This window comes from Enterococcus sp. AZ128 (assembly GCF_051714485.1).
Classification (GTDB): domain Bacteria; phylum Bacillota; class Bacilli; order Lactobacillales; family Enterococcaceae; genus Enterococcus_A.
In genome coordinates this window covers 115,344-230,686 of sequence record NZ_JBIORZ010000001.1, presented here as the reverse complement: position 1 = coordinate 230,686, position 115,343 = coordinate 115,344, and the positions used below count along the sequence as shown (strand labels likewise).

Here is a 115,343-nt window from a genome sequence, read left to right as displayed (position 1 = left end):
AATAGTAAATGATCCCCCGGGTGAAAAAGTGATAACGTGGCATGGATCGCTGCCAAGCCGGATCCAAAAGCAAACCCTTTGACACCGCCCTCCAATTCAGCGATTAATTCTTCTAACGCTAAACGTGTTGGGTTGCCAGAACGAGAGTACTCAAAATCTCCCGGCTGACCTAATTTCTGTTGTCGGTAAGTTGACGTTTGGTAGATCGGTACACTGACCGCTCCAGTCAATGGGTCTTCACTGATTCCTCCGTGGATCAATTTGGTTGATAAATGCATTATATTTCCTCCTAATTAGTAAGTTTTTTGGCGTTCATCTATTAAGCAACAACACACTGTACTTCCCCCTAACTTGAATTTTGTGTACAAAAAAAGAGGTGCAAGCTATTAAAGCTGCACCTCTTGGCTTCGTCAAAATTTTAGAAGTATCCTTCTTTTTAAACGAGTTCAGAACAGTTAATAGGCATGACAAATTCGTATGCTGCTTTTTTGCACCATACAACAACATGCTGATTCAACTGTTTGAAGATTACGCTTTGCAATGTTGTTTGCCATGAGTCCTGACCTCCTTAAATGTTGCACTCAATTTAGCATTTAAAAAAAGAGAAGTCAATCAATTAAATCCTAGATTTCTTTTAAATAACTACTTTGAGTCCTTTTACAACAAAAAATTTTCTGTTTTACCATCAGCATTGATCCCGCTGAAAAGCAGTTGCAAAAATAACTAAATTATTTTCTATAATTTTAAAACATCTGCAACCGAGTAATAGCCCGGTTCTTGTCCGGCTAAGAAAACTGCACAATCACATGCACCTTTGGCAAAACCGCGCCAATCCGTCGAATGATGACTAATTTCCAACCGTTCTCCAAAACCGCCAAAGTAAACAGTATGGCTGCTAGGTGTATTCCCCATTCGGACAGAATGATACCCTATTGAACCTGGTTTTCTTTCCCCAACTCCTTCACGACCAAAAACTGCCAACTCAGAAAATTCTGTCCCTAACTCATGAGCAATCAGTTTTCCCATTTCTTTCGACGTACCGCTTGGTGCATCTTTTTTCCAACGATCATGCATCTCCACAATCTCGATATCTGTTTCAGCGCCAACCGCAGCAGTTGCCAGTTGCAGCAGCCTATTCATAACATTTACCAGCTTAGATGTATTTGCAGCATATAACATCGGAATTTTCTTACCAGCTTGTCGAAATAAATCCATTTCTGCTGAATCAAAGCCAGTCGTTCCGCAGACCAATGGCTTTTTGTATTCTTTTGCCAATCGTAAAGTTTCTAGCCCCATTTCCTTTGTAGAGAAATCGATAATCACATCACAGGCCTCGATCACTTCTGTTAAATCATCTACGACCGGGACACCAAGATCACGTCCAAGTATCGTTACTTGCCCCAAATCTTGCCCAATATAATCGCGGCCCTTTGGACCCACTCCCGCAACTAATAGCAACTCTTCATCATCAGCTGCGATCTGCGTAATCAAGCGGCCCATTTTCCCTCGCGGGCCTACAATAATAGTTTTAATCAATTTCATTCCTCCTTGAATTACTGATAAAAACGATTTCAATAATAGTTTACCACGTACGATGAAAGAAAAAATCACTCGAGAAATTTATCTCAAGTGATTCTAAAAAAACATTCTTAAAAATGACCATAAATACCGCAATAGGCGAAATAGGATGAATAGGAGAAAGATATTTCCAAAGATGAAACTGACGGCATTGCCCGCACTAGCTTTTAAATTACTTAAAGTGAAGCGGCGTAAAAATCGCGGCATTGAGCTATAGCCGTTACGTTTCAATCGGAAACTTTCTTCATAGGTCAGATCTAGCATATCGTAATACACAATCTGCAACGGTTCTCTAGAAAAGAACGTTTTTGAAAAACCAACCATCATCGTGTACTGCTTATTATTAGAAGGTAAGTTTCGTACACCTTTTTTATTGATTCGAACCTTCTCATCAGCATCTACCACATTGTAGCTGTACTCTTCTTCTTCAATTTTGTGAATTTGTACGTCAGGTCGATTTTCTTCAAGAAAGGCTTGGTAGACTTGCGAAAATTTTTGCTGTTCTAAAAAAAGATAAACACCCAAACCCGCGATCAATATCATCAATAAAATATTTTGAAACAAATTATCTTGAAAAATACCGCTGTACGCCATGATGATAACTAAAGATACACCACAAATCACGATACGTTTCCAATAATAGTTTTGATACATAATTTTGATCGTCCGTTCATAATACTCAAAATCGGATACAGCAAAATTCATCGTCTGTTCCTCCCTTCATAAACTTCTTGTTTTTAGTATAGCGGAGCAAAAGAGTAGTGTCAGTCTATTTTATTCATAAAGAACTAAATGATTCATACCTTTAGACTAATTTAAATTTTTTTTGTGAGAATGATTTATTTTTCTACTATTCCCTTTTTTTCTATCCCATCGCGAGTATAATGAACATGTAAAACGATTACTATTATTCAGCTAATGGGTGCCGGCTCCACTCTGCACTACTGATAGATTCATTTTTTCTTTTGGTCCATTAGTGAAATGATCCACATACGACTTTTTTAGTTTTTATGTTTGGAAATTTGAGCTCTTATTATGAAAAAGGAGTACACTCATGAAAATCGCCATTATCCTTTCAACCATTCTACTTGCGTTAGTTAATTTCTATCTTTTTTATGTTTATTTCAAAGAAAAGAAAATTGAAGATAAACTAGAAAGATTGGCCGTGATGTTTGGCGCTAACATGAGTGTTCTTTTTGTCGACAGTTTGATTCTTTTCTTCGGCGCTTTAGCAGAAGAAGGCATGTTCCTGTTGGTAATCTTTAGTGATTTCTAAATAACAACCTGCGACTTCGATGAAGCCGCAGGTTGTTTTACTGTTGGACAAAGCCGTATTCAAGGATTTGTAGCTTACGTTTCAAGCGATCAATCACAGGCATCAAGTCTTCAATCGTTTTCCACTCAGGATGTTGAGCCAATTCTTGCTGAATCTTCGTAGTTTCGCTCGTTAAAACAGCATAGATTGTTTCCAATACATCCCTTTCTTGAACACCTTCTCGCAATGGAAGCTTGCTAATCACTTCATCGGTTAGTGTCATATTACGATTAACATCGGAATTGAGCCGTTCCGTCATTGCTCCCCGTAATGGTTCGGGAAGCAAAGGCATTTCAACATAGGCCTTCATCAAGAAATCAAACTCAATAGGGTATTTTAGTTGCAGCTCGATCTTATACTTTGTGGCATCTACCACCATTTCTAATAAATCAGAAGCTTTCGTCCAAACCGAATAATCAATCCGCTGATAAAAGAATTCTGATGCGTAAACATAAGTCGCTTGGTATAAACCACCCTTACTACCATAATAATGAAATAATAATCCTTTAGATACGCCTGCTTCATCAGCTATCTGGTCAGTCCTTGTCTCACGATAACCATACTGACCGAATAGTTTAGCACAAGTGGCCAAAATGCTTTTTTCCTTCTGGGGATCTTTTACTACTTCCTTCATCCTATCACTCCAAGTCCCGCTTATTGTAGCCTACAATGCCCAAAATCGTCAAAATCAGAAAAGCCGCGATTAGAAAAATCGTCACTTGATTATTGGCATTTTCTGTCGGAACTTTTCCAACCCATCCTAATGGCGAGATATTTGCCGTCTCATCAGAAAGATTCAGTAATGGACCAAACATTTTCACCAGGATACTAGTGGCTAGATAAATCCATAATGCATTTATCAATTTAGGGAAAGCGCCGGTAAAAAAAATACCGATCCCAATAAAAAACAAGACTGCTGGCAAAAATCCAAGCATTGTTTCCCAAAAATAGTTTATTGCGATTGGATGATCTAAGGTCGCATTCCCAATGAAAAACGTCCCAGCCAATATTCCTGCGAGCACAACCACACTTACAATCGTTCCTACACCAAAGTAACTAAGTGACAGCCGAGTCTTGGAAATGCTCTTCGAGTGCAGGATTTCAAGATATCCTTTTTTATCATCCGATTTCAAGCGAAAAATAATCAGAAGACCGCTGATAGCGGCTATTGCTACAAAGAATAACCCAAGCATATTCAAGTAATTGAGAATCAATTCTCTATTTGCCGCATTAATTTGAGTCACACCAAGAATTTTGCGATAGGTTGGATTACTGCCGATAATGTCGCCGATTGTACTGAAGATCGACCCATAAGCCGCTCCTAATATGAAACCACCAAAGATCCAGCCAAAGATACTATTACGTTCAACAGATAGAACCAAACCCAACGGTGAAGACAACAATTTCCCCGCTTTTGACTTTCCATTTCGTGCCGCAAAAATACCGCTGCCGATATCTCGCGTCTCTACGATTTTGATTGCGATTAGTAAACAAACCAAGCCTAATCCTAGTGTCAAAATAACCGGTAACCAATAATTGTGTGTATAGATTGCTGTTTTTTGAATCCACCCAACTGGTGATAGCCATGTCCACTCAGGATTCGTCACATCTGTCATCATTCGAACAATATAAAAAAATCCATACAAGCCATAACTCATGAAACTGGCACTGCGAGAATTATTAGCCAGTTGTGCCAGCAACAAACTAATGAATCCAAACATGATTCCAATACTGGCAACACTAACACCGAGTAAGATATCACCTTGCATAGTCGCACCATTCAAATCCGCTACGATCAAACTCACCACGTATAAAATCCCCATCACGCCATTGAGTAAAAGAATCTCAATAACAGTTGCATAAGTCGGTGCCAAACGTCCAACCGTTCGTGAGCGGACCATTTCCAATAATCCAGAATCTTCTTCCGCTCTCGTATTTGAGATCGCTAGTGAAATATTCATAAAGACCATAAACATTCCCATAAAGACCAGCATTTCGGAAGCAAATACATTGGCGGTCGTATATGGCTTCGTCGCTGAAAATTCACCAAAAAGCGAGACCATTGCTGGTGTTTTCAATGTTTCTACTATGGCATTGATATCTGTCTGAGTACCGAATAGAACATTGAACTTAGTAGCAGCCGATGCGAAAACACCAACTAAAATCGCAATCCAAATAAGATGCTTGATCTTGTTTTGTTTTAAGTTTGCTCGTAACAAGTAGACTGTCTTAGCTCCGCTATGCCTCATTAGAATCAGCCCCTTGTTTTTCATAATAACGCATAAATAAATCTTCCAATGTTGGTGGTGTCGAAATTAGATTAACGATTTGTCTCTCTGACAAAAATCCCATGATTTTCGTCATCTGTTCGCGATCTACTGAAAGTACCGCACGCTGATGCGTCTCATCCGAAAAATCAACTTTATGCACACCCGCTATCTGATTGATCCCATCTAAAACAGTCTTTGTTTCAACCGTGATCTCCATCCGAGTCAAATGACGCATCGATGCCAAATCACCTGTTTCAATAATCACACCTTCACGAATGATCGCGATTCGATCGCACATTTTTTCTACTTCCGATAAAATATGACTAGAAAGTAAAATACTTTTCCCCGCCTCTTTTAACTTCAATACTTCTTCTTGGAAAGTTTTTTCATTCAACGGATCTAAACCAGAGGTAGGCTCATCAAATATATACAATTCCGCTTCTTGCGACAATGCCGCCACCAACGCTATTTTCTGTCGATTTCCCTTTGAGTATGTCCGAGCTTTTTTCTTTGGGTCTAGCTGAAACTTTTCGATCAGCTCTTCCGTTTTTTTAGTCCGCTTTTGACCATTCAAACGTAAAAGCAAATCAATGATCTCACCGCCAGTTAAATTCGGCCAAAGATAGACATCTCCGGGTACATAAGAAATATCCTTATGTACCTCTGTATCGTCCTTCCAAACATCTTTTCCAAAAATCAGCGCTTCACCGCCAGATTTTTTCAGCATACCTAATAAAATCCGGATCGTTGTTGATTTACCAGAACCGTTTGGTCCAATAAAACCTACTACCTCACCTTTTTTTACATCAAACGTGACATTTTTCAATGCTTGAAATTTACCAAAATTTTTCTCTACTTTATTTAATGATACGATTTGATTTTCCAACGTTCTCACTCCTATTCCATACATGATCACTCGATACTTCAACTTTATATCGAGAGCATATACCCTTTTGACTAATGAGTCAATGACTAGTTAGTCAATTTGGATTCAGTTTTTTTCTGGACCCGAAAAAAATTGAAAAAGCTGTCAGATCCCATATTTCTCGTCTTTTAGAAAAATATGAAGTATCATGAAGAAAACTTTTGCAGGGAGTATTTGATGGTTATTCTGAAAAAAATTTCCCCACTATTTTTGATTCTCGCAATTATTGGGGATTTTTCATTACCTTATTATTTAGGTCAATTTTATCCTGGCTTCGATCAAATGACGATGATCATCAGTCAATTAGGCGAATCCACCAGCCCTGTACAATCCTATTTCAATAATGGTTCTATTGTTACTGGAACTCTATTCGTCTTATCAAGTTTAGGTGTCTACACTTTTTTTCAATCCAAATCCAAACGTTTGGCTCAGATAGTTGCAAGTGCAATCGCATTATATGGCTTCGGAGACTGTATTTTGACTGGCTTAGTAAAAATCAGCGATACGGCCAGTTTCTTTAGCCCTGCTTACTTTTTGCATGCCGCTTTCTCTGGAATCTCTATGGTAGCCATGATGTTTGTTCCTTTATTATTGGCCTATCAAGCTAGTCTGAATCAACAAAAATTCGTTGCACTTTTTTATTCTATCTGTTTGATTGCTTCGATCACAGCATTGATTCTATTTGCGGCCTATTATTTACCTCTTGTCGGTCGCCTCCTTTCTTCTACACGCGGTTTTTGGCAACGACTATCGTTGTTTTTCTTATATTTACCAGCACTTAGTATCGCTTTGAGGCAATTAAAAGCTAAATCACACGTTTAAAAATCTTTAGCGTCTGACTCATTTTTTCAACATTCACAAATCAAAACTAATGTCATTTTTGTAGTCATTCTTCATCACGCACTCTAGCCGACTAAACTTCACCTCACTCTTTAACGCTAGATAAGCAAAAACGGATGCGACTTTCATTGTCGCACCCGTTTTGCTTATCTTAATTTTTTGATTCCAATTTGTGCCGCTCCGATTGCTCCAGCATATTGGGATAGCTCGTCACGCTTAACCGGGGCTGCCACGTATTGCTCCAGAACTTTTACGAAGATCGCACTTTTGGAAAGGCCGCCAGTGAACAGTATTTCTTCACCTCTGACAGGCCTTAGTTTTGAATACTGGCTGCTGATCCGTTGTGCAATAGAATGGAGAACGCCTAATGCGATGTCTTCTCGGTCTTCCCCTTTTGAGATTAAACTGATCACTTCCGATTCCGCGAAAACCGTGCACATACTGTTGATCGTGACAGGCTTCGCATCCTGTACAAAATGATCCAAGGCTGAGATATCCTCACCCAATGTCCGCATCATCACTTCCACAAAACGTCCAGTTCCTGCAGCACAACGATCATTCATGCTGAATTCTATTACATTGCCCTTCCCGTTCAACTGAATCGTTTTACAGTCTTGTCCGCCAATATCAATAACTTGCTTCACTCCAGGAGACAAATAATCGGCCCCTTTACCATGACAAGTAATCTCTGTGACGACTAAATCTGCCGGAAGTAATTTCCTGCCATAGCCAGTCGTCACGAGCTTCAAGTCATTTAGCACGTAACTTCGTTTAAAATACTCAACCACATCTGACATCGCTCCTTTAGGATTTCCAGCAGTTGGAATCAGATATTTAGCAATCAATTCCTGATTGCTAAAAAGCACGCCTTTGGTTGTGGTGGAACCAGAATCTAAACCTATTGTGTACATACAGCCTCTTCCTCTAACATTTCGATAAACGCGGTTACGCGGGTGTTGATTTGTTCGATATCTGACGTTGAATAATCCGTTTCCAAATACATATACGGTGTATTTTTTTCTTCATTCAAGAAGCGTTTGATCTTTAAGGACTCCACGGAAAATGGAATACAGTTCTGTAAGACCATATCAATCACACCATCTACCTGATAGTCATCAATCATTTGACTCAGCAACTCTTTACGCGGCTGATTATTCGACATACACGCACAGCCGATATTGATATATTTATCCGTTAATGCTTGATACACATCTTCTTCTGCTTCATCAACTAACCGTTCCACAGCCTTTGCCACAGTACAATTTTCATAAGCAACGACTAATCCGCCATTTTCTTCAATCGCACGAATCACTTTTTCTGTCACGCCTCCCATTGGCGAGCCCGTTACTAATATCCGAGGTCTAGCATCCAAACGTTTCCCTGCTTCATATTCTTCTCTGACTTTAGCCGTCGTCTTTTCCAACATATCGATGACTTCTTCTTTATCAAATTTATATTGTGAACCATACATCACTTGGAAAATTTCTTGCCCAGTAATTGCCGGCGGATTCAATTGACCTAAACGATAGAAATTTTGTTTGGCTTGACGTTCGCGATTTTTCAACACGATTGCTTCCCGAATTTTTTCATCCGTGATTTCTACATCCAAAAAGTCCTCTAATTTTTCTTTAAAGCGCACCAGTTCGCTGTACCATAATTTTTTACTTTCCTCAGTATCTCGCATATGCGGCAATTGCATTAAATAGGTATCCTTGAATTCTTCCATGTATTCATACATTTTCTTCTTACCGTCACAGGTCGTTTCACCTACAACTAAATCAGAAAAATAGAAATACGGACATTTATCCGTCTTGCCGAAGCCGTAGCTAGATTTGATCAACGGACAAAGATTCCGCGGCAGATCTTCCTCTGCATCAGGGATCGTTTCATCTGAAGTCGAACATAAACTGATCTGGATCGCCCCGCCTGCTAACACCAATTCCTCTGGCATAAAGGTACAATATACACCCACAACTGGTTTGCCTTTTTCTTTGATCTCCTTAACTGTTAAAAATCCTTGTCTTCTCGCTTCGCCAAACTCATCAAAAATCTCTGGTAAACTTGTTCTTAATTCCATTTTATCCATTCCTTTCTCAATTGGAGGTATTAAAAAATTAGATTGATTTTCGCGCCCTCTTAGTTGGAATTTCTCTTAATAATTCCATCAAGTAGGCTAGCATACGCTTTGCACTGCAATTCATCGTTCTTTTCCTCCAACAGAAAAAGAGCATGCCAAAAAGCCTGCTCCTGGATAACTTCTATTTTAACGTATCCGAGGAGGAAAAATATTTAATTGACGCGCTTAGAACCTCTAAGTTTTGTGGCACTCAAAGTCATCGCTTAAACATTATTTCCACCTCCAGAAGTATTTCTAACATTTTCAATGGATGCTATCCTATTGCATCCTTAAAGTTTGTGTAAACACTTACAATTACTTCCTAAGTATAACGAAGAGAAATTTCTCCCGCAAGGCTTCCAAAAGAGAATCGTTCTCACTTCACGCATTCAAAAAGAGTGTTAAACGCTTATTTTAATACGCTCTTAAGAGCAAAAAGGCCAACATTACAGAATGTTGGCTCTTACTCTTTGCGACAAGCTATTTTCTTTTTATCGGAACCCAGATTTCCATATCTTCCCCTTGAGTATAAACTTCTAAGTCGGGTCCAGAAGAAGACATTTCCCCAGTCATATATCCTGTATTTAATAACTCATATTCTTCTGATTCTGGTCCCCATTTCGTCACAATTTCGATCTGCGTGGTCCCTGCTGTTTTGCCAGTACAAGGGAAAACTGCCCAGGTATTTGCTGGAACCTCTGCCTCTTCCATGTCTTCAGGAGTTGCGGCAGTTGTTGCGGCGGCGATATAGTAATCAAATTTCTTATTATCCTTTGGATCAACATTGTAAAAGCTTGCACCGATCACACCATACGGCTCACGATCGATCAAAGGGGCCACAACCTCATGCTTGTTACTGGAAATAAATTGATTCCAAAATGCTTCGCAATCTTTCATTCCTTGCTGATTGTCGTTGGTGGAGCTCACTTTCACGCCTGCTAATTTGAAACTGTCTAATTCTACAATTCGGTAGTCCATTTTCCATTCCTCCATTTATGTGTGTTTTTATATCTCTTTGCTACACTCATAATTTAGCATCTCAGGAGGTCTATTTTTGAAACTTGTCATGTTTGCATAGGTTTCCTGTTATGTTTGCTCAAATAAATTGAAGGTTAGTTTAAAAGAATAATCATCCGTCACATAATTCAGATTGCCATGATAAGCTTCTACGATTTGGCTGATTGATTTCATTCCTAGACCATGACTAATTTTATCTTTTTTACGCGTGTTAAAAGACCTGACTTTTCCATCCGTACTATTCTCACAGGAAGCAACCAACGAATGATTGAAATAGATCATTTTTAACTGTATATATTTCTGTGCATCACAATGTTCACAGGCTTCTCGAGCATTGTCTAAAATATTCCCCATCAAAGAAGATAGGTCGGCATCGGAAAAACCCATTGTTTCTGGACATTTAATTTCAAAATCGCAAGTGATTCCGTTTTGTCTGATTTTTTGATGATGCAAACGCAACAGAGCGTTCAATCCACCATGCTGAGTGAAAGAAGGGATTTCATTTGAATCTAATTGTTTGATCAGTTCATTGATTTGTTGATTCGCTTTCTGTTCTTTATTCCTATCCAAATAACCAACAATCGAATACATTTGATTTTTCATATCGTGCTTTATTTTTCGAACCTCTTGCTGGTGTTTTTCCACTTGCTGATAATATCCCTCCAACAACTCATGTCGTTGTTCTTGTAACCGATATTCTTGATTTTTCTTGGACATATTATCAAACATTTCAAAACCAATATAAAACAGAAGCAGCAACGCCCCTAACGCCCCCATCAATAAGAAATCTCTCAGCAAAAATTGGTTAGAAACCGTTACTCCTGTCATCAATAATCCCAAGGCAAAACTACAGATTAAGGCGATCAATAATTGGATAATAGAAAACTCCCGCTGTACAGAAATGCCTCTTTTCCTTCTCGCTGACCATACTGAAAAAATTAGAAGCAAGGTGAACAGCATCGCCAAACGATTTCCCATTTTTCCTTCGCTGACGAATCGCTGAAGTTCAGCAACCGATAGAAATACTCGCGCAAAAACAGTCATCATCCACTCGCTCATGATCGTGAAGACAACAAATAAGATGGCGACCAATCCTTTTTGATAAACCTTACCGCTATAAAAAAATTGTACACAAAATAAAAGAAGTAAAAGACTGATAAAATTATAAATTGGTCGAAATAAAACAGTACTATATTGGGTTACTAAATTATTGATAAAATAATACGGTACGACAATCAGATAAATTCCCAAAAAAAGGGTTTTTTTAGGAATAAAAGGTTTTACCGAAAAAAAGCTGGAAAATAATAACCCTAAACTTAAGGTAAGCATCACGGTAACCGGAATAAAATTTTCTAAAAAAGCCATATAGGATCGATCCTCCTTTATCGGGACAAAACAAATTGCTGGAAGTGTTCGTGAAAAGAAGTATGGAATTTTTTGCTGATTGGCAGCTTTTCGCCATCCTTCAGATACACAAAATTGCTCTCCACTGTACTCAACTGTTCAAAATTAATAATGATGGAAGTGTGTATCTGGGCAAAAAGGATTCCTTTCACTTGCTCGCGTGCATCTTTTAAGGTGCCATAATATTCATATATTTCACCATCCGTAGTATGAAGAAGAATCTTTCGGCCCGAGCTTTCAATATAACTAATCTGCGACAAAAAGAAGGTATAGATTTTTTTCTGTGACACAAATTGGAAGATCCCTTTGCGTTTTTGCAGATAACGAACCGCGGAAGTTACTATTTCCAATGCTCTATTCGTATCAAAAGGCTTAATAATGAATTGGAATGCCAAAACTTCAAAAGCCTCCGACATTAACTCTGCGTGGCTGGTCATAAAGATGATCACCGCATCCGGATCTGCCTTTCGAATTTGGGCGGCCGTCTCCAATCCATCGGTTCCGATCATTTCAATATCCAAAAGATACATATGAAAAAAATTCGGCTGCTCTGTCAGAAAATGCAATAACTCATCGCCTGAAAAAAAGACCTCCGCGTTGTATTTACTGGTTTCTCCATGAAAAACCTGATCAACAATTTTTTCAATTTGACCACTCATCAAGCGGTCATCATCACATATCGCTATATTCATTTCCATCTCCTTATTGCTAACGTTTTCTTAAGTATACCTGAGAAGTCTCCGTTGTTGTTTTCAAATTGTAACAATTCTGCTTATTTATTTGGGTTTCCTTTATAAAAAAAGGAAGACAAAAAAACTGCTGCAAATAAATTGCAACAGCGTTACTTTAATAGTAGTATTATGAATTTTTTTGATTAAACAGAAAATACATTCCCGTTAACAAAACACACGATGCAATTGAAATAATGTGCCCGTTGTTTAATCCTCTCACTAGATGATGAATGAAATGATCCTCTACCAACATTGTCCCTGCTGTGTATGCAATCAGCAAAGCGCCGATCCAAATCAACCAAGGGAAGCGGTCCATCAGCTTCAAAATGATTTGACTGCCAAAAATCACGATTGGAATACTAATGATCAATCCTAAAACAGCCAGCATAAAATGCCCATCTGCTACACCGGCGATTGCTAACACATTATCCAAACTCATGACCAAATCAGCAATAATAATCGTTCGTATTGCTGATAATAAGGAGGTCTCGCTCTTAATATCAGCTTCTTCGCCATTCGATTTCAGTAGATCATAAGCGATGTAAAACAACAAAATAGCGCCAACGATCTTCACATAAGGTACCGTTAATAATTCCACCGCAATCAGCATCAAAAGAATTCTTAATACGACCGCTCCCGCCGTTCCAATCACGATTGCTTTATTCTGTGAAGTTGAAGGCAGTTTACGTGTAGCCAGAGCAATCACCACCGCATTATCACCGCTTAACACCAAGTTCAACACAATAATCGAAAGAATTTTCGATATTATTTCAATATTCAAATAGACATCTCCTCAAAAAAAGTTCCTATCTAAAATACCACCTTTTGTTAAAAAAAGCATGAAAAGCGGCTGATGTCTTTATAAAAGCGTTTTTATCGTAATAGCGGCAAACTGCCAGTCAATTTATTCACTTGTTTCTTATTGCCAAAAAGTGTCAAACCAAAATAATCGATTGCTGATTCAGGGACGTCCTTCATTTTCTCAATATATTCGTCATAAGTTTTGCAGCCTTGTGCAACATCAAAAAAATCAACAACTGTTACTTTTTCAAATTTTGGTCCATAAAGGCGTTCACGCATATTCCGCAAGAATTCACGATTGCCTTTTAAGATCGGAACCGGAAATTCGATAATACCTTGGTGCTGATAGCCGCTTTGATCAAGAATAGCTTGACCAACGACTTCAGGAAACATTTTTCCAATCGTTATTCCCATAACCGCCGTACTATTCGCAATAATCCCTACTGGCATAGATTCATCCACTACCATCACACATTTTAACTCTTTATCCAACATTTTATTCCTCATTTCTTTTTTCAAAAATCATTCGATATTGATTTGGAGTTAGACCGATGAACCGACTGAAGTAATTCGTAAAGTGGCTCTGATCGTAGAAGCCTGTCCGATCAGCTGTTTCAGTCAAACTGCAGCCTTGCTCCAGCATTTCCTTCGCTTTGACGATTCGGAATGTTTCAAGGTAACGATATGGCGTGATTCCTTTTTCCCGAGTGAACTGGCGAACTAAAGAATGCTTGTTTATATGAACGATCCTACAAAGCTGATCCAAAGTAATTTTCTGTTCATAATGTGCTTCTAAATAACGGCAAACCTGAGCAATCATCTCTTGATCATTTGGTATCGCCATTGGTGTGGTCTGAGTATATTGCTGAAGCAGTTCATCAATAAACAGGATAAACAATGTCTCTTTTTCCTCTCTATCGCCCGGCTGCATGATCGAGTGATGCAACCGACGAAAATCTTCAGCCAAGTTTGTTTGATTCTGCATCGGAATAAGAAATTTCGGTAAGTCTGCTCCTTTAAAGGGTTGGAAAAGCTCTTTTTTCAGATTAAGGCATAGGTAGGTTAATCGATCATTAGTAACGCCGGTACAGCTATGATTGTCATAAGGATTGAATGTTATTAGATCTCCAGGTACCAGTCTGTAGTTCTTGCCATTAACCACCAAATCCCGTTTACCCTCTTCAATCAATCCCACAACATAATAATCATGAAAGTGGTTTGGAAAATTTTGTGACACTCCAGTGAAAGAATAGGCTTCAAGTTCTAGATCCTTGTCATAACAGATAATTTTCTGATTCAACATCCCGCCTCCTTCTTTTCCATATTTTATCAAGTCCAACGCTAAACCGCTTGGAAGATATTGACTATTTAAAAATCTATCTATATTTATGGTATCATCGAAACAAAGAATAAATTGGAGGCGGATACATTTGAAACATAAAGACCATTACAATGATCACTATATTATGATGCTGTCAGAAAAATTGTCTGAGGTACAACCTGAATTTAATCGAGAAAACTTTTCTGCTGAGCTAATAGGCAAACTAGAGGATAAAGAATTATTCGCGCGCTTCGATTTTATCGTAGATGCGCTAGAAAAAAATTTAAGCGGGGATTACGTGGAAACCATCCAAACCTTTTATCAGATTCTCGGTCCTGAGTTGGAGCAATCAACGGGAATGTTTAGTTTTGGCTGGTGGCTATGGCCAATTGGTCGTTACGTTGAACGCCATGGTAACACAGACTGGGAAGTTTCACTAGCGTTTTTAAAGGAATTGACGAAACGCTTCACTGGGGAATATGCAATTCGACCTTTGTTGAGGGGACATCCTCAGGAAGTCATGGATGAGTTGATTCTGTGGAGCAAAGATGAAAATGTTCACGTACGTCGACTTGCTTGTGAAGGTATACGAATTCGTTTGCCTTGGTCAGAAAAAATCTATGTTGCCATTGAGGAATTTGATCGCTACGAAGAAATTCTGACCAATCTAAAGGATGACCCCGAAAAATTCGTTCAAAAAAGTGTCGGCAATAATCTAAACGACCTCTATAAAGACGATCCTAAAAAAGCCGATTCCCTTATTGAAGAATGGCGTAAGACGCCTTCTAGCAAGGCTCAAGAATGGATCATCAAACACGGACGCAGAAATCAGAAATAGCGTAAAAAAGCTTCCCTCATTAATGAATGAAGGAAGCTTTTAACTTTTAATCTGCTTTTTTCATGCGTTTAAGCGCAAAAGCTAATAGGACCATGAATCCACCAATCATTGTAACTAATAGACTGCTTGATTCTTCACCTGTTTTCGGTAATTGTTTAGTGCTTTGAGCCGCGCGCGTCGGAACGGCTTTTTGGTTTGCCAAGTTCGTTGGGGTGCCGCCTGTATTTGCTACATTTTTTGTTTCGTCATTTGATGTAGTCGGCTCGTCGGCTGTACGATTTTTGACAGTTAGTGTGATCGTCTCAGTACTGGTTTCACCTTCTGCAGTAGATGCGTAAAATTCAATACTATGTTCGCCGATCTCTACCAATGTGTTGTCAGCAACTTTTACTTTGATGTCGCCATTCGTCACTTTAAATCCATCGATCGAGTCATCAGGATTTTCCGTTTTCGCCCAAGCCATGATCATCTCTTCGTTTAATTTGTCTCCGACATACATCACTTTATTATCCACTAGGATTTTCGGCGCACGTTTCTCAGCTTTTTCAGTTACTTTTACATCCATTGTTTTTGTGATCGTTGCACCTGTTGATGCTAGTGCAGTATACGTAACTTTGTAATCACCAGTTTTTGTAGTGTCCACATTAGAATCTGCCCAAACACCTACACCACCAGCTGCACTTGCTTTTGCAAGTGTTTCATCTTTTCCTGAAGCATTCATCACATAAGCTTGTGCAAAGCTGTATGGATCAAAGGTTTGTCCCACTTCAAGACTTACTGAAGATTGTACATCCAACTTAATCGTGTCTTTTGTATCAAGAATCTTGATGTTCACAATTTTTTTCGTAATCGTGTTATATTCTGAAATAACCGCGATTTCAACTGCTAGTGTACCAGGTGCAGCAGTCGAATGATTCCCCGCTACTATTATATTCGCTGTGGCGGTTGGTACCGTACTTCCATCTGGTTTTCTAATTACGATGCGTTCACGAATCGCTTGGATATAATCGCTGCCTTTTGGCAAGCTAAAATCAGCAATCTCGATTTCATACATGCCAACATTGTCTTCGACAACACGAATGATCACGCTTTGCTTCGCTTCATTTCCTTGCGAATTCTCTACCGTATAAGTTAGTAAATATTCCCCGACCATATTGGTATCAACTGTACCAGTATATTTAACCTTCCCAGTGATGTCCCCGTCGGTCTTGTCAGTAGCACTGACACCCTTCATTGGATCGAAGCTGCTGCCTTTACGAATACTTTGAGTCGGTAAAATATTGATAGCCGGATGTGTATCCGTTGGGTTGTTTGAAGGAAATTCCTCTACGTCCAACGGCTTCACTTCAACTTTATCTGTATCTGTCGCCTTTTTTTCCGCATCGTTGCTTACAGGCGCTTCTGTTACTGGTTTTTCAACAGGTTTTACCGTACTACTTTCAGACTGCTGTTGAGTCGCTTGGCCACCTGACGTTTGACTACTTCCAGTCGTAGCGCTAGGTACTTTAGGAGTTGTACTTGGAACAGTGGATTCATTTTTTACTGGTGCAGAGACACTTGAATCAGGCTTTTTCGTTTCCTCAGTCTGTTTGACCGTCTCGCTTGTTGCTGTTGCCATCGGCTGCTCTTCTGTTGCAAGAGCTGTTGGTGCAGCAAGTAGTGCAGGTACCAACAAACTTGCGAGTGCTGCACATGTTAATTGTTTTCTTTTCATCTTTTCTCCTTTTCCTTCCCTTAATAGCAATAGAGTACTTCTTTAGGGTGTTTTTCTTAACGTTTACTTTAAAGTCGCTCTCAAATCACAATAAATAGAAATAGTTATTTAATAGTCAGCAAAGCACCATTTTTACCACCCAGATAACATCCTTCTGCTCTGCAATTAAAATAACTTGATGTAAAAAACACAAAACGACTTCCCTTTCGAAGATACCACAAACAAACAGCGTTATCAACGCTCTTTTTATTATTAAATAACTGTTTTATTTTTTACATATTTATTTAAAAGAACAATTCCAATACATTTTTCTAATAGTTTATTGTTTATTTCTCTGATGAATAAAATAAATAATTTAAAATAGCGTTTAATAATCAGATGCCGACTAGTTGAAACTAAATTTTATAATAAGCTCTTTTTTCACAAAAAAATGAGTATTCCATGAGTATAAACAGCAAAAGTAAACGAGACACGAAATTTCGTGTCTCGTTTATTCAACTTACTATCAATACCCTTCCGGATAGATCTTTTGAAAACGCCATGCATCAGCAATGATCTCTTGGATATCACTATACTTTGCTGCCCAGCCTAAAACCGCTTCTATTTTAGCATTCGAAGCGATTAAACTCGCGGCATCTCCCATTGCACTAGTTCGTATTTCTAATGGGATTGGTTTACCAGTAACCGCTCTGCAAGCATGAACAACCTCAAGATTTGAATACCCGCGTGCAGAGCCCACATTCAAAATTTGACTAGAACCGCCTTTTTTTAAATACTCCAGTGCTAGAATATGAGCGTCTACAAGATCCAATACATGGATATAGTCCCGGACACAAGTTCCATCTACAGTCGGATAATCGTCGCCAAAAAGTACCATTTTATCTTTTTCGCCAGAAGCTACTTGTAAAATGACTGGGATCAAACGCTGGCGTACTTCACCTAAAGTGCCATCCATTTTTGCACCAGCAACATTGAAATAGCGTAAAGCAACAAAATTCATATCAGATGCCTCGCTTTGCCATTTCATGATTGTTTCCATCATTCGTTTAGATTCTCCATACGGATTGATTGGAGCCGGCTCCGCTGTTTCATCTACTGGAGACTGGTTTGTGTTGCCGTAAATCGTGGCTGAAGATGAAAAGACGATTGAATTGACTCTGAATTCCTTCATCACTTCCAAAACTATTTCTGTTCCATGAACATTATTACTAAAATATTTGAGGGGCTGTTCTACAGATTCGCGTCCCAAGGAGAGAGCCGCAAAATGCATGACTGATTCGATTCCTTCTATTTGAAATACTGATCGAAGAAGTTCTTTGTCGCGAATGTCCCCTTTATAGAAATGCGCATTTTCATTCACTGCCGCTTTATGCCCTGTAGAAAGATTATCAACTACTGCTACCTTATCTCCTCGCTCAATTAGTGCATCAACTGCATTTGATCCGATGTATCCTGCACCACCTAATACTAAAACCGTCATGGTACTCTCCTTTTGATTTTTCCTATATTTTATCAATGCTTGCTTATCCAGTCTAAAACTTTGACAAATCATTTTACGGTGTCCGTAAGAAAAAAAAGACAGCCTTAGTCGACTGTCTTCTCTCTTATCAAAATTAGCAACAAAATCATTAAACAGATTCCTGAGAAAAATAAGTATTGATTTTGATATTCGCCTGTTTTCGGATAGCTTACGACTACCTTCACGTTGGCAACTTGTTCGTTAGATACTGCCGGTCTGCCTGAAGAACTATATATTGGTTCTTCATAGGAACCCAGCGTTCCTTCAATATAAATCTCGCTTTTCACACAATCGCCTCCTTAATTTAAGGCGTTACGGAAGCTCCATCTTTTCCTAAAGCTTCAAATGCCAAAGTTAAGGTATGTTTCGTCTGCTCTGCATTTCCTTTATAGTACTCATCTTTCGTTGTGCCTGAATATTTGTACCGTGTATCATTTTTATAGCTGTCAGACGGATCTGTATCGACATTCAGCTTCCCTTGGTTATTGGCTAAAACTAAAAACTCTCCTGCTACAAATGATTTTAAATCCACTGATTTCTCAGCTGCAGAATAATCTTGCCCACTGATTTCCAGTGCGTCAACATTATCTAAGTTTCCAGAATCTACAGTAAACCCATCGACAGAAATCTTCACTCCACGTCCAGAATTATTGGTAATGGCATAATATGGTGAGGTGATTGTTTTGTGTTCCGAATCTTTCGTTGTGTAAAAAATATTTGCAGTATCCACAGTCACGTTAATCCAGTCGTCTGATCCCTCATCGATATTCGGTCCATTTTCGTCCGTATTGTCTTGTCCTAATGACCCGTTAACAGTGATCGAAGCTGAATTGGTTCCACTGACATTTTCCTCAACTGCATAGACACTTGCTGCTCCACCTAATAGAGCACTTCCTACTAATAGTCCACTTAAAATTTTCTTCATGTTATTCTCCCTTTTCATATGTATTCTTACTAACGCAACTAATTTTTGACATGAATCGTAATTTTCGCTGCAACCTCTCCTTTCTTCTCGTTTGTTTTATCATCATACAAGGAGAATTTCGCCGTCGCTGGATAATCTCCTTTTGATAATTTCTTTTCTAATTTGGCTTCTTTGACCTCATAGCCAGGTTGGATCGCTCCTGATGTGTAGATTAATTCGCCGTTGTCCTCTCGAGTGATTTCGACATTGACGGGATAGGCGTTGTTTGTTGGATTCTGAATAATCAGCTCTCCAGCTTGATCACTGCTTTCAAACGTCGCATCAGGTGCGATCACCATATTGAACTTGCTGCGATCAACTTTTTGTTGTGCCATTTTCTTTAGTTCAGCATCGCTGATCTTGTTTGCATCCTTGCCCTCCGGTAAAAATTCGCCACTTACCATTGAAACCGGTTTGGCATCTGGCCTCGTAAAGAAATAAGCGCTGATTCCGCCTAAAGCCAATAATAATAACAATAAAATCAGCAGCCACTTCTTTTTATTCTTTTGTTTTTCTTCCATTAATTTTTATTCCTTTCTTGCAGCAGTTAATATCAAACGATATTGAACCTGCTGAGCCTTTTTAGCATCGCCGTAATACCTGCCTGAAAATCCCATAGTAGTTGAAGTATTTCCTGCTAATTCAGCAAATGACAACGGCGTCTCTTTTAGATCCTTAGTTAGTACTCCTAAATTTTTAGTTCCTTCAGTTAGATTCAAAAATAAATCTCGCTGGTTGGTTTCATCCGCCTCAGGTAATAAATGAATCCCCGCTGGATTAGAAAGTTCTTGGAAATCTGTAGCTTGAATCGCAACTGGAAAGGAACTGTGATTATCGATTGAATAGGTGTCTGCGGCAGTAACTACCTGCTTTCCAGTCTCTTTTTTAGTGTAAAAAGCTGCTTCAATTGGAAAGCTGACGTTGATCATTTCTTGTTTTGTTTTAAAAGGGACCTCCAGCCACTCACTTGACTGACTCACTGGGTCACAGACGATTCGAACATAAAGCCAATAGTCCGTTTGCTCTTTAAGATTCGAAAATGTTCCCGTATCCTCTAAATTTGGAAGAGATTGCTGTTCGATTAATCCAGTTTCATCCTTTGATGGATCATCAGTTTTTTTGGAATATAATTTGAAATCCACGCCGCTAATTAGATCATCATTTTGGTTTAGTTGGTATTCTGCCAATTGAAAATTAGCTTCATTGACTTGCACATCTTGAGTCACACTTACTAACTCTACTGGCAGATTCAATCTGGTTAAACGGATACTGTCAGCATTTTTCAATGCCGTTTTTTCAACAGATGTGAAATCTGGCGTATTTGTTTGGCTAGCACGAGAAATATCCGCAGCAGTAATATGCCAAGTTCCCGCATCTAGCTGTGACGTCAACGGTACGCCATTAGCCATAACACTATAACCTGTCGTCTTTTCACTGAATGGATCAAAGATAAATTTATTGGTTCCTCCGACAAACCCGATCGGATTGTAGGTAGTTCCGGCTTTTCCTTGAAAAGTGACTTCGTGAGCATTATCAATTTCGAAGGTTGAGCTCGATCCAACAGATCGATCAAAAACAGATTCACTATCACTGATCTCAAATAGCCCAATCGAATCTGGCAAAAATTTAAAGGCACTGCCGTTAGCTATTTTCAAGCTGCTCGGATAACGAACCAAGAATTCAGCAGATTTACCAACTGTTAGAAACGCCGCCTTATCAAAATAATAGAAATTTCCCTTCGCCGAATTCGTACCTGTTACCGAAAATTTTGCCTTTTCTCCTAGGGTAATCACACCATTATTCGTGCCGTCGGAATAAATAAAGTTGTGGTTCGAGGTTATATCGACCTCTGCCCCATCACCCACCACGATACTAGCCGGATTTGCAGGCATCCACAAAAAACCCAGTGCATCATGGGTGTTTTGGACAATGGTTGTACTGCTTCCTGCTGTAAATTCCAAGTTATTGCATTCAGCAAATTCTTGACCATTCGCCATTGATCCATCGGTATTTTGTTGTATGAATTGATTTGTGCCGTGAAAATAAATCTTACTATTAAGGTTTCTAAGATAAAACGGCTGCGCACTTTGGTTCGAATAATAATTAACATTTTCAATATGCAATTGAGTTGCAGCCTCGCTTTGCATGATTCCATAGAGACCAAGAGCTGGAACCGTTAAATCCGCTGATCCAAACGTCATATTTTGCAATTTGATCGTTAAGCCGCCCGTTGTAGTATATAGTCCCTTATTTGCATTTAAATTTCCGCCGTTATAAGAAATTTGACGATTGTTTCCATCAATAGTGACATTTCCTGTAATCGGGATAGCCGCATTTCCAAAATCAAAAATATCGGATGAATCTGCTAATTTTATGTAAAGCTCCTTATTTGCTAATGCTGTTTGTAACTCACTAACTGTAGAAACGACTGCCCATGATTCCGCATAAACCTGCGCATTGCTAACAGATTCACTAGATTCCTCATTTTCTCTTATTGAAGAGCTTTGTTCAGTGCTCTCAGCTACTGAAGGCTCACTGTCTACTGTTTCAGCATGGACAGCAGAAACAGGTGAATATGAACCTAAATTTACGAAGAAAAAAAATAAAAAAATATGTATTTTGTACTTATTCATTACTATCAACCCCAAAGGTTTATAAACAGATTTATCCATAATAGTAATATAAATAAAAAATAAGGATATAACAATTTCAAAAAAAATAAAAAGATACAATAACCACCGTTATTGAATTTTATTCTTGAATTCATTAATTATTTAAAATTACTATCAATAAATAATAAACATAATTAAGTTCTTTGATTTATTTTCTCTATTCTCACGAAAAAAACTGAATTCCCTATTTTTTTCTAGGAATTTCAGAATTATCGATAGAAAATTTGTATTCTTTTTTATCATTCGATCAGAAAAATAAACATTTTGAAGAAAATAGATTAAATGATAGCGCATTAAATAATCTATTCGCAAAAAAACAGCTTAACTTTTCGTTAAGCTGCTCCTCTTACAAATGAATTTCGTTCATCACTCTCAAAGATAAACGCATTTTTTCCGTTGGATAATTTACCTCAACCGTTTCATTCCAAGGAATGAAGCCTAACTCTAATAGACGCTGACGATGACCGATGTCTAATTTATCAGCGTCTCTAAAGGTCGTCGTGTAGAGCGCTTGCGGCCGCTTTTCTTTAATCAATTTAGCTAGCAACCTCTCCTCAATCTTCAGACTCCAGCAAAAAGGTAAAACGATAAGATTCTCAATCCTTTCTCTTCGGGAATCGAATAGAAGCAATCCAATGACTCGGCCCTTTGCCCAAGCAAGATAGCAACTTTCTGCTTTAATGAAGGATTGAAGTGAAGGCAAATAATTCTCTCCATTCAAGTAAGGTAAAGCTCCCCGCATCAACTGGACAAAATACAGAATCTTCTCCTGTTCTTTCACTTCCGCCAATCGAATACTTACGTCTTGCTCGTTCGCCCAAATTAAATAGTCTGAAATAACATAAGGTTCTTCAATAAGGAATTGCTTATTCTGTAATCGATAGCGCCTAGGTGTCAGCTTGAAAAGTTCTTCGAAAGCCTTAGAAAAAGCTTGCTGACTGTGATAACCCATTTGGATCGCTACTTCAATGATTCGTTGCTCTGAATAGAGCAGACATTTTGCTGCCTCGTTTAAGCGGCGACGCTTGATATAGTTATACAGCGGCTGTTGGGCCGTTTCTTTAAACTCATGCAGTAAATAAAACTTCGAATAGTTGAGCTGTTGCGCTAACTCTTCAAGCGTCATCTTCTCTTGCAGATGTTCTTCGATGTAGTCAATGATACTTGCAACCAACCGAGAATTATTCATGTAGTTCACTTCCTTTGAAGAAAATAGAGCGCATGCATCGCTCTTGTCGCGGCGACAAATAATTGCTGGCGGCCTAATGTACCGGGATAATTTTCCTTACTTGCATCAACTATGATCACCGCATCAAATTCCAATCCTTTCGACTGAACGAGCGGACAAATGGAAAGCTTCTCCTTCAGATTTGCTGACTCACTGGTTAATACCTCACAAGTTATTCCTTGATTATTCAATAACTTCAACCATTCATTGGCTCTTGCCAACGTTTTTGTGATCAATGCGATCGTTGCCAACTCTTTTTTTCTTAACTGTTCTACTATTTCTATTATACTCGAAATTTCTTCTGCTTCAGAATAGACAATCCGTTTTTCTGGTTTCATACCATGTCGCAAAACGGGTTCGATCATTTGGTCGCCGATAATTTTTTTCGCACAGGTCATAATCTCATAGGTCGATCGATAGCTTTTCGTTAGAAAAATCGATTGTGCTTTAGGGTAATAATTCTGAATCTCCGCTAAACTCATTTCATTGATCGCCGTCAATGATTGAGTAAAGTCACCAATCAACAAGATTGGACAAGCGAATATTTTTTTGAATACTTCATATTGGATCGGGGTATAATCCTGCATCTCATCAATGATCAAGTAGCGAACCTTTGAAAACCCATCGATGCCTTCAATAAACAACCGAATATAAATGATGGGAAATAAATCAGAATGACTTAACATTTTTTTAGTTGAAAAGGACTGTTCTGCTAAAAAGTCATGATAAAGCTTCTTGCTGTTTGTGGAATTGAGCATTTTCTTCAAACGATTAAACAACTGTTTTTTTGTTGGTTTTCGTTTCGGTTGAAAAGGCCGACTGCGTAAATTTTCTAGAATAGCTTCCGAAATAAGCTGAAGACGTTCGAAAACCGGTTTCTTATGGTAAGCCTTGTAACGTTTCATAATGAAATCAGCTTCGTAATCATAATCGCCAATCGTTATTGTTTGCGGCACAAACCTTTCAACCCTTCTAAGAAAGTCATTCAAATCCTTTACACATCTCTTAGTTGAAAGATAGCTGATGCGTTCACTTAATTGAGCATGATCATCCAGATAGATCGTCTCGATTTCCTCAAATCGTGAAGGAACTTCAGTTGATCCTGAAAGTTTTTGTCCGAACGCATCGATCGTCCATTCAGTGACAGGTTCTTCTCCCAATTCCGGCAGCACTTGTCCGATAAATTGACTAAAGGTCCGATTCGGCGAAAGAATCATCACCTGATCCGAAGTAATGCGATCGCGAAAGTGATAAAGTAAAAAAGCGATACGATGTAAGGCAATCGACGTTTTTCCTGATCCGGCAACTCCTTGAATGATCATATCTTTTGAACCGCTATCTCGAATCACCCGATTCTGTTCCTTTTGGATCGTACTGATGATCGTGGTCATCTGCCCACCTTTTTGCTTACTCAGTTCCTTTTGCAGAATCTCATCGAAAACGGTCGTATCGGACTCCACCACATAACGGATCATTCCATCTTTGAATTTGATTTGCCGCTTTCGTTGAATTACTCCTGAAGCGGCTCCAGCAGGCGTTTGGAAGCTCGCTTCTCCTAAATCATAATCATAAAAAACACTTGCGATCGGCGCCCGCCAATCATAAATCAATAATCCTTGTTTCTTTGTTGAAAAAGAAAATGGGCCAACATAGATTTTTTCCGCCATCTGTTCTCCTTCGTAGATAAAATCAATACGAGTAAAATAAGGATTTCTTTTTTGCTTTTCCAAACGAATCAATTGTTTTCCGCTGACCGATTCCGCTAGTTGCTGCTGATCCAATAGCCGTGAATTGACAAACATTTCATGAGGATCAATCTCGCCCTTATAATCGATCAAATACTGATGAAATTGCTGTGTTTCCTCTGTAAAATGGAGCATTTCCTGCTCAAGGCTGCTTACCTTCTGCGCGATCTCACTACGAATCTTTTGCCATTCTGCTTGTTCCTCTGCTAAAACATCCATCATTGAACCCCCTCACAAACTTGGTCAAATAACTAGTATATATGGAAGGTAAAATATTTTTTTCATCAATGTTGTGGTCATTTTCAGCTAAAAAAAGAACGTTAGGACAGATAATTGCCCTAACGTTCAATTGGATTTTTAGTCTTTTAACTGATGATGAAGTGCTGTTGCTCCTGCAAGTCCAATAACCCCTAGTGTAAACATCGCTTTACTGGATAACAAAACACCACCGGCAATCAAGCCCACACCCACCACGGTATTACTCTTCGCACTTGCTTGAAGGCTTTTTTTAGAGGGCCTTGGAATCTTTATCGCTATGCCCATACCCTCCGCCATTTTTTCAAAATATTCCGCTGAACTATCAAACATTTTTTCTCCTCCTTCTTATTTCTCAATAAATAATCGATCGCTAATCGTTTCCAACATAAAGGTAAAAACTTCCTCTTGATCATAGACCGCATTCGTCATCGTCACTGTATAAAGCAAACTGCTGAGTACGCCAAAAGCCTTTTCCTCAGGTATGGCCAGTGTAAGATTTGTACACGTTAGGATATATTCAAAAAAGGACAAGGAGCTATTTGAAAACTCTTCCCGTTCGTCATCACTCAAACGATTCAGCAAAGCCAAAAAATCCGGGTTCGAAAAATCATATAGAAATGGCGAGGATTGATACTCTCGATATAAAGCAATCATTGCATTGATGAACCCTTTTTTATTAGGCGCTTTTTCCAAAATCATCATCCAATCATTTCTTAAGCGCTGTTGAACAAAAAGGAAGGTTTCAATAAACAACTCCTCCTTATTTTCGAAGAGCAGATAAAACGATCCTGTGGCAATCCCAGTCTCTTTTGTGAGCTCACCAATCGTCGTTTTTCGATAGCCAAACTTCGTCCAACTTTTCTCGCATGCTTCACACAGCTTGTTTCTTAAATTGCTCTTCTCTTCCACGGAAAACCCTTTGCTTTTCTTCACTAGTCTCACTCCTTTAAACATCATGAATATAAATAACTTTATATTCATGATAACTTAAAAAGAAAAGAAACGCAATCTGATACTCGTCATTTAATAAAAAACAGGAGCTGTAGAAAAATTTTGTCACAGCTCCTGTTTCCAAACAAACGGTGCTCCACCTAGTTTCTTATTCACTTTCTATTTCAACAAGTCTGTAAATCGTTTCGTAATCTCTTTTGGTCGAGTGATCGCACCGCCTACGACGATCCCGCTAACACCCATGGCTTGTATTTTTTTTGCTTGTTCAGGTGTATGTATCTGTCCTTCAGCGATGACTGGTAATCCCGCAGCTACTAACTTTTGGATCAATTCATAATCTGGACCTTGGTTTTTGTGCTTCGCCGTTTCCGCAGTATAGCCACTTAACGTTGTTCCAATAAAATCAACACCCGCCTGATACGCATTTATCCCTTCTTCAAAGACAGCAATATCCGCCATCAATAATTGCTCAGGATAATTCTTCTTGATTTGCTGAATGAACTGATTGATAGTTAGTTCGTCATGACGTTTACGGAGAGTGCAATCCAACGCAATTACTTCTACTCCCGTTGCCATCAACTCATCAACTTCCTGCATACTAGCAGTGATAAATGGTTCTTCTGGCGGATATTGCTTTTTGATCAAACCAATCATCGGCAAATCTACTACCGCTTTGATTTCTTGGATATCCCGCACAGAATTCGCTCGGATCGCTGCTGCACCGCCTTCCTTCGCTGCTAGTGCTAACAATGGCATGACTCCGCCATTCTCAGTATATAAAGGTTCACCAGGTAAAGCCTGACAAGAAACGATCAAGCCGTCCTTTATTCTTGTTAAAAATTCTTCCTTTGTCATTTGCTTCGCTCCAATCCACTCGCTTGACCTCCAACTTTCAGGTCACTAATAAAAGATTAACACGGCAAAAAAAATCTGTATAGACGACCTACTTATCTTGTAAAACAAAAAAATCTTGCCCTAAGATGAAGGCAAGAAGGTTTTGATTATTTTATTTACTTTTCTTTCATCGAGACCAAGCTTTGCTTCAGATCATCAGCCTTTTCTCCATAAGAACCTGGTTTAGTATTGAAAAGTGCGGAGGTTCCGACAACATAAATAGTGGCACCGATTTTACTGATAGCCGCAGCCGTTTCTGAATTGATATTGCCATCAACTTCAATAATGGGGCTCACCTTTTGCATTTCAAGTTGACGATTCAATAATTCGAGCTTCTCTAAAACCGGCCACTGAAATTTTTGCCCAGCAAATCCCGGATTGACTGTCATCACAAGAATCAATTCGATAACTGCTAGATAAGGAAAGATATTTTCGATCGGCGTTTCAGGATTGATTGCGATTCCTGCTTTCAGACCGTGATTATGGATCTTTTTCACTAACGCTTTCGGATCTTCAGTCGTTTCGAGATGGAAGGTTAAATAATCCGGAGCCAACGGCGCGAACATCTCAATATATTTTTCTGGATCAACACAAGCCAAATGAATATCTGTGATAAATTTCTCAGTCTGAATAATTGGTTCCAATACATACGGAGCCATCGCCAGATTATTAACATAGACACCATCCATCACATCGCAATGCAGCCAGTCAATCCCCGCCGCGTGCAATTCTTGTAATTCCTGCCCCAACGCTAATTGGTTCCCACACATAATCGATGCTGCAATCTTCTCCATCTTTTCTCCTCCATCAAATTGGCTTAGAGCTAAGGGTTCATAAAAATTTCCATCGCTGCTTTCACATTGCTTTTCATAGCTGCGGTCGCATTTAATGAAAGTTCATCAAAGAAAACAGCCTCGCCAGAAAAGTTTTCCAGCTCTTCTTGTAGAGCCTTGCCGGCCGCCTTATTCATGTAGGTGTAATAATTGATCTTGCAGATCCCGTTTTTTATAGCTGTTCGATAATTCTCTTCCGATACACCAGAACCGCCATGCATTACAAAAGGCACATCAATCTTTTCTTTAATTTGAAGAATTCGGTTTAAATCCAGCTTCGGTTCTTTCAAATAGACGCCATGGACCGTCCCAAACCCGATAGCTAAACAATCAACGCCGGTCTCTTCCACAAACACTTTGGCTAAATCAGGATCGGTATAAACATCCTCCAAGTCTTCATAGTCTTCACTGGAATCAGACCCTCTTCCTTCTCCGCCGCCTATCGCTGACGTGAAAATACGGCCTAACTCGGCTTCGACACTTACGCCGGCAGCATGAGCGATTTTTACGATCTCCTTAGATTCTGCTAAATTGACTTCATATTCTTTGCTGGACGCGTCATACATCACAGAGGTGAATCCTAATCTAATCGCTTTGACACACATATCGAAGGACGCTCCATGATCCAAATGTACCGCAACTGGAACGTTCGCCGCAGTCGCATATTGAAGCATGATCGGACCAATCTCTTCCAATGAAATCAGATTTTCATGTACCTCCGCATGCTGCAAAATCACTGGAGAACCCAGTTCCTCAGCCGCTTGAATGACTGCTCGAATCGCTTCTAGATTGGGTACGTTAAAAGCCCCAACCGCATACTTTTTTTCTTTCGCATCCTTCAAAAGTTCACTTAATGTTACTAACATGAATCTTCCTCCTCGTTTTATTTGCTAAAACGATATTCAAGATTTGTTGAGAAAACATCGGTATAGACATATGAAAGTTCAATAGGCAGATCATTCCAATAAGCCATGTTGTTGACCACCATGACTACCGCAGGATTAGAAATATTCAAGTATTCGATTTCTGAGTAATTGGCCATCCGCGCACTTACTCGCTGACTAATAATTTCTGGATAGATCTCAAATTGGCTTAACACTTTCCAAAGAGACTTATCCGTTAAATCAAAAGAACCAATCTCCGGACAACGATTAAGCGGAATAAAGCTTTCGGACAAAGAATATACCGTCCCATCAACACTACGTAAACGTAAAAGATAGAAAACATAATCATTTTCCGCTATTTTTAGTTCCTTACTCAGTTTCTGATCGGCTTGAATCACATTTTTTTTCAAGACTTTAGAACTGATTTTCTTTTTACGAGAAACGATGTCTTCATAAAAACCAGAAATATGCATACTTGAAACGATCTTTACATCCCGATTAGGAATAATGAACCCTTTTCCTTCTATATAAGTAACAATGCCTTGTCTTTCCAATGATTCTAGAGCACGCTTTATCGTCGTTCTGCTCACGTCAAACGTTTCTGATAATTTGCGTTCACTGGGAAGTGGTTTTCCTTGACCACTCAACACTTTGGCTAAATTTTGAATATCATCGCTGATTTTTTTATACTTTGGAATAAACTCTTCCACGTAACTAATCCTCCCTTCACTCGTCTTGTCTTGGATAGGGAGATCATAAAGATTTCTATCAAAACAGACAGGTAGCCGCATACTAAATAATGTTTAAATCAAATGGATTTTCATTATTGATTATAACTGATTCTTACGCAACTACCTACCATACTCTAGTTGTCGCTGCTGCTTTTTTTACATCACGACTTAAATCTTACTACCACCCGATATTTATCTCCTTTGATCGCTGACTCAAAACCTGCCACCACGTCATCGAATGGAACGATTTCACTGATGAATGGCCGCATATCAATCACACGATCACTGATCATTTTCGATGCACGAATAAAGTCACGACTATTTGAATTGGCTGTACCAGCGATTGAATATCCGCCTTTATGCAGTTTATCTGGACTAAAGCTGACTGGCTCATCTGGATAAAAAGATGAATAAAGGATCAACTTCCCAGTATTTGAAACCAATTCAACTGATTCTTCAGCAACGCTATGAATCGGTGTCGTATCAAAGACCACATTCGCGCCTAAATTATGACTGATCTCTTTGACCTTAGCTGGAAGCTCCTCTTTCGAAGAGTCAATAATATAATGCGCTCCAATTTTTTTAGCTAATGCCAGCCGTTCCGAATTTAGATCACACGCAATAACTCTAGCACCGCTTTTCACCGCCAAAGCGACATGCAGCAAGCCCATGATACCGCAACCGATAACTACCACCAGATCCCCATACTGGATATCCGCTGTTTCACAACTATGAACGACACAGGATAAGGGTTCTGTTAATGCGGCCTCTTCAGGTGTAACCCCGAAGTAATGGAACAGATGCTTCGGTTCCACCAGCATATATTCCGATAGACCACCCATTCCTTTATGAGGAAGTCCCTCTAAATGTTTGCTGTGATTAAAATCTAAGCAGTTCTGTTCCTCGCCGCTTTTACAGAAGTCACAATCTCCGCAAGCAAGATTCGTTCCGAATACGACTTTATTACCAACCTGCCATTTCGTCTTGTCAATACTGCTTCCCAAAGCAACAATCTCCGCCGCGATCTCATGTCCTCCGATAAAAGGATAGTCGACTTTTTTTATTCCTGTATAGACTCTTTGTTCCCATGTACAAATGGCACAAGCCTCGATTTTTATCAGAATTTTATTTTCTGAAACCTCTGGCAAGTCGCACTCTTCGATTCTCAAATCCTTGATTCCATAAAAGACTGCTGTCTTCATCTTCCGTCTCCCTTCTCTACAATTGGCTAGAATATATTGAACGCTCCAAAAAGTACTCCAATAGCAACTAAGATCAACATCACTCTTGTTGATTTCATTTTTCTATTTTTCAGCAAGTATAATGTCAGCAAAGTTATTCCTAGTGGAAGGATACCCTTGAATAATTTATCCAAGATATCTTCCTGCAAGCCCAATTTCACCGCACCGACCTTAATTACAAATGGTGAGGAAACCGAAACGAAATTTGCCGTCAACGCCCCTAAAACAATCGCTCCCATAGCTGAGGCTCCCGTGATCAAATATTGAAGAATATTACTGCTCAAGATTTTTTCAATGCCTGCTTTCCCCATCTTATAGCCTTGCATCCAAACAAAATAAGCTAATGAAAACATGATGCCAAACATTAAGAGCCCGTAAACCACTGGCCCCATTAAATTTCCTTCCGCTCCTAAGCTTACTCCGAAGGCTAATAATATGGGTGTCAAAGTTCCTTGCCAAAGAGTATCGCCGATCCCAGCGAAAGGTCCCATCAAACCAGTCTTTATCCCATTGATCGCGTCGTCTGTGATGGGCGCACCATTCGCCCGATCTTCTTCCATAGCAATGACCATTCCACAAATAATTCCACCAAAATGTGGTTCCGTATTGAAGAAAGACATGTGCCGTTTCAAAGCATTTCGATACTCTTCTGGATCATCCGCATAGAGCTTTTTAATGATTGGACTTAAAGAGTGGACTAGTCCGGTTGCTTCTAATCGTTCATAATTGTAATTCGCGTGACTGAAAAAGGTCCAACGCCAGAAAGATCTGGTTACATCTCGTTTAGATAATTCTTTTTTTGGTTTTTGAATATCATTTTCTAATGATTGCTCCATTTTTTCCCCTCCTATTTCGTATTAAAGTAGTCATTTTTCTAAAAAGAAAAAGAATTATGATTCTCACTACGCTTACCATTCCACTAATGCGCAAAAGCCTATAGTGGAACTGGCACCTTAACTTAACCCGCCAATTTCAGTTCTTGGTGTGATCGTATAAAGATAAGCGATGATTGCACCTAAAACAGCAATAACGATGACATCTAAGCCCATATAGATCGACATGACGAACCCTAAAACAAAGAACAGCATCGTGTTCGGCCGATTGATCGAACGTAAATTCATTGCGATCCCTAATGCCGGTAATAAACCGCCGATTACTTGAAGCACATGTAACGGCGTACCTTCTAAATACCCAAGAATACTCGTTACCGCTCCTGCTCCATAATAAGCAGCCAATGTTACTGGAATTACACTAATTAAAAATAGAATGATTTGCGGTGGAACCACATGTAAAAAATTGATCCGATCAAGATTTCCATCATCTGCTGCTTTATCCGCCATGTGCACGAAGAAAACGTCGATCGTCATATGAGCGACCCAGATCACGGTGCCCAATAACCCGATCGGCATCGCAAGTGTCACAGCAGTTTGCGGATCTGCGCCAGAAGCAATTGCTAAAGCCGTTCCTAAAGTACCTGCCAAGCCTGGATCAACCGGAGCTGTTCCGCCGGCTGAAATAAATGCGATATACGGAAGCTGGATCGCTGCTCCAATAATGACACCTTGAACCGGATCCCCTAAAATAATGCCAACGACCGTTCCAGCAACCAATGGCTTTTGCATAAAAGAAATACTCCCCAGCAACGAAAGCCATGGTGTTCCTGTAACACCAAGATAGTAAACAACCCCAATTAAAATTGCTTGAATAAATGAAATTTCCATTTATACCCCTCCCTATGTCAATAATTTAGCTACATCTATCGCCTTGTCTTCTGCAATGATTTGAATCGTAACAGCCGCTCCATTATCAGTCAGTTGTTTCAGACAATTTTTTTCTTCTGTAGAAGCAGAAATATTCTTGTAGAATTTTGTTCTGCCTTCTTTTGCACCCATACCGCCAATATTCACCTTCTCTAACAAAATCCCCTGCTTCATCAGCGCAACATAGACTGCAGGCGACTTAGCTAAAATGATTACTTTATCTGTTGCCGTCAATTGTTTGATTGTTTCAGCGCCTTCGTCGATTCCAAAAACCTCTGTTTTGATATTCGCAGGTGCCACAGAAGTCACGATCATTTTCAAAAAAGTGTCATTCGCTGTCTCATCGTCTACAATAATAATTCGATTCGCTCCCGTGTAATTCAGCCATGAAGTCATGACTTGACCATGGATCAGGCGGTCATCGATTCTTGCCAATACAATACTCATTATTCTTCCCCTGCCTTTGCGATTAAATTGTTATACACTTCATTCAAGTCCTGCAGACTGTCTTTGCCGCTTTGAAGAGCAGCTTCAGCCAGCATTTCTACATCTGTTGAAAATTCACGATTCACTACGATCTCCAACAGCATCGCCATATTCACTCCCGAAAGCACTTTCATTTTGTTCGTTGTTAATAACTTCATTACTTCATTCCCAGGGGTTCCGCCATAAAAATCGACTAAAACAAGAACGCCCGCTCCCGTGTCCAATGCGTTTACCTTTTCCTGAATCTCCTCTCTTAATTGAACTGGACTATCTCCGTGGTATAAACCAACCGATGCTGAACATTTTACTTCTCCAGCAATAATAGCTATGGATTCCAAAAGTGACGTTCCTAAACTTCCATGAGTAACCACCAGTAAACCGATCAAACAAATCCTCTCCTTCCGAAAAGCCTTTGGTTCTAAAAAAGAGCCAATGGTTCTATTCACAAGATAAATATATATCCGTCCTTCTTGTTTGTCAATAACTTTTTTGAAAACACTTTCAAAAAAAGTGTCCTATACGCCGATTTAAAAGCCAGATACCTTATAGTATTTTTTCACGATAATAGCTTTTGTTTTTATATTCAGTTTTACAAATAATCATATTTTCACATTCTCTTTGATAAAAAATAGGTAGACCATTAAAAATCCCCATAAAAAAACGGTCCTGCTTTAGTTAACTAAAGCAAAACCGATCGTATTTCATTTGGCTTATTAATAAACTTTTGTCGCCGCTAATGTAAAATCTCCAATCGCATTTCTGATTTCTTCAGAATTTGTGCAATGATTCGAAAGAACCACGATTGCAAATGGATTGTCTTTTGAGAATACCAAACCGATATCATTTTCCACATTTCCGAGCTCACCTGTTTTATTCGCCACAAGGATATCTTCGGATAATTTACTAGGAATTTTCGTACGAAGCGTTTGTCCCTTCATGACAGCTAACATCATTGCTTGAGGAGCGGCTTCTTGCTGTTGATAAAGCCTCTTCAAAAATGACATACAATCATTTAACGATGTATAATTTTCTTTGCCTTGGCTGCGTGCCTCATCATCCAGCATCCTTCGTTCCAAATGAGTGTCTCGATAGCCTTGTATCTGGAAAAATTCATTCAATTCATCCATGCCGAAATGATCAATCAGAACATTTGCCGCATCATTGTCACTTTGCTGGATCATAGGTATTATCCAGTCATTGAGCGTCTGACCTTCGATTGTTTCGTTTAGATCAGCCTGAGTAAAAGCGTACTCCATAATAAATACTTTGATCACACTGGCCGAAACAGTTGGAGCAGAATTGTTACTGGAAATATCTTTGTTTTGTTTAAAATAGTGAACACCGTAGTAAACATGTTCAGCTTTTGTCGTTAATGGCGCTGTATCCAATTGCAGCTCTAGTTCACTTGATTGTTGTGTGCTGCTACTATCCGCAATCTCCTCACTTGATTCAAATATGGAACTCGCTTTTGGGTGAAGCTTTTTCTCGGTCGTTGCTGATGTGCTTTCTTGCTGTTGAGCAAAAAAAGTGTTCATCACTAAATATGAGGAGCCCGCTAATATAAGAAAAAACATCCCCATCAAAATAATTTTTGGTGTTCCCAATTTTTCTGGACTGGAATGTCTTCCCAAAAGGTTTCATCTTCTTTCTTTTACAATTTTAGGAAATCCAAACCTCATTGACACCATCATTTTTCGAAACACCATCAGTCAATGCCAAACGTGAAGAATAAGAGACATAGCCGTAATAAATTTGTGTACCACCATCATCCCAAGTAACCGTGATCTGGACATTAGGATTGATCAGCTTAGTATCTGGCATCTCATGCGGATACTGCTCATTCGTCTCGTAGCTTAGAACATCTCCGCTGGCATTCGTAATAGTCGCTTTCCCAAAATACTGAGTACCGTTCACGTTTTTCTGAGTCACACTGCCATTTGCACCGATCGTCAAAGCCGTTTGTCTTTGGCTGGATTGAGCGTAGTAAAAATAATAAGTATTCGCCCATTTCGCGTAATCACCACTAAAACCACTGGTACTTCCAGAAGTTTTCACGGCGGGACGGTCTTTTTCCTGAGCTTTTTGTGTCGCTGCTTTATCTTCTTCTTGCTTTAAACCCTCATCATTTTTCTCAGTCAGATCATCGACTTCATCAGCAATCGCTGAGAATTCACTTTTTCCTAAATCGCTCGCCGGAATGCGGCTCAGCTTCAGATTTGATTTTTTATAGTCACCGTCGATCGTTAATTCCTTGGCCTCAGCAATAATATCATCGTATTTACTAGTATCAACAGAAGTAGAGGATACTGTCGTTTCAGGCAGAGCCGCCTCATTATTCGAACGACCGGCTATAGCAAAACCAACACCTGCGACAACAGCTAACAACGCCACCCCAGCGATGATAAATGCCCATTTCGGAACACTAGATTTTTGAGAAGACGGTGTGTCATTCGATGAATGTTTCGTTTCTTGCAAATTCACTCCCTGACTTCTCTTGGGCAACGATGTTGTTTTAGCAAATTCATAACCGCAGTGCTCACAAAATAGTGATCGCTCGCTATTTTCTTCCCCACATTTTGGACATAGCTTCATTTTAAAAACCGCTCCTTTTTATTTATTCATAGAGAATAAACACTTTTTCTTGAATATATTTTATCATATAAGTAGTTTAAAAAATCACAATTATTCTTATCTGATGCCTCTTCTAACTTATTATCATAACGAATTCATTTCCATTGCGCCTATCATAGAATATCCAAACGATACTGAATAAAAAAGAACTTACCAGATTTCCTCCGGTAAGTTCTGCTTTAGCTATTTCAATTTTGTCGCTGCTAAACTAAAATCAGCGATCGCTGTTCTCGTTTTTACGATATCCGAAACCTCTTTGGTCAATACGACGATCGCAAATGGGTTATCTTCAGTTAAAACGAGCCCGATATCATTTTCGACATTTTGCTGTTCACCAGTGATGTTCGCTACCGCTACATCCTTCTGTAATTTTTGCGGGATTTTCGTACGAATCACTTGTCCCTTCAGCATCTCCAGCATCGTTTTTTGCGGCTCTTTTTTCCGATTGTCATAGATTTTCTTCAATAATTTCATGCAATCATTCATCGACGTGTAATTATCATCATCAGTGATTCGCACATTGATATCGACCATCCGACGATTGATTTGCGTATCGGAATACCCTTGTACTTTAAAAAATTCATTCAACTTATCCATGCCATAATGATCGATTAATACATTAGTAGCAGTAATATCATTTTGTTGAATCATCGGAGTCAGCCACTCCGACAATTTTTTATCCTGAATCTCCTGATTAGCGCCATCATTTTGGGCTAGCGCATAGTCCATAATGAAGAGCTCAATGACATTGGCTGCAATCGTCTGTTCAGAATTTTTACTTGAGAATTGCTGCTTGCTCTTGAAATAATAAACATCATAATAAACGTTGCCTGCGCTTTGCGTTAATGCCGTCGCATCCAATTTAGCGGTCGTTTTCTTTTTCGTCTTTGTTGCAGTCTTTTTCTCAGAACTTTCCTGCTTCTTACTTGTGCTAGATTCCTTTGTTGCTTTCTTTTTAGAAGATTCAGTCGTCTTTTTTGTTTTCGCCTTCTTTTCCGAACTCTTTTCTGTTTTTTTCTTAGCCGCCTTCTTCGTGCTGCTTGCAGCCGGCTTTTCTTTTGAAGTGGATTGACTTTCTTTGGCAGTAACTGTTTCTTTCGGTTTATCTTCTGAATAGTTCATAATATGCTTTACACCAAAATAAAGCCCGCCTGCCGCTAGAAGCGCCGCTAAACCAACAATGACATATTTGCTTTTAGATTTTTCATTTGGATCAGTATGTCTTCCCAAAATTTCACCTTCTTTTTCGTAAAACTGTGTCTTTTATTCAATAATAAGTTTATCACATTTCATTATTAAAATAATTTCTTTCGAAAAAGAATATATAATTTATAATCATTTGTTAGATTCAAAACAAAAAAGTCTGCCTCATGTAATTTATGAGACAGACCCTTCATCTATTTATTTTTGATTTTCGGATCAAGATAATCCCGTAGCCCGTCACCAACAAAGTTGGCACCGATCGACATAGAGAAAATCGCGATACCTGGGAAGGTAGAAATCCACCAATAGTTCATATTATTGACACCATCAGATACCATCGAACCCCATTCAGGCGTTGGCGGTTGTGTTCCTAATCCTAGGAAGCTCAATCCTGAGAAAGTCACGATCGCATTCCCGATATCCAAGGTCGCCATGACCAATAATGACCCTAATGCATTGGGGACGATTTCCTTGACCAATATTCGTAAATGGCTCGCCCCTAGAACTTTGGAGGCAACAATATATTCGTTCTCCTTCAAAGTAATCACGAGGCTTCGCATCAATCGTGCATAATTAGGCCACCAAATGATAGTCATCGCCAGTACTGAGTTAAAGATACTTGGGCCTAACGCAGCCGCAATTACCATCGCCAAAATCAGCGGCGGAAAGGCCGCGATCAATTCCGCGAAACGCATCATTATATCATCGACGATCCCGCCGATGTACCCAGCGATCCCGCCATAGATGGTGCCAATGACGATAGTGATACAGACCGTTACTAATCCAGCCGTGATCGACACACGACTCCCCATCAAAACGCGAGAGAAGACATCTCGACCTAGTTCATCCGTTCCAAGTAAATGACCGGATGACCCTGGTGCCAAAAAGCGCCCCATCATATCTTGTGCCAGTGGATTTTTTGGAACGATCAATGGTGCAAAGACCGCCACAATCACCCAAAGCGCACAGATGACCAATCCCAATTTAAATAAGAAGTTTTTTTGCTTCAGTAGTCGTTTCATCAGCTGTACCTCACTCTCGGATCAATGACTCCATACAGGATGTCAATCAAGAGATTCAGCAGCACGTTGACCATCGCGATCAGCAATGAAACGCCGCAGATCGCCGGAAAGTCCAGTGTTGTCGCCGAAAGATACGCGTACTGCCCGATCCCCGGCCACGAAAAGATTTTTTCAACGAAGACCATACCGCCCAGCAAGTTACTGAAGCCCATTCCCATAACAGTAATTACAGGAATCAAGGCATTTCCTAACGCATGACGCAAAACGATCTGACGTTGAGAGAGCCCTTTTGCTTTAGCTGTCCGAATATAATCTAAGGAAGAAACCTCCAACAGATTCGAGCGAGTCTGCCGTGAGATCAATCCCATGGTAAAGAACCCTAGAACGATCGCCGGCAGAATCAGGTGGGAGAGCGCATCATTCAACAGCGCCCAATTCCCGCTCGTTAAAGCATCCCAGACATAGAGACCCGTTCCTCCTGTTGGTGCCGAGATCCGGGAACTGACTCGTCCACCGCCCGGAAACAGCTGCCATTTAGAATAGAACAGCAACAACATGACTAACGCAAACCAGAAGTTCGGGATCGAAACCCCGCTGATTGAGATAGTACGGACTAGATAATCAAACGGCTTGTTGCGATAAACCGCAGAAATGATCCCAAACGTGATCCCGAATAAAACGGCGATCAGCATAGCCATGATGGATAGTTCCAAAGTCGCAGGGAAAAACTGTTTTAAATCACTGATAACAGGATTACCGGTGCGAATCGAAGTCCCTAGATCTCCCCGCAACAAGTTGCTCAGATAGATAAAGTATTGTTCCATTAACGGTTTGTCCAATCCCCAACGTGCTTTATAAGCCGCTACCGCTGCAGGATCGCTCATCGCATTTGGACTCATATTCGATGCAATTGGATCACTGGGAACGAGATGCGAGATCATGAATACTAAAAACGTCACCCCAATGATCAAAAAGCAGACAAATACTAAGCGCCGTAATAAAAACCTAGCCATATTCCTCATACACTTTTGCCCCTTGCCCTTTGGTTAGTTGATACTGACATCTTGGAAATTGATTTTTTGTACTTCGTAGTAATTAACACCCTTCAAGTTATCGCGGTAGGCTAATACTTTTGGATGTTGAACTAAGAAAGCGTATGGCATATCGTTTGCCAATAATTTTTGCAATTCTTCTGATGCCGCTGAACGTTTCTCTTCATCTGACTCTGTTTGGATCGTTTTCTTCAATTCAGCCATCTTCGTATCTGAAGTATCCGTCCATTTCGCACGTTCTCCAACGGTGTCGCCTGGTAAGAAGACTAACTGGTTATTGATGTCCATATAATCTGGATGCCAGTGCATCATTAAGAACGCTTCTTTTCCTTCGCGATAAGAGTCGATTACGACACCAATCTCTGATGTTTCGATCTTCGCGTTGATACCGATTTTTTCTAAATCATCTTTGATTTTTTGCCCCAAAGTCGTCCACGACATTCCTTCTGTATCGAAATTAGCCACAGTAAACTTCACGTCAAAGCCGTCTTTGTAACCAGCTTCTTCCATTAATTTCTTCGCTTCATCTAAATCTTGATAATCTTTGCCTTTCTCTAAACCACCTACAAAACCTTTTGGTACGATGTCTAACGGCAATACGGCTTGGTCGCCAGAAATTTTCAGCAGCTCTTCATAATTGATCGCCTTGCGAACCGCTTCTTGAACTTTCGGATTCGCCATTGGTCCGCCGATTTTTTCATCTTGGTTCATTAATAAGAAGGTCGTCGTTGAGCCGACATAGTTTTTGATCTTCACGCCTTCTTGATCCTTCAATTGCGAGACATTATCTACGCCGATACCTAAAGCAATATCAATATCGCCTTGTTTCAACATTTGGATCTGCGTATTTACATCAGGAATCTCTTTACAAATAACTTTGTCGTTGGCTACTTTGTCCCAATAATCATCATTTTTTACTAAACTAAGTTCTTCGTTTTGTTTCCATTTGTCCAACACGTATGCTCCTGAACCGGCTGAATTTGTGTTCAACCATTTTTCAGCTGTATCTTTAGAGGAAGCATCTTCTGCATCCGTTCCGCCATGCTCTTTGACTGTTTCTGAATCCACGATCGCAAATGAATTATTCGCTAATTTCACTAAGAAGGCAGCATCTGGTTCCTTCAATGTGAACTTAACCGTATAGTCATCTGGCGTTTCAATGTTTTCTACATTTTCTGTATGATGACTCGTATTACTTTTCAGATTTTTAACTCGATTGACACTGAACTTCACATCTTTTGAGGTTAGTTCGTTTCCGCTGGAGAATTTTACCCCTTCTTTGATTTTGAACGTATGGACTTTTTGAGAATCATCCAATTCATGTGATTCCGCTAATGAAGGCTCTGGTGTTGATGAATCAAATGTCCGATACAAATAATCGTAAAGTGCATAATACACCATGTTGCCGTAAACCTCATAGCCATGGTGAGGATCCAAAGTCTTCAAATCAGATGCCATCCCGACTACCAATGTCTTGTCGCCATCACTGCTGCCACCATCGTTTGACCCGTCAGTACTGCCGCCCCCGCCACCACAACCGGCGAGTGTCAACATCACTAAACAAATGACGCTCCACAACATCTTTCTTTTTTTCATACCCTTGTACTCCTCCTTATTTTTTGCTAAATGTATTTAATTTTTCAAAAGAAAAATTAAGTCTGAGTTTATGCCTTGTATCAGCCAACGAAGCTCCTTGCTTCAAGCAAATTCATTATTCTCTGTTTAGGCTTTCGTACCTATAGCCATTTCACTCGTCACTCTAGTCCCAAAAATAGAACTGACAGCCTAATTACTCTGCTTTACTATGCAAATGACAAGCTACAAAATGTTTGTCTTTTACTTCTAGTAACTCAGGTACTATTGTTCTGCATTTATCCATCGCAAATGGACAGCGCGTATGGAACTTGCAGCCTTCGGGCGGATTCGCCGGACTTGGCACATCTCCGGTCAGTACAATCCGGTCTGTTTTTTCTTTATCGATCGTTGGTGCAGCCGAGATCAAAGCCTTCGTATATGGATGCAGCGTATCCTTGTATAAAGCGTCGCGATCCGCTAATTCCACAATATTTCCTAAATACATCACAGCGATACGATCGCACAGGTGATAAACCACACCCAAATCATGAGAAATAAAGAAATACGTCAGCCCCATCTGCTTCTGCAGTTCTACTAACAAGTTAATCACTTGTGCTTGGATCGAAACATCCAAAGCAGAAACAGGTTCATCACAAATGATGATATCCGGTTTCAAAGCCAATGCTCGCGCAATCCCGATCCGTTGCTTTTGACCACCTGACATTTCATGAGGATACCGATGTTTGTAATCCGGTGCTAACCCAACCATCGTCAGCAAACGATCAATCTCAGCTTCGATCTCCGCTTTAGTCATCTCTTTTTTATGATGGATTTGAAAGGGCTCCGCTAAAATATCTTTGATCTTATTGCGAGGATTCAGGCAAGCGGATGGGTCTTGAAATACTAGCTGAACTTTTGACCCAAAAGCCACTTTCTCTTTTCGATTTTTGAAGGCACTGACATCTTGCCCATCGATAACGATCGTCCCATCCGTTATCGCACCGAGATTCAGCATGGTTTTTCCAAGCGTACTCTTTCCACAACCACTCTCACCTACGATGCCGAATGTTTCGCCTTTTTTTACCGTCAAAGAAACATCATCGACGGCCTTCAGAGTCCCCTTCTTTCCTTTACTGTCACGAATCTCAAAATATTGTTTAACGTGCTCCATCGTAATAATCGGTTTTTGCGTCATCATTTACGTCGTCACCTCGGTCTCTTCTTCCGTTGAATATTTAAAACAACGGACCTTGCGGCCATTTTCTGCCGTCGTGAGCGCTGGCCGTTTCTCTTTACAGATAGCCATCGCGTAAGGACAGCGAGGGTGGAAACTGCAGCCTTTCGGCATATTATCCAGCTGTGGCACCATACCTTCGATGCTGCTGAGTTTTCCTTTTTCGTCCTGAATATTAGGAATTGCTGCAATCAACCCCTCCGTGTAAGGATGCTTCGGATTGTCCAGTATTTCACGAATCAATCCCTGCTCTACAACCTTTCCGGTATACATCACGATTACACGGTCGCAGACTTCTGACACGACACCTAAATCATGAGTAATAAGAATAATCCCCATCTTAAGACGGTCTCTTAATTCTTTTAGTACCTCTAGAATTTGAGCTTGGATCGTTACATCCAATGCGGTAGTCGGTTCGTCCGCGATCAACAGCTGCGGATCACAAGCTAAAGCCATCGCGATCATCACCCGTTGCCTCATCCCACCTGACATCTGATGAGGATACTCGTTGAAGCGCTGCTCAGGTGCAGGGATGCCTACGAGCTTCAATAACTCAATCGCCTTGTCTTTTGCGTCGGCTTTCGAGATATCCGTATGAATTCGCATGGACTCGATGATTTGTTTTCCACATCTATGAAGTGGATTCAAAGAGGTCATCGGCTCTTGGAAGATCATCGCCAACTGATTTCCACGATATTGCTGCTTCTCCTTTTCCTTCATAGCGATCAGATCGGTCCCTTTGAACAAGGCTTTTCCGCTGACCGTACTAGTCGCCTCTTCTAGCAACCCCATGATGCTTAATGACGTTACACTCTTTCCACTGCCGCTTTCTCCAACGATTCCCAGTGTTTCATTTTCATTCAATAGAAGCTCTAAATTATTTACGGCAGTTACTTCTCCATTGTAGGTTCGAAATTTGACTGTAAGCTCTTCGACCCGTAGTAGTTCTTTCTCCATAAAATAATTAACTCCCTACCTTTATATTTTTAGATTAAGGTTAAAAAATAACTATCGATTCTAATCTTAAAATTTCTCATTGCTTGTTTTTTTATTCAGAAAATTCGGAAAATATTTTATTTTTTGATTATACCAGTTGCCAAAAGATTGTCAACACAAAGATTTAAGCGCTTACCTATAAAAACAAGCAGTTACAACTCTAATCGATGATTATCCAAAAACGTTATATTTATTATGAGATTATTATGAGCAGTTCTAATTTAAAGGAGACTGATTATATTATCCTTTGTTTTCCAGCACAAACAGACACCACCAAATAACACAAGAAAAACCTTCGACAATTTTCTTTTTAAAACTGTCAAAGGTTTTTTGTAAAATTATTTAATTAGGAATCGTTACATTAATTTTTCAAAGCGATTTGCAATGACACCTAGGTGCAGCTGATCAAAATCTCTAAAAGCTTGGCAAGGGGCATCTTCCTTATAACAATCTTCTGCAATATAAATAGGTTTGAATCCTAGCGCTTCGGCTTCATGTAATTGCTCTAGAGAATTCGAGATGAAATTAACCTTTTGATGACTTATCTCAACTTTCAGAAAGTCGACTAACCCCTGTGAAACTACCTCAGCATCTTCGCCATTGATTGAAAAATCTAAGTAATCCGCTAGGTGATGCTCCAGCAGTACCCGGTTCATCATCGCTTGATCATAGAAGACCATACCGATTTGCTGCTTCCGGCTTTTTAAATAATCCAATAATTGGTGGACCTTCGCCTGATCTTCTTCCCGTAAAAAAATACTCTCACTTGAAAATACAAAAGTTTCGATCATTTCGTTTCCTCCTACTCTATTTATTTTGTACATTAATTCACTAATTGCACGAAAATTTTTTGTTGCCGCTTTTTCTCTGTTAATTGTAAAAAGATATGAAAGATTCCCTCTCCAAGTTGTCTCCTAACTTACATCATTTTTTAAGCGCTGTCAATTATTTATCGGATCGTCTCTTACCTTTTTGGATAGTAGCTCTTCTTAAAAGTAAAGAGCATGGCTCGCCGCCATGCTCTTTTATCGTAACTACAAAATCTCTTTCACCATATCTAGTAATACCTTTACATCTTCTGGTCGCGTGTCACCTGTTGCTGAATCGATGATGGAACTATAGACGTGGGGAATGACTTTCTCTACGCCGGCATCTACAGCGATTTTGACGATTTCTTGGAAGTTTTCCAGATCAATCCCGCCAGTCGGTTCCAAGTAAAAATCATTTTCAGCACAGGCTTTTGCCACGGCTTGGTATTCTTCCTTGCAAGCTAATCCCTTCATTGGAAAGTATTTGACTGAGCTGCCGCCCATATCTTTCAACAAAGCGATCGCAGTTTCGATCGGAACAATAGCTTCAGTTGTTTGAGAGCTCAATGGCCCTGTTGCGATATTCACGTAGCCAACTTTGCCGCAGGGCGACACCAATCCGTTGATCACTGTGTCTTTCTGCCCAAGCAATGCGCGCGAGGTGCCGACACCGGTAAAAACTTGATTGACATGTTGCGGCTGTAATTCGCCGGAAATACGAGAAACCATCTGACTTTGATTTGGATCACCAGCACCCAGTCCCACAGACAGCGCGTTCTCAGTCGCTTCTTGGTACTTCTTCATATCTTCGATAGCTACTTCGTCACTACCGTAGTTCTTTGACAGCACGCCTAAAACCACATGTCCTTCCGCTGCTGCATAGCAATCACGAGCATTTTCTACTGAGTTTGCTAGCACATTCAGACATACTCGATCGTTATAGTATTTTGGGATTAATGACATTTATTCAGACTCCTCATATAGTAGTATTTAGTTTTCTTGCATGACATAAGTACCAATCCAGCGTAGATCTGGATTAACAGCCTTACAAGATCTCTTTTAATCTATTCACAATTTTTTCCAGTTCATCCTGATCCACCGAACGAATATCAAATTCGATGATCCCGTTATTGGCTTGATATTCTCGAGTGTAGATCGCTGGATTTTCTGCTTTTAATGCTTGGATCACATCTGTAGCCGATTTCTCTTGCACTGTTACACTGGCACGATAAATATCTCTTCCCGCGCCATCCTGAACAATCTTTGCTTCCAACCCTTTGATTTGATTTAGTTCGTTGATAAAAGGGTGCAAACGAGTTTTCATCGATTCACCAGATTCACTGCCATATTCTAAGCGATCTTCCAAAGCTTGGGTAAGACCTAAAATATTATCCTTACCGATCTTCATTGCCCGGCCAATACCTTTGCCTTGCAGACGAACCCACTCGATATACGTTCCTTTACCGATCACCAACCCGCTGCTAGGACCTTCGATTGCTTTAGCTCCTGAGTAGATTACTAGATCCGCACCCGCTTTACTGTATTTATACAGATCTTCTTCCGCAGCCGCATCTACGATTAACGGCAACTGATGTTTCTTAGCGACAGCTGCCGCGTCCGCTACCGTCAGCATGCTTTTTTGTACGGTATGATGGCTTTTGATATAAAGCAGCGCTGCAGTATTCTCCGTGATCATCAGCTCCATTTGTTCTGGTGAGCAGCCATTAGCATAACCAGCTTCCACAACCTGACCGCCGCCAAGATTTACCATAACTTCAACTGGCGTTCCATAATCGACATTATGTCCTTTCGGTAAAATGATCTCTCTTTTTTTGATCCGATCCGTATACGGATGATAGGCATGATACACGCTGCCTGCTCCGATGATCGCGGCAACTGATTGAGCGATTCCAGCCGATGCTGAAGAAACGATCTGCGCATCTTCAACCTCCAGCAGCTTCGCTAAATATGCGCCTGTTTGAATAGAAAGTTCACTCATTTCAAAGAAATGTTCACCGCCGAAACGTTGTGCCGCCAGAACATTTTCTGACACCTTTGATACGCCTAAAATAGTCATTTTCCCTGAAGCGTTGATGACTTCCTTTAAGCCAAATTTGTCATAACTAGTTGTCATAAATGGTGCCTCCAATAATTGTTTTCACCGGTTGGATCAATTCTTTTGCCACCCGAGTGTAACCATTTGAATCAGTTAACGCCTTTTCTCCGTCTACCAGATCAAAAATCGTCAAATCTGCATCATAGCCTGCTGTTAAATGGCCTTTTTTCTCTAAATGGAAATACTTTGCAGGTACACCTGTTACCTTGTCCAAGATTTCTTCCCACGAATAACCTACAACCCGCAGCTTTTCCATCGTAGTCGCTAAGTCATACACAGGTCCATTCTCACGATTGCGATGATAGATATCTGTACTGATCGACGTCGCTTTGATTCCTTCCTTTAACGCTGTTTCCGCTACGTGGAAGTTGAAACTGTCCGTCCCATGACCGATGTCAAAGACTATCCCCTTCTCGTAAGCAGCTCTTGCAAAACCCTTAATTTGACCTGTTTCCTTATCCAAAATCCCATTAGGCTTGCCATTAAAGCAATGGGTCAATACATCCCCTGCATCTAGCAATTCCAAGACCTCATGCAGCTCTGGCGGTGCCGAACCGATATGGATCATTAATGGAAGGTTTTTATTTTCTCGTTGAATGTCTTTGGCCAACTCTAACGGTGTGATGCCATTCTCGCCGACAACTGTTTTACTCATTCGAGCCTTAATCCCTACAATAAATTGAGGCAGCTCAGTTAGACGATCGCGTACCAGATCAGCTTGAATCTTTGTCAGATCAGCCAATTCGTCTTGCTCGACGATTCCCCATTTCGAGATATTGACCAGCGCATAAACATTCGTTTTCACCTTTTTGATCAGATCATAAAAATCACCGATATTTTCCGCACCCGTCGTACCAGCATCAATCACTGTCGTAACGCCTTTAGTCACCCCAATTTCATCTGGGTAATCATAATAAAGCGTCATTTTTTCATAGCAATGAACGTGATCATCGATCCATCCCGCTGACAGAAAGTGCTTTCCTTCTAAATCAAGGACTTCCTTAGAAGAGGATTCGATCTCCGCGTCTACCGCTAAGATCACACCATCCTTAATTGCTACATCGATCTTTTCACCGTTCACTAATTTTCCATTTTTGATTAATAAATCAAACATTCGTTGGCCTTCTTTCTATTGTAACGCTACTGGGAAGATTGTACCAAGTACCATTGCTCCGAGGATCGCGCCGCCGGCAATCGGTTTCTTCCAAGCATAGAAGCCTAATGCGCCCAAAGTTGCGCCGATCCCAATAGGAATTGATGCACCACATGCACTTAAGATGATCAGCGGGCCTAAGAAACGTCCAGAAGAGTTTCCGGCACCCATCATTACATCTGCACCAAAGGTCGAATTCGCTTGGTTGATCGTAAATTTACGAATTAAAATGATTACACCGCCGACTAATAAACCTAAAACAGCCCCCGTAATTAATGACAAAGCAAAATTATCAATCGGTGCTCGAATGCCCATACTTAGGAAAATCGCCGGAATCCCGATCCCAATCCCTGTCAGGATCGATCCGCCTAAATCAAGAATCCCAACCAGCGACCCTTCCAAAATACGAGCAAATAAGAAACTTGCTCCAAATGCTGCCGCTGCGCCATACGAGCCGCCGTCTAACCCTGCCTTCAGCATCGCTACGATCGACACCTCGTTAAAAGCACCAACGCCATGAGTCACATACATATGCGTTCCAGCAAATACTGCCGCCGCCATAATTCCTACTGTAATAGGAAACGCCCAGTCAGCATACCAGAAACTCTTCGCTTTTTTCTCTTCAGAAAGCGCTAATCGTTCTTTTTCCAATTCCTCTGTGTTATCCATTTATTTCCCTCCTACAAATTATTCATTCAGTATCATTCCCTAAAATTATGATTGCTCTTTATAGTATTCTATTTTCATCCAACACTTCGTTCATCTAATTAATTGAAAGTAATTGCTTTATGAATATTGTCTAACCAATTTGGCGCTTGCATATTGAAGCTCTTCAGCATTTCTAAGTCGAAACCGCGGAAGAAGCCGCTGAGGATAAACAAGGCAACGATTGCGACCATCATGATCTTCGTTACTTTTGACCAGCCGATTTCATCGACACCTTTACCGATCAAAATCCCTAGTACCACCCCTGGTACGGCATTTCCCATGATCAATTGTGCGATTCCGCCGAATAATGTCCCCCAGAATCCAGTCCGTTTTCCTGCATCCAATGCTGCCAACCAGAAGATGACCGGCATTACGATGTTGATCAAAGTTGTTGCGGCTGGAACTAATACAGCTACTGCGGTTACTTGCAAAGCTGCCGGGATTGCGGCTGCAGTTGAATTTAAGAAAGCGACAACGATTGCACCAACGACTGCACCGACAAAGCCCATTTTTCTTGGATCATGCATCGTTTCTGAAACATTTTTATTTTTAGCTAATAAGACCGATGCTGCCCAGTTCGGAATGATCCGATGTGTAACATCCTGTGTAAATGCTCCCGCTCCAACTGTTGAAGCCCAAGCATTGAAGAAAAAGCCTAATCCAAATGAAAAATGCGATGCTGGATCGCCCATACACGCGTTCATTTCTCCTAGTGTACGAAAGGCACCCAATCCCTGCGTACTTGGCGCATGAAACATCCGTGCCGCCCCCATCGAGGCAGAAAAACCGAGCAAGCCGCCGATGATAATTGATTTTATTAAAATAACTGTAAACTCCACTATTCTATTTCCTCCTTATTCGTTAATTGGTATTCACTTTTTACAATACGGAAAATGCGTTCTTTTCTCATGACGCTTATCATTCCATTAGGTTTATATTTTTTTTGAGATGACAGGAATTTGAATACTGTCAGGATCATCCGTCACTTCTTGTGTAAATGTCACTTCATTCACTTGAAGCGTCGTCACATTGACCGTTACTTCCAGCTCCACATGATAGCTTGTTCTTTTCCTCGGAAAGAAGAAAAAGAGAAACCGTTCTTTGTATGTTTTTTCTATTGATTTGATTACTTCGACTTCTATCGGCTCAATGCGCAAGATCACTTCTGACTCCTGCATCATTTTCTTTTGGATATCTCCTAGTGCACTGGCAAATGCATGTTGCTTCGAATCACCCTTGCCTTCGACTGTTACGATGACTTGCTGGCAATCTTGGATACTCATTTGCTCATCTCCCTAATTGTGTTTCTTTTCAAAAGCTTCGACTAATCGTTTGCCTAATTCTTCTTGATCCATGAAACCAAAACCTAAAACGGTCATTCCATCATTGATTGCGGTTACGCCTTCTTCGATCGAACGCATCCCATGACGTTCTGGATATCCATATTTTGTTGCCGCCGTTAGCGCACCCGCGCCGCCGCTGCCGCAAAATGAGATTCCCATGTCCGCGTTTTCCTGCTGCATCACATCACCCAAACGCATATCCGCGCCCATTCCCGGTACAACAACTGCTCTGCTGCCTGCTGCTTCTACACCTTTTGCTACGTTTTGTCCTTTACCCATACGGTCTGCAATTACTACTGTGATCATTTATTTTTCCCCCTAGATTAGTTTTGTTTGGCTGTTTCAAAATGGATTGATAAGACATACATTTCGTCTTGTGATAAATTACTGATTTTTTGGACGACACCATCAGCTAACCGCAATGCTTCTTCTGATACTTCGCTGAACATTTCCGGATCAACTTCTGGAATCGCCTCTTGACCCTTCGAACGTCTTAGCATTTCATTTAGATGATTGATCAGGATGGTCCATTGCAAGTCAGTCGGTTCGATGTTTGCCTCTCCGAGTTCAACTTTCAACCAGTCGATCAATTCTTCTAATTCTCTTTGGTATTCACTGGTTGAAATAATTTGTAACGCTTCTCCAGACACGATCATTCATTTCCTCCTTCTTCATATAGATGTACTTATAAACTGCAAAAAGCAGAACTAGCATCCTTTTTCATATAGATATGTTTAACTATCCTTTGATATAAGCAAATAATGCATTAATCTCTGATTGATTGATCGCTAAATTATGTTCAGCGAACAATTGCTCGATCTCTTGGTTGTACAATGAAGCCGCTGTTTCCGTGCTATCCATCTTATTTCCTTCCATCATATATTGCTGATCAAAGGTGATTCGATGAACCATCAAGAATACATGCAGCAGAAAGGCCTCGCGATACTCTTGATTCAGCTGCTTTTCAAACAAGCACAACAGCTTTTCGTAGATCGTATACGCTTGTAAAATCAGCTCTTTGCTGAAATCCTCCAGCGATGTTCGGTTGCCAGTCGGTTCCAACCGCACTTTTTTGGTACCCTTTTGCGGTGACTGGCTCAAGATTTTTTTGACCGCCTGTTGGATCTTTTCCAGATCCTGTTTCGTCGGCAGCGGGTGAACCTTGATGAACTCACAATCCATCCCTTCAATTGGAAAGATACTAATGACTAACTCCGGTTCCTTTTGTTTAATAACCTCTTGAGCATTCAACACCGAGGCAAATGCCGCAATCTCGATATTCGAAAGCTCTTCTGATATCTTTTGCTTGATCAAACTTGTTACCCCTAAACCAGTAGAACAGACATACACTGCCCGAATACTCCGTGAATCCGCGGCTTTCTCATAAGAAACAAGAAAGTGCAATGCAATGTAGGCGATGAAAGAATCATTGATCAGTACGCTTTTCCCTTGAATCTCTCGCCTTACGACCGTCTCGATCGCATCAAACAGTTCAGGATATTTAGCTTTGATATCATCCTTGAATGGATTGTACTCATTTACGAATTTTTGTTTACGAGACAACCGCATCGATAAATGGGCATAAAGATTGGTCAGCAACTGCGGATCATTAGAGAAGGAGTAGCTGATCTTTTTACTCACCTTTTGGATCAAATTCTCCGTTAGTGCCATCACATCTTGCTGCGGGTCATTTTCAAAGGTATCGCTATAAATGTAGCGATATTCATCCTCAAACAAAGGCAACTGATATTGGGCAAAAACTTGCTGCATCAATAAGTAAGAGAGTTCCTGCTGTTCCTTGGAATCATTCAACAACTGGTAACGGCCGATCGTGTATTCATTCTGTAAACGAACCGTTGCGATCGCCACCCGAATCAACATGTTCAGCAATTCCGCATAATTCAATTCAGCGGTATCGATCTGCTTCAGTAACTGGCGCATATCCGCAAGGACATGATTGAAGACTTCTTGAAATGCCGTCCCCTTTGCTGAATAAAGCTCGTAGCCTTCTTGCTTTTCACTTTGCAAGAGCAGTTCCATGATTTTGTAGATGTCATAGTCCGTCAGTTCTTTTTGCAAGACCTCTTCGATCAGCAGTCGAACCTGATGTTCTGGGCCTGTGATCAAAAAGCCTTTCCGAGGCAAACGCTTAAGTGCCATCCCTTGCGTGTTCAGTTGTTTCTCTAGAACTTCTAAGTCATTAAGGATCGTGTCCTTGCTGACCATCAAGCGTTCTGCTAGCTCATAAGACGTGATCGCTTGATTAGTGAGCATTAAATGAATACTTAGTCGATCCAGCCGTAATGTCTGATCCGCGAATAATTCTAACCGATCAACATCCATCAGCTCACTTTTCAACTTGATTCGTTCGGAATCGCTCAATTCCAGCCAAACACCCTGACTTCTTTTACTAGTCAGATCATGTTTTCGCTCCTGAAGCCACAAACGAATATCGTCCAGATCATACTTGATCGTGCGCACGCTTACATTTTGCTGACTTGCCAACTCCTTGGTCGTCACTGGTTCTGAATTCTCAAGAAATTGCAGCAAGACTTGAATCTGTCTTTTCGTTATCTGTTGCATTATGCTCTCTCCTTACATCCTTAACTATAGTGATTTGTGTTTCTAGTAACAATATGAAATGATTGCACTTACTCTAGTGCAAGGAATCCATGTTTTATGGGATATACAGTATCTCCCCCTACTATTAGATAGCAAATAATGCAAAATTATCGATAGTATCCGACACTACTGTTGCACTAACCACTTTCTTAAGGTAGCATCTTCTGCACTCGTTGTGTTCCTTTTTCCAAAATATTTTTTTCTTATAAAATATTTCAATAAAAAAAGAACAAGATTTCCAATCTAAATGGAAATCTCGTCCTTTTTTATCCTCAGTGAGAATGTTCGTAATGGGTTTTAATCTTCTCAGGCATTTCATCTGGTGTGATGGCTTGGAGCCGCTCTTCACCGCCTAGCTTCAGCGCTTCATCATAATACCAGCACTTGTATTGGATCATATCGAGTACTCGGTTTAGCTTTGCTATCTCCTCTTCAACAACTGCTTTTTGTTTTTCAAAAAGGTTCTTACGCACTTCAAAGGTTTGACTTCCTTGCTTACTCCATTCCATGAACTGCTTGATATCTTTGATTTCTAACCCAGATTTTTTCAAACAATCGATGACTCGCAGGGCCTCCAACTCATTATCTGAGAATTTTCGAATACCAGATACTCGCTGAATCTCTGGAAATAGCCCCTCTTTATCATAATATCTCAGTGTAGATACTGGTAAATCAAACATTTGAGAAACTTGTCCAATTGTATACATCGTTTTCCTCCCGTTCATTTTAATGCATTCCCTTTTATATTATTTTCAACTTATCCCTTGACCTAAAGTCAAGTTTAGGTATTAGCATAGTAATATAGTCAGTTAGGACTTGTCAATCAGCACATCAAAGGAGCGAAACAAATGACAGAAGAATTAACAATGACACAAGAATGGGACAAGGTTTTCCCAAAAAGCGAAACAATCAACCATCGAAAGGTCACCTTCCATAATCGTTACGGCATTTCATTAGCAGCTGATTTATATGAACCTAAAAATGGCAATGAAAAATTAGCGGCTATCGCTGTCAGCGGACCTTTCGGGGCAGATAAGGAACAATCATCTGGTTTATATGCACAAACAATGGCTGAGAGAGGTTTTTTGACGATCGCTTTTGATCCATCCTTTACTGGTGAAAGCGGCGGCTTCCCTCGAAATGTTGCCTCACCAGATATCAATACGGAAGATTTTCAAGCTGCTGTCGATTTTCTGTCCGTTCAAGACAACGTTGATCCCGAAAAAATCGGTATCATCGGCATCTGCGGCTGGGGCGGTATGGCTTTAAATGCGGCAGCTATTGATACCCGCATCAAAGCAACCGTGACTTCGACAATGTACGACATTTCTCGAGTGAACGCTAAGGGCTATTTTGATGCTACGGACGAAAATGCTCGTTACGAGCTTAGAAAAACATTGAACACACAACGGACAGAAGACTATAAAAATGGCGACTACGCCTTAGCCGGCGGTGTGATTGATCCGCTTCCCGAAGACGCACCAGAATTTGTAAAAGATTATCACGCGTATTACAAAACTAATCGCGGCTACCATGCAAGATCGCTGAATTCTAATAATGGATGGAACGTTACCTCCGCATTATCCTTCATTAACATGCCGATCCTGCAATTCAGTAACGAAATTCAAAATGCCGTGTTGCTGATCCATGGTGAAAAAGCTCATTCCTTATACTTCAGCCAGGATGCCTTTAAGCAGCTGACAGGGAATAATAAGGAATTGATGATTATTCCAGGTGCGTCGCATACAGATTTGTACGATCAGACAGACATCATTCCCTTTGATAAAATGACAGAGTTCTTTCAGACAAATTTGCAGTGAAAATGGTAAAAGGCTTCGACAGCACCTTTATAAGTGTTGTCGAAGCCTTTTTATTCAAATAAAGCAAAAAACTATTATTCTTCGTCAATAAAAGAATCAAATTTTTGCATGAAATCTTCATTTACAGAAAATAGTCGCAATAAGGTCACTTCTTGCTTTTATTCGTCAATCAAATAAAACAATATATTTTTTTCTAATGGTAAATATCTATATCCACTAAAAACAAACATAAGATTTGCTGCGTCTTTCCTTTTTTTAGGAAAATCTATTAATGAATCAAAGGTATTAAAAATCTGTTTGATCCCCTCATTCGATATACTATCTGAAAATTTAGTAACGAGATATTCTTTCAAACTCTCGATATCTAACAATAAATCATTTGTCAATCGAATAGTGTAGCTCATACGCCAAACCTCTGCTTAGCTTCTCAACGATTTCCAAACTCGTTTTCAAACGATCATAATCTTCAATATTTACAACTACATATTTTCCATGACCATTTTTAGTCAGAAAAACAGGCTCATCCGTGGTTACTTGCTCTAGTAATTTATTATAATTACGCAAATCAGAAACTGGCTTAATGTTTAACATATTAATCACTTCAATTATAATGCAGCATATTTTACTACTAATTTACAGCAATTCAATCATAAGTCTATTGAAAATCTGGTATTACTTCATCAACTTCCGCAACACATAAGACAATCCAAACCATAGCAACAAACTGACGACGATCGTGATGATCCAGCCTGAAGCATTATGCTCCAGCGGCAACGGCATGTTCATTCCGAAGAAGCCCGAGACGATCGTTGGAATCGTCAATAGTACGGATAACACGGTTAAGATTCGCATCGTGTCATTCAAGTTGTTGTTCAAGACATTATTGTACGTACCAGATAACTGCTGCAAAATCTGTGAAGACAATTGCGTCATTTCCACTAATTGCTGCGCTTCGATCAAGACATCATCCAAGCGTTCTTTTTCCTGATCGCTCAACTGGCGATAGATACCATGACTTTTGATCTGTTGCACTAATAGCACATTTTGCCGTGAAGCCGTAACGAAATACACGATCCCTGTCTCTAAATCTGATAATAACAATAGATTTTGCTTCGTCGTCTTTTCCTTCAATAAATTACTGATCCGTTTCCGGTCACGATCCATCCCTTCAACAAAAGGAAAATACTGATCAGAAATCGTGAAGAGACTGCCAAACAGCAACTCAAATAACGTACTATTCGGATTCTTTTCTAAATAATTCTTAATCTCAAAATACAAATATTTGCTTTGCTGATTCGTCACAGTGATCAACGTACGATTCACCACAATAAAGGTCATCGGCACCGTCTCATAGTGATTGTCGATCTTCCGACGATTCGGTGCATTGAAGATCAGCAGTAAAACATCCGTCACCTTATCATAATCCAAATGCGCTCGTTCATTCCGGTCCAACGAATAATCCACAAATTCATTGTCGATCCCATAGTCGCGATACAGATTCTTCAATTCATCCGCATCCTCCGCATCAATATTGATCCAGCTATTCATTTTATTATTGAAAACTTCTTTTGTATACATACGCTTGTCTCCTGTCGTTAATTCCGTATGCATTCTATCATAGAATGTGGGGATGTACTAACTAGGTTTCTTGGCAGTTCAGATACACCGAAAAAATTCAGTAAATTCCTAAAACTGCTTTATCGACTGTCGCCTTTAGAAATGTTTGGTTCAAGCTTCAATCAGTAGATTGCTCGCAAAAATGTAGATTTTCTTACTTAGCAGCCCTAACTATTAACTAATTTTTTTAGCTTCAGCACACGCTTTAATAGACGATTTAATCTATTGGATAGACATGATAATTCTAACTCCTAACTTAATTCGTAGAAAATTCGAAAAATTTCTAGTATATTCCCGATCTTACTGTGTATATATATGTGATAGAAACAATTGAAAGGGAGTGATCTTTTGGAAGACTTGGAATTGTTGCAAAAAATAGCACAACGGAACGAAGAAGCGTTTGAGATGCTCATTGACAGATACTCGAAGCTGCTTTGGGTCGTTTCTTTATCAATACTTGGCAAAAATCATGATCCGCAGGATATTGAAGAAATTGTTAGTGAGACGTTTTTAAGGATATGGAAAGCTCCGTCAAAGTATCAGCCTAAGCGCGGATCGCTTAAGAATTATCTAATCTTAATCGCAAGAAGCCTCAGTATTAATAAGATTCAACGCAGTCAGAAAGATTACCTTCTCAATGATGATTTCACACTTGAAAATGTCCCAGCAGCGGAAGAAAATCGCACGTTTACCGATGAAATGGTTCATTTGATCAATAGTTTGAATAGTCCGATGCGTGAGATTTGTTTACAACGCTATATTTTTGAAAACACACCAGCGATGATTAGCGAAGAGCTTAAAATCCCACTAAAAACAGTGAATAATTATCTCTATCGTGGGAAGAAGATTTTGCAGCAAGCCTATGATGAAAAGGACATGACGTTTTTATTTTCACTAAGCAAAGGAGCGGATCGAAATGGCAAAAAAATATGATGAACACCCATTAGGGAAGCTTTCTGATGAAGCACTCGATCAAATTTTAGAGCATTACAGCAATAGCTATTCCGCTGAGAATAAAGAGAATATCCTACAGAAAACACGCTTGAAAAAGACAGAGCCTGTCGTTTTAGCCACCTTTTCTAAACGTAAATTAGTAATGATCGCTGTGCTCGTATTGCTATTTCTTCCAGTAGGAACCTATGTTGCCGCAAAGCTTTGGGAGATCACTGTTGAAAAGCAGAACTATCAGCTCACGACAAAAATCGATAAACCCGCTCCTCAACAACCGGATACTGGTAATTACCGATTAGTCGCTGACTATGTGCCCAAGTATTTTAAGGTTTATGATGACCCTATAGAATTTTCCTTTTATGAGGATATAGCTGTCTCTTCGGAGAACGAAGAAGCTCTCGAGGCTTTGGAAAATGTGCGAGGAATAACCTTTACACTTTATGAGCTAAACAAAAATGACACGGTTATCGATGACTACGTGAAAGATTATAAGGAAATCAAGCTGTCAAAAGGCTCCGCCTATATTTTTGAAAAAGTCGATAGTTTTGACCAGATAGATGCAGTCGTAGGGAGAAAATTTTTCGAGAAACAAAATAAGTTTGTTGAGCTGAAATGTTATGGCAATATTTCGGAAAAAGAGATCACAAAGATTCTTGATCAGCTGTCCTTAGTCAATGTGGCTACCAAAGAAGAAGCAACAATGAGCTTTGACTACCTGACTCCTGAAGACGAGGCAGAAAGGATCGGGACTGTTGACCCCATGACCCTAGATAGCAATAACAAAGATCAGGTAGTCCAACTTAATGAGGGCATTAGTACAATCGACATCAACGGTGCCCCTATGGAGGAAATCACTGTATCCAAGGTAACTCTTAACAATAGGATTGCTCCGAAATACTTATCCATCTTAAAGAAGCGAATGAAAGTTGGAACGTATGAGGAACAAGACTTCGGAGAGAAGTGGGATAAGAACGGCAAGCTTCAGCCGATTACAGCAACAGAATATACACGTGGAGATGGAAAAAACACTACAGATAGAGAAATCAGAGAGTTTAAAATACAACCAAAATATCTAGAAATTGAACTAAAGGTTAAAAATGTGCAGGATAAAACGAGGAATTATTCCCCTATTCTGCTACAGGTGGAACAGTTAGCCAAACAGGGAAATATTATTACAACCTTACCAACCGAGACGTTCCTAATACACAAGGACTTATCAGATCCATTCAATCCTTATCGTTACATTGAGAGTCCTGCCCATCCACTGCCCACGACCGTCGATAAAATCGTTGATGATCTTGTTGTAGAAGACCCAGAAGAGATGCGTTCAATTGCTCCAGGTGAAACTGGTACCTTCACTGTTGGTTATATTTTTGCAAGAGAAAACTACAATAACCTCTTTTTAAATATAAATGCCTATTCTCCTGGATACCGCTATATTCAATTAACCCCATAACTTAGAAACTGATGATCCAATCGGTGAGAACTTCATTCTCTCGCTGATTGGATCATTTTGAATTCATAATAGTTAGTAGATGAACGGCTTCTTGTGCTGTTAATTGGTAAATTGAGCAGGCCGGTAGACATGTATCCATAAGTTACACAAAAACTATGTACCAGCGAGCCAGATTCCTGATTGGGAAAATTGGCAATAAGCACGATTCAGACTGGATGGCTCCTCCATCCAGTCTTTTTTCTACTTTAATCAAGAATTAGGACGCAAACTCTCCACTCTACTCCTATTGAACCGATCAAGTCAACGCGCAATTTAAAATTGCCCCCTTCAATTTCGAATGTTTCTGACGGTCTTTCAACATTTCTAGGCACAAAACGTTCGAAATTGAGGGGGCTAAATCGAAATTGCGGTTCGCATTTATTTTAAAAATCCTTTATCTTGTAGTCATCGATTGAACTCGTCAATGAAAAAAAGTAATGAGGACAAGCAGGACGCTGCTACCTCTTCAGATAGAAAATATGCACTACATAACGATCACTTAGGAGGAGATCACCATGTTTGAACAGACCTTGAATCATCGGCAGCTGTTCCAATTAACACCAAAAACATTGGAAAAACGCATTACTGCCTACTATTACCAAACACAAAACAGTAGTCTCACTATTAAATATATCTTAGCGTTACGTGTAAGGCATCAGCTCGGCGCTGAAGACTTTGCCTTCATTCTGAAGGACCTTGTTCGTGAGATTTTCATGAATACGAAGGCTACTCGTACCATGAAACGCTTCTTTCATTATTTCGAAGATTACTTCATGGCACCTGAATGGCGCACGCTGCGTCTAAGAGTGTTTTCTATTCGCAACTTCGGACAAAAAGCACGCTCGTTTATTCGTTCATTGATTTCAAAAGTCCGTCCCGATGAAACCAACGAGCCTTGAGAATAACCGACTTCCCTATCCATAAAAACGAAGAAAGGAACAGAGCCAATGACCCATGATTTAGTCGCTACATTCATGAACAGCCTCGGCAGAAAACACAACTGGACTTACAAAGGTGTGGATAACGATCTGCCTGATGCAACGCTTAAAGAAGCTTGCGAGCTATTGACCAGCTTAGATATTTTTGAACAAAACGGCGTAAAATTGTTCGAATCTGTCGTCACGGCGAAAGTCGTAACCACTATCGAAAAAGAGATTTTTGATGTGGCACTGGATACGGAGCTTGCAGTGCAAAATACCCTTAAACAACCCGCTCAAAATGAACAACCAATCACCGCCTTAGAAGCGAATAAACCCGCACTAGTTAAAACAGAACAAAAAAGGGATTCACAAGTTCCACGAACTACTACTATAGAGGCCAAAACAGCTAAAAGGATGACTCTATCGCCAATCGTCCCGCTCCCATCAGTATTAATAAGCGCACCACGATTGCCCAAAACAACCATTCAGCAACCACCTGCTGTCAAAATTCCAGAATCCATTCAGCAGCAACCTGATACCATGGAACAACCAAATACTCAGAAAGGATTCCTCGCTTGGATTCGTCGAAAGAAACATCGAAATAAAGATGACCCGGACCTCCACTGCGGCGATCCAAAATCGGAGAGCTGAATTCTGCCCTTCTCTTCTTGAATAGGTGCACCATATCTTTGCGTTACTGTTCGTTAATTTTGCAGTTAATCTGCTTCGCTTGCGTATCTTTGATATAGAAGAAACTCGTTAGCAAGCTATTTTCCGTGATATACTATAGACACAAAAAGGTCTTTCAGTGTAGGGAATAGCGCTATCTGAAAGGCAGGAAAACAATGCAGAAATATTTACCGACGAATGACTTATTGTTTAAAAAGATGCTGACCTCCGAAGATTCATCCCACATTTTAAAGGCGTTTATCAAGGATCTATTAGGATTAGAGTTCCAGTCACTGAAGCCAAAAGAAACCTACCATATCGACAGCTATAAAAAGACCTATAAGGAAACAGCGATTTTTCGCACAGAAGTCGATGTATTAGCGACCGCCGAAGACGGCAGCCATACGACGATCGAATGCCAGATTCAATCTCATGCCTATTTCCATGAGCGTGCGGTTTTCTATTTGGCTGAAGCCTTTCGTTCTCCTTTTGGAAATTTAGAAGCCAGCGAAGTAGAGCAGAAAAATAATTTTTCCAGTCTGAGACCGGCATATGGCATCAATATCGTGGACTTTCATCTGTTTGATCGGAATGAACAAGCGTTACAGTTATTTCGTCTATTGAATGAAGAAACCTATCGTCCTTTTCAAAATAGAGACGGAAAAGAACTGTTGATTCTGTGTTTCTTAAGTTTGAAAAATCAAAACGTCGCTAAGAAAAGCCCTGCGTACCATTGGCAATACTTTTTAAAAACAGGAGAAATTTTAAGTGACAGCCCCGAGTATTTGAAAGAAGCGAAGCGAAAAATAGATTTCTTAACATTGGAAAGCGAGGAAAAAGAGATGATCATGAAAATCGATAAATCAAAAGCGATCCATGATGCCGTGTTTGCTACGGCGATTGAAGAAGCCGAAGAAAGAGGAATCCTTCAGGGACAAAAGCAAGGACTAGAACAAGGTCTAGAGCAAGGTCAAAAAGAAGGTCGTGAACTAAAATATACCCTATAAAGTAGACAGATTAAGAAGAAGGGATCCCTAAAAGTAGACACTTAGAAAAAGGGATATCCCTCTAAAGTGGACATAAAAATATCTTCGGGAAGATGTTAATATATAACAAAGCATCTAGTAGGAGAGACGAAATGAAAGAATATACTAAGAAACAAATGAAGGAACTAGAGTCTAACAAATACACTTTAAAAGTCACTCCTAAAAAAATGTACTTTACCGCAAAATTTAAAGAAGACTTTTGGATTAGTTATCAAGCTGGAAATACACCGAAAAAAATTATTGGCGATCTTGGATACGACGTAACAATGTTTCCTCAAAAACGAATCGATAGTCTTGTTCAAAGAATAAAAAATCAAGCAATGTCAGGAGAAGGTTTTAAAGAAGGAGAAAATCGCAGTAAAAGAGCAAGTATTAAAAAAATTCAATTACAAGAAGAGCTTTCGCCGCAATCATTAAAGCAAATACAACATGAACTTTTATATTTGCGTCAAGAAGTTGAATTTCTAAAAAAAATTACAAAAATAAACAATTCAAAACGAATCGACTAAACATGAGCGAATCCAGTTGTAAGTTTAAGATTATCCATGAGATGCTGACTCAAGAGGACAATGTATTGTCAGCCGTCATGCTTTGTGAGATTGCAGGAGTTTCACGCTCTGGTTATTATCGCTGGGTGAAAAATGCGCCTAAGCGCGAAGAAAAAGAGGATAGAGATAAAGTTGATTTTGAAAAAATTTTAAATGCATATAATTGTCGAGGCTACGCCAAAGGTGCACGTAGTATACATATGAAGTTGTTACATCAAACACCGCCAATAGTGATGAATGTTAAAAAAATAAGACACTTAATGAAAAAATATGGATTAATTTGCCCTATACGTAAGGCAAATCCATATCGAAGAATATCTAAGGCGTTAAAAACAAACAATGTAGCAGAGAATCTGTTAAACCGGGATTTCACAACGCATGGTGTAAGAGCTGTACTTCTAACAGATATCACATATATTCCATACAATGAGGGATTCTGTTATTTATCAACGATATTGGATGCTTATACCAAGCAAATATTGGCATATGTTCTCAGTAAATCGTTGGAAGTAGATTTTGTTTTAGACACAATGAATCAAATGATGAATGATCACGGTGAAACTTTAACAACGAAAACATTAATTCACAGTGATCAAGGGTTTCACTATACGAGCTACAGCTTCATTCAACTAGTAAAAGACAAAAAACTAAGACAATCAATGTCGCGTCGAGGAAATTGTTGGGATAATGCTCCTCAAGAGAGTTTCTATGGTCATATGAAAGATGAAATAAATATTAGTCAATGCATAGGGTTTGATGAAGTAAAAATAATCATAGATAATTGGATGACCTATTACAATAATGAACGCTATCAATGGCAGTTAGCTAAGCTATCCCCTAATGAGTACTATCAATATATAACAACGGGAGAGTATCCAATAAAAGGAGTCACACCACCTAAAAATAGTTGAACATCTGTAGCAACAACTACCTGAAAAGTTATCTTCCTTTTTCTTAAAGTGTCCTTGACACGGGGGACGTTTCAAACAAGAGAAACGAACCCTTGTTTTAAACTTGCTAAAACTTTCCCTTCCTTTGCCTCAAATTTCAGAGGCTAGTGGAGTGGATATAGAAACTCTGAAAAAATGGCAGAAAGAGTTAGAGCAGTGATTTAATAATCATTGTAAGTCGGAAAGAGAACTGATTCTCAAATCAGTTCTCTTTTTTTGATCGACTCCCTCTATCAAATCCCATAAAAATAAGAGCCGAAAGATTACTCCTCCGCCTCTTATTTATGACTATCCACATGCATGAAGCCCCAGTTGGTGGGCATGTAATAGCCGTCCACCGATAGATTTTTCAAATCACTGGAAACAAGCTGTCCTTTGATGTGGTAAATTCTTTTCGCCTTGCGTTCGGCATCACCGAGCTTTGCCAATAGACCGTTCAAATCATATTCCGGCATCAAGAAATAATGAAAATTGAAACCCTTCAAGCGTTCATGTGTGATCGCTCCTTCAAAGGTCAATAATTTTTGTAATTCATCATCGTTAAATGCCAAGTCCGTTGGTGTCAAGGTCAAGCCTTTGTAATCAAATGAGTCTGCCATTGCGTCACCCCTTCGCTTCATTTTACCACATCCGAAAATGGTGTCACTACTCTTTCAGCCATTCGCGAGCGTTTTGAACTTCATCCATTGAGACTTGGTGACCATGAGGTGTTTCAACAACCGTAACATTCGCCCCTCGATCGCGGAATGCCGCGACTAATTCCATAAAAGATGCTTCGCTGACGATCGGATCATTGACGCCGCCATAAGAAACCCAAATCTTTTTATCTGCTAAATTAAATGATTGTGTATGCACTTCTAACGACATTGGGTGGAAAAAGATCCCTTTGGTTAAAGTCGTTTCTCGTTCCAATACTAGATGTGCCGCAATATTCGCACCATTCGAGTAGCCGACTAAGACCCACTCCTCTAGACGGATTCCTTTTTCCTGACTGATTGCTGTGATCACTTCCAACAGATGATCGGTTTCTTTTTCTAAGCTTTCAAAATCAAATTGATTCAGGCCGTTACGCTTGAAGAAGCGATTCATGCCATCTTCTTTGATTTTTCCGCGAAAAGAAAGGATCGTACTATCCGCATCCAAAAATTTCGCCATGTCTAATAACGATGTTTCATCGCCGCCTGTTCCATGGAGCAGAATAAATTTCTTGCCAGTTGGTTTTCCCTCTTGATAAAGATAATCCATCTTCATGCACCTCACTTACTAATTGTAAGTTAACATTAATGAGCCTCAGAAACAAATTTTTTGTTCGAAAAAACGGCTAGGCAAAAACCTAACCGCTTATTTTAATCTTCTTTTCAGCAACCTGCATAACTGATACCCAATCACACAACCCGTAAAGTTGGTAATGATATCCCAAATATCAAACGTCCCAATATAAAACACATACTGAATCGTCTCGATCCCAATAATCGTAATCAACGCAACCACAGCCGCTTCCATCGGCTTTGCCCGAAAACCGTACAGACATCCCAAAGGAATAAAGTAGGCTGTATTCAAGATCAATTCGATGATCTGCTGCCCATTATTTAAATACAATTCAAAAGGATCTAAATTAAACGAATGATACGCCCGCGCCTTCGTAAAGAGCATGATAAACAACAATAAAAAGTAGCAGCTGTAAAATAAATACAAATAGATATTCCATAGCTTCCGCTGCTCCCATTGCCAATAGAACAACCATAAACTCAAGAAGATGAATACCCACAACGCCTCATCCGTATACTCAAACCGCTGCGCCATCGCATCCAACCGGGGATAATTCTGCAAAGTCGGCATGACCAAATAATAAACCATCCCAAAACTCGCAATAAAAGAAACTATACCTGCAATAATTTTCTTCATCCAATCCCCTCCTCGATACTCTTATAGCAAATAATTATATCGAAACATCCTAAAGTGTTCATTAAAAAGGGGCCGTTCGCAAGGAAAGTTTAAAGAAAAGCAGAGGCGGGAGGCCTCTGCTTTCAATATAGTTTTATTCTTTTTATTAATCTCGTCCAAATATATCTCTCGTATAAACCTTTTCCTCGACTTCTTGAAGTTCCGGTTCGAAACGATTGGAAACAATCACATCCGATATATCTTTAAACTCTTTAAAGTCCTTAATAACGGTTGAATGGAAAAATTCCTCGTCATCTAAAGTTGGCTCAAACACGACGACTTCAATTCCTTTGGCCTTCAAACGCTTCATGATTCCTTGAATCGATGAATAACGGAAATTATCAGAATTAGCTTTCATTGTTAAACGATAGATGCCTACAACTTTTGGTTTCTTCGCTAAGATTTGTTCAGCGATAAAATCTTTACGTGTAGTATTTGCCTCTACTATCGCTCCAATAATATTACTCGGAACCTCATCATAATTAGCACGCAGTTGCTTCGTGTCTTTCGGCAAACAATAACCACCGTAACCAAATGACGGATTATTATAGTGAGAGCCAATTCTAGGATCTAATCCAACACCTTCAATGATTTGCTTTGTATTCAGACCCCTTGATTCAGCATAGGTATCCAACTCGTTGAAGTATGCCACACGCAAAGCAAGATATGTATTCGAAAATAGTTTGATTGCTTCTGCCTCTGTAGAATGTGTTAACAATACTGGTACATCTTTATCATGAGCATTCTCTAGAAACATATTCGCAATCTCTTGACCACGTTCAGAACATTCTCCAACTATAATTCTCGAAGGATGTAAGTTGTCATAAAGAGCCTTACCTTCTCGTAAAAATTCTGGCGAGAAGATGATATTCTCAGTATTGTATTTTTTCTTTAGTTCCTCAGTATATCCCACTGGAACCGTGGATTTTATGATGAAGGTTGCATCTGGTCGAATAGCTAAAGCTTTTTCAATGACATCTTCAACTGTTGATGTGTTGAAGTAATTTTTCTTTTCGTCGTAGTCCGTTGGTGTTGCGATGATTAGATAGTCACCGAACTCTACTGCTTCTTCAAACTTTTGAGTGAACTCAACCTTCAAGTCATCTAGATCAAGAAAATCACGGATTTCTTGATCTTCTATAGGTGAGTGATTAGCTTTCAGCATTTCAATTTTCTCTGAAACAATATCATATGCTTTAGCTTGTTCTTTTTGTGCCAATAATAAAGTATTTGCTAGGCCAACATAGCCTAGTCCGACAACTGATATTTTCAAACTTTAACCTCCTCCCTTATTAAGTTTTTCATACTTTGACTGAAGCCATGATTCAATCAATCACATTAATTATTTTGATATATGGTCATGCAAATTAATCACTAGATTTAATACCTGCTGGTAATACTCAAACTGGCCCACTTTACAACTTTCTACTTACTCTTTCTCAACATATCCATTAATGGACTCGCATCTAAAAGACTAGTTAAACTAAGATAGATAAAACCTCCTAATAGGACCTGAATTGAAGTGGTAAGTAAAGACGATGTCATGTTCTTAGTAACTATGATTCCAATTGACAACATGACGGTTCCTGAAAATATCCATCTTAGTACATTAGTATACTCAATACGAAAATTAGTATCTCGAAGTAACATTTTTAAACGTAAAATTGAAACTACAAAGTAGCCAAGATTTATACCAATAACTGCACCATACACACCTATGAATGGTATAGTTAGTACTGTAGTCATAACTGTAATAGCTGCACCAATTAATACTGAAATATTATATTCTTTCATTTCATTTTTAGGAATTAAATACTGAGTTGCCACTGACATTTGGAAAGATTGTGTAACTATCACTGGTGCTAGCAATGGAAGTATATTTTTTATCTCAGAAAAATTAGAGCCAAAAAACCAATTTACTATCTTGTCATTAAGTAAAATAATCCCAAACATAATCGCTATAGTAAAATAAAGTTGAAAATGTATCGTTTTTTGAATCATTTCCATCATTTTTTTTCATTATTATTTTCGTACAAACTACTCATTCTAGGGATTAATACCGTATTCATTGCATTGATTACATTCCCACACATCAATATTAATGAAAATGAATTTGAATAATACCCTACAATTGTCATGGTTGTCATTAATCCTAATATCGTTTTTGTGGCATTTTGATATAGTGTTACTGCAATTTTAGCGATAAAATAAGACAATAACGGTTTGAAATGTGAAAGGCAATCTTTAAAAGTAACTTTGACCCAATAAATATATTTTGTAATAGAAACCCACAAACTTAGTTGTGAGACAAAAGTACTGAGTACATTAATGACAAAGTAGAGAAACAAATCATTCTTGTCTCTGATAAAAAAAACTATTAATATGAAACTACTTATCCTTATAATAAAATTCCGAATAGTAATTTTTTTGAAATCTTCAATTCCCGAAAAAAACCAAGTAATATCAAATAGATTACTTAGTATCAAAATCCCACTAATTAGAAAATATATGGTATTAGAAAAAATGAGACACCACAAAAGATATATGAATATAGTCACGCTAGAAAAAAAAATATTAAAACTTTCTAACTCCCAAAATTTTTTTGATAAACTATGCTTATCATCTTTTACAATAGCAATTTCCCGCACTCCATAATTGGCCATCCCCAAACCTGCGACAAGTACAAAATAAGCTACTATAGAATTTATATAATTATATTTTCCTATCCCACTTGGTCCTAATGCTTTTGATACAATTGGAATTGTTACAATAGGTAGAATAATAAGCAAAATTTGATAAGAGGCTTGATAAAAAAAATTGATAGCTATTTTTCTTTTCATAAACACCCTTCTTATTAAAACATTTCGATTATTTTGTTTGCAGGACTTCTATAACTCTTAGGAGAAGTAACATTGTCGTCAACAATTCCACAAGCAATAAACATGATTAATATCTCACTCTCTGGTATGTTCAATATTTTCCTAATTTCATCTGTTTTTTCTTGTGAAATATTAACTGACAATGGACATGCTCCTATTGACTTATATTCAAGAGCATATAATAAACTCATGCAGAATAATCCCCCATCAACGAATGCTTGATTTCTTTCATGCGCTCTTAAAAAAACTGAGAGATCACTGGTTATCAGCAATAGTTTATCTGGTTGTTCATATCCATCAAAACCACCTTGAAGACGTAATATACTTTCTAACTTTTGCATATCAGAAATAATCTTAACTCTAGAAGATTGTCGATTACAAACACTCGGTGTCTTCATACTTATTTTTATTGCTTCTTCAATATCTCTAATATCGATGCGTCCACCCTTTTTAAAATCGCGGATAGATACTCTATTCATCGCTAACTCTTTAAAACTAATTTCAGAATTATTCTCTTTGGATTCAGCGGTGATTTCTACTATTCCAGCAAAATCATCCTTACTTCCTTCTATTTCCTTAATGAAGTCATTAGAAACTATTTCAAAATTTGGAACTTTCCCATCAATTGATTTATGTCTATCTGCATATGCTTTTAAAGCAGATATTCCATTTCTATAAAAATCATCATCCCAATTTGAATTTTTTTTCATTTCTTGTAGTGCACATACGAGACTGCTAATTGCACTTAAACCAAATCCATATCTAAAGTTTTTCCTACTAAGTCCCTTTTCTATTTGATGAGAGAAATACATAACTTTGCTTCGTGTATTCTCAGCATTACATTTTAGTTTTTCACCAGCAGAATATCTTCTAAACCTTTTTTTATCATTTTCATATAAATCATTCAATTCCTTTTTTTGAAGAAACGTCCTTCTTTTCTTCAATATTGACGTTGGAATAATTGATTTAACCTTCTCTTTCATCAAAAAGCCACCTCAATCCTTAATAACTTCAAATGCTTTATCAAAAGGATCAGATAAAGTATAAAGTTTATTTAATCCATACTCGATTTCTTTCTTCTCATAAGAAATTCTATTAATTAACTGGTTCATGATTCTTATGAATAAGGTCGTATCAACTTCATTTCGAACATCAAAAACATAATCAGACTGCGCAAAAAGCTTTGCTAGCTCCTGATACTTGCTGGCCCAACCTAATATGATACACGGAGTTGCTACTTTATAAGAATGTACGATTGAATGAAATCTAGAACCTATTAAGAACTCGAACTTGCTAATCAAATTTTCAAACTCAGAAGGAGTCAAGTCATCTTCAATTATTCTGACTTCATCGTTATCCAAGAAGTATCCTTTAATGATTTCACATGCCTCAATATCTTCTCCAGAGTGGTGGATCAAATATACCTTCATTTTTTTTTTAAGTAGTTCTTTTATTATTAGTCTATATAAATTCAATATTTTCTTTTGATTTCCATGATCAAAGTTTCGCATATTAGGCACGACGGCAACACTCTTATTAGGAATCTCAAAACTTGTCGGAGAAAATGTTTTTTTATAAATATGATTCCAATCAACTTTTTCTTTACTAGTTAGTACGAGGTCTGGTGAGTAAAAGACATTATCTGTTACTCCAATATCTTCAAGAAATTTTATCCCCTCAATTTCTCTTGGCATCAGAACATCTACTTTTGACAGAGTTTCACCGATTTTCTTTTTGAATTCACTACAATCTTTTTTATAATCAAATGGCCCTATTGATTGTGGCAAAATTACGCTCTTAATTCCTTTCTTATGAGCCACTTGAAACTTATTGAGATATGCTTTAGACCATTTTTCTCCCCATTGACTTGAAAGAGCATAGCCACTTATATCAAACAAATAATCAGTACTATCTAAAATATTCCTGATCTTTTTAGGATCTTCTCTCAAATCCTTTCCTAATAACTTCCGAATCATATTCTCGCCAAAAAAATTATTTCTAACAAAGGGATCCATTACTATATCAAAATTATAAATGGATTTGTCTTCTTTGGATCGTTTAGAATCAAACTCAGAAGTAAAAAAAATATTATGATCTGGAAATTTAGTCTTAAGCCTACTTATTGTGATAAAGCTCATTGCTTGGGCACCTTTATTATTAAACTCCCCACCAGTAACAATTATATTTCTTTTTTTTATCTTTTTCATCCGAACTCCTTATAATATATTTATAATTACATGAATAAAGATTGCTTATTCAATATTTTTTCACTTTGATTTCAACTTATTTGAATCATTTTCAAGTCTACCGAAATAAACTCATCCTATAGTATTTTAAATTTTCAAAACGTTTATTGACCTTAGGGAGTACTCAGTAAAAATTGGTAATCAATTTTTATCAAACTGATCTTAGTTTAGTATCAAAAAGATGTGTATCTTCCTTATTTTAAGTCAATTATTTGATTTAAAAATTTTGTTTATATTCCTTAATAGATTTAAACCAACGTTATTGGATATACAATAAAAAATTAGTAATAATATTTGCCTTAATGACATTCTATAAGCCATCGCTTGTTGAATTATATCTCCTCCCCCTATCCTCTGTTTATAAAAATCGACCTTTGACATTCTTTCACTTAGTAAATTATTGTATCTTGAAATAACTGATATGCGAGCTTTTAATTTTTCTAAATCTGGTTTTGATGTTAATGATGCGTCATTTTTAGTAACGCAATACAAAGTATTTTGAGAAACTGAAATCTTTTCTGCTTGTAATCCACTCTCAACAGAAAACATAACATCATTTGAAGCGATAACTTCTTCAAACTTAATTTTTCTTCCTTTAATAAACTCACTCTTAAATAATTTAGACCACGGAACAACAAACTTTGTCCTTAGAGAAACCTCATTTTTCTCTGAATCATCCAAATAGTCATTAATCAGCTTCACAAAATCAAAATGCCGATCAGAAATTTGTTTTGTATTAAGATCAATACTTGTTGGAGTAAAGAAAATGATATCGAATGTCGAATCTACAAATTTTTCAAATTCTAAATACCAGTTTTTAACAAAATAGTCATCTGCATCTGCAAACAAAAGCCATTTTGAATTAGTATGTTCAATCCCAATATTTCTACAAGTTCCTGCACTTTTTACCCCATCATTTTTTAGTAACTTTATATCAACAGAGTATTCTTTGTTCATTTCATTGATTACTCTTTCAGCTAATGCATATTCCGTCGCATCACTCTTATCATCTACAACTACAATTTGAATCCTGTCATTTTCATTGATGATAGACTTTAAAAGCTTCTCTAAAGTCTTTGAACTATTAAAAAAAGGGATTACTATTGCTAAGTCTTTTGTCATTTTTAAGTTCACCTTCTTTAAAAATTAAATATAGTTTTATATGGAAAAAATTCATCAGATTTGACAACAAAAAAGTTATAGAGAATGAAAACACTATATATACCGATAATACTTATCATTAAAAACAATCTGATATTTCGTTTCTCTTGCATAGAAACAATCCATGGTCCAGAAAGTATTGGAACATATAGAAAAATAGAAAGTAATCGATATGCATTTGGTAAAAAAGTACTACTGATTGCGACACAAACACTGATTAATTGAATTAAAAAGTAGAATGATCCTTTTTCTTTGTCCTTCTCCTTCAAATTTCCGTAACTAATTCCAATAAAAAGGACAACCAAGTATGAATAAGTAACAAATAATAAACTATATCCATTTTGCTTAATATCCATTTTGCTATTAAAATACTGACTATAATCAGAATTCAAGGATATAGTAACTCTATATAATAATTCTCTTAATACATACGAAAACGGTGTAATTACAATAGGTAAAACTAACATAACTTTAGAAACATTCTTTACTTTTTTTAATAAGGGTGTCAAAAAATAAACTACGGAAACTTTGTGCATAGATACACCTAATAAGTTTATCAAATAAAATTTTAGCGGTCTTTTATCGAATAAATAATGAATACTATATAGAAAAAGTGCACATCCTACAGATTGTCGCATAATATTAAGCGATGAAAAAAAATACATAGAAAAGAAAAAAATCATATTACCCAGAGTATAATAATTGTTATTTTTATAGATCGCGCTATAGATAAAGAAAATAATTAACAGATTAATTAAGGAAAAAATGAACTGATAGGGGAATAAACTATTTTTTGATATTATTTCTCCTAATGAATATCCAACTGTTATTATTTTTTGAAATCCAGGTTCAACTAACGAATAATCTTTATCCCAACCGTTTAATACATATGGGATCTGCAACCTAGAGTAAACTGAATAATCTATCCCAATTTGATATCTAAAGGATCCAACTAAAAAAGGAGGAATGGCTGCAAACAAAATAAAGAGCTTTTTAAGAAATTCCCCTCCCCTCTTTACTTGAATATAGTCAGAAATTCCTGTCATAAAAAGGCTAATAGTTATCATTAAAATATAGATTTCCACTTTTTTCCTCCAACAGTTTTTTCAACATCTAGATCTTTAAAACTTCAAGATGAATTATATAAACAATTTTTATGATACTAGGATGTATTAAATTTATTACTCATAATTTTTAAAATCGCTACTTTAGTATCATCACAAGTTTGGGTTATCCTGCTACTCTAAAAATGTATCTTTTATTCTTCTGGCAGGAACTCCGCCAATAATTGAGTTGTCAGGAAATTTCTTTTGAACAACAGCATTTGCTGTAACAATAGAATTGTTTCCAACCTTTGCTCCGTCCAAAAATACGGCCCCCGCTCCAATCCAAACATTATTACCTATTTCAATTCCTCTACGGTTCACTCCCTGTAGTCTTATTGGAATATTTGGATTACTAAAATTATGATTTTCTGCATGGAATCGAACATTTTGTCCTGCAATTACATCTGACCCAATTCGGATACCTCCAGCTGCTCCAAAAAAAGTATTCTCACTAAAGCTAGTATTTTGACCTATCCAAAGTCCTTTTCCTAATTCAGACATAGTCCCTGTGATAATAATCTTTGAATTTGCTCCGATCTTTACGCCATTATCAAAATGTATGCCCTCAATTGAAAGTGCATCAATGGTTGTATTTTCTCCTATTCTTATCCCATCTCCCATACTCATTTTAGACTTTACTCTAAGTTTGACTCTGGAGCCTAATACTAATCTCGAACCAACATTTTCAAATCTAAAACTAAGAAACTTTCCACGAATTAGTCCGATAACATATCCAAGCCCGGTTCGAATAATGTATGATAGCGGTACGTCATTCGAAAGTTTGAAATATGGCTTATTGAATATTATTTGAACAAATTTTTCAATCAATTTTCAATCTCTCTTTCATATAATCTAATTATCTCTTCAGTATGCTCGCTTATTGTTTTAACAAAAATAGAGGATGGATATGCTTTATTAGGTATCTTTATCTTTTGTAAATCCTTGAAAATCATTGCACGGTTTATAAGCATCCCTGAGCCAACATTTTCACTTACCATTACAGCTGTTCCATAGCTCAATGATTCTAAAGTAAGAAATCCAAAAGTTTCTTTCCATAAACTTGGGATTAATACCAAATCTAGGGATAAAAGAATGTTTTCTATTTCTGAGTGTAAATACTTACCTTTATTTTCAATATAAGATGGTACATGATACGATTTATCTCCACCAAAGATAAGAAATTTATAGCCACTATTTCGATTCCTCCTTGCAAAATCAAGGAAATCATAAAAACCTTTATTTTCTTGATAAGGTCCTATGTACGCAATTTTTTTTACTAGATATGGTGCTTTTCTTTTTTTATGGTCATTACGAATTGATGAATTCGTAATTGAAATAACTTCATTGACCTTTTTATTTGTTATTGGGATATTTCTAATATAAACATCCTTAGCAATTTCACTATTGAAATGAAAAATATCGACCAAACCAAAAATAAAATTGTAATACTCTCTCAAATTTGAGAAATCAGTGATAGTAGAATTTTTAATAATACTTTTATCACTATTATGTTTTTTATTCTCTCTTGTGCCTTTTATTCTCCTTATAATTTTACGAGCTATGGGATATACAGATAATTGAAAAATTCGTAGTTTTCTCGTAGACATGGCATCTATTGCGCACACACACCAAAAATAATTATTGTTTTTCTCATCCCAACTTTGACCATCAAAATAAAAATCTGGTACAGGAGATACACCAAAATAATCATGACTCGTATAAATTACTTTAATTCTTTTTTCTTTGGCAATTTCAAGAAGTTCTTTATGCATTCCCATTAAAGTATGAACATGAATTATATCAGTATTAGTAGTAGTCAAGAAATCTTTATACAGTTTCACATCAGCTTTTACCATGAAGTCATCAGGAACTTTTATCCCACCGAATATGGGCAACGGTAAAGAATTAATTAATTCGTATATAATGACATTGGGCACTATCTTTCGTTTTTGTTTCTTAATGTACGAGGACTTTTTCAGTACGTTAATTCGACCAGGATAGAGAGCAAAAACTTCGTGGCCTTGCCTAACCTGTTCATTCATCAAGTCAATTGCATATTTGGGCAATCCTCCGCTTCGTTCCGGAGGAAAACCAATTGTATAATGTAGAATCTTCATTATATTCCTCTATTCAACAAATTCATTTTCATACTTACTGACGATATCGTCCCATGTAAAAATCTTTATAATATTGTCTCTAGCGTTTAAAGTAATAACTTGTTTGTCAAATTCCCTTTCTTCTAGAACATCAATAAGTGAGGTTAGTTTCTTTTTGTCTTTCCTCCAATAAATCGCCCCATCACCTGCTACTTCTCGATTAAAATCTACATTCAAAAGTAAATTCAATTTTGTTGAAGCTAGAGCCTCCAACAGTGATGGGTTCGTTCCGCCAACTTCATGCCCATGCAAATAAGCAAACGCATTCTCTCGAATATATTTCAATAACTCTTGATCATAAACAGTTCCTACAAACTTAATTCGTGGATCTTTGTCAAATTGAGTCTCGCGTTTCAATTTATCGTAGAACTTATTTTTTTCTACATTCGTAATCAGTACAAAATCTTTCTTAGTATCCGACTTCATAAACTCCCGAATCATCGTTTCATAATTATTCTCTGGTACAAACCTTCCAACAACTAAATAGTAATTATCCGGAATAACTTCCTTTTCTTGATACCATTGAACAACTTCTGGACTGTTTTCATGTAATTTTGATTTTTCTAAATCAGTGCCATAAGCAATATATGTAGTTTTCGGATTATACTTTCGATAATCCTCATGAATATACTTTTCAATCGTTTTACTATCACAAATCAATAAATCAGCATGTCTCACCATTAAACGTTCAGAATATTTCCAATAACGACGAACTGGATAACTCCACTTCGCTCTCATCCATTCATGACCATCAGGATTAACAAATAATTTTCCATTCAACTCTTTGATTTGCCTTTTTAGCCTTCCGATAAATGGACCAATCCGGCAAGCCAAAACATAGAAAATCGGTTGATGATCGTTATTATTTTTTGCTAATTGAATCGCATACTTCAACGCGGCAATATCATAGTAAATTGCTCTAGCTGGTCCAACATTAGGTACATCAATGTTAAAGCACTTTGCGCCATTATGCTCAAAGTGCTTGTCAGTGATCCCTGATTTGGCTGAATTTTCAGTCATGCACGCAACATGGTATTGAATATTTCTATCCTCTTGATATTCTGTCAATTTTTCAACAAAAGTTTCAAATCCCCCATACTTGGCAGGTATTCCCTTTGACCCAATGATATAAACATGTTTCCTTTTGTCTACCACGAACAAACTCCTTAATACGCCCCATCCGGCTTCATCATTACTTTTATCGTTTTAACAATCAACGAAATATCATACCGAATACCTCGTTTTTGAATATAATCAATATCAAACTCAACCATCTCTTCAAAATGAACATCATTTCTACCGCTAACTTGCCACAAACCGGAACAACCTGGTTTCACAAGCAATCGCTGCATATCATACTGTGTATACTCAGCCACTTCTCTTTGCAATGGCGGTCGAGGGCCGATCAAACTCATATCGCCCTTAATGACATTGAACAATTGTGGAAGTTCGTCTAGACTTGTTCGACGTATGAACTTGCCGAATTCGGTCACTCTTGGGTCTTCTTTGATTTTGAACATCGCGCCTTTGATTTCATTTTTATCTGCTAAACTATCTAATTGCTCTTCTGCATCTGTACACATCGAGCGGAATTTATACATGGTGAATAGCTTTCCGTTTCTGCCAACCCGTTTTTGGGTGAAGATCACTGGTCCGTTTGGATCTTCTTTACGGATTTTATAAGCGATCCAGAACATAATTGGAGAAATGAACACTAACCCAAGGCAGCCTAAAACAAAGTCAATGATTCGTTTCATCAAATCATAGCCTTTTTGATTTTCTATTTTTACCTTATCTAACCAAACAGGCTTCGAATGACCTTGATTAGGATAGGTTTTATTATTCAAACTATTCACGTCCCCAAAAGTCTTCTCGCTTTTCATAATTAATCCCCCAAACAAACTATTGATTACAAACGATGAAGCATACTTCATTTCATTGCTTGATACTTCGGTCTAACCACTGAATCCCCATTCACTAAGTCCTTGGCCATCTGCTGCATCGCTAGTACCATTTCTCTGCCGCCGATTTTCTGAATTTCTTCATAGGCTTCTTTCATTAAAAAAGTTCGATGGCGAAGATTATGAGCATCTGAAGCCACCATATACAACATGTTATGCTCCAGCATTTGCTTCGCTGTTTTTTGAATCTCACTGCCGAATATTCCCACAATACTCGGTGCAGTTAATTGTGTTAAGGTTCCCATTTCAAGAAAAGGAATCAATCGATTAGGTTCTTCACGAAAGATCGCATTTCTTTCCGGATGAACAATCACTGGCACCTGCCCTTGGTTAAGCAGATGATAGAAGACTTGCTCCGCATAGATAGGAATCTCATTGGTAGGAAATTCGATCAACAGATAGGTATTATCCAAATCGGTAAATAGAATTTCTTCACGCTTTATCGCTGTTAAGAGAAACTCCGTGAGCCGCACTTCTTGTCCTTCAAGCAAGGTCAAGTCTAGACCACGTTGATCAAGCTCATTTTGTAAAGCGGCAACATCTTGAATGATTTTATCTGCCGGATTGTTGTACTTTCCATTATTATGATGCGGCGTACACATTAGATGCGTGATTCCTTGACTGATGGCTTTATTCGCCATTTCAAGACTGTCCTCTAACGTTTGTGCGCCATCATCTACACCAGGCAAGATATGACTATGTAGATCGATCATTTAGCGCTCACTCACTTACTTCCTTCCGTCCCATAATAGTAATAAGAATCTTCCCCTTGCTTCTTACCGTTATAGACGACTCCAATAATTTTTGCTTGGACCATGTCCAATAATTTCTTTGCTTCTAAAATCGCTTGCTTATTTGTTTTTCGTTCACGCACGACTAAGATCGTTCCGTCAACATATGAAGACATGATCTGCGCATCGGTCACGGTTACTACCGGCGGCATATCAAAAATCACTAGGTCAAAAGACTCGCTCAAGATATCGACTAATTCCTGCATCCGTCTCGAACTTAATAACTCAGATGGGTTCGGCGGCGTTGGTCCGCTTGGCATCAAGTATAAATTCTCGATATTGGTCTCGATTAAACGGCTGCCGATTTGGTTATTTCCTTGTGTCGGGTACACGTTTTCGACGTCATTTTCCGATAGAAAACTAGCGGAAGCTGCGTTTCCTTCGGTTAAGTAGTTGCTCAAGCCATTGACATTCGGCACCTTGAAGCTCAATGCGATGTTCGGCTTTCTCAAATCCGCGTCGACTAATACCACGCGGCTGCCAGCATTTGCAAAGACGACTGCTAGATTAGCCGCAGTGGTTGTCTTGCCTTCTGACGGTCCAGAAGAAGTTACGACTAATGACTTAATTTTCTTGTCTGCTGATGAAAATTCGATATTGGTACGGATCTTGCGGTATTGTTCAGCTGCAGTTGAAAATGGATTGATCGCAGTGATCAAATCAACTGGTGTAATTGCTTGTCTCTTTTTTGCCATCTCACATTTTCCCCTTACACACGTTTTCGATTACGAGTAGGTGCCGTTCGGCTTCCTCGCTTCTCATTTTTATTGCCTTGTGGAGCAGCTGTCGCTCCGCGATTTTCATACAATTCTTTTTTGCTGATCTCAGAGACTTGACCGAGGATCGGCAGCTCCAATGCTTCAATGATGAAGCGCTCATCCTTCACAGTCTTATCGAGTAATTCTGTTAGGAACGCCAGGCCTACACCTAACATCAGTCCTACGACTGCACCGATCAACAGATTCAATTTATTATTCGGAAAAACGGCTTTCGATGGTACAACACCTTTTGATGTGATCGTTACCTTATTAACGGCCAATACATCTTCCGCTTTTTCTTGGAAGGTCGTCGCTGTCACGTTGGCGATCGTTGCCGCTTTTCTTGGTTCTGGTGAGGTCGCGACGATTTGGAACATTTGCGAGTTCTGCGCTTGCTCCACTTCGATCATATTTTTCAGTTCAGCGTTGCTGTAGGTATATTGGTATTCGTTTTGCAGCTCTTTTTGAACCGCATCGATAACGACATCGCCTTTGATCATGTCTTTGTATGTATTGATCAATAGGACATTCCCATTGATATCGTTTTGCAGATTGGTATTCGCCCCTTCTGCTTGGTTGTTCTGCACGATCAATTGTGCGGCTGAATCGTATTTAGGTGTAATCAAGAAAAAGGTGACCACTGCTGCGAGTCCAATCCCAGCAATCGTTGTCATTAAGATCAGTAGTGCTTTCTTTTTTAAAACTTGAAATAATTCTTCTAAGCTGATTGTTTCTTCCATCTTTTTTCCCCTCATTAACGAACGTTATGTATTTTTTTAGAGCGCATCCTCTCACTAATGAGCACCAAAAGAAATGCTAAAGCGGTCAATCCCAGCCCCACAAAAACAAAACTCAAATCAAACGCCGTAATATAACTTGTCACAAAGCGATACAGCCCTTCTGACATAATGCCTAAACGATTGATCACTCCGCTAAAGTAGATCATCGCTGGTAAAACGACTAACATCAGTCCTGCACCTAAAAAAGTCACACTGCTCCAGCGGACCTTCTGATGCTTCATCTTAACCATCAATAGCAGACCGATAAACACCAAAATGAAGGCCACACCAACGATCACCAAAATCATCGTCAACGCGGATTGAAAAGCCATCACTTTCTTGCCATAACTTAAAAGATACGGAATCTCGATAAAGTCCGAGTAATTCTTCGTCGCACTATTGGCTAAGTTATCCAAGTTGCTTTGGGTCGTCTCATCGATCGGGATATTTTCTTGTTGCGCATATTGATTGACGTTCTTCAATATCGTTTCTTTGATTTGATTCTCTCCTTGAATCTTGAAGGGAACCTCTTGGTAAATGCTTCGGATATAATTATCAACATTCGCCGAAACCGTTTTCTCTGAGACCACATCGGCCAAAACCTCTGGCGGGATATTACTTCCCCGACCTAAGTCTTGAATGCTTTCTGTCATATCTTTTCGAATTGTTTCTATATAATCGGTCTTATGCACTTGTTTGATCATAAAATTTTGATTAAACAGCGTCATCCGAATACAGATCAGCGCTAATGTAGCAAAGAGGAGTAAAGACCCGATGAATGCTAAGATCCATCGTGGAACATTTCGTGTCGCTTGCTTCATATTTTTGTCTTTCCCCCTACTCATTTCCATTAATAATCGGACCTGAAACATACTCTCCGATGGCAAACAATCGGTCATCGGTCAATCCTAAGCTATCTAATGGATAGCAGGTATACAGAATGATTCGTCGGTCATTTCGCTGATAGATCATATCATCGATTTCTTTATCTTTTTTATTTCGAATATCAAGTCGCGTGATGCGGTAGGTGTAATTGCCATACGTGGTCTGAACCTCGATCGTATCACCCACCTGAGCAGCACCTAGTTTGCCGAAGTCATCGACATTATGTCCGCCAATCAGCGATGTCCCCTGTTCACCAGGATACACTGAGCCCATGAACTGGCCCGCGCCTTGACGTAAAATTTGTTCGGTATCTCCAAAATATAGAGGAACATCCAATTGCACTTTGTCTATCTTCACCTTGCCGAAAAGCTCTCCTCCCACCGGGTAAGTGATCTTACTTGATGGAAGCTCGTCCTTTTCGTTCGTTTCGATCTTTGTATTGTCCACAGCCTCAAAAGTCTGTTCCGTCGCCTCAAAGTCGGGAGTATCTGTTAATAAGAATAATTGAATAGAAGAAGTCACAAATTGGATTACAGGTCTTCCTATGACATACATCAGAGAATAGCCGATAATCAGAAAGATGATCGGAGCGACCAACATCGCCCCAACCCTCTTCAGCCTAGAAGTTCTACGCAAGTTTCTTACGTCCTACTACAAATGCACCTGCTGCAACAAGTAGTAAGCTTGCGAATGAAATTGCACTAGACAAATGTGTAATGCCCGTTTGTTTTACTGCACCACCTGACGTGTAGACAGTACTGCTGGCTGGTTTTCCAGAAGCAGAAGTTGTCCCAGTAGAACTAGATCCTGATCCGACATTCGTACCAGTGATTGTGTATCCGCCTGGATAAAAATTAACTGTCAAACCTAAAGCACTAGCGGCCTTAGAAATGATATCTTTCAATTGATTTTTCGTATTCAAAGGCAAAGCCTTGATCAATTGTTCAACAGAATTGATATTTGAAACATCAACACCTGAAGACGCGATTAGAGAGCGTGCACTTTGGATCTGTGCAACAACTGTATTCACTTGATCAGCAGAGAGATCATTTTGTTTCAAATAATTTTCTGCATGAGCGCGTTCATTCGATCTAACAGTGAAAGATTTTCCGCCAACAGTTACCCCTTGGTCTAGTTCAGTCAGAATTCGCTGTTCATCAGCAGTGATGGCCCCGTCTGCATGCGCGCTAGGCCCAACAAACAAAACCACTGCGATGAGTGCAATTAACCCACTTACAATTTTCTTCATCTACATACCTCCCTTACTAAGTATTTTATGTTTCTTATGTCACAATACAGCAGAAAAAAATCCAATTTTTCCGCTGAATTTAGTATACTTTTTATTACAAAAAAAACAATGAAATTCACAATTTAATTTCTTTTCAAAAATTCAGAAACCACAATAGATGAAAATAACAATAATAATTTCGCATTATTTTGGTATTATTAAAAATAAAACCAAATTCTTTATAATTTTAAAATATTATGGAAATAACACACTGTGACGCTTGTTTTATTAATGCGTAAACAAGTTCTTTTTATTTTTATTGCCCGAGAAGATCATCTTGTTATATTTATTTGCGACTGAGGAATTCTTGAATGGCGTATTTATATATTTTGAGCATTTATTCCTCATTTTTATATAAAATAACAATTATATAAGTGAATCGTTTCTAGAAGCCTGTTGTTTTTCTGAAAAAAAGCGTCGATCTTTCAAAATATTGTTTCCTGAATTTTTTTCTAATTTTTTGATGTTATTAATTACGCGATGTCTATGCGTTTTCTGCGTGTTTTACGTCTATTCAGGGTTTTAGAATAACGTATCTACCTATAAAAATACAGTCTTACTGCGAAAAATAAAAACCTTTTTCTTTAATTATTCTTTCCTAAAAGAATCTATCGAATAAACCCTTTTTTTAGAAATTTTTTTAAAATTAAGATTATTTCGCTTCTTTCGTTTAATTTATTTTTACTTTTTCCGACCATTTAATAGTAATAGACAAAAAAATAGATATGCAGCGCGTATATACGCTGTATATCTATTTTTATCGTCTGTGATTGATTCTTTCAACTTAACACTGACTTATTTTTTCTTTCTCACATAGGCGATACCCATAACGATAAGAATGATGATCGCTCCCACAACGAGAAGTACAATCCCCTTGTCCTCCCCTGTTTTCGGATAAAAACCTTGTTTTGGAGTGTTTGGTTGCTGCGGGTTCAACTTGTTCTTAGCCATGACTTTGACTTGTTCAGGCTTACCGCTATGCGTTGAATCTATCGTAAAACGGATCAGCTGCTCGGATAATTGATACCCCGTTGGTGCCTTCGTTTCTTTAAAATAGTAGTTCCCGGGGGCCAAGTTCGCTACATGCAGCTTCCCAGTTTTGTTCGTTTTAAGATTCTCACGAACTACGTTTTGATCCGTATCAAGGAGCTGGAACTCTGCATTCGCTAATTGTTTGCTACCATTATTCGCATCAACTTTTGTTAATTCAACCTTTCCTTGATAGTTTTTAAACGTACCTAAATCTAGGATTGCTGGTTTTCCGCTTTCTGGTTGAATCGTGAATTTATGAGCCGTTGTATCAAGGATATAGCCATTCGGCGCTTTGACTTCCTTCAGAATATACTGGCCAGCGCTCAGTCCTTTTCCATAGAATTCACCTGCACTAGTGGTCTTTATCGTGGTCTGGCTATTCCCTTTTTGATCAATCGTCTCAATCGGAGTGGTCAATGCATCTGATCGGAAGATTTGGTACTCTGCTCCCGCTAAAGCTTTATTCTCTTCATTCACCTTCTTGCCTTTGATTCCCGTTTGATAATTCGCAAGAGTCATCGAGATTCCATAGGCTTGTGTATCTTTGACGACAAAATAAATCGGTTGGCTGCTGATTAGATAATTTGAGGCTGTCTGTGTTTCGATCAGTTTATAACTGCCATCCGCTAAAGCCAGATTGCTGAGATCAATGGTTCCATCACGTTGCGGGCTTAAATGATCATTAACTAATTTCCCTGAAGCAGAACCATCATCGTACGATAATGCAAAGACGACTTTTGACAGATCGAGATCACCCTTCTTTTCGCCATCGCTCTTCTTCAGATTGATTTTTTTGCGGGCGTTTTGGAAATCTCCGGCATCCACAACATACGTGCTGTTCTCAAACGAAACAGTATGATTTTGTTCATCCGTGATCGGTCTTTCAGTCAGTTCCTCTTCGGTTGTCGGTAGGCGATCAGGGATCACGAATGTTAATGGGAAGCTATTCAATAAATAGCCATTCGGCGCTGCCGTTTCCTTCACATAGTAAGTCCCCGGTGCTAGATTTTTAAATTCTACATTGCCCTTCTCATCAGAAACGACCTTCTCAGGTCTAGCATCGCTAAAGTCTGATTTCGTATAAAGTGAAAATTCTGCTCCCGCTAAATCAACGCTTTGCTGCTCATCCGTTAGATCGTTTCCAACCTTATGGATACGAATCATTCCGCGATAGTTTTTCACGTTAGACTCTAATTTGATGACTTCTGGCTTTCCTTCATTTTCAGTTGGAACCTTAAAGGCCAATTTTTCATTAGACATGATATACGTGCCATTTTTCGGTGCAGCTATTTCCACAAAGCGATAGTTTCCAGGAGCCAATCCATCCACACTGGCAAGCCCGTTTTCATCCGAAACCGCCGTCTTGCCAGCAACATCCTTGCCATTAGCATCGACTACTTTAAATGTTGCTCCTGATAGCGGCTGATTCTGTCCATCTGTCTTTGTTAATTGAACCGTTCCTTGGTAATTAATGAACGAGTCTTTTACTGCCACCATTTCTGGCTGACCTTCAGCATTGTCTGGAACCTTAACTGATACAGCCGCCGTGTTCAGGATGTAGCCGATAGGCGTTTTAACTTCTTGGAACGTATAGTCCCCCGGTGCTAGATCATTAAAAATCACTTCACCAGCTTCATTGGACTTCGCTCTTCGTTCATCAGAAGGATCACTGCTGCTGATTAAATTGAATTCCGCATTTTCCAATGGTTGATTGTTGGCATCTGTTTTGATTAATTTGACGGAACCTTTATAGTTCTTGAACGGTTCGGCGACAATCACTTTTTGCGGCTGTCCGTCTGCTGAGCCTGAGATCGTAACGTCGATGGGTTGATTATTGATCAAATAGCCTTTTGGCGCTTTGGTTTCCTTGATCGTATAGTCTCCTGGTGATAATTTGTTGAAGGTCACCTTGCCATTTACGTCAGAGGTTGATTGACTGACCTCTTTATTATTTCTTCTATTATATAGTGTAAATTCTGCATCAGGCAGTGGTTGATCATTCACATCAACTTTTGTTAGTTCGACCGCTCCCAGATAGTTTCGTAAAGTCAGTTTTTCACTGGAAGGCGTTTGATCATTGGTGGTTACCATCACTGGCTTGCCAGCTGCACTCGTTGGGATCGTAAATTTGATTTTTTGGGTATTTACGACATACGTATTCTTGTCATTGGATACTTCTTGGAAATAATAATCTCCCGGCGCCAGTCCTTTCGCCGTAACATGACCGTCTTCATTGGATATTATAGGTTCTTTGGTGACTTTTTCTGCTGCATCCGTATCTGTGTATACGTCAAAACTTGCTCCCTCTAATTTGTTAACTTCATCATCGGAAGTACTTTCTGCTTCTTTGTATAATTGTGCGATGCCTTGATAATTGACATTGGCGTCTCCAGAGATCGGAATGTCCAAAACTTGCGGCTCTCCATCGGCTTGCTTCTCTATTGTAAAAGGAATCTCCATGGTATTTAACAGATAACCCTTCGGTGCTGTTTTTTCAACAAATTTGTAGTTCCCTGGTGACAGTTCAAAGGCGTTTACGCTGCCGTCTAGCTTATCTGATGTATACAGACCATCTTCTTCAGCACCCTTTTCTTTATCTGTAACAGGTTTCCACTGATCATCGGATCCTTGTTCCAATAATTGGTATTTGGCCTCTCCTAATGCACGATTCTCTTCATCTATTTTTTGGAAGTGGACGCTTTCCTTATAATTCTTGAAAGGTGTCTTCTCATCTAGGATCAATTTCTGTTCTGGAGAATCAATTGCGACTGCCGAGTCTCCCTGGTTATTTGTTACTGGCGTCGTAAAGCGGATCAATTGTTGATTGTCCAAATATCCCGCTGGCGCTTCAGTTTCTTTGATCCCATAGGTTGTCCCAGGCTTCAGATCCTTGAAGGTGAAGTACCCCTCTTTTCCTGATGTCACCTCATCGCCGATCGCAGTCTTACCACTTTCATCGTATAATTGGAATTTTGCCCCTGATAAAGGCGTCTCTTCCTGATTGACAGTATAATCGTGGCCATCCACTTTTTTGAAACGAGCCGAGCCTTGATAATCAATCAAAGCCTCACCTTCATTCATGTTGATTGTTTCAGGAGCTTTATCTCCAGGCGAAATTGGATCAATCGAAAAAGTCATTTCTCTACTATTTAAATAGTATCCGTCTGGCGCTTTGCTTTCTTTCACTTTGTACTTACCAGGTGATAACTCATTTAATCGTAATTGGCCTTGGTCATTCGTGACGTACTGTCTTTGATCGCCAAAATCGCTGTAGTCATTCGAATTCAATTCAGCCCGTTGAACACTAAATTGTGCACCGGCCAATTCTTTGCCGTTTTCATCTGTCTTTTGTAATAGTGCTGAGCCTTGATAATCTTTTAGTTCAAGAACACCATCGGTCACAGGTTTGTCATCAACGAAGACGTTCCTCGTATTGTCGTCATTTTTCTTTATCTCAAAATCGATCGGTGTCTGATTGATTTGATAACCGTCAGGCGAGATCGTTTCACTAATTCGGTATTGACCATCCCCTAATCCAGAAAGGTCAACGCCTTCTTTCGTCGCTACGAACATTCTTTCCAAAATATAGTTAGGTTCGGCTGTTGTACCGCTATTCCGATAAAGATTAAATAAGCCACCAGATAATACGTTTCCTGTACTGTCAGTCTTTTTAAACAGTACCTTAACAACTTCATTTTTTATTTGAGTGATCGTTGTCGTGTTATTGTCCGTATTTACTGGAATCTTTATACCTTTTACTAGCTCTGGAGAAATCGTATAACCATCAGGCGCTTCGATCTCTTTGACATAATACTCGTACGTAGCACTGGTAGCGATCAAATTACCAAAGGTGGCCTTTCCGTCACTATCGGTTGTTGTTTGATAAAGAATGTCGGTCTTGCTGTTTTTTACATTTTTACGCACTAGCTGTAATACCGCTCCGGCAACGATACTTCCCTTCCCATCGACCTTTTGAACGACGATTCGCCCTTTCGTCCCATAGGCTGTTCCGCTGGAATCTTGAATTGTCACTGTAATGTTCTTTTGGGTGTATTTGCCGGGCAGTTCTTTTCCTTCACTAGTAATCGAAGCATTATTTGAAACGGTCTCTGTTTTCGAGGTAAAGACTGGTTCAGAGTCGTAAACTAAAACATAGGGCTTTTCGATTACACCCGTCAGATAGTCTCCCTCATTGTTTGGATCTGATTTTTCTTTGATATCAGACATATCCACGCTGAAATTTTGCTGACCTGTAGCTGGATCAGTCGTCACCTGTACCTTGTATTGATCACTCGGAACCAATTGATCTGGCTGAACCGTCGTTGAATTTCCTGATCCTGAATATTTCCCTGTGTACAATTTAAAGCTCTCCTGCAAAATTTGATTCGAGCTAGGTGTATCTTGAATTTTTACATTCGATAGCAGCGACTGATTAGGATTAATATCTAAACGCCAGTTAATCAAACCAGTTTGGGTATTATAATTTCCCGTTTTTAAAGCGGATTGCCCACCAAAAGCAACGGATACAGAAGCAGTCAATCGCTGTTCCACACCCTCCACAGTTGTTATCGCTGTATTTTCATAGGTTGATTGATCGTAAACAATCTTCCCTTGCAGGGATGTTTTAAATTGAATCTGGAACACCATGGGCGAACCGGTAATGTTCCAGCCAGGAATGAAGTTATTCCCCGTTCCGAAAGCTGCCGATAATGTTCCCTGTGCCTCTTCACCCGTCTGCTGCGGATTGGTGATGGATAAATAGTCTTTTCCAACTTGATTCCCGACATAATCAGGGTCTTTTGACGCTATAAAAATCCCTGTGCTGTCAATCTTGCCGCGAGTGATGACTAATGAACTTGGATCATAGACCTGATTGCCAGTGATTGGATCTTTTAAATCAAATGCCGAGATTTGCAAATCGTTGTAGTTTGCAATGATCGTCCAAGTGATTTCCTTCGTTGCAGGATTATAGCTGCCGGATTTCATCCCTTGATTTGCTTCTTGCGTACTGGTTTTAAAATCGGTTGTACTTGAGGAATCATATGGCCGTCCATTATTTACAAAATTGGCGTTCATCGTATTTTGATAATCAATACTTGAATTTGGATTTGGTACATCTTCATTGAATTGGTTATAAGCGACATAGTACTCCATTTTGAACTGATGACTAGTTTTGACATAACTATTTTGGAATTTCACCGTAAAGTTTGTGTAGCCTTGTCCATCTGGCGTAATATTTACCGTTACAAGATAATCGGCTGAAGCGGCATCTCCCACCGTTTGGATGACTTCATTGTCCGCTCCTACCAATTGCATCGCCCCTGTCAATAAGCGATTGCCGTCCGAAACATCATGAATGATCACACCGCCATCATTTGTACTAACAGGACTCTTTACCTTAAAAGGAACACTGACATACCCATCCTTAGAATGGTTCATGGTATCCGTAAAAAGCGCATTTTCCATTTCGTATTTGTTCTTATTGATATCTATTACATAGTGAGCCGTTTTCGTGCCAACATCGATCGTCGGTTTATTCTTGATAACAACCTGCTGATTCGGTGTATATTTGTTGGTTGGGGTCGACGGAATCGTATTGGTTTCAGCCTGATTGCTGACCGACACTGGATTATCGGCGGAACCAGATACGATCTTATTGACTTTTGTTTTGTAGTCAATATTGATTGCTTTGCCTGCTTGAACATTATTTTTAAAGGTCACAGTAAATGGATTTGTTGAGGTATCGATCGAGTAATCGGCCGGATCAAGCGGTGCCCCTTTCACGACATTTCCATTACTATCAAAATTGACTGTATAAACATTGAAGCTGTCTTGTTCTACCTCCATATTTGTATATGTGTCTGAAATCACCGTATCATCGGCTAACGTTTTTTGACCATAATTGTAACGAATCTGCCAACTATAAATCTGCCCAACTCGATCATAGCCTGTTTGTGATTTCTCTAATGCTTTCTTATAATTTAATTGGACTGTAGCCGAAGCATCAAGATTGCTTGACCCCGTCGTCAAAGTAGCTTTATTTGTTACGGGCACCGTACCGCCATTTGTTGGCTTCGCAGCGTCTTTGATCGTTGTTGAATACACAATACGATACGGACGATCAATGGCTGTGTTGAACTGGATCGATCCATCATCAGCAACTGTATACGTACTAGGATCAAGAGGGGTTTGGGCGGTTCCAGTGACATTTCCATCAAAGTCAAGATTCAATGGATAGATCGTAACAGCTCCCACATCCGCTTTGGTAAAAGTCACTTGCTCTGGGAAGTGTTCAGTCAGTAAAGGCTTATCCAATTCGGAAAAATCTTTATTGAAATCAACGTTCCAAATTACCTTACTAGGGTTATTAGGTGTATCTGTATACCCTGACTTACTGATCGACGAACCGCCGGTAGGTTTAATGGTAATCGTTAGCGGAGGAATATTCGTCTTGGTTGGGTAAACAATCGTCGTTTCACCTGGTTGAGTAATCTTCTTTGTATCAAAATGAACATCCGCTGAAACAGAGCCGCTCTCTGGCGGTAAAAAGTCTTCCCCATCCTGCTTAGTGAATGTAATACGTAATTTCTGAGTAGACGCGTCAAAGATGTAAGTTCCATAAATCGTCCCATCCTCATCTGTTAAATTTCCATGCGGAGAAGGTGACTGGATTGCTAGTCCTTGCGGAAAATCCATTTCGTAATAGTCTCCTGGAACCATCTCTGTTCGGACAGACTCAGGAATTGAAAAATCCAACTTAAAATCTACAACAGAATTGATCGTCGGTGGATTAGGATCATAATTCAGGTTAATTCCCTTCACAAAATTATCCCCCAGAGCAAACTGAGTATACAAATCCTCGATTGACCCCGCTTCTCGCGGAATATCTTGCGCTTTCAACAACTTTTCTTTCCGACTCGACTCTTTAGTTGTTTCTTTAGAGGAACTAGATGATTCCTTGCTTGCTGCTGTACTAGATTTCGTACTTTCCTTACTGAAATCTGTCGTAGTTTCTGTTGTACTTGTCTTTTCTTCTTTGACAGTTGTGTCGCTAGATTCCTTTATTTCAGGCAGCGGCAATTGAAAAATCTCTTTCTCTTCTTGATAAAAATTAACGGTCTTCTGATCAGGTCCATTTGCTAACGTTCCCAATAGAATAAGTCTAAACCGATTTTCACCTTTCGCTAATTTATTGAAGTTCAGTGTCACCTTTGTCCGATCGGCAGATTGATCGACGGTATACTTGCCGATGGGTTGCTTCTGCTCATCTAAAATAATCTTTTCCTCATCTTTTGTTTCTGCCAAAGCAAAACCCTTTGTCATTTCAAATGAGAGTGGTTGATCATTTTCCACTGAACTATCGACTTTTCCAATGAGCTCTAATTCCATTTGTTCTTTAGTTGCTTGCTCAACAAACTGACTCATTTTATCGAAGGATAATTGATTTTCTATCTCTGTTGACTCTTCTTCCGGTATCTTTTCTGGAATCGGCTTAGAGTCAGGAGTGATTGATTTTTGTGGATCTTTTGATACCGAATTTATAGTCGTTTGTTCATTGACTGATGAATTAGAGGAACTTCCCACAGTTTCTGTAGCGCTGCCGATTATTGGCGAAATAAAGCTGCCAAATAAACTAAACAGCATAATAGTGCTCACCCATTTTTTCATACTATCCCTACTTTTCAATTTTCTAATCATCCACTCTTTATTTTTAAGACTGTTAGATGAATTTCTTACACATTATCCTATTATTAATTTTTCTTTACAAATAAAACGCACCTAGAAATAGCTGTAAAACTAAATAATTATTATAAAAAAGAAAGAAACATAAAATGAGTGTATGATTTTCATCATTTTCGAAAGAAAGATTTATTGATTCCATAAATTGAAGAAAGCCTCAAGAGTCAATCGCCTCCTAAGACTTTTTGTGATGGCTACTCTTAATAAGCGCTCTACCAATATACTAACTGTAGTCTTACGTTTAATCCCAATGATCGTCTCTCCTTCTAGCAGACCGAAATCATGAACATGTGCAGACACGCTTCTATTTAAAAACACCTTTAAATCCACGACAAATAGCCTGGCAGTGTGCTACTGCCAGGCTTTGATTACCTATCAAACTATTATTGGATGAAACATACTGACGCGTCTTAATAAAAGCTCTTCCTCCAGTCATTAAAACCTGTCGGAGGCCCTCTTAAAAATACTGCCAAGAATTACTTTAAGATTCACACAAGAATCTATTTCTTCTTTTTCTTCTTTTTCGTAGTATTCATTTTCCTCTTATCTTTTTTTCGATCCTTTTTCCGGTTCTTCTTTTTCTTCGGATCTTTCTTTTTCTCATTTTCAAGATGCTTTCCACTTTTCGGTTGACGGTTTTCGGACTCCTCTGAAAATAAGGAGCGGACAACGGACGTCTTCCCTTGTTTAGGCGGTTCTTTAGTGACAGAAGCCACTGATGAGACGGCCTGATTCAGCTGCTGATTGAGTGCGTCCACTATGGGGGCTTGATCTAAATCTGGTTCTAGACCTTGTTCTAGCTCCTGCCCAGAGTCGTCCTCTTGAAGCAGTTGGAGGTCTGTCAACCTCGCCCCTTCCGGCAACTGTTCCTCAACAATCTTTCGCAGCTCTTCTCTGCTCAGCTTTTCCAATTCTGCATCTGAAGGCAAAGCAATTTCCATTGCTTGTTTATCCTCATTGGCTGCAGATTGAACGATATCCTTTTCTTTTGGTGTTGTAGCGTTCTTTTCATCCTTCTGCGCCATTTTTTTCGTTGATCTTTTCTTCTCAAAAAGTGAGCGGCGAGTACAATCCATTAGGTCTGAGTTTACTAGCTCGACAAAAAGACCGGTCCCCTCCTTTTCAAAAACCGTCAAGGTGGTGATCAGCTCTAAAACAGCCTGCCACTTCTCGTTAGAAATATTCGGATCGGCATCCCGCAGACTCCATGTATGGGTTTTTCCATCTTCTTTTAAGAAAACGGATACAAATTTGTATTGCTTAGTTTCTAGTTCCTCGATGGGTGTTTTCTTCTCTAATATGAACTTTTTATAGTGATAAAGGGCTTCATCGAAGGCAAGATAATCCTTCTTACGTTTATAGACACGCGCGATTACTGTGTTCCAGTCACCGCTGTTGAAGTAGTTTTTAAAGAAAGGAGCTAGGCTGCGCATCGTATCATCCGGTTCAGACTGTAACAAAATCTCCTGAACGATCGCTTCCAGCATGCCCGAAAAATCAGTTACTGACAACGCGTTCCGCAACAACAGCGCAAACACATATTGCAGCACCGATGCCGCATCCTTAGTTTCTTCATAGTATTGTCCAATTCTTTTTTCTACTGAAGTTCTTTTCATTCCAAAAATTTGGCGACTCGTTAATTTTTCAACTGACATGCTTTTTGCTCCTCACTAATTTTAAATGATTATCATTCTTTCTTAAATGCTTCTCTAAAATCAATATACGCTAAACACAATTAAAAATTAATCATTTGTCGTAAAAAACAAAACTCAAAACTTTATATTATTTGTTTAAAAAAGAATCTAAATGGACAAGTAGCTCGCCTCAACCCACGCCCTGCCTGGTTTTGTCTGATCATTTTATACTTTTTTATGTCAAAAAGACTGCTAAGGATTGCTCCTCAACAGTCTTACCAATCTGAACTTGCTCCGCCGCCACCAGAACTGCCACCACCCCATGAATCCCCGCCGCTTGAGCTGCTGTCACTCGAACTGCTGCTGGTCCATGTCTCTCGATGGTGGTAGTACACCGAATAGTTTTGGATAGCTCTTTTCTTTTTCCATAATAACCCCCATAGCGTTAAGTTGCCGAATGCAAAAGTAAAATCATAATACGTCGGCTTATTTCTTTTTCGCTTTCCGTATCGTTTTTTGATCATGGCTTTCGCTTCTGCAACAGGTGGTTCATTGCAGTGAATCATTTTTCTAATGGAATAGTTTTGATATTTAGGATCTGCTTCCTTTACTCTATTCTTTAAATCCATCGCAAATGCTTTTTTAGCTTTTCGATAGATAAATAATTTTACTATCGGAGGTTCAATAAAGGCATAGACAAATGCAAGTACAAGAAGTGCAGGACCCACACGCTCTGTAATAATTTCCCAAAAAGATAGTCCTGAAAATAATCTAGTAAACAGTCCCGGTTTAAAATCCTCTGCTTTTTTATTCCCCTGCAAGACCTCATTTATATTCGCTGCAACAATTGAGACTCCTTTATCATAGTTCTCTGCTCGAAAATAGTCTTTGGCTTTCTCCGTCATGAGATCCATCGCCAAAGCATCAGGAATCATCTCTTCTAATCCATAGCCTACCTCGATCCGCTGTTTACGATTATTTACTGCAATCATATACAATACACCAGAATCACGAGCTTCATCGCCGATTCCCAACTCATTGAATTTTTCGTTGGCATATGTCTCAATCGACTGTCCTTCTGGCAGCTCCTCTAAAGTAACCACCGCTAATTGAGGTCGCAGCTCCAAATCTTTATAATTTTGATTATATTGATAGATTTCTTCTTTCGTTTCGGAAGACAAGACATTGGCCTGATCCTCCACATAACTATTTTCAGCTTGGACAGGCACACTCCACAGCAATCCCAAAATTACCAACGAAAGAAAATAAAGTACCCGCTTCATCTTCTCACCCACTTATTCTTTTTCTCAATTATGACGGCATTTGATCCCCAATGCAACAGCATTCTCTAGATGATTGTCACCCTAAAATGGTCGATTCCACTTTGAGAAAAATCATTTTTGCTAAAAAAATTAGTATTTTTGGATAAATAATTTCAATAAAGTCCCGAAAAACCATTTACAATGGAATGAGTTTCTGTTTATAATTATTTTAAATAAAAGGATATCAATTTAAGCTTTTTCTAGATTCCTTTTATCAATTAAGAGAATATTTTCTCACTATTAATCAGGAGGGTTCATTCATGTCATTAATTGGAAAACAAGTTGAAGAGTTTCAAGCACAAGCCTACCGTCAAGGTAAATTTATCGAGGTTTCTCACGAAGCATTACAAGGCAAATGGTCTGTCGTTTGTTTTTATCCAGCAGATTTTACTTTTGTTTGTCCGACTGAATTAGAAGATTTACAAGATCAGTATGAAAAATTGCAAGAGCTAGGCGTTGAGGTTTATTCTTGTTCGACCGACACTCATTTCACCCATAAGGCATGGCATGACACATCAGACGCTATCGGCAAGATCACATACACAATGATTGGTGATCCGTCTCATCATATCTCTCGTATTTTTGATGTTTTAGACGAAGAAGCTGGTTTAGCACAACGCGGAACGTTTATCATTGATCCAGATGGCATCGTTCAAGCGATGGAAATCAATGCAGATGGTATCGGACGTGACGCAAGCGGTTTGATCGATAAGATTCGTGCCGCTCAATATGTTCGCACACATCCAGGTGAAGTTTGTCCTGCAAAATGGAAAGAAGACGGCGAAACTCTAAAACCAAGCTTTGACTTAGTTGGCAAGATTTAAGGTGTCCCTATGTTAGATATCGAAACGAAAGAACAACTCAAACAATATTTAGCTTTATTAGAATCCGAAGTCATCTTCTCTGCTTCCTTAGACGAATCTGACAACTCTAAAAAGGTTGAAGATTTCCTAACTGAAGTTGCAGAAATGGATGCAAAGATATCGATTGAAGCAAAAAAATTAAAACGAACACCGAGCTTTGAATTGAATCAAAAAGGCGCCAAAGACAGTGGTATCATTTTTGCCGGTTTACCAATGGGGCATGAATTCACTTCATTCATTCTCGCTTTACTGCAAGTTGGTGGACGCGCGCCTAAGATCGAAGACAGCATGGTCCAACAAATCAAAGCTATCGATCGGACACTTAATTTTGAAACATATGTCAGTCTAACCTGCCATAACTGTCCAGATGTCGTTCAAGCACTGAACATCATGTCAGTGGTAAATCCAAAAATTTCCCATACGATGGTTGAAGGCGGCATGTATCAGCAGGAAATCGATGAAAAGGAAATTATGGCCGTGCCAACTGTTTTCCTAAATGATGAAGAATTCGACAGTGGTCGGATGACCATCGAACAAATCATCGAGAAAGTCAGCGGTCCAATGAGCGCGGATGAGTTCGCCGACAAGGAAACCTTTGATGTCCTAGTCATCGGTGGCGGTCCTGCTGGTGCCAGCTCTGCTATTTACGCGGCACGTAAAGGGATCAAAACGGGAATGGTCGTGGAAACCTTCGGCGGTCAAGTTCTAGAAACATTAGGTATTGAAAATGTGATCGGTACGCCTTACGTGGAAGGTCCGCAATTGATGCGTCAAGTGGAAGAACACGTGAAGCAATATGACGTAGATATCATGAAGGGGCAACGTGCTAAGTCAATCAAGAAAAATGACTTGATTGAAGTTGAATTGGAAAACGGGGCGCAGTTAAAAGCCAAAACCGCAGTTCTTTCAACCGGTGCACGTTGGCGCGCAATCAATGTTCCTGGTGAAAAAGAATTCAAAAATAAAGGGATTGCTTATTGTCCGCATTGTGATGGTCCGTTGTTCAAAGACAAAGAAGTCGTTGTCATCGGCGGCGGAAATTCTGGAATTGAAGCAGCGATCGACTTAGCTGGTCTAGCTAAACATATTTATGTTTTAGAATTCTTACCGGAATTAAAAGCTGATAAAGTCCTGCAAGAAAAACTTTATTCATTAACTAACGTCACAGTGATCACCAATGCAGCAACGAAAGAAATCACTGGCTCTTCACACGTTGAGGCATTGACTTACACGGATCGCCTGACAAATGAAGAACATACCTTGAATGTTGAAGGGGTCTTCATTTTGATCGGATTAATGCCAAACACTGAGTGGTTAACTGGCTCTGTTGATTTGAGTGATCGAGGCGAGATCTTAGTGGACAAACACGGCGCAACGAATGTTGAAGGAATCTTTGCTGCCGGGGACTGTACAGACAGTGCCTATAAGCAAATCATTATTTCCATGGGTTCTGGCGCGACTGCCGCTCTTGGAGCCTTTGACTATTTGATTCGCCAAACATAACTATGAAAAACTCCCCATTCTGCTCTTTGTTAAGAAGAACAGAATGGGGAGTTATTTTATAGTTATACCTATGCGAGACTTTCTTTCTGCAAATCTAAATACAGTAGAACTCTGGCCATTTTCTTTGACGTAACTCTGCGAACTTCCCGCGGGATAAATTGATGAATCTCGTCTTCGTTGTAACCAACCTGGAACTTCGTCTCATCAAAGACCAGCGGGCGTCTCAACAAGCTTGGATGCTTTTCGATTATTTCTACTAATTCATTCAACGACAATGTATCGAAATCAATGTCTAATTTTTCATAGACTTTTGAGCGTGTTGAAATAATTTCTTCCGTTCCTGTCTCAGTTAACGCAAGAATTTCTTTGATCTCATCTTTCGTTAAAGGTTCAGACATAATATTTCTTTCTTCAAAGGCCAGTCCGTTTTCTTTTAACCAAGCTTTGGCTTTTCTACAAGAAGTACAGCTAGCTGACGTATACAATTTAATCATTTTACATATCACCTTTCCACAATTTCATTATTAAGTAACACGAGTTATTCTACACATATTACGATACAGTATTTTTCATTGTTTGTTAAATGAGTAACATGTAAAAGTGTTGAAAAATGACATTTAAATAGCTTGTAAAAACTCTTTACATAACTGTAAATAATACTTATTTTAACTAAGGTATACACGTCAAGATAGAATCATTATCGGTTTTTTCGGCCTTTATAAGATTTATCGTATAGTTAGTTTTATAACAAAAATCATTTTTCTTATAATCCGTTACTCAATTATTTCTTTCGCAATGCAAAAGATGATTGCTCATGATAAAGTTTTGTTTTTCATTATTATCACGGTGCGTCGGCTTAGACAATCAACAATAATAGTATTATTCAATTTATCTGAAGAATACGTAAGAAAGGCTTCGCGAACTCGCTCAACTTTTGAGCACCAATTAGGTACTGTTCCACATCAGCTCTGCAAGTAATCGCTGTGTCTCTCAACAATAAGACCAAAATATTTCTAAATTGCCAAGAAACACAGTGATCGCAAGGAACTGATGTTGATTGGTACCTACTTGGTGCTTCTCAAATTTCGAAATATTTTTGCTTATTTCCAATAAAGCTAGTTGCTGCTTAATGGAATTTAGCAGCAACTGTATTCGTAGCTTGCGTAGAAAAGCTAGTTCGTGAAGCCGAACACGGATATACCTGCTGCATAGCGATTTATTCATGTCAAAAAAAGTCCCGAATGAAATCAATTGATTTCATTCGGGACTTCACTTTATTTAACTAATAACAGTCACGGTTACTGAACGACGTCCCCATTGGATACATTGTTCAACTGTTGGAAAGTGGACATCGACGATATTTCCTTTAATCGCTCCACCAGTATCTCCTGCGATTGCAATACCATAACCTGACACTTCCACCATTGAACCTAGTGGAATAACGCTTGGATCAACAGCAACGACTTGCGGGTTTTGACGTAGGTCAATCCCCATTGCTGTGAAATACGTATTTACTGATTCTGCACATGAGTAACCCGTTGATTCCATTTGAATCGTACGGCCAGACGTTGTCGGTGTATCCGGTGCTGCTGGCTGCGTCACTTCTTGTTTTGGTTGTTCAGTTGTTTGTGTTGTTGATTGTTGTGCACTTGAAGCAGCTGCAGATGGTTTTGACGACTGTGCAGAAGCTTGTGATGCCGCTTCAGCGTTCGCTTTTTCTTGTGCTGCAGCTTGTTGAGAAGCTTTCTTCGCTTCTTCAGCTTTTGCAGTTTCAGCTTCTTTCGCTTCTTTTTCTGCTTGGGCTTTTTTTGCTTTTTCAGCAGCTTGTCGCGCTTTTTCTACTTCTTTATCTTGACTGATTTTTTCTAAACTTGTTTTATTATCGGCTAACTCTTGTTTTAAGTTCGCCATTTTTATCGTCCAGCTTTGTTGTCTCAGCATCAAGGCTTTGACTATCTTGTTTTAATTGGGTTTGTGTTTTTTCTTGTGTTGCTTTCAGCTCGGTCAACTTATCTTTGGCTTCGCCTAAACTCGCTACTTTGGTTTTTTCAGCATTCTGAATAACGGACATTGCAAAAGCACGGTTCAGAAATTCACCGAGATCTTTTGACTCTAACAAGGCATTGATCGATCGATCCGTCATACCGCCGACTTGTGCTGCTTTCATCCGTTCAGCGATCGCTTCTTTCCGTTGCTCGATCTTCTGCTCCGTTTCAGTAATCTCTGTTTTGGTCTTTTTTAATGTTTCTTCATTTTGACTGATTTTAGTCCGAATATCATTGACCTCTTGATATTTCTCATTAACATCGTTCAGTGCAAGCTGCAACTCTCCGCTGATTTTATCGCTTTGACTCGCGATTGCGGATTCCTTCTTATCTAAATCATTCAGTGACTCTGCATGTGCAAAGACTGGTAAAAGTACGTTAGCACCCAAAATTAGCGTAGCAACGAACCCAAACATTTGCTTTTTCACCTTTAAAAGTCCACCTTTCTATTTACCCTTCGTCATTATACGAGAAAAAGGCGGTCTTTTTGTTTCACCCAGATTACATTTCATTACAAAACGATGCGCAGTTTAGTAACATTTGCTTTATTTCTCTCCATTTCAGCCAAAAAGATAGTCCCCCCAGGCTTTGGAAGGACTAATATTTGTCATATTTTTGTAATATTATTTTTTTCGCAATTCTTTCGATAACTGACGGATTTCCGCTAATGGACTCTTGATTTCCATCGATTTCATATTTGGAAAGCTATTCAAAAAGCGACGCTCTTGGAAATTCAGCTTCGGCAACTGTTTCCGCCATTCTGGCTGATCCTTGAGCTCTGTTAACCATTGACGGTTTTGCAAACGTTCTTCTGCAGCGACTTTCAATCCGCCCAGATCAGATTGCAGCTGCTCTTTTTTGTCCTGGATAGTCGTACTCATCTTGTTCATTGCCTGACGCAGTGATGCTAAATTGGCTAGGGTGAAGCCCAGATCAAAACTAACCACCATTAGCAAGACCATCGGTAAAAAGATTCCAAAGCGCTGCTGCCAGCCGACGATCAGATTCATTAAATAAGGATTCAAGACACGTACGATGAAAACACATGCCAAGCCCCAAAAGATCGAGACCGGTACCGCTACACGGCCATTGATATTCAATGGTACGTCTTTATAATCCCACAATGTCAGATGAAAGATTTTTTCCAATAGAAAACTCGTGAGATATTCCAGAGCCGTGACGAGTATCAACGCTAAGAAAAACAACAACACGATATTCTTCTGATATGGCTCGATAAAGTAGAGGACACCAACAACTCCAAAGCCATAAATAGGTGTAATCGGACCTAATAAAAAGCCGCGATAGACAAAATGTTTCGCTTTGATCGAACAATAAATCGTTTCCCACAACCAGCCAATAAATGAATAGCAGAAAAATAATAGCACAACAACTGTAAAAATTTTCTCCATTCTCATCCCCCTCAATGAAACAATACTTAGGTTCAATTATTCCATGGATGGTAAAAAAAAGCCAGTTAGGACCTAATTAGCCTCTCTTAACTTCAGAGATCGTTTTTCCTGTCCAGCTTTTAAAGGCTCTAGCAAAGGAACTTGTCTCAGTGTAACCAAGTAAATAGGCCACATCGATAGTCGGCAAGACCGTTTCTTGCAAGTAGCGTTCTGCTAATTCCCGCTTCGCCAATTGAACCTGTTCGTTAAAGGTCGTCTGTTCTACCGTTAATTTTCTCTGAAGGCTCCGTGGACTCATACCGAAGGAGCGACTGACTATTTTTAAGGTACATTGACCACTGGGAATCGCGGAAAATAGTTCTTTTTGGAGCAGATCAGTAAACGTTTCAACCTCCGCCAGTTGATCCAAACGTCGCTTCAATTCAGGTTCTAAATACGCCAGCATTGGATTGTTTTGCGTGAAAAATGCTTTCTTCAGATCTAACGCAGAGAAAATCAAGCAATTGGTTTTACTATACGTTGGACTGATTCCGATATAGGCTTCCAGCTCGGCGCCATAGGAAAACGGACTTTCAATTTTGCGGGGCTTGATCGTCAAATCCTTCGTGCCCGTTCGAATTAAACTGATCAATAATAATTGTTCATTCAGAATAGCGAATCTTGGCAGCGCCTGGTCACCACCAAGAAAAGAAAAATGAATCACTAAATCACCAGCGATTTCTTCAAGCTTGACCTTGACCGGACCAACAAGCTTTTTATACGTTGCAAAGCGTTCAATCGCTTCCTTGCCATTTTTAGAAGACAACGCAGCATAAAATGGCGGCATAAATGAATGAAGATGTTCAATCTGACTAAAACCCAGCAGCTGCGCATCGGTAGTGAGGCGATCCAGCTCTTGAAATAAACGAACATAATCCCTGTCGGATAATTCTAAATGGTCTTGCCATAGCAAGTTTGGAATATCCGCTCTTCTTAGGAGGTCTTCGACTGGTATCCCTAAGTGACGAATAAAATCTTGGAATTGTTGAGAGATCATCAACTTCATTGGTCTACTCCTTCCTTTTTCAGCTTACGTTTTTAATTATTATATCAAAGAGACGCGTAGGTAAAAGCGCCTTGAAAAAAATTAAAGGCTTTGCGGCAAAGCCAATCAAATAGCGTGTTCTAGGTTTCCGTTGATTGACAGCTTTCAATATCGTTTTAGCGACAATACTCGGATCTGACCCCCAATTCGACTGATATTGCCGCTTAATCCCCTGAGACTTCTCTGCCGCGAATCGTTCATAATTTCCGCCTTTCGCTGATTCCGCTAAATGCTCCGCCGCGATGATTCCCCAATCCGTTTTGATTACTCCAGGTTCAATTAAGGCAACATCAATTCCAAAAATGGCGACCTCCATTCTTAAAGCATCACTAAATGCCTCCAGCGCATATTTGGTCGCATGATACCAAGCTCCAAAATACGTCGTCAAGCGTCCGCCCATTGAAGAGATATTAATGATTCGTCCTGCGTGCTGTGCTCTCATGTGAGGCAGAACCAACTGTGTCAATCTAGCCAACCCAAATAGGTTGACTTCGAACTGATGCTTGGCTTCCTCAATCGTGACATCCTCTATCGCACCTAGTGACCCGTACCCCGCATTATTGATTAAAATATCGATTCTTTTTTCTTCCTTTATAACAGCGCTCACCAATGCTTCTAACGATTCTTCTTGCGTAATGTCTAAATAAACGGCCTTCACCCCTAATTCATTCAACGGCTTCATCTTGTCGATCCTTCTTGCCGCTCCGTAAACCTTATACCCATTTTTCGCAAGCAGCTCCGCTGTTTGATACCCAATCCCGCTGCTCGCTCCTGTAATCAGTACAATTTTCTTTTCCATACTTTTCGTCTCCTATCTTTATTAGCTTTAATCCAACTATAAAAAAATAAGACATCCAAAGGAATGACAGATTGTGACAGAAAAACAGCATAAGATGCCAATTTTTTATCGGACATTTCAATAAAAATTGTACTTTTTTGTAATTTTCACTTGTTTTCAACGCTTTTTGGCTTTATCATTTTTATAAGGAAATCGTTTTAAAAGCACACGAATCGTTACTTTAATTTTACTTTTCCAACACCTATGTCTGTTAACGTGGAATAAAAATTATTTATTTGTTAATTAAATTAGTAGACATTCCTATATACTAAACCGTTAGTGTCCGCCGAAGACTATTCTTTAAGGAGGAGTGGTTATGGATTTTCGCACAATTTTAGGAACGAGTAACAAACGTCGCTTATTGCTATTAGAGCTTTTGTATTATCGACGCGGAGGTTGGTCAAGTGATCAATTATTGAGCGAGCTGGATTGTTCTTTACCCATTCTACTGAATGATATCGATTTGATTAATTCCTTTAAGCCGAATCTGGAGATTATAAAAGTTAAAGGGCTTTATCGTATTGTTGTTGATAATTCATTGAGTTTAGGAAATTTGTATGCCGATTTTTTAAAGAGCTGTCCTGAATTTCAGATTATAGAAGAACTGTTGTATGAAGAATGCGAAAATATTACTGCCCTGTCAAAAAAATTGTATTTAAGCTCCTCCAATACTCAACGTTACTTAAAAAAGATCGAACAGACCTTGTCATCTGCTGGAATAGAATTGTGCTACCGCCCTTTGCGTGTCGAAGGCAATGAAGGCGAGATTCGAAATTTCTACTATCGTTTTTATAGCGAACGGCAAAGCGCATTCGAGAGTACCCTTCCCAAATTACCATCTGCTCATTACCATATTCTTGAACGCTATGTCCAAGATTTTGTTGATGTAAACCGCATTCATCAAAAATACGTTTTTGAAAAACGGCTGCTGTATAACATGTACATTAGCTTTTGGCGCATCAAACATGACCATACCTTTCCAGAAGAACAGTTACGATCTGCCGAAAAAATCACGCTTCCTCAGGGACTTTCTTATAAATTATTGAAGCAAGCCGTCAGGGAGGGCGTCGAACTCGAATTAACACCTGAAATGCTCCGTGACACGTTGTGGCTGACTTATTCAGATTCAATTATCTTTAGTCTGTTACATCGCGAACTGGCGTTAACTGAAAATCCCAAGTATAAAAGACTCTTTATGCAGCACTTTGCCTTGGCTGAAGAGTTTAATGAAATGCTGGGGAATCGTTTAACAAATCTGAATTGCCTTGATTTGGCGACTGTATTGAATAATGATTTTTATCTATGCAATCCAAACGGCAAATATTTAGCCGTACTATGGCGCAATCGTTCCGTCTTCATCGAAGAAGTTTCGAAAGTCTATAAACGCGGCGTGCAAAAGGTAAGAGACTTGGTTGAACACTTTGTGAGTAAGTATCATATGTATCAAGAAGCTGATTTTGTTCAAAACTATGTCTATTTGTTGATAACGACCGAAGTGTATAGTTTGGAATGGCTCGCTAGTCAGGAACCCTTAATAAAAATCTTATTATTGTCTGACTTAACACCAACAGAAGAAAGTTTCTTAGCAAAACAAATTTCCGAAAATATTTATGGCAACTTCGAGATCTTTCATTTTGAACAATTATCCGGCGGTACGCCAAATCTCTGGGATGAATTGAAAAGCTATGATTGCTTAGTTACAACGGGATCTTCTGAAGGCTTGCCAGACGACTATCCTGTCGTAGTCATCGATCCCTTCTTAACTAATCAAAGCGCAAAATGGATTCAAGATATGGTCAGCGGCCTTTCAGAGCAAAGAGAAGCATCCTTAGTAAAATAGGCTCTACAATACTTGGTGTTCTCACTCAGAAAGAGTAACAACACCAAATATTATAGACCCGTAAACTAAATCCCCAAGAGCAGCTGACTTTTTTAGCTGTTCTTTTTTTGCGCGCCTTAAAGAAGTATCCGATTATTTTTGTAAGTATATGTTTCGGACTTGTTTGACAAATACGTTACAATAGAAGCGATCCTATTTTGCAGATTATTTACTTTATATATTGGAGGAGCTTATATGTTTCAGCTTTTACGCTACGCCAAAGATTATCGAAAACAGATTATCCTTGGCCCATTTTTCAAATTTCTAGAAGCCGTCTTCGAACTGATTCTGCCGTTATTCATGGCGCGTTTAGTTGATGAAGGAATCGCTCGTCATGATCAAGGCAAAGTGATCGAGATGACTGTCGCCATGTTGGGATTATCCATCGTCGGTCTGCTTTGTGCTCTGATCTGTCAATATTATGCTTCGATCGCTTCGCAAGGTTTCGGAACCGTTTTGCGAAACCGCTTGATGGAAAAAATCAACAGCTTTTCTCATAACGAGTTGAATCGCTTCGGTACGGACACCTTAATCACTCGGATGACGAACGATATCAACCAGATGCAAGGAGCATTGGCGATGCTGATCCGCTTGGTCGTTCGTGCCCCCTTCTTGAGTATCGGATCGGTCATTATGGCTTTTTACATTGACTGGCAGATGGGACTTATTTTCTTGATCTTATTGCCGCTTTTCTGTTTGATCCTCTTTTTGATCATTCATTATTCTGTGCCGTTGTATAAAAATATCCAGCAAAAACTAGATCAATTGAATCAATTGGTAACTCAAAATTTGAGCGGTGTTCGTGTGATTCGAGCATTTGCTCGGACGAAAACGGAAACTAATCATTTCAATGAAGAAACCGAAGAAATTTCTCGGCTGAATCAAAAAGTCGCGAATATCTCAGCCCTGCTTTCACCTAGCACAACACTGATTATGAACGCCGGCGTTGTTGCGTTACTTTATTTTGGCGGATTCAAAGTCAACATCGGCCATTTAGAACAAGGTCAGGTATTGGCCTTAATCAATTACATGAACCAAATGCTTTTGGCTTTGATCGTCGTTTCAAACTTAGTCGTACTGTTCACTCGAGCTGCCGCTTCCGCTAATCGAATCAATGAAGTGTTTGCAACAGACACTACGTTGGCTGACGAAGGCAACGTACAGCAAGCGAATGAACACGCCCCTTTGATTGACTTTAACAAGGTAGATTTCCGTTATACGGAAAAATCTGGATTGGCGCTGCAGGATATTTCTTTTACTCTGAAGGAAAATAAGATTCTTGGTATTACTGGAGCTACGGGGAGCGGAAAATCCACACTGATCAGTTTGATTCCGCGTTTTTATGATGCCTCTAAAGGAAGTGTTAGCTTTGCCGGCAGTAATGTCAAAGATTGGTCATTAGAACGTTTGCGTTCTGAGATTGCGATCGTTCCGCAAACAGCCGTTTTATTCAGCGGAACGATTCGCGAAAATTTGCAATGGGGACTGCCAAATGCTTCAGATAAAGAATGCTGGGATGCTTTAGCCACGGCGCAGGCCAGTGAATTCGTTGAGACGTTGCCAAAAGGATTGGATACACCGATCTTGGAAAACGGGGAAAATTTCTCCGGTGGACAACGCCAGCGTTTGACGATCGCCCGCGCACTGATCCGCAAACCAAAATTGCTGATTTTAGACGACTCATTGTCCGCGCTAGATTATCAAACAGACCTAGATTTACGCCAAGCATTGAAACGCGACCTCAATTGTGGGATCATCATTATTTCTCAACGATTGCGATCCATCCAAGATGCCGAAACGATTTTATTAATGGATAATGGGAAAATCGCAGCTCAAGGCAAACATGATTCACTGTTGCAGGAATCCGAGCTTTATCAAGAGCTGGTCAATTCTCAAGAGGAAGGCGGGACCGTCCAATGATCAAGAAAAAGAATTTCTTCCATTCGTTAAGATTGTTCGTCCCTTACCTTGCTGCTTATCCAAAAGAGTTGATTGCCGCGATCATTCTAGGGATCGCAAGTGGGATCACTTCGGTCTTGATGACCTATTATATCGGTGTAGCGGTCGATCAGATGGTCAATCAGGGAGCCGTCAATTTTGCTCGGCTATTCCAGATTCTTCAATTATTTATCGGCATCTTTTTAGTGACCGTCATTAGCCAATACTTCATTCAACGTTTGGGAAATACGGTTGCCTTTGATTCTGTCGCCAAATTGCGGGAAGAAACCTTTACTCATCTGAACAGATTACCGCTAAGTTATTACGATCAGAGTTCTAAGGGCGATATCGTCAGCCGCTTCACCAATGATATGGATAATATTTCTACCGCCGTATCCGCGGTTTTTAATCAAGTATTCTCTGGGATGACGGTTGTCTTAGTCGCTCTAGTGTTTATGTTGTATCTTAGCCCGATGCTGACTTTAGTCGTTTTGGTCTCCACACCGATCATCTTTTTACTTACGTATATCGTGGCTCGCACATCGCAACAATACTTTACTAGCCAGCAGCAATTAGTCGGTTCGATCTCAGGGTTCATTACTGAAATGGTCGGCAATCAAAAAATCGTCAAGGCATTCCAAAGAGAAGATCAAAACCAAACGAACTTTGAAGCACTGAATCAAGAACTCTATGTCCGGGGACAAAAAGCACAGTTTGCGTCTTCCCTAACGAATCCTTCTTCACGTTTTGTTGATCACTTGGCTTACTTAATGGTAGGACTGGTGGGCGGACTATTAGCCTTGAAATCTGGTAGCGATATTACGATCGGGATTATTTCCAGCTTCACGATCTATTCTAGTCAATTTACAAAACCCTTCATCGAGCTTTCTGGGATCACGATCCAGATTCAAACAGCGATTGCAGGACTCGATCGTTCCTTTGAATTACTGAAAGAGCCCGTTGAACAAGCCGATGATCCAGATGCGATTACGTTGACTGCTGCAAAAGGAACCGTCGTTTTTGATCACGTGGACTTCGCTTATCAAAAAGATCAACGGTTGATCGAAAACTTTAACTTGATCGTCGAGCCTGGTGAAACAATCGCCATCGTCGGAAAAACCGGTGCCGGAAAATCAACACTCGTCAATCTCTTGATGCGCTTTTATGAAGTGGATCGAGGGACGATCACCATTGATGGCACGGACATCCGTCACTTTACTCGTGATAGTTTACGTCAGCAGTTCGGCATGGTATTGCAGGAAACTTGGCTGATGGACAGCACCTTGCGCGCGAATCTGCGTTATGGACGAAAATCAGCAACGGATGAAGAAATCTATTCTGCTTTAAAAGATGCCTATATGTATGATTTCGTGATGCGTTTGCCGGATAAACTAGATACGATCGTAGGAGAAGCCGGGATCAAACTTTCTGATGGGCAACGGCAACTATTGACGATTGCTCGAACGATGATCAGCCAACCATCTATGTTGATTCTGGATGAAGCAACTAGCTCCGTTGATACCTTGACCGAGCAGAAAATCCAAAGCGCCTTTCTCGCGATGATGAAGGATCATACCAGTTTCGTGATCGCCCATCGCTTATCAACAATTCAAAATGCCGATCAGATCCTTGTCCTTGACCACGGACAAATCATCGAGATCGGTAATCATCGAGAATTGCTGCAAAAAGATGGTTTTTATAAGAAACTTTATGAAGCCCAGTTTTCGCAGAGTTAGCGTCAAATAAAAAGCGGTTCTTTTTCCAAAAACTGGAAGAAGAACCGCTTTTTATTATTATATAAACTGTCTAAAAATTATTATAAGATAAAAATTTTAACCCGCTTTTGCTTTTTCCTTTGCTCGACGATAAAACACTAAACACAATAGACTAAAGATCAATGTCAAAATACCCGAAATCAAAAACCATTTCGCGATCCCGAATTTTTCGGACAAAGGTCCCGCCAACAGTAAACCAATCGGCATCGCTCCTGACATCACACTGCCGAACAATGAAAAGACGCGACCCAGTTTTTCTGGGGCAACAGTTTCTTGTAAGTAAGAGGTGAATGGAATATTGTATAAATTCCCAACCCCGCCCATCAAAATACAGAAAAAGACAAAAAGCCAATACCCTGTTAAATTCGCTGGCACTAACCCACTGCCGATAAACGTGATTGCCAAACCGACATTCGCTAACTGTGCGGCCAATAATTTTTCCCGCCACTCCTTCTTCATCCCAATCAAGAAGGCACTGATCATCATTCCGACAGCATAAGAAAATTCCACCACACTCGCAAACCATGCGGATAATTCAAAATGCACATTCGTCATCAACGGGAATAAAATCCCCAGAGGTAGATAAAAAATCATAATAAAGAAAGAAAAGACCATGATGATCAACATCGGAGGATCTTCCTTAAATACCTTAAACCCATCCTTCAACTCTTCCAAGTAATGCTGGTTAGTCGCTTCACTGCGGGGAATCTCCGGAACTTCAACAATCCATAAAGCCAAACAGGCCGCTAACGCACCGATCAAATCCGTCAAAAGGATCACCCATAACGGCATTGCCGCAAACATCACGGCACCCAACACCGGCCCTAGCATGAAAGCCCCGGATTGTAAAAATTGATTCCAGCTGTTCGCTTTGACCAATTCTTCCTCCGGTACCAGCAAGGGAACGATTGCTTGGATCGAAGGGGTATGAAACACATTTGCCAGCGACCGTAAAAACAAAGCCGCAATCACTACTAAGTAACCAGGATTTCCAAATAAAAACCAGATCGATAAGGCTAGTGCGACCAGCCCCATAAAAAGATCCGCAAAAATCACTACATATTTTCGGTTCAGCCGATCTAGCCAAACACCGACAAAAGGTCCTAAAAACAGTTGCGGTAAATAAGCGGATAATCCGGCTAAGGACAACATAATCGCTGATTTAGATTCATTGGTCAGCCACCAAATCAAAGCAAACTGAACGGCGGAACTCCCAATTAAAGAGACCGTCTGTCCAGATAAAATCGTTAAATATTTTTTTCTCCATTGTTGTTTTTCCATAATTGCTCCTTCGTTTGTCGTTCGAACAAACAAGAAGTTCGTCAAACGTTCATTATTTGGCGATTCGTTCAGTTCTCAAACGCATAGATGCGCACATAAAAATACCTCCCTTTACTTGATCAATCCCAATTCGACTTTCCATGTTAACAGTCGTTCCACGGATTGATCCAATTGCTGCTCGCTGTACTCCCCTTTTTTAATGGCTTCCAATATAAATGGAATCTGAGTACTATAGCTTGAAGACAAAATCATATCATTCCCTGCTTGCAAGGACTGCAACCCCGCCTCTTCTTGAGAAATGAAATCGGCTAATCCTGCCATATCCATATCATCTGTCATAATCACACCTGTAAATCCCAATTCACTGCGAATCACATCATGAACAGGCTTCGAGATTGATGCCGGTCGGTCGCCGTCAATCGCCTGAACAATATTGTGTGAAACCATAATGCTGTCAGCCCCAGCTTTTATTCCAGCTTCGAAAGGCAAGAAATCATTTTTCCGCAATTCCTCGATCGGTCGATTATCCGTCACAATCTCGACATGCGAATCTCGATTGTTTCCATAACCAGGAAAATGCTTTAGTGTGGAACCTAATTTTTGCTTTTTCATTTCTTCAACACTCAGTTTAACATAATGGCTCGTTCCAGCCGCATCCATTCCGATTGTCCGATCATAGATAAACGATTCTGGATCTGTCGAAACATCCGCATCTGGGGACATCCCTAATTGAATCCCCAGCTCACCAAAAACCTGCGCCTTGCGATCAATATCATTGGTGATTGCCTCCCAGCCGTTCTTTTGATATAAAGCTTGAGGACTCTCGAAAGCTGGTGAAACAATTTGATTTCTGCTTAAACGGCTGACGGTGCCGCCTTCTTCATCCGAGCCAATGAACATTGGTATCTTACTGGCCTCTTGATAGCTTTCGATCGCCTGTTTAACCTCGGCTTGGCCTTTGCCATCCATGTCGCGGTCAAAAAGTAAATAACCGCCCAAATGGTAGTTTTGAATATCAACCACTTGATTCTGCTCCGGCACACGCGCCATAAATAATTGACCAACTTTTTCTTCTATTGTCATTGATTGAATTGTTTGATCGACTTTTTCTTTCACAGTCATTTCCTCATTTTTCGATTCCGTCGTTTGTTCCGTTGCTTTTGTTGATTCACTTGATCGTACTGACTCACTCGTTGCAGAAGAGTCCTTGGTGGAATTCCCACAGGCCGCTAAAATAAAAACTGCGGAAAACATGAACAAGCTCGTTAAAAAAATTCTTTTCACTTTATTGTACCCCTTATTTGAAATAATCGATTAATCTCTCGTCAAAAATATGATTTGGCTCAACTAGCGTCTCTCCTTGGGCTAAATTTTCCTCCTAGTGAACTTGCTTCATTTTAGCATAGCTTGCAAAAAGAACGCATCGTTTCGAATTTTCACAAAAAAAAATTGAGAAAAGCGTAATAGCTTTTCTCAACATTAAACTTATCTATTTTGAACAGCAACATCTTTGCGAACACGATACCCTTTGCCCCAAATCGTTTGAATGATTTCTTGATCTACTTCAAGGATTTCCAGCTTCAGCTTGATGTTTTTAACTAATGAAGAAAGCTGAGCCAAACGTGATTGAGAAACATTGCCCCATAGCGTCATACATAATTCATCCCGGGAGATGATCTCACCTGGGCAACTTCGTAATTTTTCCAAAACCTGCAATTCAAGCGAAGATAAGTTGATCAATGTCATTGCTGAAAGACCTGAATCTTCTTCCACAGTAGGACATTCCTCTGCTTCAACCGGTTCAAATGATCGACCGTGATATTGTGTAGCCACTTCCGCCAACTGCTCTCGCAGTACTTCAACTGAATCACTATTTTGAACGGCACCGCTTAATCCAAGATCTTTTAAGAATACTCGCTCATCTTCACTAAGGTGATGATCGACTTCTCTTAGAATACTCTGACCACGACCCTTTAATTTCGGCAACATCAATTCCATTTCATAGCTTGAAACGGTTTCCCCAATGATGATGATTGGAAAATGATTGATTAAATCTGAAACATGCTCATTCATTTGAATATCATCTAGAATACTAGTAGAGCAAAAAACTTCATAATTTAAATGTTGTAATTTATTTGTTATAACTTCTTCCGCTAAAATATTTTTAGTTAAAACTAATACTCGAACCATTTACTCGCCCTCGATTTCTACTCTATAATCATTATGATTAGAATATAACTTAAATTTAAGCAAATAAAAGGTCTTTTTTTAGATGATACTAAATAAAATTATGAACATTCCTAATTTTTTTCGATTTTTTAGATTCTGAATAAAGAAAAACCGTGATTTATTATCACGGTTTAAGCTGTTACCTTATGCAATTCTTTTTCTTGTTTAATGGCTTTCTCAAAAATCGGCAGGTTGAATTGTTTGTACAACGCACCTGCGACGAAGTAAGCAATATTGAAATCGACTAAACTATGAATTAATCCGCCAACGCCCATTAAAATGAAGACTGTATATAGGTAGCCTTGTGAATAGAATGTATCCGGCATATTCCCCATAAAGTAAAAGGCCGATACAACGATCATCTCAGCCGCAGCATGGATAATTCCAATGATTAAATTAAACACTTGGAAACGACCATTTGCCAAAGTGAATTTCCCATTTTTCAGCACCAGCTCTGGATGCTTTTGTAAATAGCTTGCTCCAATCAATGCAAAAATCAGATGAGAAAAAGCTCGTAATGCAATAATCGGCGTTGTCGAAATGAAGAATCCGAAGGTCGTTCCTAAAACTACCGCAAGAGCAACTACTGGTGAAAAGAACATCGCGATAAATACAGGAACATGACTTGCTAAAGTAAATGATGCTGGTCCAATCACGATTTTAGGCATCACCATTGGGATTAAAATTCCCAATCCGATCAATAATGCCGAGATTGTTAGGTTTCTAACAGAATGATTTTTCATTTTATCCTCCTTGATGTGTCAAGACACTTAATTCATTGTTTAGTTTAGTTCAAAACTTCTTAGGTGTCAAGACAGTAGAGGTGGTAATTTTATGAAAAGTTTCGCTATTTTTCAATCAAAGCAACACGTTCATTCCATTCTTCTGCAGTCAACTGATGCTTTTTCACATAACGATTATTGCGATGCATAGCACAAGAAACAGAACAAGCACCTAAATATTTTTCTTCGTTTTCTTCAGAAACCAACATTTGACGATTACATTCCGGATTGCTGCAATTGATATAACGCTCGCAAGGCGTTCCGTCGAACCACTCTTTACCGATAACCTCTTTATCGATTTGATTGATTTCTACACTGATGCGTTCATCAAAGACATACATTTTGCCGTCCCATAGTTCCCCGCGGGTCGTCTCGTCTTTACCATATGCTGCAATGCCGCCGTGTAGTTGAGCAACATCATCGAAGCCTTCACGCAATAGCCAGCCCGAAAATTTTTCACAACGTATGCCGCCGGTACAATAGGTCACGATTTTTTTATCCATGAATGCTTCCTTATTCTCACGAATCCAAGCGGGTAATTCCCGAAAGTTATGAATCTCTGGACGAATCGCTCCGCGAAAATGCCCAAGATCATATTCGTAATCGTTTCGAGCATCGATAACAACCGTATCTTCAGCTAATAGTGCTTCACGAAAGGCTTTTGGTTCTAAATAGTTTCCTGTCAATTGTTTCGGATCAATGTCTTCTTCTAAGTTCAGCGCGACCAGCTCTGTGCGTGGACGGACAAATAATTTTTTGAAGGCATGGCCTTCACTTTCATCCAGCTTAAAATAAGTATCTTTAAAGCGTTCGTCCGCCAGCATGACTTCCATATAACGATCAGTAGCTTCCTTCGTTCCAGAAAGTGTTCCATTGATCCCCTCGGGCGCAACTAAAATGCGGCCCATGATGCCCAATTCACGACAAAAAGCTCGGTGTTCTTTGGCAAAGGCTTCTGGGTCCTCTATTTTTGTATAATTGTAGTAAAGTAATACGCGATAATCCATGATGATTCCTCCTGTTTCTTTATCCTTTACTACTATAGGAGATGGGAACCGTTTTTTCGAACTTGATGCTTGTGGAATGATTTACAAGAAAAAAATCACTGCATTTAAATAAAAGCAAAAAACAGTATCCGTATCCATCTCCCATATAAAACGGGAAATGACTACGGATACTGTTGTCTCAAGCATGGATCTTTTCTTCTATTTAATCAAACAATTTAAGGATTTGTTGTATTCGGAAACAACCGTTTGTGCAACTTCTTGGTTGATTTTTCCTTCTTTTTCCAACTCATTCATTAAAAGAACGATCGAATCGTTTTCTTTTCGTTCGCTGATCCGAACTTTTTGGATTAATTTATCAATTTTTTTCCGAATCGTTGGGTAGCTGATGGAATAGATATCAGCTAAATCCTTGATGGAACCTGAAGTAAGTATAAAATTTTTAACAAATTCCAACTCTTCTTCGTTAAAATCCGAAATCCATTGTGGGTTTTTTCCCATGAAAAACCCTCCCTTTATCTACTACTCGTTTTTTGTTTTTTAAACAAACCCTAACACTTTTCTTTTCCCTATACTTAATCAGCTTTGCGGACGTTATATCTTCTATATGCGATAAGCAGTACCACAAGTAACACAGCTATTCCAATATATAAGAAACTTGATCGAACCTCACTACCCGTACTCGGTAAAAGACCCGTTTTACTAGTATTTCCTGAACCATTAGAAGAACCATTAACGAACGAGTTATTTGAATGATTACCATTCGATGGTAATGGATCATTTTCTTTCACTAATTCAATCACTTTGGATTCTTTTTCAACAATTTCAAAGCTTACAGGTTTTTCATCAATTTTATAGCCGTCTGGTGCTTTTGTTTCTATGAACTGATATTTTCCTGGTTCCAAATCATTCAAATAAACTAACCCATTTTCATCAGTAGTAAGCTTCTCATGAATAACTTTTCCTGAATCGGTTTGCAATTTGAATTCTGCTTTGGCTAACGCTTTTTTATTGCTGCTGTCGGCCTTTTTAAGGAAAATACCTTGTGTTTGTTTCTTGTTTTCTTTAACCAGCTCTTTTTTAACAGTGTCTTCTTTAGTGATGACAAATTTGATTGGTGTTTTATCAATCACATATCCAGTAGGAGCTTTGGTCTCAACAACTTGATAATTCCCAGCTTTCAAGTTGGAAATAGTCACCTCACCCTTTTCATTGGTGACGATTTTTTCAAAGCCTTCAATGACTTCGCCGGCTTCGTTCTGCAATTCAAACTCTGCACCAGCAAGTGTCTGACCCGTTTTATCGTCTGTCTTTTTCAAGGTTACTTCGCCATTATCAGGCTCATTATACGTATTCTCAAATTTAACAGATTCTGGGTATACAGCTGTTGCTTCTAATTGTCCACCTGCATCTTTAACCGTTACAGTCGCTTTGTACTCTGATTTATCGTAGTTGATCGTACTATTGCTTCCTGCTTTTTCGCGAATAGTATATTCATAAACACCCGCTTTGTCATAAGAAATGGCATCAAAGTAAATATTGCCGGACACATCGTTACTCTTCGTATCAAGAACTTTTCCTTGATCATCTACTAATTCAAACTCGAACTCACCTGCTTGTAGTTTACGACCTGTCAATGTCTTCGTTGCCTCCAACACTGCGCTGCCCGCTGCTGGCGTGTACGTATTTTCAAAGTTTACGGTTCCCGAGTAAACAACTGTCGCTTCTAATTTCCCGCCATTGTCCTTCACGGTCACTGTTGCGGTATAGTTTGCTTTATCATAACTAATTGTACTGTTACTTCCTGCTTTTTCACGAATGGTGTATTCGTAAGTACCTGCTTTGTCGTAAGGAATAGCATCAAAGTAAATATTGCCCGTCGCATCATTACTCTTCGTATCAATTACTTTTCCTTGGTCATCTACTAATTCAAACTCGAACTCACCTGCTTGTAAGTCACGACCAGTTAGTGTTTTCGTTGCTTCCAACACTGCACTGCCCGCTGCTGGTGTGTACGTGTTTTCAAAGTTTACGATTCCGGAGTAAACAACTGTCGCTTCTAATTTCCCGCCATTGTCCTTCACGGTCACTGTTGCGGTATAGTTTGCTTTATCATAACTAATTGTGCTGTTACTTCCTGCTTTTTCACGGATGGTGTATTCATAAACACCCGCTTTGTCATAAGAAATCGCATCGAAGTAAATATTGCCTGATACGTCATTACTCTTCGTATCAAGAACTTTCCCTTGATCATCTACTAATTCAAATTCGAACTCACCTGCTTGTAAGTCACGACCAGTTAGTGTTTTCGTTGCCTCCAACACTGCGCTGCCCGCTGCTGGTGTGTACGTGTTTTCGAAGTTCACGGTTCCAGAGTAAACAACTGTCGCTTCTAATTTTCCGCTGTTGTCTTTTACAGTCACTGTCGCTTTGTACTCTGATTTGTCATAATCAATCGTATTATTATTTCCAGCTTTTTCACGGATGGTATATTCATAAACACCCGCTTTGTCATAAGAAATCGCATCAAAATAGACATTCCCTGACACATCGTTACTTTTCGTATCAATTACTTTTCCTTGATCATCTACTAATTCAAACTCGAACTCACCTGCTTGTAAGTCACGACCCGTTAGTGTTTTTGTTGCTTCCAACACTGCACTACCCGCTGCTGGTGTGTACGTGTTTTCGAAGTTCACGGTTCCAGAGTAAACAACTGTCGCTTCTAATTTTCCGCCATTGTCTTTTACCGTCACTGTCGCTTTGTACTCTGATTTGTCATAATCAATCGTGCTATTACTTCCTGCTTTTTCACGGATGGTATATTCATAAACACTCGCTTTGTCATAAGAAATCGCATCGAAGTAAATATTGCCTGATACGTCATTACTCTTCGTATCAAGAACTTTCCCTTGATCATCTACTAATTCAAATTCGAACTCACCTGCTTGTAAGTCACGACCAGTTAGTGTTTTCGTTGCCTCCAACACTGCGCTGCCCGCTGCTGGTGTGTACGTGTTTTCGAAGTTCACGGTTCCAGAGTAAACAACTGTCGCTTCTAATTTTCCACCATTGTCTTTTACCGTTACTGTCGCTGTATACTCTGATTTGTCATAATCAATCGTGCTGTTACTTCCAGCTTTTTCGCGAATAGTATATTCATAAACACCCGCTTTGTCATAAGAAATGGCATCAAAGTAAATATTGCCTGACACGTCGTTACTCTTCGTATCAAGAACTTTTCCTTGATCATCAACTAATTCAAACTCGAATTCACCTGCTTGTAGTTCACGACCTGTCAATGTCTTCGTTGCCTCTAACACTGCACTACCCGCTGCTGGCGTGTACGTATTTTCAAAGTTTACGGTTCCCGAGTAAACAACTGTCGCTTCTAATTTCCCGCCTGTGTTTTTCACTGTTACAGTTGCCGTGTATTCAGTTTTGTCATAGTCGATGGTACTTTCGTTCCCTGCTTTTTCACGGATCTTATACGTATACGTGCCTTCTTGATCATAGGTAATCTCATCGAAAGTCACATCGCCTGAGCTATCATTAGTTTTCGTATCAATGACTTTTCCTTGATCATCAACCAACTCAAATTCAAACTCATCGGCCTGTAAATCACGACCCGTTAGCGTTTTAGTCGCTTCTAGCTGATGCTTCACAGTCATCTTCTTGTTAAGAATCGTAAATTGGAAACCTGCTGTATCTGTCGCTTTTATTTCAAAAACGCCATCAGAAGTCAGACCTGTTTGATTCTCAATGATCATTTTAGGATCATAATTTTCTAATCCTGAAATTTCTTTGATCTTATATTTTCCAATCGCCAAGTTTTCAAATTTTACTTTTCCTTGAGTATCTGTTGTTAAACGAGCAACTTCTGTTCCTTCAACATCTCCGTCGTATTTTACAACTGAAAAGACAACATTAGACAGATTATCTTTAGTATCTTGATCTTTTTTGATGATTTCAACAGTTCCCTTAGGAATAGTTCCAGTACCGCCGCCAGTTATGTCTTGGAAATTGACATTAGTAGCTTCAGCGTCGATATTGCGATCACCGTCAAAGTCGAGGTTGGCTTTATTATCAAATGTTGCTTGTCCTAAATGATCGTCATCAACTTTCGTCACGATATTCACTAGAAACCCTACGCTCCCTGTATCCTGACTAGCATCAAATAATTTATCTAATGCTTTTAACGTGTTTTCTTTGTTCGCTGATGGCAATGTTGTGTTTGCATCATAGGCATTACTAATTTTTTGAATAGCATCGGCCTTAGATTGACTTAAGCTCAAACTATTACCTTTGTCACCTGCTGTTGTTACTGGGAAAGTTCCCATGTTCATGATTACTTTTTGCTTCCCAGAACTATCTGTGAAGACAGTATAGGTACCAGGTGAGCATGTTTGGATGTAATCATAACTGTCTTGATACGTACTCTTTGGTGACACTTGAGTCGTATTTACAGTCAAAGCATAAACTTGACGTGCGTATAATTTTGATGCATCCGAAGCATCGGCCAATAAAACAGGGATTTGAATACTTAACGATGTGAATTCTAATCCTTCTGCTAATTCATCGACCATAATCGCGTTTTCGTATCGATTTTGTAAGGTCTGACCTTTATAAGCTCGCATCAAGTCTGTATAGTTTGTGTCGATTCCCCAGCTCAAGGCATTTTCATTTTCTCTTTGTTTTCCTTCTTTGCTGAAATCTTGATACGTTCCTGGGCCTACTTCATTTAACACCGGATCACCAATCTCAAAGTTCGGCAACGTAATTGAACCAATCTCAACTTTTTCCTGCTCACTCTTTGTTTCATTTAACGAACCTTGGAAAGTAAAATGACCATTTGTAATAGAAGCAATATTATTTTGATTGATCGTATCGTTGAACTCTACACGAATTTTCGAATGATCACCCACCGTAATTAATTGATAATCACCAATCGTATATGAATTTCCATCAACTGTAATACTCAAAGCAATTTTAGCCGTCGGAGCAAATTTGAAGATAGACGGCAGATCGATTTCAACATAATCGCCATTCGCAATCGATAGAGAATTCAATATCTCCCAATCAATTTTCAATCGAATGAAATCTCCGACGTTTGTTTTATCTCCAGGCTGAATTTCCACCCATCCGCCTGGTGCAGTACTAGAAGCTTTCTCAAGCTTTAATCCTGTCACATCAAAATTACTAACAACAGCTCTTGCTGCTTTCTTCGCTGCTTTTTCTTTCGTTGATTCCGTCGTCTTACTCTCTTTTGTATCATCTGCTGCTTCAGTGCTGTTGACTACTTTGGCTGATTCCTCTGTTTCAGATTGCTCGCCTTCATAGTATAGAAGCGGTGATACATTTTCTGCAAAATGAACCGACTCTTCTTCAACATCCGCAGTTTTTGTTTTTGCGACAAGTTCTAAATCACCTTCAGAAAACCTCACTGTTTCAGAATCCGGTAATTTATCCTCTTCTTGCGTGTCATAATTCTTGTTTAACGTAAGCTTAAGCTGAT

At 39.2% G+C, this 115,343-nt stretch carries 107 protein-coding genes (2 of these 107 cut by a window edge); 16 read left to right on the top strand and 91 right to left on the bottom strand.

The annotated features are described in order from the left end of the window. From IGI38_RS01020 to IGI38_RS01010, 3 genes are all read right to left on the bottom strand, one after another. On the bottom strand, positions 1-278 hold the 5' end (the start) of the coding sequence (locus IGI38_RS01020; protein ID WP_438725686.1) for a cystathionine gamma-synthase. It extends 868 nt beyond the left edge of the window; 278 of the gene's 1,146 nt are visible here — the first part of the coding sequence; its start codon is at positions 276-278; the stop codon falls past the left edge of the window. Positions 279-735: 457 nt separating this feature from the next. Then, entirely contained in the window at positions 736-1,542 is an 807-nt protein-coding gene (dapB, locus tag IGI38_RS01015) for a 4-hydroxy-tetrahydrodipicolinate reductase (RefSeq protein WP_438725684.1), read from the bottom strand. Positions 1,543-1,635: 93 nt separating this feature from the next. Then, positions 1,636-2,283, bottom strand: coding sequence for a hypothetical protein (locus IGI38_RS01010; protein ID WP_438725682.1), 648 nt, complete (start codon positions 2,281-2,283; stop codon positions 1,636-1,638). 349 nt (positions 2,284-2,632) lie between these two features. On the opposite strand from IGI38_RS01010, the gene IGI38_RS01005 reads away from it, so the two are divergent. After that, a complete protein-coding gene (locus IGI38_RS01005; RefSeq protein WP_438725680.1) occupies positions 2,633-2,854 on the top strand; it encodes a hypothetical protein in 222 nt (73 codons plus the stop codon). 37 nt (positions 2,855-2,891) lie between these two features. Here IGI38_RS01005 and IGI38_RS01000 read toward each other — a convergent pair whose 3' ends face one another. From IGI38_RS01000 to IGI38_RS00990, 3 genes are read right to left on the bottom strand one after another with little or no spacing between them, the layout of a single operon-like run. Further along, complete coding sequence (locus IGI38_RS01000; protein WP_438725678.1) at positions 2,892-3,527, bottom strand: TetR/AcrR family transcriptional regulator; 636 nt, start codon at positions 3,525-3,527, stop codon at positions 2,892-2,894. A 4-nt stretch (positions 3,528-3,531) separates the two neighbouring features. After that, positions 3,532-5,142, bottom strand: a complete 1,611-nt coding sequence (locus IGI38_RS00995) for an ABC transporter permease (RefSeq protein ID WP_438725676.1) — start codon at positions 5,140-5,142, stop codon at positions 3,532-3,534. Continuing rightward, complete coding sequence (locus tag IGI38_RS00990; protein WP_438725674.1) at positions 5,132-6,049, bottom strand: ABC transporter ATP-binding protein; 918 nt, start codon at positions 6,047-6,049, stop codon at positions 5,132-5,134. The genes IGI38_RS00995 and IGI38_RS00990 overlap by 11 nt, the downstream gene beginning before the upstream one ends. Positions 6,050-6,265: 216 nt before the next feature. Here IGI38_RS00990 and IGI38_RS00985 point away from each other — a divergent pair, with 216 nt between their 5' ends. Further along, positions 6,266-6,910: a DUF998 domain-containing protein gene (locus tag IGI38_RS00985; RefSeq protein ID WP_438725672.1), complete on the top strand. Its 645-nt coding sequence runs from the start codon at positions 6,266-6,268 to the stop codon at positions 6,908-6,910. A gap of 164 nt (positions 6,911-7,074) precedes the next feature. Here IGI38_RS00985 and IGI38_RS00980 read toward each other — a convergent pair whose 3' ends face one another. The 8 genes from IGI38_RS00980 to IGI38_RS00945 form a co-directional block, all read right to left on the bottom strand. Then, positions 7,075-7,839 (bottom strand): acyl-CoA dehydratase activase, encoded by a 765-nt coding sequence (locus IGI38_RS00980; RefSeq protein ID WP_438725670.1) that lies wholly within the window; start codon positions 7,837-7,839, stop codon positions 7,075-7,077. After that, the gene (locus IGI38_RS00975) at positions 7,827-9,005 is read right to left on the bottom strand and encodes a double-cubane-cluster-containing anaerobic reductase (RefSeq protein WP_438725668.1); all 1,179 of its coding nucleotides are present in this window, start codon (positions 9,003-9,005) and stop codon (positions 7,827-7,829) included. Before IGI38_RS00975 ends, IGI38_RS00980 begins: the two co-directional genes overlap by 13 nt. A gap of 519 nt (positions 9,006-9,524) precedes the next feature. Further along, positions 9,525-10,022 carry a GyrI-like domain-containing protein gene (locus IGI38_RS00970; RefSeq protein WP_438725666.1) on the bottom strand — a complete coding sequence of 166 codons (498 nt, stop codon included), beginning with the start codon at positions 10,020-10,022 and terminating at the stop codon, positions 9,525-9,527. A gap of 108 nt (positions 10,023-10,130) precedes the next feature. Further along, on the bottom strand, positions 10,131-11,426 hold the full coding sequence (locus IGI38_RS00965) for a sensor histidine kinase (protein WP_438725664.1): 1,296 nt from the start codon (positions 11,424-11,426) through the stop codon (positions 10,131-10,133). 17 nt (positions 11,427-11,443) lie between these two features. Next, positions 11,444-12,157, bottom strand: coding sequence for a LytR/AlgR family response regulator transcription factor (locus IGI38_RS00960; protein WP_438725662.1), 714 nt, complete (start codon positions 12,155-12,157; stop codon positions 11,444-11,446). 166 nt (positions 12,158-12,323) lie between these two features. After that, complete coding sequence (locus IGI38_RS00955; RefSeq protein WP_438725660.1) at positions 12,324-12,977, bottom strand: TerC family protein; 654 nt, start codon at positions 12,975-12,977, stop codon at positions 12,324-12,326. A 92-nt stretch (positions 12,978-13,069) separates the two neighbouring features. After that, the gene (locus tag IGI38_RS00950) at positions 13,070-13,492 is read right to left on the bottom strand and encodes a DUF2000 domain-containing protein (protein ID WP_438725658.1); all 423 of its coding nucleotides are present in this window, start codon (positions 13,490-13,492) and stop codon (positions 13,070-13,072) included. A gap of 1 nt (position 13,493) precedes the next feature. Further along, positions 13,494-14,300 (bottom strand): helix-turn-helix domain-containing protein, encoded by an 807-nt coding sequence (locus IGI38_RS00945; RefSeq protein ID WP_438725656.1) that lies wholly within the window; start codon positions 14,298-14,300, stop codon positions 13,494-13,496. Between the two features lie 127 nt (positions 14,301-14,427). On the opposite strand from IGI38_RS00945, the gene IGI38_RS00940 reads away from it, so the two are divergent. Further along, complete coding sequence (locus IGI38_RS00940; RefSeq protein WP_438725654.1) at positions 14,428-15,156, top strand: DNA alkylation repair protein; 729 nt, start codon at positions 14,428-14,430, stop codon at positions 15,154-15,156. 46 nt (positions 15,157-15,202) lie between these two features. Here IGI38_RS00940 and IGI38_RS00935 read toward each other — a convergent pair whose 3' ends face one another. The 38 genes from IGI38_RS00935 to IGI38_RS00750 form a co-directional block, all read right to left on the bottom strand. Next, positions 15,203-16,870 carry an immunoglobulin-like domain-containing protein gene (locus IGI38_RS00935; RefSeq protein WP_438725653.1) on the bottom strand — a complete coding sequence of 556 codons (1,668 nt, stop codon included), beginning with the start codon at positions 16,868-16,870 and terminating at the stop codon, positions 15,203-15,205. A 505-nt stretch (positions 16,871-17,375) separates the two neighbouring features. Next, positions 17,376-18,350 carry a UDP-glucose 4-epimerase GalE gene (gene galE / locus IGI38_RS00930; protein WP_438725651.1) on the bottom strand — a complete coding sequence of 325 codons (975 nt, stop codon included), beginning with the start codon at positions 18,348-18,350 and terminating at the stop codon, positions 17,376-17,378. Positions 18,351-18,454: 104 nt separating this feature from the next. After that, the gene (locus IGI38_RS00925) at positions 18,455-18,676 is read right to left on the bottom strand and encodes an LPXTG cell wall anchor domain-containing protein (RefSeq protein ID WP_438725649.1); all 222 of its coding nucleotides are present in this window, start codon (positions 18,674-18,676) and stop codon (positions 18,455-18,457) included. A gap of 17 nt (positions 18,677-18,693) precedes the next feature. Beyond that, positions 18,694-19,314, bottom strand: a complete 621-nt coding sequence (locus IGI38_RS00920; protein WP_438725647.1) for a hypothetical protein — start codon at positions 19,312-19,314, stop codon at positions 18,694-18,696. Positions 19,315-19,352: 38 nt separating this feature from the next. Further along, entirely contained in the window at positions 19,353-19,874 is a 522-nt protein-coding gene (locus IGI38_RS00915; protein ID WP_438725645.1) for a hypothetical protein, read from the bottom strand. A 6-nt stretch (positions 19,875-19,880) separates the two neighbouring features. Next, complete coding sequence (locus tag IGI38_RS00910; RefSeq protein WP_438725643.1) at positions 19,881-21,986, bottom strand: pectate lyase-like adhesive domain-containing protein; 2,106 nt, start codon at positions 21,984-21,986, stop codon at positions 19,881-19,883. A 385-nt stretch (positions 21,987-22,371) separates the two neighbouring features. Continuing rightward, positions 22,372-23,214: a helix-turn-helix transcriptional regulator gene (locus IGI38_RS00905; protein WP_438725641.1), complete on the bottom strand. Its 843-nt coding sequence runs from the start codon at positions 23,212-23,214 to the stop codon at positions 22,372-22,374. A gap of 5 nt (positions 23,215-23,219) precedes the next feature. After that, a complete protein-coding gene (locus tag IGI38_RS00900; RefSeq protein WP_438725639.1) occupies positions 23,220-25,217 on the bottom strand; it encodes a HelD family protein in 1,998 nt (665 codons plus the stop codon). 138 nt (positions 25,218-25,355) lie between these two features. Beyond that, on the bottom strand, positions 25,356-25,586 hold the full coding sequence (locus IGI38_RS00895) for a hypothetical protein (RefSeq protein WP_438725637.1): 231 nt from the start codon (positions 25,584-25,586) through the stop codon (positions 25,356-25,358). A 15-nt stretch (positions 25,587-25,601) separates the two neighbouring features. Continuing rightward, a complete protein-coding gene (locus tag IGI38_RS00890; RefSeq protein ID WP_438725635.1) occupies positions 25,602-26,189 on the bottom strand; it encodes a TetR/AcrR family transcriptional regulator in 588 nt (195 codons plus the stop codon). 177 nt (positions 26,190-26,366) lie between these two features. Next, complete coding sequence (locus tag IGI38_RS00885) at positions 26,367-27,062, bottom strand: N-acetylmannosamine-6-phosphate 2-epimerase (protein ID WP_438725633.1); 696 nt, start codon at positions 27,060-27,062, stop codon at positions 26,367-26,369. Positions 27,063-27,217: 155 nt separating this feature from the next. Further along, positions 27,218-27,895, bottom strand: a complete 678-nt coding sequence (locus IGI38_RS00880; protein ID WP_438725631.1) for a ribulose-phosphate 3-epimerase — start codon at positions 27,893-27,895, stop codon at positions 27,218-27,220. Between the two features lie 29 nt (positions 27,896-27,924). After that, entirely contained in the window at positions 27,925-28,800 is an 876-nt protein-coding gene (locus IGI38_RS00875; RefSeq protein WP_438725629.1) for a class II fructose-bisphosphate aldolase, read from the bottom strand. 17 nt (positions 28,801-28,817) lie between these two features. Next, the gene (locus IGI38_RS00870; protein WP_438725627.1) at positions 28,818-29,528 is read right to left on the bottom strand and encodes a GntR family transcriptional regulator; all 711 of its coding nucleotides are present in this window, start codon (positions 29,526-29,528) and stop codon (positions 28,818-28,820) included. Positions 29,529-29,710: 182 nt separating this feature from the next. Further along, positions 29,711-30,751, bottom strand: coding sequence for a zinc-dependent alcohol dehydrogenase (locus tag IGI38_RS00865; protein ID WP_438725625.1), 1,041 nt, complete (start codon positions 30,749-30,751; stop codon positions 29,711-29,713). A 26-nt stretch (positions 30,752-30,777) separates the two neighbouring features. Then, the gene (locus IGI38_RS00860; protein WP_438725623.1) at positions 30,778-31,626 is read right to left on the bottom strand and encodes a PTS system mannose/fructose/sorbose family transporter subunit IID; all 849 of its coding nucleotides are present in this window, start codon (positions 31,624-31,626) and stop codon (positions 30,778-30,780) included. A gap of 117 nt (positions 31,627-31,743) precedes the next feature. Then, complete coding sequence (locus tag IGI38_RS00855; RefSeq protein WP_438725621.1) at positions 31,744-32,511, bottom strand: PTS mannose/fructose/sorbose/N-acetylgalactosamine transporter subunit IIC; 768 nt, start codon at positions 32,509-32,511, stop codon at positions 31,744-31,746. A gap of 12 nt (positions 32,512-32,523) precedes the next feature. Next, positions 32,524-32,997 (bottom strand): PTS system mannose/fructose/N-acetylgalactosamine-transporter subunit IIB, encoded by a 474-nt coding sequence (locus IGI38_RS00850; protein ID WP_438725619.1) that lies wholly within the window; start codon positions 32,995-32,997, stop codon positions 32,524-32,526. Beyond that, complete coding sequence (locus tag IGI38_RS00845; protein WP_438725617.1) at positions 32,997-33,422, bottom strand: PTS sugar transporter subunit IIA; 426 nt, start codon at positions 33,420-33,422, stop codon at positions 32,997-32,999. The genes IGI38_RS00850 and IGI38_RS00845 overlap by 1 nt, the downstream gene beginning before the upstream one ends. 327 nt (positions 33,423-33,749) lie before the next feature. Then, positions 33,750-34,571 (bottom strand): serine hydrolase, encoded by an 822-nt coding sequence (locus IGI38_RS00840; RefSeq protein WP_438725615.1) that lies wholly within the window; start codon positions 34,569-34,571, stop codon positions 33,750-33,752. Between the two features lie 124 nt (positions 34,572-34,695). Next, positions 34,696-35,628, bottom strand: a complete 933-nt coding sequence (locus tag IGI38_RS00835; RefSeq protein WP_438725612.1) for a zinc-ribbon domain-containing protein — start codon at positions 35,626-35,628, stop codon at positions 34,696-34,698. A 222-nt stretch (positions 35,629-35,850) separates the two neighbouring features. Then, complete coding sequence (locus IGI38_RS00830; protein WP_438725610.1) at positions 35,851-36,897, bottom strand: serine hydrolase; 1,047 nt, start codon at positions 36,895-36,897, stop codon at positions 35,851-35,853. A gap of 167 nt (positions 36,898-37,064) precedes the next feature. Beyond that, on the bottom strand, positions 37,065-37,892 hold the full coding sequence (locus tag IGI38_RS00825) for an ABC transporter permease (RefSeq protein ID WP_438725607.1): 828 nt from the start codon (positions 37,890-37,892) through the stop codon (positions 37,065-37,067). Continuing rightward, entirely contained in the window at positions 37,892-38,914 is a 1,023-nt protein-coding gene (locus IGI38_RS00820; protein ID WP_438725605.1) for an ABC transporter permease, read from the bottom strand. The genes IGI38_RS00825 and IGI38_RS00820 overlap by 1 nt, the downstream gene beginning before the upstream one ends. A gap of 24 nt (positions 38,915-38,938) precedes the next feature. Beyond that, positions 38,939-40,540, bottom strand: a complete 1,602-nt coding sequence (locus tag IGI38_RS00815) for an ABC transporter substrate-binding protein (protein WP_438725603.1) — start codon at positions 40,538-40,540, stop codon at positions 38,939-38,941. 193 nt (positions 40,541-40,733) lie between these two features. Then, positions 40,734-41,717, bottom strand: a complete 984-nt coding sequence (locus IGI38_RS00810; RefSeq protein ID WP_438725601.1) for an ABC transporter ATP-binding protein — start codon at positions 41,715-41,717, stop codon at positions 40,734-40,736. Next, positions 41,718-42,710 carry an ABC transporter ATP-binding protein gene (locus IGI38_RS00805; protein ID WP_438725599.1) on the bottom strand — a complete coding sequence of 331 codons (993 nt, stop codon included), beginning with the start codon at positions 42,708-42,710 and terminating at the stop codon, positions 41,718-41,720. A gap of 395 nt (positions 42,711-43,105) precedes the next feature. Further along, positions 43,106-43,540, bottom strand: coding sequence for a hypothetical protein (locus IGI38_RS00800; RefSeq protein WP_438725597.1), 435 nt, complete (start codon positions 43,538-43,540; stop codon positions 43,106-43,108). A gap of 243 nt (positions 43,541-43,783) precedes the next feature. Beyond that, a complete protein-coding gene (gene dagF / locus IGI38_RS00795; protein ID WP_438725595.1) occupies positions 43,784-44,521 on the bottom strand; it encodes a 2-dehydro-3-deoxy-phosphogluconate aldolase in 738 nt (245 codons plus the stop codon). Positions 44,522-44,603: 82 nt separating this feature from the next. Beyond that, on the bottom strand, positions 44,604-45,692 hold the full coding sequence (locus IGI38_RS00790; protein WP_438725593.1) for a DgaE family pyridoxal phosphate-dependent ammonia lyase: 1,089 nt from the start codon (positions 45,690-45,692) through the stop codon (positions 44,604-44,606). After that, on the bottom strand, positions 45,682-46,788 hold the full coding sequence (locus IGI38_RS00785; RefSeq protein WP_438725591.1) for an amidohydrolase/deacetylase family metallohydrolase: 1,107 nt from the start codon (positions 46,786-46,788) through the stop codon (positions 45,682-45,684). The genes IGI38_RS00790 and IGI38_RS00785 overlap by 11 nt, the downstream gene beginning before the upstream one ends. Positions 46,789-46,803: 15 nt before the next feature. Beyond that, the gene (locus tag IGI38_RS00780; protein WP_429958295.1) at positions 46,804-47,496 is read right to left on the bottom strand and encodes a DUF4310 family protein; all 693 of its coding nucleotides are present in this window, start codon (positions 47,494-47,496) and stop codon (positions 46,804-46,806) included. 98 nt (positions 47,497-47,594) lie between these two features. Continuing rightward, complete coding sequence (locus IGI38_RS00775; protein ID WP_438725589.1) at positions 47,595-48,374, bottom strand: DUF4311 domain-containing protein; 780 nt, start codon at positions 48,372-48,374, stop codon at positions 47,595-47,597. Positions 48,375-48,467: 93 nt separating this feature from the next. Continuing rightward, positions 48,468-48,818 carry a DUF4312 family protein gene (locus IGI38_RS00770; RefSeq protein WP_438725588.1) on the bottom strand — a complete coding sequence of 117 codons (351 nt, stop codon included), beginning with the start codon at positions 48,816-48,818 and terminating at the stop codon, positions 48,468-48,470. Between the two features lie 12 nt (positions 48,819-48,830). Next, positions 48,831-49,184 (bottom strand): glycine-rich SFCGS family protein, encoded by a 354-nt coding sequence (locus IGI38_RS00765; protein WP_438725587.1) that lies wholly within the window; start codon positions 49,182-49,184, stop codon positions 48,831-48,833. 17 nt (positions 49,185-49,201) lie between these two features. Further along, complete coding sequence (locus tag IGI38_RS00760) at positions 49,202-49,534, bottom strand: PRD domain-containing protein (protein WP_438725586.1); 333 nt, start codon at positions 49,532-49,534, stop codon at positions 49,202-49,204. An 82-nt stretch (positions 49,535-49,616) separates the two neighbouring features. Continuing rightward, the gene (locus IGI38_RS00755) at positions 49,617-51,461 is read right to left on the bottom strand and encodes a BglG family transcription antiterminator (protein WP_438725585.1); all 1,845 of its coding nucleotides are present in this window, start codon (positions 51,459-51,461) and stop codon (positions 49,617-49,619) included. A 311-nt stretch (positions 51,462-51,772) separates the two neighbouring features. Beyond that, complete coding sequence (locus IGI38_RS00750; protein WP_438725584.1) at positions 51,773-52,207, bottom strand: MerR family transcriptional regulator; 435 nt, start codon at positions 52,205-52,207, stop codon at positions 51,773-51,775. A 141-nt stretch (positions 52,208-52,348) separates the two neighbouring features. On the opposite strand from IGI38_RS00750, the gene IGI38_RS00745 reads away from it, so the two are divergent. Beyond that, positions 52,349-53,320: an alpha/beta hydrolase gene (locus tag IGI38_RS00745; protein WP_438725583.1), complete on the top strand. Its 972-nt coding sequence runs from the start codon at positions 52,349-52,351 to the stop codon at positions 53,318-53,320. Between the two features lie 158 nt (positions 53,321-53,478). Here the strand turns inward: IGI38_RS00745 and IGI38_RS00740 are convergent, their stop codons facing one another. The 3 genes from IGI38_RS00740 to IGI38_RS00730 form a co-directional block, all read right to left on the bottom strand. Then, complete coding sequence (locus tag IGI38_RS00740) at positions 53,479-53,691, bottom strand: hypothetical protein (protein WP_438725582.1); 213 nt, start codon at positions 53,689-53,691, stop codon at positions 53,479-53,481. Between the two features lie 4 nt (positions 53,692-53,695). Then, positions 53,696-53,911, bottom strand: coding sequence for a type II toxin-antitoxin system prevent-host-death family antitoxin (locus tag IGI38_RS00735; RefSeq protein WP_438725580.1), 216 nt, complete (start codon positions 53,909-53,911; stop codon positions 53,696-53,698). Positions 53,912-53,992: 81 nt separating this feature from the next. Next, positions 53,993-54,898 carry a magnesium transporter CorA family protein gene (locus tag IGI38_RS00730; protein ID WP_438725579.1) on the bottom strand — a complete coding sequence of 302 codons (906 nt, stop codon included), beginning with the start codon at positions 54,896-54,898 and terminating at the stop codon, positions 53,993-53,995. 387 nt (positions 54,899-55,285) lie between these two features. Here IGI38_RS00730 and IGI38_RS00725 point away from each other — a divergent pair, with 387 nt between their 5' ends. The 7 genes from IGI38_RS00725 to IGI38_RS00695 all read left to right on the top strand — a co-directional run bounded on the left by IGI38_RS00725 (position 55,286) and on the right by IGI38_RS00695 (position 61,477). Beyond that, a complete protein-coding gene (locus tag IGI38_RS00725) occupies positions 55,286-55,870 on the top strand; it encodes an RNA polymerase sigma factor (protein WP_438725578.1) in 585 nt (194 codons plus the stop codon). Beyond that, positions 55,854-57,344: a hypothetical protein gene (locus tag IGI38_RS00720; protein ID WP_438725577.1), complete on the top strand. Its 1,491-nt coding sequence runs from the start codon at positions 55,854-55,856 to the stop codon at positions 57,342-57,344. The genes IGI38_RS00725 and IGI38_RS00720 overlap by 17 nt, the downstream gene beginning before the upstream one ends. Before the next feature lie 554 nt (positions 57,345-57,898). Next, positions 57,899-58,282 carry a hypothetical protein gene (locus tag IGI38_RS00715; protein ID WP_438725576.1) on the top strand — a complete coding sequence of 128 codons (384 nt, stop codon included), beginning with the start codon at positions 57,899-57,901 and terminating at the stop codon, positions 58,280-58,282. Between the two features lie 48 nt (positions 58,283-58,330). Next, a complete protein-coding gene (locus tag IGI38_RS00710) occupies positions 58,331-58,954 on the top strand; it encodes a DUF2922 family protein (protein ID WP_438725575.1) in 624 nt (207 codons plus the stop codon). 194 nt (positions 58,955-59,148) lie between these two features. After that, the gene (locus IGI38_RS00705; RefSeq protein ID WP_438725574.1) at positions 59,149-59,979 is read left to right on the top strand and encodes an Rpn family recombination-promoting nuclease/putative transposase; all 831 of its coding nucleotides are present in this window, start codon (positions 59,149-59,151) and stop codon (positions 59,977-59,979) included. A 131-nt stretch (positions 59,980-60,110) separates the two neighbouring features. After that, positions 60,111-60,527 carry an HTH domain-containing protein gene (locus IGI38_RS00700; RefSeq protein ID WP_438725573.1) on the top strand — a complete coding sequence of 139 codons (417 nt, stop codon included), beginning with the start codon at positions 60,111-60,113 and terminating at the stop codon, positions 60,525-60,527. Between the two features lie 2 nt (positions 60,528-60,529). After that, positions 60,530-61,477: an IS3 family transposase gene (locus tag IGI38_RS00695; protein ID WP_438725572.1), complete on the top strand. Its 948-nt coding sequence runs from the start codon at positions 60,530-60,532 to the stop codon at positions 61,475-61,477. A gap of 317 nt (positions 61,478-61,794) precedes the next feature. On the opposite strand, the gene IGI38_RS00690 is transcribed toward IGI38_RS00695, so the two are convergent. The 23 genes from IGI38_RS00690 to IGI38_RS00580 form a co-directional block, all read right to left on the bottom strand. Continuing rightward, complete coding sequence (locus IGI38_RS00690; protein ID WP_438725571.1) at positions 61,795-62,115, bottom strand: hypothetical protein; 321 nt, start codon at positions 62,113-62,115, stop codon at positions 61,795-61,797. A 46-nt stretch (positions 62,116-62,161) separates the two neighbouring features. After that, on the bottom strand, positions 62,162-62,761 hold the full coding sequence (locus IGI38_RS00685; RefSeq protein WP_438725570.1) for an alpha/beta hydrolase: 600 nt from the start codon (positions 62,759-62,761) through the stop codon (positions 62,162-62,164). Between the two features lie 96 nt (positions 62,762-62,857). After that, positions 62,858-63,421 (bottom strand): VanZ family protein, encoded by a 564-nt coding sequence (locus IGI38_RS00680; RefSeq protein ID WP_438725569.1) that lies wholly within the window; start codon positions 63,419-63,421, stop codon positions 62,858-62,860. 145 nt (positions 63,422-63,566) lie between these two features. Next, positions 63,567-64,733, bottom strand: a complete 1,167-nt coding sequence (locus tag IGI38_RS00675) for a nucleotide sugar dehydrogenase (RefSeq protein WP_438725568.1) — start codon at positions 64,731-64,733, stop codon at positions 63,567-63,569. A gap of 152 nt (positions 64,734-64,885) precedes the next feature. Continuing rightward, a complete protein-coding gene (locus IGI38_RS00670; protein WP_438725567.1) occupies positions 64,886-65,467 on the bottom strand; it encodes a hypothetical protein in 582 nt (193 codons plus the stop codon). Next, complete coding sequence (locus tag IGI38_RS00665) at positions 65,467-66,300, bottom strand: oligosaccharide flippase family protein (RefSeq protein ID WP_438725566.1); 834 nt, start codon at positions 66,298-66,300, stop codon at positions 65,467-65,469. Before IGI38_RS00665 ends, IGI38_RS00670 begins: the two co-directional genes overlap by 1 nt. A 14-nt stretch (positions 66,301-66,314) precedes the next feature. Further along, positions 66,315-67,322: a nitroreductase family protein gene (locus IGI38_RS00660; protein ID WP_438725565.1), complete on the bottom strand. Its 1,008-nt coding sequence runs from the start codon at positions 67,320-67,322 to the stop codon at positions 66,315-66,317. Between the two features lie 12 nt (positions 67,323-67,334). Continuing rightward, entirely contained in the window at positions 67,335-68,546 is a 1,212-nt protein-coding gene (locus IGI38_RS00655) for a polysaccharide pyruvyl transferase family protein (protein WP_438725564.1), read from the bottom strand. Positions 68,547-68,789: 243 nt separating this feature from the next. Then, a complete protein-coding gene (locus IGI38_RS00650; protein ID WP_438725563.1) occupies positions 68,790-69,707 on the bottom strand; it encodes a glycosyltransferase family 2 protein in 918 nt (305 codons plus the stop codon). A gap of 17 nt (positions 69,708-69,724) precedes the next feature. Next, the gene (locus tag IGI38_RS00645) at positions 69,725-70,831 is read right to left on the bottom strand and encodes an EpsG family protein (protein WP_438725562.1); all 1,107 of its coding nucleotides are present in this window, start codon (positions 70,829-70,831) and stop codon (positions 69,725-69,727) included. Between the two features lie 153 nt (positions 70,832-70,984). After that, on the bottom strand, positions 70,985-71,680 hold the full coding sequence (locus IGI38_RS00640; RefSeq protein ID WP_438725561.1) for an acyltransferase: 696 nt from the start codon (positions 71,678-71,680) through the stop codon (positions 70,985-70,987). Then, positions 71,677-72,969, bottom strand: coding sequence for a glycosyltransferase (locus IGI38_RS00635; protein WP_438725560.1), 1,293 nt, complete (start codon positions 72,967-72,969; stop codon positions 71,677-71,679). Before IGI38_RS00635 ends, IGI38_RS00640 begins: the two co-directional genes overlap by 4 nt. A 9-nt stretch (positions 72,970-72,978) precedes the next feature. Continuing rightward, positions 72,979-74,163: a beta 1-4 rhamnosyltransferase Cps2T gene (gene cps2T / locus IGI38_RS00630; RefSeq protein WP_438725559.1), complete on the bottom strand. Its 1,185-nt coding sequence runs from the start codon at positions 74,161-74,163 to the stop codon at positions 72,979-72,981. Positions 74,164-74,174: 11 nt separating this feature from the next. Continuing rightward, the gene (locus IGI38_RS00625; protein ID WP_438725558.1) at positions 74,175-74,891 is read right to left on the bottom strand and encodes a sugar transferase; all 717 of its coding nucleotides are present in this window, start codon (positions 74,889-74,891) and stop codon (positions 74,175-74,177) included. 47 nt (positions 74,892-74,938) lie between these two features. Beyond that, the gene (locus IGI38_RS00620) at positions 74,939-75,682 is read right to left on the bottom strand and encodes a tyrosine-protein phosphatase (protein ID WP_438725557.1); all 744 of its coding nucleotides are present in this window, start codon (positions 75,680-75,682) and stop codon (positions 74,939-74,941) included. An 11-nt stretch (positions 75,683-75,693) separates the two neighbouring features. Continuing rightward, positions 75,694-76,455, bottom strand: a complete 762-nt coding sequence (locus IGI38_RS00615; protein ID WP_438725556.1) for a CpsD/CapB family tyrosine-protein kinase — start codon at positions 76,453-76,455, stop codon at positions 75,694-75,696. 14 nt (positions 76,456-76,469) lie between these two features. Then, on the bottom strand, positions 76,470-77,258 hold the full coding sequence (locus tag IGI38_RS00610) for a YveK family protein (RefSeq protein WP_438725555.1): 789 nt from the start codon (positions 77,256-77,258) through the stop codon (positions 76,470-76,472). A 14-nt stretch (positions 77,259-77,272) separates the two neighbouring features. Then, entirely contained in the window at positions 77,273-78,118 is an 846-nt protein-coding gene (locus tag IGI38_RS00605; protein WP_438725554.1) for a hypothetical protein, read from the bottom strand. A 16-nt stretch (positions 78,119-78,134) separates the two neighbouring features. Further along, positions 78,135-78,782, bottom strand: a complete 648-nt coding sequence (locus IGI38_RS00600) for a class D sortase (RefSeq protein ID WP_438730220.1) — start codon at positions 78,780-78,782, stop codon at positions 78,135-78,137. A 28-nt stretch (positions 78,783-78,810) separates the two neighbouring features. Then, on the bottom strand, positions 78,811-79,431 hold the full coding sequence (locus tag IGI38_RS00595) for a hypothetical protein (RefSeq protein ID WP_438725553.1): 621 nt from the start codon (positions 79,429-79,431) through the stop codon (positions 78,811-78,813). A gap of 834 nt (positions 79,432-80,265) precedes the next feature. Continuing rightward, positions 80,266-88,170: a SpaA isopeptide-forming pilin-related protein gene (locus IGI38_RS00590; protein WP_438725552.1), complete on the bottom strand. Its 7,905-nt coding sequence runs from the start codon at positions 88,168-88,170 to the stop codon at positions 80,266-80,268. A 572-nt stretch (positions 88,171-88,742) separates the two neighbouring features. Next, positions 88,743-89,897 carry a hypothetical protein gene (locus IGI38_RS00585; protein WP_438725551.1) on the bottom strand — a complete coding sequence of 385 codons (1,155 nt, stop codon included), beginning with the start codon at positions 89,895-89,897 and terminating at the stop codon, positions 88,743-88,745. Between the two features lie 254 nt (positions 89,898-90,151). Further along, positions 90,152-91,159 carry a TPM domain-containing protein gene (locus tag IGI38_RS00580; protein ID WP_438725550.1) on the bottom strand — a complete coding sequence of 336 codons (1,008 nt, stop codon included), beginning with the start codon at positions 91,157-91,159 and terminating at the stop codon, positions 90,152-90,154. Between the two features lie 299 nt (positions 91,160-91,458). On the opposite strand from IGI38_RS00580, the gene ahpC reads away from it, so the two are divergent. Further along, positions 91,459-92,022 (top strand): alkyl hydroperoxide reductase subunit C, encoded by a 564-nt coding sequence (gene ahpC, locus IGI38_RS00575; protein ID WP_438725549.1) that lies wholly within the window; start codon positions 91,459-91,461, stop codon positions 92,020-92,022. Between the two features lie 9 nt (positions 92,023-92,031). After that, complete coding sequence (ahpF, locus tag IGI38_RS00570; protein ID WP_438725548.1) at positions 92,032-93,564, top strand: alkyl hydroperoxide reductase subunit F; 1,533 nt, start codon at positions 92,032-92,034, stop codon at positions 93,562-93,564. Positions 93,565-93,632: 68 nt separating this feature from the next. Here ahpF and spx read toward each other — a convergent pair whose 3' ends face one another. From spx to IGI38_RS00540, 6 genes are all read right to left on the bottom strand, one after another. Continuing rightward, positions 93,633-94,058, bottom strand: coding sequence for a transcriptional regulator Spx (gene spx, locus IGI38_RS00565; protein WP_438725547.1), 426 nt, complete (start codon positions 94,056-94,058; stop codon positions 93,633-93,635). Positions 94,059-94,842: 784 nt separating this feature from the next. Further along, the gene (locus IGI38_RS00560) at positions 94,843-95,475 is read right to left on the bottom strand and encodes a 3D domain-containing protein (protein ID WP_438725546.1); all 633 of its coding nucleotides are present in this window, start codon (positions 95,473-95,475) and stop codon (positions 94,843-94,845) included. Next, complete coding sequence (locus IGI38_RS00555) at positions 95,444-96,037, bottom strand: coiled-coil domain-containing protein (RefSeq protein ID WP_438725545.1); 594 nt, start codon at positions 96,035-96,037, stop codon at positions 95,444-95,446. Before IGI38_RS00555 ends, IGI38_RS00560 begins: the two co-directional genes overlap by 32 nt. A gap of 195 nt (positions 96,038-96,232) precedes the next feature. Then, positions 96,233-97,018, bottom strand: a complete 786-nt coding sequence (locus IGI38_RS00550; protein ID WP_438725544.1) for a putative ABC transporter permease — start codon at positions 97,016-97,018, stop codon at positions 96,233-96,235. A gap of 76 nt (positions 97,019-97,094) precedes the next feature. Continuing rightward, positions 97,095-98,063 carry a helix-turn-helix domain-containing protein gene (locus tag IGI38_RS00545; protein WP_438725543.1) on the bottom strand — a complete coding sequence of 323 codons (969 nt, stop codon included), beginning with the start codon at positions 98,061-98,063 and terminating at the stop codon, positions 97,095-97,097. A 19-nt stretch (positions 98,064-98,082) separates the two neighbouring features. Then, a complete protein-coding gene (locus IGI38_RS00540; protein ID WP_438725542.1) occupies positions 98,083-98,901 on the bottom strand; it encodes an oxidoreductase in 819 nt (272 codons plus the stop codon). 355 nt (positions 98,902-99,256) lie between these two features. Between IGI38_RS00540 and IGI38_RS00535 the strand changes: the two genes are divergently transcribed. The 3 genes from IGI38_RS00535 to IGI38_RS00525 all read left to right on the top strand — a co-directional run bounded on the left by IGI38_RS00535 (position 99,257) and on the right by IGI38_RS00525 (position 104,493). After that, complete coding sequence (locus IGI38_RS00535; RefSeq protein WP_438725541.1) at positions 99,257-100,780, top strand: helix-turn-helix domain-containing protein; 1,524 nt, start codon at positions 99,257-99,259, stop codon at positions 100,778-100,780. A gap of 234 nt (positions 100,781-101,014) precedes the next feature. Further along, a complete protein-coding gene (locus IGI38_RS00530; RefSeq protein WP_438725540.1) occupies positions 101,015-102,739 on the top strand; it encodes an ABC transporter ATP-binding protein in 1,725 nt (574 codons plus the stop codon). Continuing rightward, positions 102,736-104,493 carry an ABC transporter ATP-binding protein gene (locus IGI38_RS00525; protein ID WP_438725539.1) on the top strand — a complete coding sequence of 586 codons (1,758 nt, stop codon included), beginning with the start codon at positions 102,736-102,738 and terminating at the stop codon, positions 104,491-104,493. The genes IGI38_RS00530 and IGI38_RS00525 overlap by 4 nt, the downstream gene beginning before the upstream one ends. A gap of 96 nt (positions 104,494-104,589) precedes the next feature. Here IGI38_RS00525 and IGI38_RS00520 read toward each other — a convergent pair whose 3' ends face one another. The 7 genes from IGI38_RS00520 to IGI38_RS00490 all read right to left on the bottom strand — a co-directional run. Then, positions 104,590-105,813, bottom strand: a complete 1,224-nt coding sequence (locus tag IGI38_RS00520) for an MFS transporter (RefSeq protein ID WP_438725538.1) — start codon at positions 105,811-105,813, stop codon at positions 104,590-104,592. A gap of 111 nt (positions 105,814-105,924) precedes the next feature. Beyond that, the gene (locus tag IGI38_RS00515) at positions 105,925-107,067 is read right to left on the bottom strand and encodes a glycoside hydrolase family 3 protein (RefSeq protein ID WP_438730217.1); all 1,143 of its coding nucleotides are present in this window, start codon (positions 107,065-107,067) and stop codon (positions 105,925-105,927) included. Between the two features lie 231 nt (positions 107,068-107,298). Continuing rightward, positions 107,299-108,003 (bottom strand): helix-turn-helix domain-containing protein, encoded by a 705-nt coding sequence (locus IGI38_RS00510; protein WP_438725537.1) that lies wholly within the window; start codon positions 108,001-108,003, stop codon positions 107,299-107,301. A gap of 170 nt (positions 108,004-108,173) precedes the next feature. Continuing rightward, a complete protein-coding gene (locus IGI38_RS00505) occupies positions 108,174-108,785 on the bottom strand; it encodes a hypothetical protein (protein ID WP_438725536.1) in 612 nt (203 codons plus the stop codon). 104 nt (positions 108,786-108,889) lie between these two features. After that, on the bottom strand, positions 108,890-109,831 hold the full coding sequence (gene trhO, locus IGI38_RS00500; RefSeq protein ID WP_438725535.1) for an oxygen-dependent tRNA uridine(34) hydroxylase TrhO: 942 nt from the start codon (positions 109,829-109,831) through the stop codon (positions 108,890-108,892). A 198-nt stretch (positions 109,832-110,029) separates the two neighbouring features. Continuing rightward, positions 110,030-110,329 (bottom strand): DUF2089 family protein, encoded by a 300-nt coding sequence (locus IGI38_RS00495; protein ID WP_438725534.1) that lies wholly within the window; start codon positions 110,327-110,329, stop codon positions 110,030-110,032. 74 nt (positions 110,330-110,403) lie between these two features. Further along, a protein-coding gene (locus IGI38_RS00490; protein WP_438725533.1) for a Spy0128 family protein crosses the window boundary here: on the bottom strand, positions 110,404-115,343 show its 3' portion. Its footprint extends 337 nt past the window's final position; only the last 4,940 of its 5,277 coding nucleotides appear in the window; its start codon lies off the right edge, out of view — the gene reads right to left on this strand; the stop codon is at positions 110,404-110,406.

What these genes read in the sequence shown, in the direction of transcription:
- dapB (WP_438725684.1), bottom strand. Translation starts at nt 1,542, where the DNA reads ATGAAATTGATTAAAACTATTATTGTAGGCCCGCGAGGGAAAATGGGC.
- IGI38_RS01010 (WP_438725682.1), bottom strand. Translation starts at nt 2,283, where the DNA reads ATGAATTTTGCTGTATCCGATTTTGAGTATTATGAACGGACGATCAAA.
- IGI38_RS01005 (WP_438725680.1), top strand. Translation starts at nt 2,633, where the DNA reads ATGAAAATCGCCATTATCCTTTCAACCATTCTACTTGCGTTAGTTAAT.
- IGI38_RS01000 (WP_438725678.1), bottom strand. Translation starts at nt 3,527, where the DNA reads ATGAAGGAAGTAGTAAAAGATCCCCAGAAGGAAAAAAGCATTTTGGCC.
- IGI38_RS00995 (WP_438725676.1), bottom strand. Translation starts at nt 5,142, where the DNA reads ATGAGGCATAGCGGAGCTAAGACAGTCTACTTGTTACGAGCAAACTTA.
- IGI38_RS00985 (WP_438725672.1), top strand. Translation starts at nt 6,266, where the DNA reads ATGGTTATTCTGAAAAAAATTTCCCCACTATTTTTGATTCTCGCAATT.
- IGI38_RS00980 (WP_438725670.1), bottom strand. Translation starts at nt 7,839, where the DNA reads ATGTACACAATAGGTTTAGATTCTGGTTCCACCACAACCAAAGGCGTG.
- IGI38_RS00975 (WP_438725668.1), bottom strand. Translation starts at nt 9,005, where the DNA reads ATGGAATTAAGAACAAGTTTACCAGAGATTTTTGATGAGTTTGGCGAA.
- IGI38_RS00970 (WP_438725666.1), bottom strand. Translation starts at nt 10,022, where the DNA reads ATGGACTACCGAATTGTAGAATTAGACAGTTTCAAATTAGCAGGCGTG.
- IGI38_RS00965 (WP_438725664.1), bottom strand. Translation starts at nt 11,426, where the DNA reads ATGGCTTTTTTAGAAAATTTTATTCCGGTTACCGTGATGCTTACCTTA.
- IGI38_RS00960 (WP_438725662.1), bottom strand. Translation starts at nt 12,157, where the DNA reads ATGAATATAGCGATATGTGATGATGACCGCTTGATGAGTGGTCAAATT.
- IGI38_RS00950 (WP_438725658.1), bottom strand. Translation starts at nt 13,492, where the DNA reads ATGTTGGATAAAGAGTTAAAATGTGTGATGGTAGTGGATGAATCTATG.
- IGI38_RS00945 (WP_438725656.1), bottom strand. Translation starts at nt 14,300, where the DNA reads ATGTTGAATCAGAAAATTATCTGTTATGACAAGGATCTAGAACTTGAA.
- IGI38_RS00935 (WP_438725653.1), bottom strand. Translation starts at nt 16,870, where the DNA reads ATGAAAAGAAAACAATTAACATGTGCAGCACTCGCAAGTTTGTTGGTA.
- galE (WP_438725651.1), bottom strand. Translation starts at nt 18,350, where the DNA reads ATGACGGTTTTAGTATTAGGTGGTGCAGGATACATCGGATCAAATGCA.
- IGI38_RS00920 (WP_438725647.1), bottom strand. Translation starts at nt 19,314, where the DNA reads ATGAAGAAAATTTTAAGTGGACTATTAGTAGGAAGTGCTCTATTAGGT.
- IGI38_RS00915 (WP_438725645.1), bottom strand. Translation starts at nt 19,874, where the DNA reads ATGGAAGAAAAACAAAAGAATAAAAAGAAGTGGCTGCTGATTTTATTG.
- IGI38_RS00910 (WP_438725643.1), bottom strand. Translation starts at nt 21,986, where the DNA reads ATGAATAAGTACAAAATACATATTTTTTTATTTTTTTTCTTCGTAAAT.
- IGI38_RS00905 (WP_438725641.1), bottom strand. Translation starts at nt 23,214, where the DNA reads ATGAATAATTCTCGGTTGGTTGCAAGTATCATTGACTACATCGAAGAA.
- IGI38_RS00900 (WP_438725639.1), bottom strand. Translation starts at nt 25,217, where the DNA reads ATGGATGTTTTAGCAGAGGAACAAGCAGAATGGCAAAAGATTCGTAGT.
- IGI38_RS00895 (WP_438725637.1), bottom strand. Translation starts at nt 25,586, where the DNA reads ATGTTTGATAGTTCAGCGGAATATTTTGAAAAAATGGCGGAGGGTATG.
- IGI38_RS00885 (WP_438725633.1), bottom strand. Translation starts at nt 27,062, where the DNA reads ATGACAAAGGAAGAATTTTTAACAAGAATAAAGGACGGCTTGATCGTT.
- IGI38_RS00880 (WP_438725631.1), bottom strand. Translation starts at nt 27,895, where the DNA reads ATGGAGAAGATTGCAGCATCGATTATGTGTGGGAACCAATTAGCGTTG.
- IGI38_RS00875 (WP_438725629.1), bottom strand. Translation starts at nt 28,800, where the DNA reads ATGTTAGTAACATTAAGTGAACTTTTGAAGGATGCGAAAGAAAAAAAG.
- IGI38_RS00865 (WP_438725625.1), bottom strand. Translation starts at nt 30,751, where the DNA reads ATGAAGACAGCAGTCTTTTATGGAATCAAGGATTTGAGAATCGAAGAG.
- IGI38_RS00860 (WP_438725623.1), bottom strand. Translation starts at nt 31,626, where the DNA reads ATGGAGCAATCATTAGAAAATGATATTCAAAAACCAAAAAAAGAATTA.
- IGI38_RS00855 (WP_438725621.1), bottom strand. Translation starts at nt 32,511, where the DNA reads ATGGAAATTTCATTTATTCAAGCAATTTTAATTGGGGTTGTTTACTAT.
- IGI38_RS00850 (WP_438725619.1), bottom strand. Translation starts at nt 32,997, where the DNA reads ATGAGTATTGTATTGGCAAGAATCGATGACCGCCTGATCCATGGTCAA.
- IGI38_RS00840 (WP_438725615.1), bottom strand. Translation starts at nt 34,571, where the DNA reads ATGAACACTTTTTTTGCTCAACAGCAAGAAAGCACATCAGCAACGACC.
- IGI38_RS00835 (WP_438725612.1), bottom strand. Translation starts at nt 35,628, where the DNA reads ATGAAGCTATGTCCAAAATGTGGGGAAGAAAATAGCGAGCGATCACTA.
- IGI38_RS00825 (WP_438725607.1), bottom strand. Translation starts at nt 37,892, where the DNA reads ATGAAACGACTACTGAAGCAAAAAAACTTCTTATTTAAATTGGGATTG.
- IGI38_RS00820 (WP_438725605.1), bottom strand. Translation starts at nt 38,914, where the DNA reads ATGAGGAATATGGCTAGGTTTTTATTACGGCGCTTAGTATTTGTCTGC.
- IGI38_RS00815 (WP_438725603.1), bottom strand. Translation starts at nt 40,540, where the DNA reads ATGAAAAAAAGAAAGATGTTGTGGAGCGTCATTTGTTTAGTGATGTTG.
- IGI38_RS00810 (WP_438725601.1), bottom strand. Translation starts at nt 41,717, where the DNA reads ATGATGACGCAAAAACCGATTATTACGATGGAGCACGTTAAACAATAT.
- IGI38_RS00805 (WP_438725599.1), bottom strand. Translation starts at nt 42,710, where the DNA reads ATGGAGAAAGAACTACTACGGGTCGAAGAGCTTACAGTCAAATTTCGA.
- IGI38_RS00800 (WP_438725597.1), bottom strand. Translation starts at nt 43,540, where the DNA reads ATGATCGAAACTTTTGTATTTTCAAGTGAGAGTATTTTTTTACGGGAA.
- dagF (WP_438725595.1), bottom strand. Translation starts at nt 44,521, where the DNA reads ATGTCATTAATCCCAAAATACTATAACGATCGAGTATGTCTGAATGTG.
- IGI38_RS00790 (WP_438725593.1), bottom strand. Translation starts at nt 45,692, where the DNA reads ATGACAACTAGTTATGACAAATTTGGCTTAAAGGAAGTCATCAACGCT.
- IGI38_RS00785 (WP_438725591.1), bottom strand. Translation starts at nt 46,788, where the DNA reads ATGTTTGATTTATTAATCAAAAATGGAAAATTAGTGAACGGTGAAAAG.
- IGI38_RS00780 (WP_429958295.1), bottom strand. Translation starts at nt 47,496, where the DNA reads ATGGATAACACAGAGGAATTGGAAAAAGAACGATTAGCGCTTTCTGAA.
- IGI38_RS00770 (WP_438725588.1), bottom strand. Translation starts at nt 48,818, where the DNA reads ATGAGTATCCAAGATTGCCAGCAAGTCATCGTAACAGTCGAAGGCAAG.
- IGI38_RS00765 (WP_438725587.1), bottom strand. Translation starts at nt 49,184, where the DNA reads ATGATCACAGTAGTAATTGCAGACCGTATGGGTAAAGGACAAAACGTA.
- IGI38_RS00760 (WP_438725586.1), bottom strand. Translation starts at nt 49,534, where the DNA reads ATGATCGTGTCTGGAGAAGCGTTACAAATTATTTCAACCAGTGAATAC.
- IGI38_RS00755 (WP_438725585.1), bottom strand. Translation starts at nt 51,461, where the DNA reads ATGCAACAGATAACGAAAAGACAGATTCAAGTCTTGCTGCAATTTCTT.
- IGI38_RS00750 (WP_438725584.1), bottom strand. Translation starts at nt 52,207, where the DNA reads ATGTATACAATTGGACAAGTTTCTCAAATGTTTGATTTACCAGTATCT.
- IGI38_RS00745 (WP_438725583.1), top strand. Translation starts at nt 52,349, where the DNA reads ATGACAGAAGAATTAACAATGACACAAGAATGGGACAAGGTTTTCCCA.
- IGI38_RS00735 (WP_438725580.1), bottom strand. Translation starts at nt 53,911, where the DNA reads ATGTTAAACATTAAGCCAGTTTCTGATTTGCGTAATTATAATAAATTA.
- IGI38_RS00730 (WP_438725579.1), bottom strand. Translation starts at nt 54,898, where the DNA reads ATGTATACAAAAGAAGTTTTCAATAATAAAATGAATAGCTGGATCAAT.
- IGI38_RS00720 (WP_438725577.1), top strand. Translation starts at nt 55,854, where the DNA reads ATGGCAAAAAAATATGATGAACACCCATTAGGGAAGCTTTCTGATGAA.
- IGI38_RS00715 (WP_438725576.1), top strand. Translation starts at nt 57,899, where the DNA reads ATGTTTGAACAGACCTTGAATCATCGGCAGCTGTTCCAATTAACACCA.
- IGI38_RS00710 (WP_438725575.1), top strand. Translation starts at nt 58,331, where the DNA reads ATGACCCATGATTTAGTCGCTACATTCATGAACAGCCTCGGCAGAAAA.
- IGI38_RS00705 (WP_438725574.1), top strand. Translation starts at nt 59,149, where the DNA reads ATGCAGAAATATTTACCGACGAATGACTTATTGTTTAAAAAGATGCTG.
- IGI38_RS00700 (WP_438725573.1), top strand. Translation starts at nt 60,111, where the DNA reads ATGAAAGAATATACTAAGAAACAAATGAAGGAACTAGAGTCTAACAAA.
- IGI38_RS00695 (WP_438725572.1), top strand. Translation starts at nt 60,530, where the DNA reads ATGAGCGAATCCAGTTGTAAGTTTAAGATTATCCATGAGATGCTGACT.
- IGI38_RS00690 (WP_438725571.1), bottom strand. Translation starts at nt 62,115, where the DNA reads ATGGCAGACTCATTTGATTACAAAGGCTTGACCTTGACACCAACGGAC.
- IGI38_RS00685 (WP_438725570.1), bottom strand. Translation starts at nt 62,761, where the DNA reads ATGGATTATCTTTATCAAGAGGGAAAACCAACTGGCAAGAAATTTATT.
- IGI38_RS00680 (WP_438725569.1), bottom strand. Translation starts at nt 63,421, where the DNA reads ATGAAGAAAATTATTGCAGGTATAGTTTCTTTTATTGCGAGTTTTGGG.
- IGI38_RS00670 (WP_438725567.1), bottom strand. Translation starts at nt 65,467, where the DNA reads ATGGAAATGATTCAAAAAACGATACATTTTCAACTTTATTTTACTATA.
- IGI38_RS00665 (WP_438725566.1), bottom strand. Translation starts at nt 66,300, where the DNA reads ATGAAAAGAAAAATAGCTATCAATTTTTTTTATCAAGCCTCTTATCAA.
- IGI38_RS00660 (WP_438725565.1), bottom strand. Translation starts at nt 67,322, where the DNA reads ATGAAAGAGAAGGTTAAATCAATTATTCCAACGTCAATATTGAAGAAA.
- IGI38_RS00655 (WP_438725564.1), bottom strand. Translation starts at nt 68,546, where the DNA reads ATGAAAAAGATAAAAAAAAGAAATATAATTGTTACTGGTGGGGAGTTT.
- IGI38_RS00650 (WP_438725563.1), bottom strand. Translation starts at nt 69,707, where the DNA reads ATGACAAAAGACTTAGCAATAGTAATCCCTTTTTTTAATAGTTCAAAG.
- IGI38_RS00635 (WP_438725560.1), bottom strand. Translation starts at nt 72,969, where the DNA reads ATGAAGATTCTACATTATACAATTGGTTTTCCTCCGGAACGAAGCGGA.
- IGI38_RS00625 (WP_438725558.1), bottom strand. Translation starts at nt 74,891, where the DNA reads ATGAAAAGCGAGAAGACTTTTGGGGACGTGAATAGTTTGAATAATAAA.
- IGI38_RS00620 (WP_438725557.1), bottom strand. Translation starts at nt 75,682, where the DNA reads ATGATCGATCTACATAGTCATATCTTGCCTGGTGTAGATGATGGCGCA.
- IGI38_RS00615 (WP_438725556.1), bottom strand. Translation starts at nt 76,455, where the DNA reads ATGGCAAAAAAGAGACAAGCAATTACACCAGTTGATTTGATCACTGCG.
- IGI38_RS00610 (WP_438725555.1), bottom strand. Translation starts at nt 77,258, where the DNA reads ATGGAAGAAACAATCAGCTTAGAAGAATTATTTCAAGTTTTAAAAAAG.
- IGI38_RS00605 (WP_438725554.1), bottom strand. Translation starts at nt 78,118, where the DNA reads ATGAAGCAAGCGACACGAAATGTTCCACGATGGATCTTAGCATTCATC.
- IGI38_RS00600 (WP_438730220.1), bottom strand. Translation starts at nt 78,782, where the DNA reads ATGTTGGTCGCTCCGATCATCTTTCTGATTATCGGCTATTCTCTGATG.
- IGI38_RS00595 (WP_438725553.1), bottom strand. Translation starts at nt 79,431, where the DNA reads ATGAAGAAAATTGTAAGTGGGTTAATTGCACTCATCGCAGTGGTTTTG.
- IGI38_RS00590 (WP_438725552.1), bottom strand. Translation starts at nt 88,170, where the DNA reads ATGAAAAAATGGGTGAGCACTATTATGCTGTTTAGTTTATTTGGCAGC.
- IGI38_RS00585 (WP_438725551.1), bottom strand. Translation starts at nt 89,897, where the DNA reads ATGTCAGTTGAAAAATTAACGAGTCGCCAAATTTTTGGAATGAAAAGA.
- IGI38_RS00580 (WP_438725550.1), bottom strand. Translation starts at nt 91,159, where the DNA reads ATGAAGCGGGTACTTTATTTTCTTTCGTTGGTAATTTTGGGATTGCTG.
- ahpC (WP_438725549.1), top strand. Translation starts at nt 91,459, where the DNA reads ATGTCATTAATTGGAAAACAAGTTGAAGAGTTTCAAGCACAAGCCTAC.
- ahpF (WP_438725548.1), top strand. Translation starts at nt 92,032, where the DNA reads ATGTTAGATATCGAAACGAAAGAACAACTCAAACAATATTTAGCTTTA.
- spx (WP_438725547.1), bottom strand. Translation starts at nt 94,058, where the DNA reads ATGATTAAATTGTATACGTCAGCTAGCTGTACTTCTTGTAGAAAAGCC.
- IGI38_RS00560 (WP_438725546.1), bottom strand. Translation starts at nt 95,475, where the DNA reads ATGGCGAACTTAAAACAAGAGTTAGCCGATAATAAAACAAGTTTAGAA.
- IGI38_RS00550 (WP_438725544.1), bottom strand. Translation starts at nt 97,018, where the DNA reads ATGGAGAAAATTTTTACAGTTGTTGTGCTATTATTTTTCTGCTATTCA.
- IGI38_RS00545 (WP_438725543.1), bottom strand. Translation starts at nt 98,063, where the DNA reads ATGAAGTTGATGATCTCTCAACAATTCCAAGATTTTATTCGTCACTTA.
- IGI38_RS00540 (WP_438725542.1), bottom strand. Translation starts at nt 98,901, where the DNA reads ATGGAAAAGAAAATTGTACTGATTACAGGAGCGAGCAGCGGGATTGGG.
- IGI38_RS00535 (WP_438725541.1), top strand. Translation starts at nt 99,257, where the DNA reads ATGGATTTTCGCACAATTTTAGGAACGAGTAACAAACGTCGCTTATTG.
- IGI38_RS00530 (WP_438725540.1), top strand. Translation starts at nt 101,015, where the DNA reads ATGTTTCAGCTTTTACGCTACGCCAAAGATTATCGAAAACAGATTATC.
- IGI38_RS00525 (WP_438725539.1), top strand. Translation starts at nt 102,736, where the DNA reads ATGATCAAGAAAAAGAATTTCTTCCATTCGTTAAGATTGTTCGTCCCT.
- IGI38_RS00520 (WP_438725538.1), bottom strand. Translation starts at nt 105,813, where the DNA reads ATGGAAAAACAACAATGGAGAAAAAAATATTTAACGATTTTATCTGGA.
- IGI38_RS00515 (WP_438730217.1), bottom strand. Translation starts at nt 107,067, where the DNA reads ATGTTTTCCGCAGTTTTTATTTTAGCGGCCTGTGGGAATTCCACCAAG.
- IGI38_RS00510 (WP_438725537.1), bottom strand. Translation starts at nt 108,003, where the DNA reads ATGGTTCGAGTATTAGTTTTAACTAAAAATATTTTAGCGGAAGAAGTT.
- IGI38_RS00505 (WP_438725536.1), bottom strand. Translation starts at nt 108,785, where the DNA reads ATGAAAAATCATTCTGTTAGAAACCTAACAATCTCGGCATTATTGATC.
- trhO (WP_438725535.1), bottom strand. Translation starts at nt 109,831, where the DNA reads ATGGATTATCGCGTATTACTTTACTACAATTATACAAAAATAGAGGAC.
- IGI38_RS00495 (WP_438725534.1), bottom strand. Translation starts at nt 110,329, where the DNA reads ATGGGAAAAAACCCACAATGGATTTCGGATTTTAACGAAGAAGAGTTG.